Source organism: Pseudomonas reactans (genome assembly GCF_013387025.1).
Classification (GTDB): Bacteria; Pseudomonadota; Gammaproteobacteria; order Pseudomonadales; family Pseudomonadaceae; genus Aquipseudomonas; species Aquipseudomonas reactans.
Window position 1 is genome coordinate 349,548 of record NZ_JACAQP010000006.1, and the last position, 115,343, is coordinate 464,890.

General features: G+C 61.1%; 97 protein-coding genes, 2 tRNA genes and 1 riboswitch (2 of these 100 cut by a window edge). Of the genes, 74 read left to right on the forward strand and 25 right to left on the reverse strand.

All coding sequences use genetic code 11. The features are described from left to right. Nucleotides 1–752: the start of a pyruvate dehydrogenase (acetyl-transferring), homodimeric type gene (gene aceE / locus HX793_RS08015; protein ID WP_016975588.1), read on the reverse strand. The gene continues 1,894 nt to the left of window position 1, outside the view; 752 of the gene's 2,646 nt are visible here — the first part of the coding sequence; it begins with the start codon at nt 750–752; the stop codon falls past the left edge of the window. Between the two features lie 383 nt (nt 753–1,135). Between aceE and glnE the strand changes: the two genes are divergently transcribed. From glnE to HX793_RS08055, 8 genes are all read left to right on the forward strand, one after another. Next, nucleotides 1,136–4,075, forward strand: coding sequence for a bifunctional [glutamate--ammonia ligase]-adenylyl-L-tyrosine phosphorylase/[glutamate--ammonia-ligase] adenylyltransferase (gene glnE, locus HX793_RS08020; protein WP_177051589.1), 2,940 nt, complete (start codon nt 1,136–1,138; stop codon nt 4,073–4,075). Between the two features lie 161 nt (nt 4,076–4,236). Continuing rightward, a complete protein-coding gene (gene waaF / locus HX793_RS08025; RefSeq protein WP_177051587.1) occupies nt 4,237–5,271 on the forward strand; it encodes a lipopolysaccharide heptosyltransferase II in 1,035 nt (344 codons plus the stop codon). A 1-nt stretch (nt 5,272) separates the two neighbouring features. Continuing rightward, a complete protein-coding gene (gene waaC, locus HX793_RS08030) occupies nt 5,273–6,334 on the forward strand; it encodes a lipopolysaccharide heptosyltransferase I (protein WP_177094637.1) in 1,062 nt (353 codons plus the stop codon). After that, nucleotides 6,334–7,458 carry a glycosyltransferase family 4 protein gene (locus HX793_RS08035; protein WP_177051585.1) on the forward strand — a complete coding sequence of 375 codons (1,125 nt, stop codon included), beginning with the start codon at nt 6,334–6,336 and terminating at the stop codon, nt 7,456–7,458. The genes waaC and HX793_RS08035 overlap by 1 nt, the downstream gene beginning before the upstream one ends. Further along, the gene (gene rfaP, locus HX793_RS08040) at nt 7,455–8,261 is read left to right on the forward strand and encodes a lipopolysaccharide core heptose(I) kinase RfaP (RefSeq protein WP_016975593.1); all 807 of its coding nucleotides are present in this window, start codon (nt 7,455–7,457) and stop codon (nt 8,259–8,261) included. Before HX793_RS08035 ends, rfaP begins: the two co-directional genes overlap by 4 nt. After that, a complete protein-coding gene (locus HX793_RS08045) occupies nt 8,261–8,995 on the forward strand; it encodes a lipopolysaccharide kinase InaA family protein (protein WP_016975594.1) in 735 nt (244 codons plus the stop codon). Before rfaP ends, HX793_RS08045 begins: the two co-directional genes overlap by 1 nt. Beyond that, nucleotides 8,992–9,744, forward strand: a complete 753-nt coding sequence (locus tag HX793_RS08050; protein WP_016975595.1) for a lipopolysaccharide kinase InaA family protein — start codon at nt 8,992–8,994, stop codon at nt 9,742–9,744. Before HX793_RS08045 ends, HX793_RS08050 begins: the two co-directional genes overlap by 4 nt. Further along, nucleotides 9,744–11,183, forward strand: a complete 1,440-nt coding sequence (locus tag HX793_RS08055) for a lipopolysaccharide kinase InaA family protein (RefSeq protein WP_177051584.1) — start codon at nt 9,744–9,746, stop codon at nt 11,181–11,183. The genes HX793_RS08050 and HX793_RS08055 overlap by 1 nt, the downstream gene beginning before the upstream one ends. Nucleotides 11,184–11,301: 118 nt before the next feature. Here the strand turns inward: HX793_RS08055 and HX793_RS08060 are convergent, their stop codons facing one another. Beyond that, nucleotides 11,302–13,404: a TonB-dependent receptor family protein gene (locus HX793_RS08060; RefSeq protein ID WP_177094639.1), complete on the reverse strand. Its 2,103-nt coding sequence runs from the start codon at nt 13,402–13,404 to the stop codon at nt 11,302–11,304. A gap of 201 nt (nt 13,405–13,605) precedes the next feature. On the opposite strand from HX793_RS08060, the gene HX793_RS08065 reads away from it, so the two are divergent. The 8 genes from HX793_RS08065 to HX793_RS08100 all read left to right on the forward strand — a co-directional run bounded on the left by HX793_RS08065 (nt 13,606) and on the right by HX793_RS08100 (nt 22,165). Further along, nucleotides 13,606–13,962 carry a YceK/YidQ family lipoprotein gene (locus HX793_RS08065; protein WP_177094641.1) on the forward strand — a complete coding sequence of 119 codons (357 nt, stop codon included), beginning with the start codon at nt 13,606–13,608 and terminating at the stop codon, nt 13,960–13,962. Nucleotides 13,963–14,104: 142 nt separating this feature from the next. After that, nucleotides 14,105–15,862 carry a carbamoyltransferase family protein gene (locus tag HX793_RS08070; RefSeq protein WP_095014437.1) on the forward strand — a complete coding sequence of 586 codons (1,758 nt, stop codon included), beginning with the start codon at nt 14,105–14,107 and terminating at the stop codon, nt 15,860–15,862. After that, nucleotides 15,846–16,976 (forward strand): glycosyltransferase, encoded by a 1,131-nt coding sequence (locus HX793_RS08075; protein WP_177051578.1) that lies wholly within the window; start codon nt 15,846–15,848, stop codon nt 16,974–16,976. Before HX793_RS08070 ends, HX793_RS08075 begins: the two co-directional genes overlap by 17 nt. Continuing rightward, complete coding sequence (locus HX793_RS08080) at nt 16,976–17,872, forward strand: GNAT family N-acetyltransferase (protein WP_016975601.1); 897 nt, start codon at nt 16,976–16,978, stop codon at nt 17,870–17,872. The genes HX793_RS08075 and HX793_RS08080 overlap by 1 nt, the downstream gene beginning before the upstream one ends. Further along, nucleotides 17,869–19,254 (forward strand): PIG-L deacetylase family protein, encoded by a 1,386-nt coding sequence (locus HX793_RS08085; RefSeq protein WP_177051576.1) that lies wholly within the window; start codon nt 17,869–17,871, stop codon nt 19,252–19,254. The genes HX793_RS08080 and HX793_RS08085 overlap by 4 nt, the downstream gene beginning before the upstream one ends. Continuing rightward, on the forward strand, nt 19,254–20,210 hold the full coding sequence (locus HX793_RS08090; RefSeq protein WP_016975603.1) for a glycosyltransferase family protein: 957 nt from the start codon (nt 19,254–19,256) through the stop codon (nt 20,208–20,210). The genes HX793_RS08085 and HX793_RS08090 overlap by 1 nt, the downstream gene beginning before the upstream one ends. A gap of 51 nt (nt 20,211–20,261) precedes the next feature. Continuing rightward, on the forward strand, nt 20,262–21,023 hold the full coding sequence (locus HX793_RS08095) for a glycosyltransferase family 2 protein (protein WP_177051574.1): 762 nt from the start codon (nt 20,262–20,264) through the stop codon (nt 21,021–21,023). Between the two features lie 56 nt (nt 21,024–21,079). Then, nucleotides 21,080–22,165 (forward strand): glycosyltransferase, encoded by a 1,086-nt coding sequence (locus HX793_RS08100; protein WP_025999679.1) that lies wholly within the window; start codon nt 21,080–21,082, stop codon nt 22,163–22,165. On the opposite strand, the gene HX793_RS08105 is transcribed toward HX793_RS08100, so the two are convergent. After that, a complete protein-coding gene (locus HX793_RS08105; RefSeq protein ID WP_256348273.1) occupies nt 22,154–22,720 on the reverse strand; it encodes a BUD32 family EKC/KEOPS complex subunit in 567 nt (188 codons plus the stop codon). The two genes, HX793_RS08100 and HX793_RS08105, sit on opposite strands and share 12 nt — an antisense overlap. Before the next feature lie 148 nt (nt 22,721–22,868). Between HX793_RS08105 and HX793_RS08110 the strand changes: the two genes are divergently transcribed. From HX793_RS08110 to pgnE, 6 genes are all read left to right on the forward strand, one after another. Next, a complete protein-coding gene (locus HX793_RS08110) occupies nt 22,869–24,047 on the forward strand; it encodes an O-antigen ligase family protein (protein ID WP_016975607.1) in 1,179 nt (392 codons plus the stop codon). Nucleotides 24,048–24,056: 9 nt separating this feature from the next. Beyond that, nucleotides 24,057–25,865, forward strand: a complete 1,809-nt coding sequence (gene msbA, locus HX793_RS08115) for a lipid A export permease/ATP-binding protein MsbA (protein WP_016975608.1) — start codon at nt 24,057–24,059, stop codon at nt 25,863–25,865. A 152-nt stretch (nt 25,866–26,017) separates the two neighbouring features. After that, on the forward strand, nt 26,018–26,722 hold the full coding sequence (locus HX793_RS08120; RefSeq protein WP_016975609.1) for a sulfotransferase family 2 domain-containing protein: 705 nt from the start codon (nt 26,018–26,020) through the stop codon (nt 26,720–26,722). Continuing rightward, nucleotides 26,715–27,323: an adenylyl-sulfate kinase gene (cysC, locus tag HX793_RS08125; protein WP_177051568.1), complete on the forward strand. Its 609-nt coding sequence runs from the start codon at nt 26,715–26,717 to the stop codon at nt 27,321–27,323. Before HX793_RS08120 ends, cysC begins: the two co-directional genes overlap by 8 nt. 103 nt (nt 27,324–27,426) lie before the next feature. Further along, nucleotides 27,427–28,851 (forward strand): bifunctional D-glycero-beta-D-manno-heptose-7-phosphate kinase/D-glycero-beta-D-manno-heptose 1-phosphate adenylyltransferase HldE, encoded by a 1,425-nt coding sequence (gene hldE, locus HX793_RS08130; protein ID WP_177051566.1) that lies wholly within the window; start codon nt 27,427–27,429, stop codon nt 28,849–28,851. Continuing rightward, nucleotides 28,844–29,770 (forward strand): UDP-N-acetylglucosamine epimerase PgnE, encoded by a 927-nt coding sequence (pgnE, locus tag HX793_RS08135; RefSeq protein WP_177051564.1) that lies wholly within the window; start codon nt 28,844–28,846, stop codon nt 29,768–29,770. The genes hldE and pgnE overlap by 8 nt, the downstream gene beginning before the upstream one ends. Nucleotides 29,771–29,817: 47 nt before the next feature. Here pgnE and HX793_RS08140 read toward each other — a convergent pair whose 3' ends face one another. From HX793_RS08140 to HX793_RS08155, 4 genes are read right to left on the reverse strand one after another with little or no spacing between them, the layout of a single operon-like run. Then, nucleotides 29,818–30,777 carry a metal ABC transporter ATPase gene (locus tag HX793_RS08140; protein ID WP_177051563.1) on the reverse strand — a complete coding sequence of 320 codons (960 nt, stop codon included), beginning with the start codon at nt 30,775–30,777 and terminating at the stop codon, nt 29,818–29,820. Nucleotides 30,778–30,818: 41 nt separating this feature from the next. Beyond that, nucleotides 30,819–31,631, reverse strand: a complete 813-nt coding sequence (locus HX793_RS08145) for an aldo/keto reductase (protein ID WP_177094642.1) — start codon at nt 31,629–31,631, stop codon at nt 30,819–30,821. Beyond that, on the reverse strand, nt 31,628–32,803 hold the full coding sequence (locus HX793_RS08150) for an NAD(P)/FAD-dependent oxidoreductase (RefSeq protein WP_016975615.1): 1,176 nt from the start codon (nt 32,801–32,803) through the stop codon (nt 31,628–31,630). Before HX793_RS08150 ends, HX793_RS08145 begins: the two co-directional genes overlap by 4 nt. Before the next feature lie 55 nt (nt 32,804–32,858). Beyond that, on the reverse strand, nt 32,859–33,194 hold the full coding sequence (locus HX793_RS08155) for a DMT family transporter (protein ID WP_010213655.1): 336 nt from the start codon (nt 33,192–33,194) through the stop codon (nt 32,859–32,861). A 102-nt stretch (nt 33,195–33,296) separates the two neighbouring features. On the opposite strand from HX793_RS08155, the gene HX793_RS08160 reads away from it, so the two are divergent. Together HX793_RS08160 and waaA are read left to right on the forward strand one after the other, a co-directional pair. Next, a complete protein-coding gene (locus tag HX793_RS08160; RefSeq protein ID WP_033897848.1) occupies nt 33,297–34,187 on the forward strand; it encodes a LysR family transcriptional regulator in 891 nt (296 codons plus the stop codon). A 23-nt stretch (nt 34,188–34,210) separates the two neighbouring features. Then, nucleotides 34,211–35,485 carry a lipid IV(A) 3-deoxy-D-manno-octulosonic acid transferase gene (waaA, locus tag HX793_RS08165; protein ID WP_177094645.1) on the forward strand — a complete coding sequence of 425 codons (1,275 nt, stop codon included), beginning with the start codon at nt 34,211–34,213 and terminating at the stop codon, nt 35,483–35,485. Here waaA and HX793_RS08170 read toward each other — a convergent pair. Further along, the gene (locus HX793_RS08170; RefSeq protein ID WP_028615490.1) at nt 35,479–36,918 is read right to left on the reverse strand and encodes a TolC family outer membrane protein; all 1,440 of its coding nucleotides are present in this window, start codon (nt 36,916–36,918) and stop codon (nt 35,479–35,481) included. The two genes, waaA and HX793_RS08170, sit on opposite strands and share 7 nt — an antisense overlap. 196 nt (nt 36,919–37,114) lie before the next feature. Then, a riboswitch (TPP riboswitch) is annotated at nt 37,115–37,220 on the forward strand. A gap of 149 nt (nt 37,221–37,369) precedes the next feature. Here HX793_RS08170 and thiC point away from each other — a divergent pair. Both thiC and cytX read left to right on the forward strand, forming a co-directional pair. Next, entirely contained in the window at nt 37,370–39,259 is a 1,890-nt protein-coding gene (thiC, locus tag HX793_RS08175; protein ID WP_016975619.1) for a phosphomethylpyrimidine synthase ThiC, read from the forward strand. Between the two features lie 139 nt (nt 39,260–39,398). Beyond that, nucleotides 39,399–40,688: a putative hydroxymethylpyrimidine transporter CytX gene (cytX, locus tag HX793_RS08180; RefSeq protein ID WP_177051559.1), complete on the forward strand. Its 1,290-nt coding sequence runs from the start codon at nt 39,399–39,401 to the stop codon at nt 40,686–40,688. On the opposite strand, the gene HX793_RS08185 is transcribed toward cytX, so the two are convergent. Then, nucleotides 40,657–41,394, reverse strand: coding sequence for an RsiV family protein (locus HX793_RS08185; protein WP_016975621.1), 738 nt, complete (start codon nt 41,392–41,394; stop codon nt 40,657–40,659). The genes cytX and HX793_RS08185 overlap by 32 nt on opposite strands. Before the next feature lie 192 nt (nt 41,395–41,586). Here HX793_RS08185 and HX793_RS08190 point away from each other — a divergent pair, with 192 nt between their 5' ends. The 8 genes from HX793_RS08190 (at nt 41,587) to HX793_RS08225 (ending at nt 50,382) form a co-directional block, all read left to right on the forward strand. Next, entirely contained in the window at nt 41,587–42,204 is a 618-nt protein-coding gene (locus HX793_RS08190; RefSeq protein ID WP_028615494.1) for an NUDIX domain-containing protein, read from the forward strand. Further along, nucleotides 42,195–42,644, forward strand: a complete 450-nt coding sequence (locus HX793_RS08195; RefSeq protein ID WP_177051558.1) for a DUF1249 domain-containing protein — start codon at nt 42,195–42,197, stop codon at nt 42,642–42,644. The genes HX793_RS08190 and HX793_RS08195 overlap by 10 nt, the downstream gene beginning before the upstream one ends. A 97-nt stretch (nt 42,645–42,741) precedes the next feature. After that, a complete protein-coding gene (gene cpdA / locus HX793_RS08200; RefSeq protein WP_177094647.1) occupies nt 42,742–43,557 on the forward strand; it encodes a 3',5'-cyclic-AMP phosphodiesterase in 816 nt (271 codons plus the stop codon). Nucleotides 43,558–43,606: 49 nt separating this feature from the next. Beyond that, nucleotides 43,607–44,215, forward strand: a complete 609-nt coding sequence (locus HX793_RS08205) for a YqiA/YcfP family alpha/beta fold hydrolase (protein WP_177094649.1) — start codon at nt 43,607–43,609, stop codon at nt 44,213–44,215. Between the two features lie 45 nt (nt 44,216–44,260). Next, a complete protein-coding gene (parE, locus tag HX793_RS08210) occupies nt 44,261–46,165 on the forward strand; it encodes a DNA topoisomerase IV subunit B (RefSeq protein WP_016975625.1) in 1,905 nt (634 codons plus the stop codon). Further along, on the forward strand, nt 46,165–47,157 hold the full coding sequence (locus tag HX793_RS08215; RefSeq protein WP_177094651.1) for an esterase-like activity of phytase family protein: 993 nt from the start codon (nt 46,165–46,167) through the stop codon (nt 47,155–47,157). The genes parE and HX793_RS08215 overlap by 1 nt, the downstream gene beginning before the upstream one ends. A 73-nt stretch (nt 47,158–47,230) precedes the next feature. Then, nucleotides 47,231–49,495 carry a DNA topoisomerase IV subunit A gene (gene parC, locus HX793_RS08220; RefSeq protein ID WP_177094653.1) on the forward strand — a complete coding sequence of 755 codons (2,265 nt, stop codon included), beginning with the start codon at nt 47,231–47,233 and terminating at the stop codon, nt 49,493–49,495. 176 nt (nt 49,496–49,671) lie between these two features. Further along, nucleotides 49,672–50,382 (forward strand): PqiC family protein, encoded by a 711-nt coding sequence (locus tag HX793_RS08225; RefSeq protein WP_028615500.1) that lies wholly within the window; start codon nt 49,672–49,674, stop codon nt 50,380–50,382. A gap of 174 nt (nt 50,383–50,556) precedes the next feature. Here HX793_RS08225 and HX793_RS08230 read toward each other — a convergent pair whose 3' ends face one another. Continuing rightward, on the reverse strand, nt 50,557–52,062 hold the full coding sequence (locus HX793_RS08230; protein WP_177058892.1) for an AhpA/YtjB family protein: 1,506 nt from the start codon (nt 52,060–52,062) through the stop codon (nt 50,557–50,559). Between the two features lie 133 nt (nt 52,063–52,195). On the opposite strand from HX793_RS08230, the gene serB reads away from it, so the two are divergent. Then, the gene (gene serB, locus HX793_RS08235) at nt 52,196–53,410 is read left to right on the forward strand and encodes a phosphoserine phosphatase SerB (protein ID WP_038850738.1); all 1,215 of its coding nucleotides are present in this window, start codon (nt 52,196–52,198) and stop codon (nt 53,408–53,410) included. Nucleotides 53,411–53,532: 122 nt separating this feature from the next. On the opposite strand, the gene asd is transcribed toward serB, so the two are convergent. From asd to HX793_RS08250, 3 genes are read right to left on the reverse strand one after another with little or no spacing between them, the layout of a single operon-like run. Further along, complete coding sequence (gene asd / locus HX793_RS08240; protein WP_177094655.1) at nt 53,533–54,393, reverse strand: archaetidylserine decarboxylase; 861 nt, start codon at nt 54,391–54,393, stop codon at nt 53,533–53,535. Nucleotides 54,394–54,408: 15 nt separating this feature from the next. Continuing rightward, nucleotides 54,409–55,224 carry a rhodanese-like domain-containing protein gene (locus tag HX793_RS08245; RefSeq protein WP_177058896.1) on the reverse strand — a complete coding sequence of 272 codons (816 nt, stop codon included), beginning with the start codon at nt 55,222–55,224 and terminating at the stop codon, nt 54,409–54,411. 57 nt (nt 55,225–55,281) lie between these two features. Further along, a complete protein-coding gene (locus HX793_RS08250; RefSeq protein ID WP_016976893.1) occupies nt 55,282–56,817 on the reverse strand; it encodes an HDOD domain-containing protein in 1,536 nt (511 codons plus the stop codon). Nucleotides 56,818–56,983: 166 nt separating this feature from the next. Between HX793_RS08250 and motA the strand changes: the two genes are divergently transcribed. Both motA and motB read left to right on the forward strand, forming a co-directional pair. Further along, on the forward strand, nt 56,984–57,835 hold the full coding sequence (gene motA, locus HX793_RS08255; RefSeq protein ID WP_016976894.1) for a flagellar motor stator protein MotA: 852 nt from the start codon (nt 56,984–56,986) through the stop codon (nt 57,833–57,835). A gap of 3 nt (nt 57,836–57,838) precedes the next feature. Further along, entirely contained in the window at nt 57,839–58,855 is a 1,017-nt protein-coding gene (motB, locus tag HX793_RS08260; RefSeq protein ID WP_016976896.1) for a flagellar motor protein MotB, read from the forward strand. 160 nt (nt 58,856–59,015) lie between these two features. Here motB and rsgA read toward each other — a convergent pair whose 3' ends face one another. Then, nucleotides 59,016–60,047: a small ribosomal subunit biogenesis GTPase RsgA gene (gene rsgA / locus HX793_RS08265; protein WP_016976897.1), complete on the reverse strand. Its 1,032-nt coding sequence runs from the start codon at nt 60,045–60,047 to the stop codon at nt 59,016–59,018. 108 nt (nt 60,048–60,155) lie between these two features. Between rsgA and orn the strand changes: the two genes are divergently transcribed. Together orn and HX793_RS08275 are read left to right on the forward strand one after the other, a co-directional pair. Continuing rightward, complete coding sequence (gene orn, locus HX793_RS08270) at nt 60,156–60,698, forward strand: oligoribonuclease (RefSeq protein WP_177051546.1); 543 nt, start codon at nt 60,156–60,158, stop codon at nt 60,696–60,698. A 63-nt stretch (nt 60,699–60,761) separates the two neighbouring features. Then, entirely contained in the window at nt 60,762–61,376 is a 615-nt protein-coding gene (locus HX793_RS08275; protein ID WP_016976898.1) for a trimeric intracellular cation channel family protein, read from the forward strand. Here the strand turns inward: HX793_RS08275 and queG are convergent. Then, the gene (gene queG, locus HX793_RS08280) at nt 61,373–62,437 is read right to left on the reverse strand and encodes a tRNA epoxyqueuosine(34) reductase QueG (protein ID WP_016976899.1); all 1,065 of its coding nucleotides are present in this window, start codon (nt 62,435–62,437) and stop codon (nt 61,373–61,375) included. The genes HX793_RS08275 and queG overlap by 4 nt on opposite strands. A 63-nt stretch (nt 62,438–62,500) precedes the next feature. Here queG and HX793_RS08285 point away from each other — a divergent pair, with 63 nt between their 5' ends. The 12 genes from HX793_RS08285 to HX793_RS08340 all read left to right on the forward strand — a co-directional run bounded on the left by HX793_RS08285 (nt 62,501) and on the right by HX793_RS08340 (nt 76,850). Beyond that, nucleotides 62,501–63,361 (forward strand): NAD(P)H-hydrate dehydratase, encoded by an 861-nt coding sequence (locus HX793_RS08285; RefSeq protein WP_177051544.1) that lies wholly within the window; start codon nt 62,501–62,503, stop codon nt 63,359–63,361. Continuing rightward, nucleotides 63,349–63,819, forward strand: coding sequence for a tRNA (adenosine(37)-N6)-threonylcarbamoyltransferase complex ATPase subunit type 1 TsaE (gene tsaE, locus HX793_RS08290; RefSeq protein ID WP_177051542.1), 471 nt, complete (start codon nt 63,349–63,351; stop codon nt 63,817–63,819). The genes HX793_RS08285 and tsaE overlap by 13 nt, the downstream gene beginning before the upstream one ends. Before the next feature lie 15 nt (nt 63,820–63,834). Continuing rightward, complete coding sequence (locus HX793_RS08295; protein ID WP_010213615.1) at nt 63,835–65,256, forward strand: N-acetylmuramoyl-L-alanine amidase; 1,422 nt, start codon at nt 63,835–63,837, stop codon at nt 65,254–65,256. Then, nucleotides 65,256–67,172 carry a DNA mismatch repair endonuclease MutL gene (gene mutL / locus HX793_RS08300; RefSeq protein ID WP_177094657.1) on the forward strand — a complete coding sequence of 639 codons (1,917 nt, stop codon included), beginning with the start codon at nt 65,256–65,258 and terminating at the stop codon, nt 67,170–67,172. The genes HX793_RS08295 and mutL overlap by 1 nt, the downstream gene beginning before the upstream one ends. Further along, complete coding sequence (gene miaA / locus HX793_RS08305) at nt 67,172–68,143, forward strand: tRNA (adenosine(37)-N6)-dimethylallyltransferase MiaA (RefSeq protein ID WP_095014472.1); 972 nt, start codon at nt 67,172–67,174, stop codon at nt 68,141–68,143. Before mutL ends, miaA begins: the two co-directional genes overlap by 1 nt. A 94-nt stretch (nt 68,144–68,237) precedes the next feature. Next, complete coding sequence (gene hfq / locus HX793_RS08310; RefSeq protein ID WP_016976904.1) at nt 68,238–68,498, forward strand: RNA chaperone Hfq; 261 nt, start codon at nt 68,238–68,240, stop codon at nt 68,496–68,498. 12 nt (nt 68,499–68,510) lie between these two features. Continuing rightward, the gene (gene hflX, locus HX793_RS08315) at nt 68,511–69,812 is read left to right on the forward strand and encodes a ribosome rescue GTPase HflX (protein ID WP_016976905.1); all 1,302 of its coding nucleotides are present in this window, start codon (nt 68,511–68,513) and stop codon (nt 69,810–69,812) included. A gap of 96 nt (nt 69,813–69,908) precedes the next feature. Beyond that, nucleotides 69,909–71,084, forward strand: coding sequence for an FtsH protease activity modulator HflK (gene hflK, locus HX793_RS08320; RefSeq protein WP_016976906.1), 1,176 nt, complete (start codon nt 69,909–69,911; stop codon nt 71,082–71,084). After that, a complete protein-coding gene (gene hflC / locus HX793_RS08325; RefSeq protein ID WP_010213607.1) occupies nt 71,084–71,950 on the forward strand; it encodes a protease modulator HflC in 867 nt (288 codons plus the stop codon). Before hflK ends, hflC begins: the two co-directional genes overlap by 1 nt. Before the next feature lie 294 nt (nt 71,951–72,244). Continuing rightward, entirely contained in the window at nt 72,245–73,432 is a 1,188-nt protein-coding gene (locus HX793_RS08330) for an ATP phosphoribosyltransferase regulatory subunit (protein WP_028615516.1), read from the forward strand. 54 nt (nt 73,433–73,486) lie between these two features. Beyond that, nucleotides 73,487–74,776: an adenylosuccinate synthase gene (locus HX793_RS08335; RefSeq protein ID WP_177051536.1), complete on the forward strand. Its 1,290-nt coding sequence runs from the start codon at nt 73,487–73,489 to the stop codon at nt 74,774–74,776. A gap of 139 nt (nt 74,777–74,915) precedes the next feature. Next, complete coding sequence (locus tag HX793_RS08340) at nt 74,916–76,850, forward strand: methyl-accepting chemotaxis protein (protein WP_177094658.1); 1,935 nt, start codon at nt 74,916–74,918, stop codon at nt 76,848–76,850. Nucleotides 76,851–76,927: 77 nt separating this feature from the next. Here the strand turns inward: HX793_RS08340 and HX793_RS08345 are convergent, their stop codons facing one another. From HX793_RS08345 to HX793_RS08360, 4 genes are all read right to left on the reverse strand, one after another. Further along, complete coding sequence (locus HX793_RS08345) at nt 76,928–78,493, reverse strand: ABC transporter permease (RefSeq protein WP_177094661.1); 1,566 nt, start codon at nt 78,491–78,493, stop codon at nt 76,928–76,930. Next, nucleotides 78,493–79,518 carry an extracellular solute-binding protein gene (locus tag HX793_RS08350; protein WP_177094671.1) on the reverse strand — a complete coding sequence of 342 codons (1,026 nt, stop codon included), beginning with the start codon at nt 79,516–79,518 and terminating at the stop codon, nt 78,493–78,495. The genes HX793_RS08345 and HX793_RS08350 overlap by 1 nt, the downstream gene beginning before the upstream one ends. A 159-nt stretch (nt 79,519–79,677) precedes the next feature. Next, nucleotides 79,678–79,764 (reverse strand) — tRNA-Leu (locus tag HX793_RS08355). Nucleotides 79,765–79,916: 152 nt separating this feature from the next. Then, nucleotides 79,917–80,003 (reverse strand) — tRNA-Leu (locus HX793_RS08360). A gap of 225 nt (nt 80,004–80,228) precedes the next feature. Here HX793_RS08360 and rnr point away from each other — a divergent pair. From rnr to HX793_RS08425, 13 genes are all read left to right on the forward strand, one after another. Then, the gene (gene rnr, locus HX793_RS08365; RefSeq protein ID WP_177051532.1) at nt 80,229–82,856 is read left to right on the forward strand and encodes a ribonuclease R; all 2,628 of its coding nucleotides are present in this window, start codon (nt 80,229–80,231) and stop codon (nt 82,854–82,856) included. Next, entirely contained in the window at nt 82,853–83,608 is a 756-nt protein-coding gene (gene rlmB, locus HX793_RS08370; protein ID WP_017734971.1) for a 23S rRNA (guanosine(2251)-2'-O)-methyltransferase RlmB, read from the forward strand. Before rnr ends, rlmB begins: the two co-directional genes overlap by 4 nt. Before the next feature lie 193 nt (nt 83,609–83,801). Then, complete coding sequence (gene rpsF / locus HX793_RS08375; protein WP_003236224.1) at nt 83,802–84,224, forward strand: 30S ribosomal protein S6; 423 nt, start codon at nt 83,802–83,804, stop codon at nt 84,222–84,224. Between the two features lie 28 nt (nt 84,225–84,252). Then, a complete protein-coding gene (rpsR, locus tag HX793_RS08380) occupies nt 84,253–84,483 on the forward strand; it encodes a 30S ribosomal protein S18 (protein WP_002551829.1) in 231 nt (76 codons plus the stop codon). A gap of 36 nt (nt 84,484–84,519) precedes the next feature. After that, nucleotides 84,520–85,413, forward strand: coding sequence for a YybS family protein (locus HX793_RS08385; protein ID WP_016976914.1), 894 nt, complete (start codon nt 84,520–84,522; stop codon nt 85,411–85,413). Nucleotides 85,414–85,431: 18 nt separating this feature from the next. Further along, a complete protein-coding gene (gene rplI / locus HX793_RS08390; protein ID WP_016976915.1) occupies nt 85,432–85,878 on the forward strand; it encodes a 50S ribosomal protein L9 in 447 nt (148 codons plus the stop codon). A gap of 110 nt (nt 85,879–85,988) precedes the next feature. Continuing rightward, entirely contained in the window at nt 85,989–87,386 is a 1,398-nt protein-coding gene (gene dnaB, locus HX793_RS08395) for a replicative DNA helicase (RefSeq protein ID WP_016976916.1), read from the forward strand. A gap of 96 nt (nt 87,387–87,482) precedes the next feature. Beyond that, the gene (locus HX793_RS08400) at nt 87,483–89,786 is read left to right on the forward strand and encodes a YgiQ family radical SAM protein (RefSeq protein WP_177094675.1); all 2,304 of its coding nucleotides are present in this window, start codon (nt 87,483–87,485) and stop codon (nt 89,784–89,786) included. A gap of 108 nt (nt 89,787–89,894) precedes the next feature. After that, a complete protein-coding gene (gene ssp4 / locus HX793_RS08405) occupies nt 89,895–90,821 on the forward strand; it encodes an Ssp4 family T6SS effector (RefSeq protein ID WP_177094677.1) in 927 nt (308 codons plus the stop codon). Next, nucleotides 90,821–91,258, forward strand: coding sequence for a hypothetical protein (locus HX793_RS08410; protein ID WP_177051529.1), 438 nt, complete (start codon nt 90,821–90,823; stop codon nt 91,256–91,258). Before ssp4 ends, HX793_RS08410 begins: the two co-directional genes overlap by 1 nt. Before the next feature lie 187 nt (nt 91,259–91,445). Beyond that, complete coding sequence (locus HX793_RS08415; protein WP_178905465.1) at nt 91,446–94,736, forward strand: transglutaminase family protein; 3,291 nt, start codon at nt 91,446–91,448, stop codon at nt 94,734–94,736. Nucleotides 94,737–94,894: 158 nt separating this feature from the next. Then, nucleotides 94,895–97,381 carry a circularly permuted type 2 ATP-grasp protein gene (locus HX793_RS08420; RefSeq protein ID WP_016976922.1) on the forward strand — a complete coding sequence of 829 codons (2,487 nt, stop codon included), beginning with the start codon at nt 94,895–94,897 and terminating at the stop codon, nt 97,379–97,381. Further along, a complete protein-coding gene (locus HX793_RS08425) occupies nt 97,381–98,271 on the forward strand; it encodes a transglutaminase family protein (RefSeq protein WP_016976923.1) in 891 nt (296 codons plus the stop codon). The genes HX793_RS08420 and HX793_RS08425 overlap by 1 nt, the downstream gene beginning before the upstream one ends. A 46-nt stretch (nt 98,272–98,317) precedes the next feature. Here the strand turns inward: HX793_RS08425 and HX793_RS08430 are convergent, their stop codons facing one another. Beyond that, nucleotides 98,318–98,500 (reverse strand): hypothetical protein, encoded by a 183-nt coding sequence (locus HX793_RS08430; protein WP_016976924.1) that lies wholly within the window; start codon nt 98,498–98,500, stop codon nt 98,318–98,320. Between the two features lie 332 nt (nt 98,501–98,832). On the opposite strand from HX793_RS08430, the gene azu reads away from it, so the two are divergent. Further along, nucleotides 98,833–99,279, forward strand: coding sequence for an azurin (gene azu / locus HX793_RS08435; protein WP_016976925.1), 447 nt, complete (start codon nt 98,833–98,835; stop codon nt 99,277–99,279). A 122-nt stretch (nt 99,280–99,401) separates the two neighbouring features. Here the strand turns inward: azu and nadE are convergent, their stop codons facing one another. The 3 genes from nadE to HX793_RS08450 all read right to left on the reverse strand — a co-directional run bounded on the left by nadE (nt 99,402) and on the right by HX793_RS08450 (nt 102,447). Beyond that, the gene (gene nadE / locus HX793_RS08440; protein ID WP_177051527.1) at nt 99,402–100,229 is read right to left on the reverse strand and encodes an NAD(+) synthase; all 828 of its coding nucleotides are present in this window, start codon (nt 100,227–100,229) and stop codon (nt 99,402–99,404) included. 3 nt (nt 100,230–100,232) lie between these two features. Beyond that, a complete protein-coding gene (pncB, locus tag HX793_RS08445; RefSeq protein WP_016976927.1) occupies nt 100,233–101,447 on the reverse strand; it encodes a nicotinate phosphoribosyltransferase in 1,215 nt (404 codons plus the stop codon). Nucleotides 101,448–101,550: 103 nt separating this feature from the next. Next, entirely contained in the window at nt 101,551–102,447 is an 897-nt protein-coding gene (locus HX793_RS08450) for a LysR family transcriptional regulator (protein WP_177094678.1), read from the reverse strand. Nucleotides 102,448–102,600: 153 nt separating this feature from the next. On the opposite strand from HX793_RS08450, the gene amaB reads away from it, so the two are divergent. The 9 genes from amaB to HX793_RS08495 all read left to right on the forward strand — a co-directional run bounded on the left by amaB (nt 102,601) and on the right by HX793_RS08495 (nt 113,690). Continuing rightward, nucleotides 102,601–104,091, forward strand: coding sequence for an L-piperidine-6-carboxylate dehydrogenase (gene amaB / locus HX793_RS08455; RefSeq protein ID WP_016976929.1), 1,491 nt, complete (start codon nt 102,601–102,603; stop codon nt 104,089–104,091). A 187-nt stretch (nt 104,092–104,278) separates the two neighbouring features. Continuing rightward, the gene (gene amaA, locus HX793_RS08460; protein WP_177051521.1) at nt 104,279–105,562 is read left to right on the forward strand and encodes an L-pipecolate oxidase; all 1,284 of its coding nucleotides are present in this window, start codon (nt 104,279–104,281) and stop codon (nt 105,560–105,562) included. Between the two features lie 374 nt (nt 105,563–105,936). Further along, on the forward strand, nt 105,937–107,073 hold the full coding sequence (locus tag HX793_RS08465) for a branched-chain amino acid ABC transporter substrate-binding protein (RefSeq protein ID WP_010213577.1): 1,137 nt from the start codon (nt 105,937–105,939) through the stop codon (nt 107,071–107,073). A gap of 183 nt (nt 107,074–107,256) precedes the next feature. Beyond that, entirely contained in the window at nt 107,257–108,171 is a 915-nt protein-coding gene (locus HX793_RS08470) for an ABC transporter permease subunit (protein ID WP_003188099.1), read from the forward strand. A gap of 2 nt (nt 108,172–108,173) precedes the next feature. Further along, a complete protein-coding gene (gene livM, locus HX793_RS08475; RefSeq protein WP_016976932.1) occupies nt 108,174–109,451 on the forward strand; it encodes a high-affinity branched-chain amino acid ABC transporter permease LivM in 1,278 nt (425 codons plus the stop codon). Continuing rightward, a complete protein-coding gene (locus HX793_RS08480; RefSeq protein WP_028615532.1) occupies nt 109,448–110,323 on the forward strand; it encodes an ABC transporter ATP-binding protein in 876 nt (291 codons plus the stop codon). Before livM ends, HX793_RS08480 begins: the two co-directional genes overlap by 4 nt. Then, the gene (locus HX793_RS08485) at nt 110,320–111,036 is read left to right on the forward strand and encodes an ABC transporter ATP-binding protein (RefSeq protein WP_010213569.1); all 717 of its coding nucleotides are present in this window, start codon (nt 110,320–110,322) and stop codon (nt 111,034–111,036) included. Before HX793_RS08480 ends, HX793_RS08485 begins: the two co-directional genes overlap by 4 nt. Nucleotides 111,037–111,822: 786 nt before the next feature. After that, the gene (locus HX793_RS08490; RefSeq protein ID WP_095014487.1) at nt 111,823–112,587 is read left to right on the forward strand and encodes an SDR family oxidoreductase; all 765 of its coding nucleotides are present in this window, start codon (nt 111,823–111,825) and stop codon (nt 112,585–112,587) included. 197 nt (nt 112,588–112,784) lie between these two features. Next, nucleotides 112,785–113,690: a cation diffusion facilitator family transporter gene (locus tag HX793_RS08495; protein ID WP_177051519.1), complete on the forward strand. Its 906-nt coding sequence runs from the start codon at nt 112,785–112,787 to the stop codon at nt 113,688–113,690. Here HX793_RS08495 and HX793_RS08500 read toward each other — a convergent pair. Then, a complete protein-coding gene (locus HX793_RS08500; RefSeq protein WP_177058924.1) occupies nt 113,662–114,780 on the reverse strand; it encodes an AGE family epimerase/isomerase in 1,119 nt (372 codons plus the stop codon). The two genes, HX793_RS08495 and HX793_RS08500, sit on opposite strands and share 29 nt — an antisense overlap. A 173-nt stretch (nt 114,781–114,953) precedes the next feature. Further along, nucleotides 114,954–115,343, reverse strand: partial view of a HupE/UreJ family protein gene (locus HX793_RS08505; RefSeq protein WP_016976938.1) — the 3' portion only. It continues 183 nt past the right edge of the window; the window shows 390 of its 573 coding nt (coding positions 184–573); the start codon falls outside the window, past its right edge; it ends in the stop codon at nt 114,954–114,956.

Sequence of the window (115,343 nt, forward strand, 5' to 3'; positions counted from 1 at the left end):
ACGAAGATCAGGTTGTCCAGCTTCTCGCGGCCAGCCAGGGAGATGGCGCCCAGGGATTCCGGCTCGTCACACTCGCCGTCACCCAGGAAGCACCAGACTTTCTGCTTGCCTTCAGGGATGAAGCCACGGGCTTCCAGGTACTTCATGAAGCGCGCCTGGTAGATCGCCTGGATTGGGCCCAGACCCATGGAAACGGTCGGGAACTGCCAGAAGTCAGGCATCAGCCAAGGGTGCGGGTACGACGACAGGCCGTTACCGTCCACTTCCTGGCGGAAGTTGTTCATGTGTTCTTCGGTGATGCGGCCTTCCATGAACGCACGGGCGTAAACGCCTGGAGAAGTGTGGCCCTGGAAGTAGATCAGGTCGCCACCGTGTTCGTCGGTCGGGGCCTGGAAGAAGTAGTTGAAGCCGATGTCATACAGGGTTGCGCTGGAAGCGAAGCTGGAGATGTGACCGCCCAGGTCCGAATCTTTCAAGTTCGTGCGCATTACCATCGCCATGGCGTTCCAACGTACCAGCGAGCGAATGCGGCGTTCCATGAACAGGTCGCCAGGCATGCGTGCTTCGTGGGTAACAGGGATGGTGTTGCGGTATGGCGTAGTGATGGCGTAAGGCAGTTGCGAGCCGCTGCGGGTCGCGAGTTCGCCCATACGGGTCATCAGGTAGTGAGCACGGTCTTCGCCTTCTTTGTCGAGAACCGATTCCAGGGCGTCCAGCCATTCCTGGGTTTCGACGGGATCGAGGTCTTGCATGGCTTGCTCCAGGGCGGAAAGGCTACCAGAATCGGTTGCCTGAAGTTTGCGACTGGCCTTGTGGGCAGACGACATAAATTCTTGGATGGCCGAAGGTTGCTTCGGCGTCCTGTAGTTTTACTACAAATCGTCGGCCATTTCAGCCTTTCGAATGTATATACGAGTAGTAAAACTACACAAGACTGAGCGTATGGCTCGGTCTGGCTGGTGAGCATAATCGTTATTGTTGATCTTTTGCGAACAAGAAAAGGTGAATGTTTGATGTTGGCTGCCAAAATGAAATTAATTTCAGCTATTTCTAACCTTTGTTCGACAGTCCTTCATAGAGCGTGGTTCTTGCCTTCACAGTCACACGCCATTTACGCGCCGATCAAGGATAGACCATGAGCCTTCCAACACTCGCCGAACTACCGGCCATTCTCTTGCCAAAAGCCCAGCGAGCCGAGCAGTCATTTCGTGACGCAGTGGCCGCGCTGGACGACGATCATGGACTTTCTGCTTGGACGCCGCAACGGTGGGCCGACTTCGCTCGGGTGTGCGCGGCCAGTGATTTTGTCATTGAACAGAGTGTTCGTGACCCTTTGATGTTGCTCGAGCTCGTGGCCTGGGGCGAGCTGGACCGTGGTTTTGCCCCTGACGAGCTGTGCGGGCAGATTGCTGGCGCCGTGCAACAAGCCGAAACAGAAGATGAGCTGGGCCGTGTGCTGCGTCGCCAGCGTACGCGCCAGCAGGTGCGCATCATCTGGCGCGACCTGACCCGCCAGGCGGACCTGGTGCAAACCTGTCGCGACCTCTCCGACATGGCCGACGCCAGCATCGATCAGGCGTATCAGTGGCTGTACCAGCGCCACTGCGTGCAGTTCGGCACGCCCACCGGCCGGCGTAGCGGCGAGCCGCAGCAAATGGTCATCCTCGGCATGGGCAAGCTCGGTGCGGTGGAGCTGAACCTGTCGTCGGATATCGACCTGATCTTCGCCTACCCCGAGGGCGGCGAAACGGTGGGCGTCAAACGCTCTCTGGACAACCAGGAGTTCTTTATTCGTCTTGGTCAAAAACTGATCAAGGCCCTCGATCCAATGACCGTCGATGGCTTTGTGTTCCGTGTCGACATGCGCCTGCGCCCCTACGGTTCGGCCGGTGCACTGGTCCTCAGCTTCAATGCGCTGGAGCAGTACTACCAGGACCAGGGCCGCGACTGGGAGCGCTACGCCATGATCAAGGCGCGGGTCGTTGCTGGCGACCAGGTGGCCGGTGCGCAACTGCTCGACATGCTGCGACCGTTCGTCTATCGCCGCTACCTGGACTTTTCCGCCATCGAAGCGCTGCGCACCATGAAGCAGTTGATCCAGCAGGAAGTGCGGCGCAAGGGCATGGCCGACAACATCAAGCTGGGTTCGGGCGGCATCCGCGAAGTGGAATTCATCGCCCAGGCCTTCCAGCTGATCCACGGTGGTCGTGACCTGAGCCTGCAACAGCGCCCATTGCTCAAGGTACTCGGTACGCTGGAAGGCCAGGGCTACCTGCCGCCGGCGGTGATTGCCGAATTGCGCAATGGCTATGAATTCCTGCGCTACACCGAACACGCGATCCAGGCGATTGCCGACCGGCAGACGCAAATGCTTCCGGACAGCCCGGAAGACCAGGCGCGTATAGCCTTTATGTTGGGCTTTGCCGACTGGGCCGCCTTCCACGAACGCTTGATGTACTGGCGCGGTCGGGTGGACTGGCATTTCCGCCAGGTGATCGCCGATCCTGACGAAGAAGAGGGCGAAGAAAGCGAGTTGGTGGTGGGCGGTGAGTGGTTGCCACTGTGGGAAGAATCCCAAGATGAGGAGGCCGCCTGCCGGCAATTGGCCGAAGGCGGCTTCACCGACGCGACCAAGGCGCTCAAGGCGTTGGCCGGCCTGCGCAACAGCCCGCAACTACGCGCCATGCAGCGTTTGGGGCGTGAGCGGCTGGATGCATTTATTCCGCGCCTGCTTGCCCAAGCGGTGGAGCACGCCAACCCGGACTTGGTGCTGGAGCGCGTGTTGCCGCTGGTAGAGGCGGTCGCCCGGCGCTCCGCCTACTTGGTACTGCTCACGGAAAACCCCGACGCCCTGCGTCGCCTGTTGACCTTGTGCGCCGCCAGCCCCTGGATCGCCGAGCAGATCACCCGCTTTCCGCTGTTGCTCGACGAATTGCTCAACGAAGGCCGTCTGTTCAAGCCTCCGTTGGCGCCTGAGTTGGCCGCCGAGTTGCGCGAGCGCCTGACGCGCATCCCCGAAGACGACCTTGAACAACAGATGGAAGCCCTGCGCCACTTCAAGCTGGCCCACCGCCTGCGCGTGGCCGCCTCGGAAATCGCGGGTAGCCTGCCGCTGATGAAAGTCAGTGACTACCTCACCTGGCTTGCCGAGGCCATCCTCGAACAAGTACTGGCCTTGGCCTGGCGCCAGACCGTGGCGCGCCACGGTTCGCCGCAACGTCTGGACGGCACCTTGTGCGATCCTGGGTTCATCATTGTCGGTTATGGGAAAGTCGGCGGGATCGAACTGGGGCATGGTTCGGACCTGGACCTGGTGTTTATCCACGATGGCGATCCGCAGGCGGAAACCGATGGCGCCAAGCCGATCGACGGGGCGCAGTTCTTCACGCGCCTGGGCCAAAGGATCATCCACTTGCTGACCACGCAGACCAACTCCGGCCAGCTCTATGAAGTCGACATGCGCCTGCGGCCTTCCGGCGCGTCCGGGCTTTTGGTCAGTTCGCTGGGCGCGTTTGACCGCTATCAACAAAATGAAGCCTGGACCTGGGAGCATCAGGCGCTGATCCGCGCGCGGGTGCTGGTGGGTAGCCAGGATGTGGGGCAGGCATTCGAGCAGGTACGGGCTAAAGTGTTGGGGCAGCAGCGGGATCTGGACAAGCTGCGCCAGGAGGTCAGCGAGATGCGTGCCAAGATGCGCGACAACCTGGGCACCAAGACCACGGCGGCCGGCACTAGCGCCAATGCCTTCGAGGCCACGGCGGCGTTCGACCTCAAGCAGGACGCCGGAGGTATCGTCGATATTGAATTTATGGTGCAATACGCGGCTTTGGCGTGGTCTGCGCAACATCCATCGTTGCTGCGCTACACCGACAATATCCGCATTCTGGAAGGCCTGGAGCAGGTGGGCTTGATGCCCGCCGCCGATGCCCATCTGCTGCGTGAGGTGTATAAGGCCTACCGTTCCGCCGCGCATCGCCAGGCCTTGCAAAACGAGGCCGGTACGGTGGCCGGGGATCAGTTCGCCGACGAACGGCGCCAGGTGATGCGAATCTGGAAAGAACTGGGGTTAAGTTGAGTCAACTGTAGGAGCCGGCTTGCCGGCGATGAGGCCCTTGGAATCCATGGAGATCTTTCGGACGTTATCGCTGGCAAGCCAGCTCCTACAATTGTTCGTCTCCTACAGAAAATTTCGATGCGGGGAGGCATAAGCCTCCCCGCATCGTTTGTGGAAACTACATGAATATTCTGATCGTTGGGCCCAGTTGGGTCGGTGACATGGTGATGGCGCAGACACTGTTCCAGTGCCTGCGCATGCGCTACCCGGACTGCCAGATCGACGTACTTGCCCCTGAGTGGAGCCGGCCGATCCTCGAACGCATGCCGCAAGTGCGCAAGGCCTTGAGCTTCCCGCTCGGCCATGGCGCGTTGGAGCTGGCGACGCGCCGTCGTATCGGTAAATCCCTGGCGGGTGAATACGACCAGGCGATCCTGCTGCCGAATTCGCTCAAGTCGGCGTTGGTGCCGTATTTCGCCGGCATTCCCAAACGCACTGGCTGGCGTGGTGAGTTCCGCTACGTGCTGCTCAATGACGTGCGCACCCTGGACAAAGCCCGCTACCCGCTGATGATCGAGCGCTTCATGGCCCTGGCCTACGAGCCGGGGGCCGAGTTGCCCACGCCGTATCCGCGTCCGAGCTTGCAGATTGATCCGGTGAGCCGTGACGTCGCTCTGGCCAAGTTCGGCCTGGAACTCGACCGTCCGGTCCTGGCGCTGTGCCCGGGGGCCGAGTTTGGCGAGTCCAAGCGCTGGCCGTCGGAGCACTACGCCAAGGTCGCCGAGGCGAAGATCCGCGAAGGCTGGCAGGTCTGGTTGTTTGGTTCGAAGAAAGACCATCCGGTGGGCGAAGACATTCGCCAGCGCCTGATTCCGGGCCTGCGTGAAGAGGCGGTCAACCTCAGTGGTGACACCTCCTTGGCCGAAGCCATCGACCTGCTGTCCTGCGCCGACTCGGTGGTGTCCAACGACTCCGGCCTGATGCACGTCGCCGCCGCGCTGAACCGCCCGCTGGTGGCGGTGTACGGCTCCACATCGCCGGGCTTCACACCGCCGTTGGCCGACAAGGTCGAAGTGGTGCGCCTGGGCCTGGAGTGCAGCCCGTGTTTTGATCGTACCTGCCGTTTTGGTCACTACAACTGCATGCGCCAGTTGCTGCCGCAGCCGGTGAATGAAGCCTTGCAGCGGTTGCAGGGCTCTGCGGTCGAGGTCCGATAGTTTGCGCGTACTGGTAATCAAGACCTCATCCCTGGGCGACGTGATTCATGCGTTGCCGGCCCTGACCGACGCGGCGCGGGCGATCCCCGGCATCCGATTCGACTGGGTGGTGGAAGAAGGCTTCGCCGAGATTCCCACCTGGCACCCGGCGGTCGACAAGGTGATCCCGGTGGCGATCCGCCGCTGGCGCAAGAACCTCTGGCAGACCATCAAGAGTGGCGAATGGCGGCGCTTCAAGCAGCAAGTCCAGTCGACCAAATATGACCTGGTGATCGATGCTCAGGGACTGCTGAAAAGCGCCTGGCTGACCCGTTACGTGCGCGCGCCCATCGCGGGTTTCGACAAAAATTCCGCCCGTGAGCCGATGGCTGCACGTTTCTATTCCCGCCGCCTTGCCGTGGCGCGTGGGCAGCACGCGGTGGAGCGTTTGCGTCAACTGTTTGCCGTGGCCCTCGGTTATGACTTGCCCAAGGGCTTGGGTGACTACGGCCTGAGCACTGAAAAACTCCTGGGCCTGCCGCCGAAAAAGCCGTTTGTACTGCTGCTGCACGGTACCACCTGGGACACCAAGCACTGGCCCGAAGCTTACTGGCGCGAGCTGGCCGAGCGCATGGGGCGCCTGGGTGTGGATGTGAAGTTGCCTTGGGGCAATGTCGCCGAAAAAGCCCGCGCCGAACGCCTGGCCCAAGGCCTGCAAAATGCCGAAGTGCTGCCCAAATTGAACCTGGCCGGCGTCGCCCGCGTATTGGCCGGCGCCCGCGCCTGTGTAGCGGTGGACACTGGTCTCGGTCACTTGGCCGCCGCGCTGGATGTGCCGACCATTTCCCTGTTCGGCCCGACCAACCCCGGCCTCACCGGCGCGTATGGCAAGGGCCAGATTCACCTGGCCAGCGACTTCCCCTGCGCACCGTGCCTGCAAAAACAATGTACCTATCAACCGACGGCCGACGACCTGCGTCGGTTCGACCTCAAGCGCGAGTCGCCCCTGTGCTTCACGCGCCTGAACCCTGAGCGTGTGGCAAGCCGACTGAGCACGTTGTTATTGGCTGAGGAGCTGCACTGATGCAACTGGCTTTTGTTTTGTACAAATACTTCCCCTTCGGTGGCCTGCAGCGCGACTTCATGCGCATCGCCCTGGAGTGCCAGCAGCGCGGCCATCAGATTCGTGTCTACACGCTGATCTGGGAAGGCGAGATCCCGCCCGGCTTCGAAGTGCTGGTGGCGCCGGTCAAGGCGTTCTTCAACCATCGGCGCAATGAGAAGCTCAGCGCCTGGATGGCCGCCGACCTGGCCAAGCGCCCGGTAGATCGCCTGATCGGCTTCAACAAAATGCCGGGCCTGGATGTGTACTACGCCGCCGACGGCTGCTTTGAAGACAAAGCGCAAAATCTGCGCCACTCGCTGTACCGCTATTTTGGCCGCTACAAGCACTTTGCCGACTATGAACGCGCGGTGTTCGCCAAGGACGCCAAGACCGAAGTCCTGATGATTTCCGAAGTGCAGCAGCCGCTGTTCATCAAACATTACGACACGCCGCTGGAGCGCTTCCACCTGCTGCCGCCGGGCATTGCCCAGGACCGCCGCGCGCCGCCGAACGCCGCTGAAATCCGTGAGGGTTTCCGTAAGGAATTCAACCTGGGTGACGACGATTTGCTGCTGGTTCAGATCGGCTCGGGCTTCAAGACCAAGGGCGTCGACCGCAGTCTCAAGGCTGTGGCCGCTTTGCCGGCGGAACTGAAAAAACGCACGCGCCTGTTTGTAATCGGCCAGGACGACCCCAAAGTATTCCAACTGCAAAGCGCGACGCTGGGGCTGGGCGACAACGTGCAGTTCCTCAAGGGCCGCAGCGATATCCCGCGTTTCCTGCTGGGTGCCGACCTGTTGATCCACCCGGCGTACAACGAAAACACCGGCACCGTATTACTTGAAGCCTTGGTGGCCGGGCTGCCGGTACTGGTCTCGGCCGTATGTGGTTATGCCCACTACATCGCCGAAGCCGACAGCGGCCTGGTGCTGGATGAGCCGTTCGAACAAGCGCAGCTCAACCAGTACCTGGCGAATATGCTCACTGACACTGCACAGCGCGCGGCCTGGAGCCGCAATGGTTTGGCCTTCGCTGAGACGGCCGACCTTTACAGCATGCCGCAGCACGCTGCGGATGTGATCCTGGCGGAGCCAAAACGATGAAGTTGATTCTTGCCGAACCGTTCAAGACGTTATGGGCCGGGCTTGATGCCTTTGCCGAAGTCGAGAAACTGCAAGGCGAAGTATTCCGCGAGCTGGCGGCGCGTCGCACCCTGCGTACCGTGGTGGATGGCCGTCCGTATTTTGTGAAAATCCACCGTGGCATTGGCTGGGCGGAAATCTTCAAGAACCTGATCACCGCCAAGTTGCCGGTGCTAGGCGCTGGCTTGGAGTGGGAGGCCATCCACCGCTTGCAGGAACTGGGCGTTCCGACCATGACTGGCGTGGCCTTCGGCGAAAAAGGCAGCAACCCGGCGGACCAGCACTCGTTCATCATCACCGAAGAGCTGGCGCCGACCCTCAGCCTGGAAGATGTGACGATCAATTGGGTGGCCGCGCCTCCGGCGCCTGCGTTGCGTCATGCGCTCACCCATGAGCTGGCACGCATGGTCGGCGACATGCACCGTGGCGGTGTGAACCACCGCGACTGCTACCTGTGCCATTTCCTGCTGGACACGGCCAAGCCCATCGATGCAAAGAACATCAAGCTGTCGGTGATCGACCTGCACCGCGCCCAACTGCGCGCGCACTTGCCGTTGCGCTGGCGCGACAAGGATCTCTCCGCGCTGTACTACTCGGCGCTGGAAATCGGCCTGACCCGTCGCGACAAGCTGCGTTTCCTCAAGGGTTACTTCCGCCAGCCGCTGCGCCAGATCCTGGCCGAGCAATCGGCGTCGTTGAACCTGATGCAGCGTAAGGCCGACAAGCTTTACGCACGCAAGCAGCGCCTCGGGGATGCAATCTGATGGCGGGTTGGAACCTGGAACCTGCCTACGCCCATCTGGCGGATGATTTTGGAAGCCTCGAAGCGGTGTTCGCCCTGCAGGGCGAGCGGCTGACCCGTGATCCACTGTCGGAAGTGATCCGTGTGGAGCGCGGCGGGGTCAATTATTACGTCAAGCGCTACACCGGCGCCGGCAAGGGCCTGCGGCGTTACCTGGGCAAGCCTCGGGTCAAGTCCGAGTGGCAGAACCTCAAGCGCTTCGCCAAGTGGGGCATTCCCACCGCCGACGTGGTTGCCTGGGGCCTGGAGCGCAAAGGCCTGGCCTACGACCGTGGCGCGATGATCACCCGCGAGCTGCCGAGGACCGAAGACCTTTCGGTGCTCGCCGAGCGCAACGATGCGCGCCTACGCGACCCCAAGTGGGTCAACGCGGTGAGCCGCCAGCTCGCCGAATACACGCGCACCATGCACGATCATCGTTTTACCCATAACGATTTGAAGTGGCGCAACCTGCTGGTTGATGACCAAGCGACCCTGTACCTGATCGATTGCCCCAACGGCGATTTCTGGCGCGGGTTCTGGCTCAAGTACCGCATCACCAAAGACTTGGCCTGCCTGGACAAAGTGGCCAAGTATCACCTGTCCGCCACCCAGCGCCTGCGGTTCTACATGCAGTACCGTCAGCGCCGGCACCTGAGTGCATCGGATAAAGAGCGGATTCGCCACGTGGTGAAGTTTTTCGAGGGGCGCGAATGAGTGATTTCCTGGCGGCTGAGGACCGTGCGCTGCTGGAGCGCAACGGCCTGGCAACTTTTGATGCCCTATGGGCCAAACAACTGGACGCGGTGGACGAGCCGAACACCAGCAAGGGTGGCTGGAGCAGCGTGTTCCGCCTGGAGCTCGACGGCCACGGCTACTACCTCAAGCGCCAGAGCAACTACCTGACGCGCAGTTTGCACCGCCCGTTTGGCGAGCCGAGTTTTTCTCGCGAATTTCGTAATATCAGTCGGTACCAAAAGCTCGGTATCCCGGCGTTGCAGGCGGCGTTCTATGGCGAGCGCAAAGTGGCCGGCGAACACCGTGCCATGCTGTTGACCCGCGCCCTGGATGGCTGGAATGACCTGGACTCGTTGCTGGAGCATTGGCCTTCGCTCAGTGATGCCCAGCACCGCGCGATCCTGTTGGCCTGCGGCCAGCTTGCACGTCAGTTGCACAGTGTCGGCCAGGTGCATGGCTGTTTTTACCCCAAGCATATTTTTATGCAGGCCAGCGGCGACGGCTATGCCGCGCAGTTGATCGACCTGGAGAAAACCCGCCCGCTGCTGTTCGGCTGGCGTGATCGGGTCAAGGACCTGGAGCCGTTGTTGCGTCGTGCACCGCAGTGGTCTGACGAGCAAGTTCGCCAACTGCTGGCTGCCTACCTCGACCAGCCTGAAGACAGCGCGCTGGCCTCCGCCTGGCTCCAGAAGTTGACCGCTCGCCGCAGCCACAAGGAAAACCGTTGATGCGTTTGTCCGAGCTGAAAACCGCCGGCCGCACGCCGGACTTGCCCCTGACCCTGGAGCTGGCCGATGCGGCGGGCCCTGGCCAGTTGCAACTGCTGAGTCTGTTGCGCGTGTTGCCCGGCGAACGGTATGTGGGCGCCGCCGTCTGGCGTGGCCGTCCGGTGTTGGCCAAGTTACTGGTGGGCAGCAAGGCGGCACGGCATTTTCAGCGAGAACTCACAGGCGTGCGCCTGCTCGCTGAACAGGGGCTGACGACGCCGTTGTTGCTTGCGGACGGGTTGCAAGAAGGCGAGGGTGGTTGGCTGCTGTTCGAATTTATCGAGGGCGCCGAAAGCCTGGCCGATGCCTGGCAGGCCGTCGAAGGGTTGCCGCCGTTGGCTGACGAGCAAACCGCGGTGCTGGCCGAAGCGCTGGGCGCCATTGCGCAGATGCACACCAAGGGGCTGTGGCAGGAAGACCTGCACCTGGACAACCTGCTGCGCCAGGACGGCAAGCTGTACCTGATCGATGGCGCCGGGATCCGCGCCGAAGAGGCGGGCAAGCCGTTGTCGCGCAACCGCGTACTGGAAAACCTCGGCGTGTTTTTCGCCCAGCTGCCGAAGAATCTCGAACCGTTCACCGAAGAACTGCTGGTGTACTACCTGTTGAGCAATGGCGAGCACGCCCTTCCGTTGGAAGCCCTGGAAAAACAGGTGCGCAAGGTCAGCGCCTGGCGCCTCAAGGACTTTTTGAACAAGGTCGGCCGAGAGTGCACGTTGTTCAGCGTAGTGCGTGGCGCTTTCGCCTTGCGCGCCGTTCGCCGCGAAGAAGAGCCGGCGATGCTGCCGGTGCTGGAGCAGGCCGATTCGCTGCTGGATCAGGGCCATTTGTACAAGACCGGTGGTGCTGCCAGCGTGGCCAAGGTCGAAGTGGCTGGGCGTCAGTTGGTGATCAAGCGCTACAACATCAAGGGCTTTGCCCATTGGCTCAAGCGTTTCTGGCGTCCAAGTCGCGCCTGGCATTCCTGGCGCGAAGGCAACCGTCTGGCGTTCCTCGGTATCGCCACGCCCAAGCCGCTGGCGGTGCTTGAAAGACGCTTCTTCTGGTTGCGTAGCCGCGCGTACCTGATCACCGAATACTTGCCTGGCCCGGACATCATCGAACGCTTCGCGCCGTACGTTGAAAACGGTGATGCGCCGGAAAACGAGCTGCAGGCGCTGGATCACCTGTTTGCCGAGCTGATCCGCGAGCGCATCAGCCATGGTGACTTCAAGGGGCATAACCTGTTCTGGGACAAGGATCGCTGGTCGTTGATCGATCTGGATGCCATGTGCCAACACACCTCCGACGCCAGCTTTGCCTCAGCGTATGCCAAGGATCGCGCGCGGTTTATGCGTAACTGGCCGTCGGAGAGTGCGTTGTACAAGCTCATCGATCAGCGCTTGCCAGCTCAGGTCTGATCGCGGTCAAAATGTGGGAGCGGGCTTGCCCGCGAATAGGGTGTGTCAGTGAGTACATTTTTTGCTGACCTAACGCATTCGCAGGCAAGCCAGCTCCCACATGAGCCTTGTGGTGGTTTTAGAATTGGTACTCGGCACCAGCACCGGCGTACCACGAGCGCCCTGGCGCCGCTTCGTAGTAGCGGAAGTTGCCATCGCCGACGATCACCGAGCCGACGTACTGGCGGTCCAGCAGGTTATCCAGGCGCAGGGTCTGGTGGAAGGTCCAGTGTTCGACTTTCTGCTCGAAGCGTGCGCGCCAGTTGAAGACGCTGTAGGCCGGCGCGGCACGTTGGCTGTTGGTGTCTTCGACATAGACCTTGCTGCGGTACAGGCCTTCGATGGCGGTGCTGACCCAGTCGCGGGGTTTCCAGTTCAGCTCGGCGAACAGCGTGGTTTGCGGCACGCCGGGCAGGTAGTTGCCTTTCTCAATAGTTTTTCCGCTGTTGTTGAAATCACTGTCGTAGGTGGCTTGCAGGCGGGTGTAGGCGAGGCTGGTGCTCCAGTGTTCGCTGAGTTGGCTTTCGATGCCCAGTTCGAAGCCGCGACGCAGGGTGCGGCCGGCGTTTTGGTAAGTGGTGCGACCGCCACTGGATTCGCTGACCACCAATTCGTCTTCGGTAGTGATCTGGAATACTGCCGCATTGACGCGTGTGTCCTGGCCGACGCGGGCTTTCAAGCCCACTTCATATTGTGTGCTGACCGATGGCTTGAGCGCGAAGTTGAAACCGTTTGAGCTGCTCGAATACGCCGATTCTGCTTGCGTCGGGGTCTCGAAGCCTTTGCCCGCGCTCACATATCCATGCAAGTCAGGCGTGAACGCATACATCACGCTGACCGAAGGCGTGTTCTTCTGGTAGGTCTTGCTGCCGCTGTCGTCGCCGTCGGTGCTGGTGACGAAGTGATCGGCTACGTCCATCTTCATGGTGCTGTGGCGCAGGCCGGCTTGCAGGGTCCAGTCGCCCAGCAGCCAGTTGGCCTGCACGAACGGGTCCAGGCTGGTGGCGGTGTCGATTTCGTCGCGGCCAAGAGCGCCTTTTACGCCGTGTACGCCGTTGGAGGTGTTGGAATAACCTTGGCGATCATCCTCGCTGCGGTCGTAGTCGATGCCTGCGATAAGGGTCAGGTCGCCGGGGGCACTGGTGATCGGTTGTAGCCAATGGACGGAGCCGCCATAGAACTTGCGGTCGAAGGCGACCACGCCACCGCGTGCGTTGGCGGGGTTGGGCTTGTTGTTGATCTTGTCAGGAATCGACAGGTACTGAATCACACTCCGCCGCCCTGTATACGCATTCACCTGCAACGTCGCATCACCGATGTAACGTTCGTAATTCATCCCCAATTGCTGATGATCGATACTTTTTCGCGTGTTGTAGGTCAGTGCATTGGCACTCACCGAGCGTGGATCAGCTTTGTACGCGGCCCACGTCTGCCCAAGTGGATCCTGCGTGCCGTTTTGTTCCAGGCTGCTGTAGATCAGCGCGAGCTTGCTGTCGTCATCCGGCTGGACGTTGAGCTTGGCAAACGTCTGGTCACGGCGCGCACTGCTGTGGTCGCGGTAGCCGTCGGTGTCCATGCGCGAAGCGTCGAGCACGAAGCCTGCGCCATTCGCTGCGCCCTCGGCGGTCAGGTGGTTCTTGTTCAAACCGTCGCTGCCCACCAGGGTTTCCGCGCCGATCCGCGGCGGACCTTCACCGTCGCGGGAGAACATCTGGATCACGCCGCCAGCATTGCTGCCATACAAGGTGGCCGCAGGGCCGCGCAACACTTCGATGCGTTCGGCGGTGTCGAGGTTGAACGTGGCTGCCTGGCCCTGGCCATCCGGGGTGCTGGCGGGGATGCCGTCGGCGATCAGCTTGATGCCGCGCACGCCAAACGCCGAGCGCGCGCCGAAGCCGCGGGAGGAAATCTGCAGGTCCTGGGCATAGTTCTGGCGGTTCTGCACCACCAGGCCAGGCACGCGGGACAGCGCTTCGGAGGCGTTGATGCCCAATTGACCGTCGCTGATCTGCTCGCGGCTAATGCTGTCGACCGAGTAGGGCAGGTCGAAGGTCGGGCTGGCGCTGCGTGAGCCGGTGACCACGCTGGGGTCGAGGATCAACGGGGCATCGTCAGCCGGTGCCGCCTCGCTCAAGGCGAGCAGGCCGGGCAGCAACAAGGTGAAACGGGTGAAGGTTTTCATCGGTCAGCCAGAATCCATGGCGCGTCGTATAGGAGGTAAACGCGCAAAGGGGCGCGAGTTTAGTGACTCGGGCGATTTTTATCATTTAGGAATCGTCTTACGCTGCCAATCGGTACTGTCACACTGGGCCATCAACCTTTGCGATGTTAGCGTGGCAGGCCTTGGCAATGACAATGGCTGATGGATCAAACGGAGGGGGTCATGAGGATTGGGTCGAAAGTCGTGTGGCTAGCGCTGTGTTTCTTGCTCGCCGGTTGCGGAACCATCAACACGGTCTTCCGTCCCGACGCCGTCGCCAGTCAGAACCTCAAAGACTCGCGAAGCCACTGCGAGAACGTTCCGCGCATCTACAGCGGGGTGATCTATGGTTTTTGCACGCTCAATGGCGAACCTGCGCCCGACAAGAGTTTGAAAGACGTGAACCTGATGGACCATGGCGGGAGCATGCTACCCGTTGTCGCGGTCGAGTTTGTCGCCTCCGGCGTGCTCGACACCCTGGTGCTGCCCTACACCATTTATCGTCAAAGCCGGGACGGCAGCATCGAGATCTTCCGCTAATCCCTCTTGCCACTTGCTGCTAACAGCTCCCCTCTGCTTTTAAGCTATAATCCCGCCCTTTAGCTGTTTCCCGCCCGAGCGGGAAACACACTTTTTTCAGGCGCACCCCGCCTGCATGCAGACTAAAAGAGGCTAGACCCCTGTGGCATTGACGATTCTTGGCCTGTCCGGCGCCCTTAGCCATGATCCTTCCGCAGCCTTGTACATTGACGGCAAGCTGATCGCGGCCGCCGAAGAAGAGCGCTTCGTACGCGACAAACATGCAAAGAACCGCATGCCCTACGAATCGGCGAAGTTCTGCCTGGAACAAGCCGGCATCAAGCCTTCCGACGTTGACGTGGTGGCGATTCCGTTCGCCCCGATCAGCCTGTTCGGCGAGGCGCGCTGGCACTACGCCAAGCGTTACTGGTACGCCCCGGACCGCGCCCTTGACGCGATCCTGATGGGCAACCGTCGCTACAAGCGCTATCGCAACAAGATCGTCTGGTGCCTGGAGCAACTGGGCTTCGATCCGAAGAAAATCAAGATCGAACCGGTTGAACACCACCTGGCCCACGCGTCCAGCGCCTACCACTGCTCCGGCTTCCAGGAGAAAACCGCGATCCTTGGCATCGACGGTAAGGGTGAGTACGCCACCACGTTCTTCGGCTACGGCGAAAACGGCAAGATCCACAAGATCAAGGAATTCTTTGACCCGGACTCCCTCGGCGGCCTGTACGGCGCAATCACCGAGTTCCTCGGTTTCGAGATGCTCGACGGTGAGTTCAAGGTCATGGGCATGGCGCCGTATGGCGATGCCAGCAAATACGACTTTTCGCGCCTGGCCTCCTTTGAAAATGGCGAGTTGGTGATCAACACCGAGTACGCCAACGTCATCGGCCTGCGTCGCTATAAAGAGAAAGGCAAGGGCTTCTACTTCTCGCCAAAGCTGATCGAGTGGCTGGGGCCGAAGCGTGAAGGCGATATCGCCGACGAGCCATACATCCACTACGCCGCCAGCATGCAAGCGCTGTTCGAGAAGCTGGCGCTGCAGATGATCGACCACTACCTGGGCGACATCCTGAAAGACACCGGCAAGCTGGCCTTCGCCGGCGGCTGCGCTCTGAACGTCAAACTGAACCAGAAGATCATTGCCCGCGACGATGTGAAGGAGCTGTTCGTTCAGCCAGCGTCCGGTGATGCCGGCACGGCTGTCGGCGCGGCAGCTTATGTGTCCCACGCCCGTGGTGTGCCGGTGGAGAAGATGGAACACGTCTACCTCGGCCCGTCCTACAGCAACGAAGACGTGATTGCGGCGTGCGCCAAGCACGAAAGCAAGCCCGTGTGGCGCAAGATCGACAACATGCCGCAACGCATTGCCAAGATCATGGTCGACGGCAATCCGGTGGCCTGGTTCCAGGGCCGCATGGAGTTTGGCCCGCGTGCCCTCGGCGGTCGTTCGATCATCGGGTGCCCAAGCGCGACCGGCGTGGCTGACCGCATCAACCACCAGATCAAGTTCCGCGAGCGCTGGAGGCCTTTCTGCCCGTCGATGCTCGACACCGTGGCCCCACAGATGATCAAGGTCGACCACCCGGCGCCGTTCATGACCTTCACCTTTGAAGTGGCGGAAGAGTGGAAGACCCGCGTGCCGGAAGTGGTCCATGAAGATGGCACCTCCCGCGCCCAGGTGCTCAAGCGCGAATACAACCCGCGCTACTACGACATGATGAAAGAGCTGGAAGTGCTGACCGGCAACGGCGTGTCGCTGAACACCTCGCTCAACCGTCGTGGCGAAGCGATGATCTGCTCGCCGAAAGACGCGCTGGACATGTTCTTCGGCTCTGACCTGCAATACCTGATCATGGAAGACATCCTGGTCGTCAAAGACGGCGTGGACCCTTATGACACGGTCGGCTGAACGCCACGTCCTGCAGTTCTGCCACGGCTATGACGGGCCGTTCCTTGATTGTGCCCGTCAGTACGCCAGCCTGTTCGCGGGCTCCGGTTACAAGGTGACCACGGTGTTTCTCACCGGGGTCGCCGACCCTGAAGTGGCGGCGGGTTGCGCCAGTGATGAGGTGTTGTTCATGGAGTTCAGCTCAAAGGCCGTTCGTGGCCTCAAGCTGGGCGCCATCGCCGAGATGCGCAAGATTGCCGCCTCGCGCAATTTCAGTTTCTGCATCGCGCACCGCGCCAAGCCCATCTATGTCGCGTTGCTCGCCACGCGGTTGCAGGTGATCGGTGTGCACCATGCCTTCGGTGACTACCAGCGCCGTGGCCGTCGCCTGTTCGCGTCGATCTTCCGCAAGCGCCTGAGCCTGCTGGGGGTTTCCGACGCCGTGCGCGATGACATCCGCCGCTGCCTGCCGAGTTGGCCGGCGGTGCGTATCCAGACCTTGTACAACCGCATCGATGTGGAAGCCCTGCAAGCCCAACAGGTTTCCAGGGATGACGCGCGGGATGCTCTTGGGCTGTCTCCGGATGAATGGGTGGTCGGCAATGTCGGCCGCCTGCACCCGGACAAGGACCAGGCCACGCTGCTCAAGGGCTTCGCCCTGGCCTTGCCACAGTTGCCCGCCGAAAGCCGCCTGACGATTCTCGGTACTGGTCGCCTGGAGCAGGACCTCAAGGAACTGGCCCGCGAACTGGGGATTGCCGACAAGGTGCTGTTCCTCGGCCAAGTGCCGGATGCGCGCCGCTATTTCCGCGCGTTTGATGTATTTGCGCTGAGTTCCGACCACGAACCCTTCGGCATGGTACTGCTGGAAGCCATGGCTGCTGGTGTACCGCTGCTGGCTACCGCGTGTGGTGGTGCGCGGGAAGTGGTCGAAGGTGTTGGCATCCTGTTTCCTTTCGGTGACGCCGAGCACCTGGCCCAAGGGCTGGGGCACCTGGCCGCGATGGATCAACAGCAACAACGCCAGTGCGCCGAGATGATGCTGGAGCGCCTGCACGCACGGTTCTCGGACCAGGCGGTGCGCGACGCTTTCTGGCAACTGCCGCATGTTATTGAACTGACCGCGAGGGCTTGATGCTCAATCGATTCCAAGGCTGGCGCGAGCGCGGCTGGTCCGTCGTCGATGCACCGGCCTACAGCGAGGCCTGGCAGCGTTTTGGCGGCAGCGTCGCGACGCACCCGCAGGTCATCGAGCGCCTGGCCGGCTTGGCACAGATTCCAGTGCGTTACCTGGCCTGGGAGCAGGCCGGTGAACTCAAGGCGTGCATTGCCACCTGGGGGCGCGACTTGGCGCTGTCCAAGGACGTGCTCAAGCGTAGCGGCAAGAAAGGCTTGTTCGACCTGGGCAACGCCGAAGTGATCCTGCCGGCCGCCGCCGATGCGCAGGCGCCTTTGAGGCAGCGTGCACGCTACCTGTCGACGTTGAACGAAGGCCGCTTTATCGGCCTCAAGCCCCAGGCCGAGCAGTTGGCCATGGCACGCACGCCGGAAGAGCTGTCGAAGAAGTTTCGCTACAACCAGCGCCGCGAACTGCGTTTGCTGGAGGAGGCGGGCGGCGTAGTGCGGCCTGTCGGTGAGTTTTCCAGCGGTGAGCTGGCGGCCATCTACTGTGACCTGTTCCTGCGCCGCTGGGGTTTCACCGCCACGGGTGCCGAGCGCCTGGCCGAAGTGATCGAGCTGATGCGCGAGTGGTTGATCGGCTCAGTGATCTTTCTGAATGACGCGCCCATCGCGATTCAGTTGGTGTACCGCGTCGAGTCTCCGGAATGGATCAGCGTGGAGTACGTCAACGGCGGGGTCGATCCTGAAACCCGTGCCTTCAGCCCTGGCAGCGTTTTGAGCTTTCTCAATACCCAAAGTGCCTGGGAGCAGGCGCGCGAAGTCGGCAAGCCGTTGCGCTTCTCCTTTGGCCGGGCCGACCGTGAGTACAAGGACCGTTGGTGCAACCCCGTGCAGGTATTCAGCGTATGAGTCGTAAGCAGCAATTGCTCAAGCGCCACCGGCGTAACAAGCGCACGGCGCTGATGATGGGTGTGTTGTTGCTGGTGTTGGTCGGCATTCTGGTGGCCTGGTGGCTACCCTTGCTGTTGGCGGTCCTGGCCTGGATCGCTCATGAAGCGTGGTTTGCCGACCATCTGTTCTATGCCCCCAACGAAGATTACCAATACCGTTTTGCGGCGGATGCCGAGCTGCTGGGCGTGCGCCTGGAAAATGGGTGCTTGCTACTGGAGCAGTCGGTAGACGCGCAGGCCACACTGGTGCTGGGGATCAAGGTCAAAAGCACGTGGCTGGGGCGCTTTTTTGACCCAAGCGTCGAGCTGGCGGGCGACCGGCAAACATTTGAGCGTGGCGTCAACGGCATGCGTTACCTGAATCTCAGTGGTTTGGCGCTGAGCGGGTTGCAGTTGCGCGGTCGGCATTGCCGATTGATCGGCACGCCCCGCCTGTGGGCTTGGTCCCACCCGGACTACCGCGCGCAGCGTGTGATGGTGATCGCGCCCCATGCCGACGATGCCGAATTGGCGGCCTTTGGTCTGTACAGCCAGGCTGAAAAACCCTGGATTGTCACCCTGACCGCAGGCGAAATCGAAGCCGAGCATTATCAGCAGATGGGCCTGGACGCGGTTGAAGCTGCGCGTATCAAAGGGCGCCTGCGCGCCTGGGACAGTATCGCTGTGCCGCTGTGGGCCGGCGTGCCACAGGCGCACTGTGTACAACTGGGGTACTTCTGCCTGCAATTGCAGGCGATGCAAGCCGCGCCGGACCTGCCGTTTGCCTCCCGTGAAGCGCAGATGACAGACATTCGCCCCTTCCGCCAATTCAATCCGTTTCCATTGCCGGCGGACAGCGACGGCTTGCCCACCTGGAACAACCTGTTGGCCGACTTGCGCCAGGTGTTGTTGATGGCGCGCCCGGAAGTGATTGTGTTGCCGCATCCGGTATTGGACCCGCATCCAGACCACATCTGCGCGCAGCACGCTGTTCTGGAAGCCTTGCAAGGCCTTGAGTGGCAGCCGACGGTAATACTGGGCTACGCCAACCATTTGCACGACAACGACCGCTGGCCCATGGGCGACGCGGGCGCTGGCATTGCATTGCCGCCGCTGTTCGACGCGACTGAGGAGCTGCTGCCCTGCAGCCTGCCACTGACGTTGGCGCAGCAGCGTGACAAGGCCATGGCGCTGGGCATGATGCATGACTTGCAACCGCTACCGCCCTTCAAACGCCGTGTCCGGCGTTGGTTGCAGCGACTCTTGGCGGGGCGAGCGCAGTCGCCGTATGGTGAGAACGAATTTTTCCGCAAGGCCGTACGACGGCATGAGTTGTTCTGGCGTTTGGGAAAGGATAAGTAATGAAAGTCTTGTTTCTGGTGCAGAAAGAACAGCGCGCCATCCTGGATCGCTTGTACGAAGGCGTGGCCGAGCACTGCGAATGTGATATTCGCTGGTTGAGCAGCGATGAGCAGCGCAACCTGCGTGCTTACTTTCGGCGTGAGGTCGACGTGACCCGTTACGACCGTATCGTGTTCTTCCTGCGCTTCAAGCAGGAAATCCGCCAAGTCGGGTTTATCCGTACCCTCCCGAACCTGGTGATCCTCGAACACGACGCCTACCAGAACTATATTCCCTGCAAATACACTGGAAAGTTCAGCGCCCATTACCGTCGTTTGCCGTGGGCGCGGGTGATCAGCTCCGGCTTTATGGTGACCGAACGGCTGCGTGCCGAGGGCTTTGACGCGGAGTTCGTGCCAAAGGGCTATGATCAGGCGCTGTTGCAGCCGCAGGAGCGTGTGCGGGATATCGAACTGGCGTTCGTCGGCAGTACCAACAGCGTGGCCTACAGTGGTCGCAAGGCCCTGCTCGATGAACTGGCACAGGTTGAGCCTTTGGTGGTCACGCGCACCAAGTCCGGTGAGGAATACTGCGCAACACTCAACCGGATCCGTTTTTTCGTCAGTGCCGATGTGGGCATGGGCGAGTACATGATCAAGAACTTCGAAGCCATGGCCTGTGGCTGCGTGTTGCTGGCGTTCGATCAGGGCGCTGAGGAGAATGCGGCCCTTGGGTTCGAGGAGATGGTCAATGTGGTGTTCTACAAGGACATCCCACAGTTGCAGGAAAAGCTGGCCATTTTGCGGTCCAATCCACAGTTGGCGGCCGACATTGCGCGTAATGGGCAGGACCTGGTGGTCAACCAGTTCAGTTTTGCCCGTATCGGTCAGCGGATTGTTGAAGTGCTCGAGCCCCCTCTTCGGCCCCGTGCTCCATTGAGTGTGCTGGAAAGGTTGCGTCTGAAGCTGGGCGTTTGATATCGGCCAGATGGCCGCATGTGATGGCTATGTGATATTATCGAGGCTTGAATGCACTTCTCCGATCAAAGCGACATAACGCTCGTAGTGACCAGTTGCGGTCGCTTCGATTTGTTGAAGCGCACGCTCGAGAGCTTCGATCAGTTCAATACGGCAGCGATACGCGAAGTCTTCATTACCGAAGATTCCGGTGATGACGCCGTACGCCTTGCGGTACCAGGGCACTGGCACAATCATTGCACTTTCTTGATCAACCGGCCGAAGCTTGGGCAGTTGGCTTCCATCGACTTGGCCTACGAGTCGGTCAAGACCCCCTACATATTCCATTGCGAGGATGACTGGGCGTTTTATCGGCCCGGCTTTGTCGAGGATTCCAAGACGGTACTGGAACATCGGCCGGATATTTTGCAGGTGTGGTTGCGTAACTACGTCTACGACTTGCAGGTGCACAACCCCTATATTCACCTGGGGCCACGTGAAGTGATTGGCGCAGTGCCGTGTTATCCCCTGCTGTCCGACAAACCTGAGTGGCAGGGGTTTTCGTTGAATCCAGGGTTGCGGCGCATCAAGGAATATCGCTTGTGCGCACCCTATGCGGGGTTCGAGGGTGAGAAGGGATTATCGAAGCGTTACGCGCAACTGAACCTGGAGGCCGTGACTCTGGAAGGTGATGCGGTTTTGCATACCGGTTTCGGTTTGCATGTGACGACGGCAGAAGAGCGCTTGACCAAAGCACGGCGCAAGCGACGCGAGCGGATCAAGCTGGCAGCTATGCTGGTACTGGGTGTCAGTATCGGCTGGTTGATCCATTAAGTGCAGCCAAGTACAGGCGACAAGCCATCACCACGCCGCAAAAGGTCATTTTTTCGATGAGTATCCTCAACATCATGTGGGCCGGTGGTTCTGCATTCGCTTCGGTGCAGAAGGTTCATCAGCAGATACTTTCCCACGCTGTATGCCGTACACCGATCAATACCTGGTTGCTTCAAGGTCGTTCGCAAGAAGGTGAGCCGGCATTGGAGTGGAACCTTTCCTCTGCCCGTCTCAAAGGCCGGTATCTATGGAAGTTGCTGATGCCCTGGATGCGTGCGCGCTTTCGCAAGGCGCTGCCTGAGGATGTAGAAATTGTGCTGCTTGATGGGGTGGGCGTGGCCCGGGTGATCTTACCGGTGCTCAAGCGTTTACCACACGTACGCGCCGTCGTGATATTTCATGGCGTCACACGCATGCGCCGCACGGACCAGAAACTGTTTGAACAGTTTCCGGTGACGCAACTGACCGTGGCGGCCGTCTCGCAAACGCTCGCTCACTCGATCGAGCGTGTTCTGCAACGGCCCGTGACGGTACTGCGCAGTGCGTTCGACCCTGTGGCTTTCCGCGCTGCCACGCTTTCTCGGGAGCAGGCACGCACTCGTCTTGGCCTTCCGTTGGATGGCTCGCCCGTGCTGGGTGCGGTAGGTCGATTGGTCGATGGCAAAGGATTCAGCTGTTTGCTGGAGGCGTTTGCCGGGGTGTCAGTGCATCAACCTGATGCGCGGCTGGTGATTATCGGCGAGGGCGAAGCGAGGGATGCCCTAGAGGCACGTATCGAGCAGCTCGGCTTGCAGGGTAAGGTTTTTCTGCCGGGTCATTTGCCGGACGCGGCAACACTGTACCGGGCCTTTGACTGGGTGGCGATTCCGTCGACACAAGAGGGCTTGGGGTTGATTCTGCAAGAGGCAGTGATGGCCGGCGTGCCCGTACTGACCAGCGAGTTGGCCGTGTTTCGCGAGCAACTGGCGGAAGCCGGCTGGTACGCCCCTTCAGATAATGCACAGGCCTGGGGCCGCCTGATGGAACGCGCCTTCGCGACTTCAGCCCAGGACGTGCTCGACGCTCAGTCGCGGGTGTTGGCGCCGGAGCAAGCCTGGAAAGATTTCAGTGAAACCTCCCAGCGCCTGTTTTCATGCCGCTAGCAAGGCTTGTTCCAGTGCGCGCATTGGAAAGCGTTCGTTCAGCTTCTCGCGCGCAATATAGCGTGCGAAATGCTGCAAGTTGCGCCGCGCGAGTTCCGGGTTAAGCGGTGCGCGTAAAAAACGCATGTCCGCGACGTCGATCAGACCCATTTCGTTATCAGGTGTGACAACGATGTTGCCCAGATGCAGGGAGCGGAAGTAGATTCCCGCACCATGCAGGCGACGGATAAGCGCCACCAACGGGTCGAGGTTCGATTGCCAGTCAAAGCCTTCCTTGTTGGAAATCTGGCGCAGCGTTTCACCTGGCAACGGGCGATACAGCACAGCAGTCATGCCAGGCGCGGCCAGTTGAAAGAATGCGAGTACGGTCAAGGTGGGGATGCCACGTTGTTGTAACTGCGCCACATTGTCGATGAAACGCTTGGAGTAAGGGCGAAACAGCGCCGACGACCACAGGCGCTTGCGGCGAAACAGTTTGAGGATATTCCCGTCAGCCAGCAGGTAGACTTTGGGGCCGTAGCTGTCCTCTTCCAGGATGCGGGCGCCTTCAATCATTGCGTTTAAGTCGGCTTGGGGAAGCCTTGAACATTGCATCGTCGGAAAGCCTTGTAGGAGTCACGGGCACAGTGATCGGTAATAATGCCGAAAGTTTTGGGTTTTAACCATGCCGCGTTGGCGGGGTGGACGTATTCAGGAGCGGGTGATGCAAGCAAGTCGTTGGGCACAGGTATGGATGGTTTTCGGGTTACTGTGGTTTTTGCTGGCGATTGCCTTCGCGCCAACCAACAAGATCTATCAACAAGGGTTGACGTTGTTTCTCTGGCTGCCGGCCATGGTATTTGCCTGGTCGGCGCGTGAGCGGCTCAAAGAAGTGTGGCGGTCACAACGCTGGATCTGCCTGATGATTCTGTTGATGGCGATCTGGGGTGGGATCAGCTTGCTGTGGACCAATGTTGAGGACCCTTCCCGAGAAGCCAAGCGTCTGCTCTACGTTGGCGTCTTCCTGCTGTTTTTTCCGGTACTTGCCGACGGCAGGACCGACCGGATCATTCGCGTGCTGCAGTGGGGTGGCTACGGTCTGGCCCTGTCATCGCTGATTGCAATCATCAAGTTCTATGGTATCGAGCACCGTGAATGGTCTGCGCGCCTCGCGGGGTTGGGGCAACTGTCCCATCCGATTCTTGGCGCGTATGTGATCGGTGTGGCTGCGGTCTGGATGCTGCACTGGCTGCCTCGCGGGCGATGGATGCAAGTGGCTTGGGCTGTCGCGATCGGCTTGCTTGGGCTGTTTGTCGTGTTGAGCCAAAGCCGTGGTGCCGCGGTTGCGTTACTGCTGAGCGTGGTGGCGATGCCACTCTGGTGCCGCGATCGACGCACGGTAGTAACGGCCGCTGGTGCGATTGTGGCAGCAGTGGCTGTGTTCATCGCCATGGAGTCCTTGATGCTGGCCCGTGGTGTCTCCTACCGGCCACAAATCTTCATGGAAGCCCTGCGCATGATCGCCGAACGCCCGTGGACAGGCCTGGGGCTGGGCGGTGACTACAAGGTCTTTACCGAGGGCCAGTACTTTGACCACTCCCACAACCTCTTCACCCACGTGACCATTGAGCTGGGTCTGCCCGGCCTGTTGCTGTGGTGCGCCGTGTGGTTCGGTGTGTTGTGGCAAGCCTGGAAGGCGCGTGGTACCGACCTGGGCAAGGGCATTCTCGGTATATGGGTGTTTTCGTTCCTGGCGATGCAGTTCGACGCTGCCAGCCTGACCGGCACCCCTCGTGCCGAATGGTTCATCACTTGGCTGCCGATCGCCCTGGCCAGTGTCTTGGTCTGGGCTCGGGCCAATCCCGATGCATGTGATAAAGTTCGCGTCCTACCCAATCAGTGAGCTCGACACATGAGTGACGCACCGCCCAAAGCGGACCAGGAATCCAGCCTGAAAATCTATCTCAGGCTGCTGGGCTATGTGAAACCGTACATCGGCATGTTCATGCTGAGTATCGTGGGCTTCGTGATCTTTGCTTCCACCCAGCCGATGCTGGCCGGGATCCTCAAGTACTTCGTGGATGGCTTGAGCAATCCCGACGTGGTGTTCCTGCCCAAGATCCCGTTGTTCAAGGACCTGAAGCTGTTGATGGCCGTGCCATTGCTGATCATCCTGATCGCCGCGTGGCAGGGCCTCGGCTCGTTCCTGGGCAACTACTACCTGGCCAAGGTCTCCCTGGGCCTGGTGCATGACCTGCGGGTCCAGCTCTTCAACAAGCTGCTGGTATTGCCCAACCGTTATTTCGACACGCACAACTCCGGGCACCTGATTTCCCGCATCACCTTCAACGTGACCATGGTCACCGGCGCCGCCACGGATGCGATCAAGGTCGTGATCCGTGAAGGCCTGACGGTGGTGTTCCTGTTCGGCTACCTGCTGTGGATGAACTGGAAGCTGACCCTGGTCATGCTGGCGATCCTGCCGCTGATCGCAATCATGGTGGGCAGCACCAGCAAGAAATTTCGCAAGCAGAGCAAGAAGATCCAAGTGGCGATGGGCGACGTCACTCACGTGGCCTCGGAGACCATCCAGGGCTACCGCGTGGTGCGCAGCTTCGGCGGCGAAAGCTACGAAGAGCGCCGTTTTGCCGCCGCCAGCCAGGGCAACACCGACAAACAGCTACGCATGAACAAGACCGGCGCGGTCTACACGCCGATGCTGCAACTGGTGATCTATACCGCCATGGCGGCACTGATGTTCCTGGTTTTGCTGCTGCGCGGCGACGCCACGGCGGGTGACCTGGTGGCCTATATCACCGCAGCAGGCTTGCTGCCCAAGCCGATCCGGCAACTGTCGGAAGTCAGCTCGACCATTCAGAAAGGCGTCGCCGGTGCCGAAAGCATCTTCGAACAGCTGGATGAAGAGCCGGAAGTCGACAGCGGCACCGTGGAGCGTGACCGCGTCAGCGGTCGCCTCGACGTGCGCAACCTGAGCTTCACCTACCCAGGTGCCGATCGCGAAGTACTGAAGAACATCAGCTTCACCGCTGAGCCTGGGCAGATGATTGCCCTGGTCGGGCGCTCAGGCAGTGGCAAGTCCACGCTGGCCAGCCTGATCCCGCGTTTCTACCACCACGAAACCGGGGAAATCCTGCTGGACGAGGTAGAGATCGAAGATTACCGCCTGCGCAACCTGCGTCGGCACGTGGCCCAGGTGACCCAGCACGTCACGTTGTTCAACGACACGGTGGCCAACAACATCGCCTACGGCGACCTGGCGGATGCACCGCGTGAAGACATCGAGAAAGCCGCCACCGACGCCTATGCCATGGACTTCATCGCCGAGCTGCCAAAAGGCCTGGATACCGAAGTCGGCGAAAACGGCGTGCTGCTCTCCGGTGGTCAGCGCCAGCGTTTGGCTATCGCCCGGGCACTGCTGAAAAATGCACCGCTGCTGATCCTGGATGAGGCGACATCTGCGCTGGATACCGAGTCCGAGCGCCACATTCAGGCCGCTTTGGACAAGGTCATGAAGGGCCGTACCACCCTGGTGATCGCGCACCGACTGTCCACCATCGAGAAAGCCGACATGATTCTGGTGATGGACCACGGTGAAATTGTCGAGCGCGGTACACACGTGGAACTGCTGGCCATGGGCGGCTACTACTCGCGCCTGCATGCCATGGGGCTGGATGAGCCGGTAACGGCCAACATCACCTGATATACCGGGGCGCGCAATGCGCCCCGGTGTTTGTATCAAGCCCCTTACAGGCTTGACCAAAGCCAAATAATTCGCTGCCTATCGTTTGATATGTTGGCCTTCTCGATTCGATTGACGAACGAGAGGGCTAACCTTCTTGTGTGGGTAATGGAATGTTGCAGCGTCTGTTCTGGAAATTGCTTCCCAAGCCCCAACGGGTGTTTCTGCTGGGGCGTTTGTCGGTGGTGGATCGCCAGGCGGTGAACAAATCCCTGTCAGGGGTGACCACGCTTCCGCCTGCTTTCGAGCGTCACAACTGCGTGTTCATCCATGTGCCCAAGTGCGCTGGCAGCAGTGTCTGCTCGGCGCTGCTCGACGGGCGCTGGCCGGGGCATCTGCCGTATTACTGGTACCAGCAGCAATTCCCCGAGCACTGCGAACGCAGTTTCAAGTTCGCCTTCGTGCGCGATCCGTTGGAGCGCGCCTATTCGGCCTACACCTACTTGCGCAGCAATCATATGGGCACCCGTGATTTGCACGCCCAGGCACTGGTGTGCAGCTACCGCGACTTTGATCATTTCGTCGGCAACTGGCTGCATCCGGACAACCTGCACCGGCAACTGCACTTCGCGCCTCAGACCGATTTTCTGATTGATCACATGGGCCGGATGGCCATGGACTTTCTTGGGCGCCAGGAGTCCCTGGAGCAAGACTTCCAGCAGTTGTGCGAGCGCCTTGGCGTGAGCGCTGCCCTGCCACGCCTGAATGTTTCACTGGGTCGACGCAGTGAGCCGGTCAAGGAGTTCTGCACCTTGCGTACGCGCCGCCTGGTCCGGCGAGCCTATCAACGTGATTACGAGGTCTTGGGGTATGAATAGTCAGTCGCTGTCTCAGGGTTCTGCGTCTATCCGCCCCTTCGCCTTGTCGTTGTCGGTGGCCGCACGGGCCGCGCTCAAGCACCAGCAGCCTTGTTGCCTGTGGCTGACGGGGTTGTCCGGGTCCGGTAAGTCGACCCTGGCCAATGCGCTGGAAGTGCAGCTCAACGAACAGGGCCGGCATACCTTCGTGCTCGACGGCGATAACGTGCGCACCGGGTTGTGCAGTGACCTGGGCATGAGCGATGCGGCCCGCAAGGAAAACATCCGGCGTATTGGCGAAGTCGCGCGGCTGATGCTGGACGCGGGATTGATCGTGATCGTTTCGGCGATTTCTCCGTTCAGCGCCGATCGTGCGACCGCCAAGGCGCTGTTCGGGCCGGGACAGTTCTTCGAGGTCTACATCAGCACGCCCATTGATGTGTGCGCACGGCGTGATCCCAAGGGTTTGTACCGCGCGGCGCAGGAAGGGCGCATCAAGGCTTTCACCGGCCTGGACAGCCCTTATGAGGCGCCGGTCCATGCCGACTGCGAAATCAACACCGATGAGGTCGAACTGGTCGACGCAGTGGAGCAGATTCTGGCGACTTTGTTTAAAAAGTGATCAGATGTCCCGCGTGATGCATCCCGGATAAAGCTCTCGAACTAGGCGGCGCTCACCCTGTGCTAATATCGCGCCCCTGTTCATTTTGTATGTGGGATGCTCCATGAAGTTGTCCATGCCGCGATTCGATCAAGCCCCTGTCTTGGTGGTCGGCGATGTCATGCTCGACCGTTACTGGCATGGCGGTACCTCACGGATTTCCCCTGAGGCGCCGGTACCGGTAGTCAAGGTCGAGCAAATCGAAGACCGTCCAGGCGGCGCTGCCAACGTTGCCCTCAATATTGCCGCCCTCGGTGCCCCGGCTTCGCTGGTCGGCGTGACCGGCGACGACGAAGCCGCCGACAGCCTGGCCAACAGCCTGCGCGGTGCCGGCGTGCGCGCGCTGTTCCAGCGCATTGCCCACCAGCCGACCATCGTCAAGCTGCGGGTCATGAGCCGGCACCAGCAACTGCTGCGTATCGATTTCGAAGAACCCTTCGCCACCGACGCCCTCGCCCTCAGTAGCCAGGTCGACCAGTTGCTCGAAGGCGTCAAGGTGCTGGTGTTGTCCGACTACGGCAAAGGCGCCTTGAAGAATCACCAGGAACTGATCCAGGCCGCCAAGGCCAAGGGCATTCCGGTATTGGCCGATCCCAAGGGCAAGGACTTCTCGATTTATCGCGGAGCCAGCCTGATCACGCCGAATCTCAGCGAATTTGAAGCCATCGTCGGCGGTTGCACCGATGAGCACGACTTGGTGACCAAGGGCGCGGCGCTGATGGCCGACCTCGACCTGGGCGCCTTGCTGGTGACCCGTGGCGAGCACGGCATGACCTTGCTGCGTCCCGGCCACCCGGCGATGCACCTGCCGGCACGTGCCCGTGAAGTGTTCGACGTTACCGGCGCCGGTGACACCGTGATCTCCACCCTGGCCGCTTCGATTGCAGCGGGCGAAGAACTGCCCCACGCCGTGGCCCTGGCCAACCTGGCGGCGGGCATTGTGGTGGGCAAATTGGGTACGGCTGCCATCAGCGCGCCTGAATTGCGTCGTGCGATCCAGCGCTCCGAAGGTTCGGAGCGCGGTGTGCTGACCATCGAGCAACTGCTGCTGGCGATTGACGATGCCCGTGCCCATGGCGAAAGCATTGTGTTCACCAATGGCTGCTTCGACATCCTGCACGCGGGTCACGTGACTTACCTGGAGCAAGCGAGCGCCCAGGGCGATCGCCTGATCGTTGCGGTCAACGACGACGCCTCGGTCAGCCGCCTCAAAGGCCCTGGCCGTCCGATCAACAGCGTCGACCGTCGCATGGCGGTGCTGGCTGGCCTGGGTGCGGTGGACTGGGTGATCAGCTTCCCTGAAGCGACCCCGGAAAACCTGCTGGCCCAGGTCAAGCCGGACGTTCTGGTCAAGGGTGGCGACTACTCCGTCGACCAGGTTGTCGGAGCGGATATCGTCAGTGCCTACGGCGGCAAGGTCAAAGTATTGGGTCTGGTCGAGAACAGCTCGACCACGGCCATTGTCGAGAAGATCCGCAACAATGAGTAAGTGGGTCCTGATCACCGGTGGTGCGGGTTTTATCGGCTCGCATCTGGTCGATGCGTTGCTTGCCAAAGGCTACGGCGTGCGGGTGCTGGATAACCTGTCCACCGGCAAGGGCAGCAATTTGCCGCTGGGCAATCCGCGGGTCGAACTGCTGGAAGGTGATGTGGCCGACGCCGATTTAGTGGCTCGTGCCGCTGACGGTGCAACAGCGGTGGTGCACCTGGCCGCAGTGGCCTCGGTGCAGGCCTCGGTGGATGATCCGGTCAGCACGCACCAGAGCAACTTCGTCGGCACCTTGAATGTCTGCGAAGCCATGCGCAAGGCTGGCGTGAAGCGCGTGGTGTATGCCTCCAGCGCGGCGGTCTACGGCAACAATGGCGAAGGCGCATCGATTGACGAAGACACCACCAAGGCGCCGTTGACGCCCTATGCGTCTGACAAGCTGGCGGGTGAGCACTACTTCGACTTCTACCGTCGCCAGCATGGCCTGGAGCCGGTGATCTTCCGCTTCTTCAATATCTTCGGGCCCCGCCAGGACCCGTCATCGCCGTATTCCGGCGTGATCAGCATCTTCAGTGAACGCGCGCAGCAGGGCGTGCCGATTGCCGTGTTTGGCGATGGCGAGCAAACCCGGGACTTCATGTACGTGGAAGATCTGGTGGACGTGTTGGTGCAGGCGATTGAAGCGCCGACCGCGCCGTTGGGCGCCATCAATGTGGGCTGGAACCGCACCACCACCCTCAAGCAGGTGTTGCAGGCGCTGGAAGAGATTGTCGGCAAGTTGCCGGCGGTGGCTTACGGGCCGGCGCGTTCGGGGGATATTCGCCACTCGCGGGCGAACAATCAGCGGTTGTTGGAGAGCTTCACACTACCCGAACCGACCCCTCTGAAGGTTGGCTTGGAGCGCTTGCTCAACGGCTGAACCGCTTCTGTGGCGAGGGAGCAAGCTCCCTCGCCACATGAGTTCGCTCAAGTGCTGCGTTGTTTCTTGGGCACAATCTTGCGCAGTACCCGCTGTGCCAGGCGCTTCAATTTCGACTCTTTCTCCGGCTCCGCCAACCCCTGCTGGCGTAGCCAGTCCTTCCAGCGAATCCGCTCCTCACGCACCAGCCAGCCTTCCTGCTGGGCGAAGCTTTCCGCCAGGTACAAACCCCGTGTACTCGCCGGGTGCAGTTGGTCCTTCCTGACGGTGTACAGCTCGGCCAGGGGCTCGCCGTCTTTGAGCGGCATCAGGTACAGGTCAGGACGCTGGCGGTCCAGGCGTGCCACCAGTTGATCGCCTTCCAGGCGCTCGTCCACATGGAACAGGCTCAGGGACTTGGCTTCCTTGGGCACTTCCAGGCGCAGGTCATAGATCAATTGCAGGGAGGCGGTGGGCAGGTGCACATAAGCGCGTGGGCGCTCGATCAATTGGGTGGTGGCGCAACGTACCGGCCGGGCGGCACCCGAGAGCGGGCTGAGGCGAAAGGGCAGGGCTTCACGGTAATGCAGCGCGGCGGAATAAGGCGCCGGTAGCCAGGTGTCATTGAAGCGTCCGCCCAGCCAGCCTTCCGGCGTCTCCAATAGGCACTCTTCGGCGATTTCCTGGATGGCGGTGTGCAGCGGCAGGTTCAGTTCGTGGGCGGGCACGTAGCCGGAGATCAGCTTGAGCACCACATCGCCACGGTCTTGGCGGCGTTGGCGCACCAACACCCAGTAATCGCGGTTCTGCCAATGCAAGGTCAGGCGTACCGATACGCCGAGGTTGGCCAGTTCCAGGGCGAAACGTTCTGGGTCGGCCACTTCCACCGGTTTGCGCCGTTGCAGGGTCTGGGCAAAGTTGAGCGGCATGCCGACGCTCTGGTAACTCAGGCCTTCGGGGGTGGCTTCGACGTGCAGCGGCAGTGTCTTGAAGTTGCTGGGGTTTTTTCTTATGAGCGTTCGCGGCATGTCGGCTCCTTCTTGCGACGGGGTCGGCCGCGTGGGCGGCATCAGAGTTGACGAATGACCTGGGCAGCGGTCGCCACGTTATGGGCCAGGTGCAGCGGATTAATGGTCCCGACAATAGCACTGGCGACGCCCGTTTGCGCAAACAACAGCATGAAACTCGCACGAATTGGATCCATTCCAGGCTCCAGGCAAACGTGGCCGCTGGCCAGGGCCTTTTTCACCAGGATGCCCTTGCCGTGGGCCGCCGCATAATCAATGACGGCTTTCTCGGCCTGTTCGTTCAAATTGTAGGTGACCATGGCGCAATCGCCCTGTTCCAGAGCCTTCACCCCGCCTTCGACGGTTTTGCCGGAGAAGCCGAAACCACGGATCTTGCCTGCCTTTTTCAGCTCGGCCAGGGTCTGGTAGACCTCGCAGTCGTTGAGGATGTGCAGGTCGTTGCCGTCAGAGTGCACCAGCACCAGGTCGATAAAATCGGTTTCAAGTCGTTTCAAACTGCGCTCGATCGACAGGCGGGTGTGGGCCGCGCTGAAGTCGTGGGTGGATGCGCCATTCTCGAACTCTTCACCGACCTTGCTGACAATCACCCAGTCCTTACGTTGATCGCGCAGCAGCGGCCCCAGGCGTTCCTCGCTCATGCCATAAGCCGGCGCGGTGTCGATCAGGTTGATGCCCAGTTCGCGGGCCTGTCGCAACAGCATGCGCGCCTCGTCATCACCGGGAATCTGGAAACCACTGGGGTACTTCACCCCTTGGTCGCGGCCCAGCTTGACGGTGCCCAGGCCCAGTGGCGAGACCATCAGGCCGGTGCTGCCCAGTGGGCGATGCAGGTCGTGCAGGGTGGGCAGGCTCATGGCAATAGTTGCTCCCAGGCAGGTAAGCCGATGGCGGGTTTTGGCAGGTCGGGCAGGGGCTCGCTGGCGCTTGGACGGATACCGTCACGTTCCAGGCTGTTGATCACCCGATCGGCGAAGTCCGGCGCCAGGGCCAGTTTGGTCGGCCAGCCCACCAACAGGCGGCCTTCCTCGGCGATGAAGGCGTTGTCGGGACGGGTGAGGCCCGATTGCAGTGGCTCGGCACGGTCGACGCGCAGGGTGGCCCATTGGGTTTGGCTCATGTCGATCCACGGCAACAGCTGAGCAAGCTCTTTCTGCGCAGTGGCGATTTGTTCTTGCGGCGTGCGCGCCACGCCATCGGCTTCGGCAATGTCGCCGCCCATGTACCACACCCAGTTGCCATCGGCGGCCGGGTGAGTGGTAACGGTGATGCGTGGCTTGGTGCCGCCGCCCAGGCAGTGGGCATACAACGGCTTCAGGCCAGGGCCTTTGGCGATGATCATGTGCAAGGGGCGCTTTTGCATCGCCGGCTTGTTCAGGCCCAGCGCGGTCAGCAGGTCCGCCGTGCCCGCGCCGGCACTCAACACGATGCGCTGGGCGCGGATCTCGCGGCCGTCTACTTTCAAGCCGACCAGCTTGTTGCCTTCCAACAGTGGTTCGATGTGTTGGCCGGCGAGCAAGCCATCGCCCGCCAACTGCGCCAGGCGTTCGATCAGGCTCGGGACGTCCACCACCAGCTCGGCCAGGCGATAGACCTTGCCCTTGAAGCGACGGTCTTGCAGGGCGGGCGGCAGGTCGTCGCCTTTGACCTGGTCGACACGGCCACGCACGGCCTTGCTGGCGAAGAAGCTGGTGAGGTTGCCTGCGATCGTGCCGGGCGACCACAGGTAGTGGGCTTCGGACAACAGGCGCACGCCGGTCAGGTCCAGCTCACCGTTGCCCGCCAGCGCTTCACGCCAGCGGCGCGGCATGTCGGCAATGGCTTCGGAGGCGCCGGTGAGGGCACCGTGCAGGGCGTATTTGGCACCGCCATGAATGATCCCCTGGGACTTCACGCTTTGCCCGCCACCCAGGGTGGCGCTTTCCACCAACACCGTGGAAAACCCCTGGCGGCGCAGGCGCGCATTCAGCCAGAGGCCGGCAACCCCGGCGCCGACAATCAGAACGTCGGTGGAAATAACGGATGGCATGGGCGACCTCAGTGTTCAAGACAAGAGGCGCAGTATACAGCCTGTTGAAGGGTGGTCAGTGCCCGGCGGTTTTCGAGAACAACTGGATCACCACCACACCCAGCACAATCAGGCCCATCCCCAGCATCGCCGGGATATCCAACTTCTGCCCGTAGATAAACAGCGCCGCGATGCTCACCATCACGATGCCCATCCCGGCCCACACGGCGTAAGCCACGCCCACCGGCACCGTACGCACCACCAGCGTCAGCATCCAGAACGCCACGCCGTAGCCGACGATTACCAGCAGCAGTGGGATCGGCGTGCTCCAGCCCTTGATGGCTTTCATGGAAACAGTGGCGATCACTTCCGAGCAGATGGCAATGGCCAAGTAGTAGTAAGCGACGTTCATGGGGTAATCCTCGGGGTAAAGCGATCAGATAAGGCTGGCATTCTAGAGTCTAATCAGATGGGGTAAAGTCATTACCTATCCGAATTGAAGATGGGTTTAGCCATGAGCGTGCAGTGGGATCTGGAGCAGATGCGCCTGTTTGTCAGCGTCGCCGAGCAGCGTTCGTTTTCGGCTGTGGCGCGTCAGCAGCGCAAGGCGCAGTCAGCGGTAAGCAATGGGATTGCGATGCTGGAGGCGGACCTCGGCGTCAGCCTGTTCGAGCGTAGCAGTGGCCGCCAACCACGACTGACCGAAGCCGGCAGCGTGTTGCTGGAGGAAGCGCGCGAAGTGCTGCGCCAATGTGAGCGGCTCAACGGCCGGGCGCTTTCACTGACGCGCGGCGAGGAGGCGTGTCTGCGCCTGGCCCAGGATGAGGCCATGCTGTTTCAGCCGGTCCTCGACAGCCTGGAAGCACTGGCGGGCGAATACCCATTGCTGGAAGTGCAGCTGTCCAGCGCCGCCCAAGGCGATGTGGCGCGCAAGTTGGTGGAGCGCAAGGCTGACCTGGGCCTGCTGTTCTATCACGACCAGATCCCCGAAGCCTTGGAGCGACGGGTGGTCGGCAGTGTGGAGATGGTCACGGTGTGCGGTGTGAATCACCCGCTGGCCAAGGAGCAATACGTGACGTGCCAACGCCTGGCGCAGTTCCGCCAGTTGCTGATGTCGACCCAGACCAGCGTGTATCCCGGCAGCGAAGCGGCCAGCCCGCTGGTGTGGCGCGCCGACAGTTTCTACGTGTTGGCCGAGTGGCTGATGAGCGGCCTGGGCTGGGCCTGGCTGCCCCGGCATATCGTGCAGTACCCGACCTATCAGCAACAGATGGTGGAACTGGACAGCGAATGGACACCGCCGGCCCTGGTGGTGGAGTTGGTCTGGCGTCGCGACGAGCACCTGGGACCTGCCGCGCGCTTCCTGGCCAAACGATTTGCCGAGTGCTTGCAGGCGATCGACTGAAAAAGCCGATAAACTCCGCCGCCATGAATAGAACTCTCTACAGCTGTCTGTTTTACCTGGCGCTGCCCTTGGTGGCTTTACGTCTGTGGCTGCGTGCGCGCAAGGCGCCGGCCTATGCCAAGCGCGTCGGCGAGCGCTTCTCCTATGGCCTGCCGGTGATGCAACCCGGCGGGATCTGGGTGCATGCCGTGTCGGTGGGCGAGAGCATTGCCGCCGCGCCCATGGTGCGCGGGTTGCTGGCGCGTTATCCGACGCTGCCGATCACCGTTACGTGCATGACGCCTACCGGGTCCGAGCGCATCCAAGCGTTGTTCGCCAATGAGCCGCGCATCCAGCATTGCTATTTGCCGTATGACTTGCCGTGCGCGGCCAAACGTTTCCTCGACCGTGTGCAGCCGAAACTGGCGGTGATCATGGAAACCGAGCTGTGGCCCAACCATATCCACGCCTGCGCCCAGCGTGGGATTCCTGTGGCATTGGCGAATGCGCGGCTGTCGGCGCGTTCGGCCAAGGGCTACGCGCGCTTTGCCAAGCTGACGGCGCCAATGCTGGCGCAAATGAGCCTGTTCGCGGTACAGACGCACGCCGAAGCCCAGCGTTTCCTTAGCCTTGGCGCTCGCCCGGAAACCGTCGACGTCACCGGCTCGATCAAGTTCGACCTGACCATCGACCCCGAACTGCCGGTGCGGGCCGCTGCGTTGCGCGCGCAATGGGGCGCCAGCGAACGTCCGGTGTGGATCGCCGCGAGTACCCATGAAGGTGAAGATGAAGTCGTTTTGGCAGCCCATCGCCAATTGCTCGAAAACTATCCCAACGCACTGCTGATTCTGGTGCCGCGCCACCAGGAACGCTTCGGGCCGATGTTCGAGCTGTGCCAGCAACAAGGTTTTGCCACCGTGCGCCGTTCCAGCGGCGAAGCAGTCACCGCGGATACGTCGGTACTGCTCGGCGACACCATGGGTGAATTGCTGTTTCTCTACGCCTTGGCCGACAGCGCGTTTGTCGGCGGCAGCCTGGTGGCGACCGGCGGGCATAATCCACTGGAGCCGGCGGCATTGGCAAAGCCTGTGATCATGGGCCCACACGTATTCAACTTCCTCGAAATCACCGCGATGATGCGCGAAGCCGGGGCGCTGCGAGAGGTGGATGACGCCGAAGGCTTGGCCGAAGCCGTGCGCCAGTTATTCGAACTGCCGCAGGATGCGCGCAAGATGGCGCAGGCGGGGCTCAAGGTGATGCAGGCCAACCAGGGCGCGTTGAAGCGCTTGCTGGATGGCCTGGGGCGTTTGCTTCAATAGCCGGGACGGGCTTTCAACTGCTCGGCGGCGGCTTTGGCCAGATCCGGCGGCAGGAAGTCGCGGTCCGGGTTGTAGTCAGCCTTTAGATAGCGCGCCAGGTCCTGCAAGTCGCCTGGATTCAAAGTGCCCGCTGCCTGCTTCAAGCGCAGGTTGTCGAGGATGTAGTCATAACGGCTGTTGTTGTAGTTGCGCACCGACGCGTAGAGCTGACGCTGTGAGTCCAGCACATCGACGATATTGCGCGTACCCACCTGGTAACCGATTTCCGTGGCTTCCACTGCGCTCTGGTTCGAGATGATCGACTGGCGGCGCGCCTGTACCTGCTCCACATCGGTATTCACTGCGCGGTGCAGGTTGCGGGTGTTTTCCACTACCTGGCGGCGCAGGCCTTCGCGCTGTTGCTCCGTCTGGCCAAGGCGTGAGTAGGACTCGCGCACTTGCGAACTGGTCAGCCCGCCGCTGTAGATCGGGATGCTCAGGCGCAGGCCGATGGTGCGTTGTTCCACATCGCCACGGTACGGCGTGCCGAACGCGTTCGGGTTGCTGAAACCCAGGGCGTCGTTGTCGCCTTTTTCGTATTGCGCCACGGCGTCCAGGGTCGGCGCATGCCCGGCCTTGCGCTGCTTGAGGGTTTCTTCGGCGGCAGTCACGGCGTAGTTGCTGGCCAGCAGGTTGAGGTTTTGGCGGCCGGCGGTTTCGACCCAGGCCTTGGCGTCGTTCGGCAGCGGCGGCAACACCGGCAGGGTGTGGACAATGCCCTGGATCGAGTTGTACTGGCGGTTGGTCAGGGTGATCAAGGCTTCGAACGCGTCCTCCACCTGGCGTTGGGCCAGGATGCGATTGGCGCGGGCGGTGTCGTAGCTGGCCTGGGATTGCAGCACGTCGGTCTTGTCCGACAGGCCGACGTCGAAGCGCTCGTTGGACTGGTCCAGTTGGCGCTTGAAGGCATTCTCTTCGGCCTTGGTCGACGCCAGGTTGTCCTGGGCGCGCAGCACGGCGAAGTAATTTTCGGCACTTTGCAGGATCAGGTTCTGTTCGGTGGCCGACAGTTGCAGCGCCGCCTGCTCATTGGTGGCCTCGGCCGCCTGCAGTTGGAACCAGCGATCGGCGCGGAACAGCGGCTGGCTCAAGGTGGCCCGCCAGGAATGCGCATCGCGGTTGGCGGTGGCGGCGGGTGTGTCGATCTGGGTGCGTACGTTATTGATATCGGCGCCACCGGTCAGGTTCGGCAGCAGCCCGGCGCGGGCCTGGGGCACCACTTCTTTTTGCGCGCCGTATTGCGCGCGGGCGGCGGCCAGGTCGGCGTTGTTGTCCACCGCTTCCTGGTAGACGCTGACCAAGTCAGTTTTAGCGGACAAGGGCGCTTCTGCTGCCCAGACCATTCCGTTGGTCGCACAAGACACGGCGAGCGCCAGTGAGAGTTTGCGCAGCATGAGGCGATCCCTAGTTTTAATATTACGGTGATAATTTAGCGCCCAAGGCTAAGGCGGCCCATTCCTGGCGTCAAGCATTGTGGCGGCAACCGAGTGTAGTGGTGCTGACTCGGCGCAACAATCCCGCAATCACGCCATTCATCACGCTGAATGCACTGCCATTGGCAATTTGCCCACGCCATGGTCTAGACTGGCCGCGTTCTTGTCGGGGTGCCTTGTTGGAAGGCTGAGATCGGTAAATACCGGATCCCGTTGAACCTGATCAGGTTAGCGCCTGCGTAGGGAACAAGATTTCTCGTCACCCGGCGAGTCCTCTTGTGCTTCGTCCGGGTTGTTGTTTGTTTTTTGAACAGCTCTCGTGCGCCAAGCACAGCACTGGTTTCAGTGCGTCCATCCGTCACAGGTTCGCTCCGACAAAAATCCACCGCCTGGATAAGTTGGAGAGCCCGTGATGACGACAAAACTAAAAAATACCGTGCACCTGAGTGAATCGGCCAAGGTCGACTCCGGCTCTGTGCAACCCTTTACCCGCTCGCAAAAAATCTACGTACAAGGCACCCGCCCGGACATTCGCGTGCCAATGCGCGAAATCAGCCTGGACGTGACTCCCACCGACTTCGGCGGTGAAATCAACGCGCCGGTCGTGGTCTATGACACTTCCGGCCCGTACACCGACCCTAACGTCATCATTGACGTGCGCAAAGGTCTTGGCGATGTACGCTCGCCATGGATCGAAGTGCGTAATGACACTGAGCGCTTGCCTGGCCTCAGCTCGCATTTCGGCCAGCAACGCTTGAGCGATGCGGAACTCACCGCGCTGCGCTTCGCCCATGTGAAGAACCCGCGCCGCGCCAAGGCCGGCGCCAACGTCACGCAGATGCACTACGCGCGCAAAGGCATCATCACCGCCGAGATGGAATACGTTGCCATCCGCGAAAACATGAAGCTGGAAGAAGCCCGCGCCACTGGCCTGCTCGACCAGCAACACGCCGGTCACAGCTTTGGCGCCAGCGTGCCGAAGATCATCACGCCGGAATTTGTGCGCGAAGAAATCGCCCGTGGCCGCGCGATCATCCCGGCCAACATCAACCACACCGAACTGGAACCGATGATCATCGGCCGTAATTTCCTGGTGAAGATCAACGGCAACATCGGCAACAGCGCCCTGGGTTCGTCCATCGAAGAAGAAGTGGCCAAACTGACCTGGGGCATTCGCTGGGGTTCGGACACCGTGATGGACCTGTCCACCGGCAAACACATCCACGAAACCCGCGAGTGGATCATCCGCAACTCGCCGGTGCCGATCGGCACCGTGCCGATCTACCAGGCTCTGGAAAAAGTCGGCGGCGCCGCCGAAGACCTGACTTGGGAGCTATTTCGCGACACCCTGATCGAACAGGCCGAGCAGGGCGTGGATTACTTCACCATTCACGCCGGTGTGCTGCTGCGCTACGTGCCGCTGACCGCCAAGCGTGTGACCGGCATCGTGTCCCGTGGCGGTTCGATCATGGCCAAGTGGTGCCTGGCGCACCACAAAGAGAACTTCACCTACACGCATTTCGACGAAATCTGCGAAATCATGAAGGCCTATGACGTCAGCTTCTCTCTCGGCGACGGCCTGCGCCCTGGCTCGATTGCCGACGCCAACGACGCCGCGCAATTCGGCGAGCTGGAAACCCTCGGCGAGCTGACCAAGACCGCGTGGAAGCACGACGTGCAAACCATGATCGAAGGCCCTGGCCACGTGCCGATGCAGTTGATCAAGGAGAACATGGACAAGCAGCTCGAATGCTGCGACGAAGCGCCGTTCTACACTCTTGGCCCACTGACCACCGACATTGCGCCGGGCTACGACCACATCACCTCCGGTATAGGCGCGGCGATGATCGGCTGGTTCGGTTGCGCCATGCTCTGCTACGTCACGCCCAAGGAACACTTGGGCCTGCCGAACAAGGATGACGTGAAGACCGGGATCATCACCTACAAGATCGCCGCCCACGCGGCAGACCTTGCCAAAGGCCATCCGGGCGCGCAGATCCGCGATAACGCCTTGAGCAAGGCGCGCTTCGAATTCCGTTGGGAAGACCAGTTCAACCTCGGCCTGGACCCGGACACCGCGCGTTCTTATCACGACGAAACCCTGCCGAAGGATTCGGCCAAGGTCGCGCATTTCTGCTCGATGTGCGGGCCGAAGTTCTGCTCGATGAAGATCACCCAGGAAGTGCGTGAATACGCGGCCAACCAGCGCATTGAAGCGGTGGACGTGGATGTGGCCAAGGGCTTGGCCGAGCAGGCGGAGCGGTTCAAGCAGGAAGGTAGTCAGCTTTACAAAAAGGTCTGATCCAGAGTCGGCGCTGACTGTGCCGCCGCCATCGCGGGCAAGCCCGGCTCCCACATTTGGAATGCATTCCAGTGTGGGAGCCGGGCTTGCCCGCGATGGCGATCTCCAAAACAACAAATGTTCCTCAGAGATAACACCCTTGAGCATTCAACCCAGCACCTACTCTCCTGACATCGCAGTACCGAGCGACAAAAGAGTCTTCGGCGCCCGCGACCTGTTCTCCCTCTGGTTCTCCCTCGGCATCGGCCTGATGGTCCTGCAAACCGGCGCATTGCTCGCGCCGGGCCTGGGCCTGTCCGGTTCGTTGCTGGCGATTTTCCTCGGCACCCTGGTGGGCGTCCTGTTACTGGCCGCCGTCGGCGTGATCGGCAGCGACACCGGCCTGTCCGCCATGGCGGCCCTCAAGCTCAGCCTTGGCGCCAAAGGCGCCAGCCTGCCGGCGCTGCTCAACCTGCTGCAGTTGATCGGCTGGGGTTCGTTCGAAATCATCGTGATGCGCGACGCGGCCAGCCTGTTGGGTACGCGGGCGTTCAGCGAGGGCAGCCTGTTCGCCAGCCCATTGCTGTGGACCCTGTTTTTCGGCGGCCTGGCGACCCTGCTGGCCGTCAGTGGCCCGCTGACCTTTGTGCGTCAGATCCTGCGCAAATGGGGCATCTGGCTGCTGCTCGCCGCTTGCCTGTGGCTCACCTGGAACCTGTTCGCCAAGGCCGACCTCGCCGCACTCTGGGCCAAGGCCGGTGACGGTTCGATGCCGTTTGCGGTGGGTTTTGATATCGCCATCGCCATGCCGCTGTCGTGGCTGCCGCTGATCGCGGATTACTCACGTTTCGGCAAGCGCGCCAACAGTGTGTTCGGCGGCACGGCGCTTGGGTTCTTTATCGGTAATTTCTGGCTGATGAGCCTGGGCGTGGCCTACACCCTGGCGTTTGCGCCGAGCGGTGAAGTCAACGCGCTGTTGCTGGCGTTGGCCGGGGCTGGCCTGGGGATTCCGCTGCTATTGATCCTGTTGGATGAGTCGGAAAACGCCTTTGCCGATATTCACTCGGCGGCGGTTTCCAGCGGAATATTGTTGCGTTTGAAGGTCGAGCACCTGGCACTGGCTATCGGTGTGATCTGCACGCTCATCGCCTGCTTTGCGCCATTGGCCCAGTACCAGAACTTCCTGCTGCTGATCGGCTCGGTCTTCGCGCCGCTGTTTGGCGTGGTGCTGGTGGATCACTTCATCCTGCGCCGTCGTAGCGCGGGTGCAGTAGCCAGTCTGCGCTGGCTGGCATTAATCGCCTGGCTGGGTGGCATTGCGACTTACCACCTGCTGGCCAATCTGTATCCGGATGTCGGCGCAACCCTGCCGGCGCTGGTGCTGGCTGGGTTGCTGCAATTCATCCTGGGCCGGGCCTTCAGCGGCGCGCGGGCACCAGTTCAGGTTTGAGAATGCCGTCCAGGCGCGAGTAGGGAATCTGCAACTCGACGTGGCCCAAGGCATACGGCGCAATGGTGGTGGTGGGGTACTTGAGGATCACGCCACCGTAGGTGAGCGCCACGTTCGGGGTTTTCTGGAAGGGGTACTGTTTCACGTACTCCGGCTCCAGGCTCAGGCGGGTGCTGATCAGCCAGCTGTTATGGGCCACCTGGGCGGCTTTCCAGAACGCGTCTTCCTTGCCGGGGAGCAACATGTCGGTGAGGGTCAGGGCCTTTTGCTGTTGGCGCGAATAGTTGATGAACGCACGGCCCGGTTCGCCGTGGGTGGCGCCCTGGTCCAGGTAACTGGATAACTCGATGATCACCAAGCCGTCATGCTGCTCACGTACCTTGGCCTGCAAGTACATGCTGTTGCGTGGCGCGGCGGTGCGCAGGAACTGCTCGCTGTACGTCGCGAGGCTGCTCGGCAGCGGGTCGGCCTGGGTCATTTCCAGCAGGCGCTGTTCGATCAAGGCGTCCAGCTTGGGTTCCTTGGCAAAGTGCACCGTGTCGATGTTCACCAACGGGCAGTCGGCGCTGGCGCAGCCTGGCTTGCTTTGCTCGGTGGCGTCGCGGGTGGCGTCCAGCGGGGTTTTGTAGCTTGGCTGGAACAGGCTTTGGCAGGCACCGAGGGTCAATGCGATGCAGGCCACGGAGGCGATTTTTAAAAGCGACATGTAGGGTCTTCGTCCGTCGATAAGAGCGAAATTGTGCAGCTTCGACTACCGGCAAGGCAGTCAGTTCGCCACTAAGCTGATTAGAGTGAGTTTGACGCCCGCCGTCTATCCCGGCAACTGGAAAGGGGCTGCATCCGGAGGCTTGAGCGCGTTAGGATGGCGCCAAATGCGCAGGCTCAACGAGGAAGGGATATGACGGACATCGCAAAATCGACGCCGAGCACCATCGAGATCGTTCAGCGCGACAATGCCTACCAGGGCTTCTACAAGCTTGATCGCGTGCAGCTGCGCCACGAGAAATTCGATGGCGGCATGAGCCGGGTGATCAACCGCGAAGTCTTCGTTCGTCATGATGCCGTGTGTGTATTGCCTTACGACCCGCAGCGCGACGAAGTGGTGCTGATCGAGCAGTTCCGCGTAGGTGCCATGGGCCGAACCGATAACCCGTGGCTGGTGGAGATGGTTGCCGGCCTGATCGACAAGGATGAAGAACCGGAGGAGGTTGCACACCGCGAAGCCGAGGAGGAAGCTGGGCTGACATTCTCCGCGCTGTGGCCGATCACCAAATATTTCCCGTCGCCCGGCGGCAGTACCGAATTTGTCCACTTGTACCTGGGCCGTTGCGACAGCTCGGGCGCCGGTGGCGTCCATGGATTGGAAGAGGAAGCTGAAGATATCCGTGTCACCGTCTGGGCTTTCGAAGATGCCCTGCAAGCGGTGCGCGACGGCAAAATTTCCAACGCAGCCAGCATTATCGCCCTGCAATGGCTTGCGCTTAATCGCGCGGAAGTGAGGGGGTTATGGCAGTAAAGGCACGGGAACGTTATCGAGTCGACCTGATCGGGCTGCAAGCCGCTTGCGAGGCGAATTACGCGCGCCTGATGCGCCTGCTCCCCGATATGCGCCATGCCCTCGAGGCGCGGCGCATCGGCGTGACCCACGGCGACCAGATGCTCGGCGTGCTGGCGCTGGAAGTCATCGTCAATTGCCCGTACACCACCACCCTGCGGGTGCGCCAGGAGCACAGCCTGCCGTGGCTGCCGGTGCCGCAACTGGAAGTGCAGGTGTACCACGACGCGCGCATGGCCGAAGTGATCAGCGCCGAACATGCGCGTCGCTTTCGCAGCATCTATCCTTATCCCAACGTGTTCATGCACCAGCCCGATGAGAAAGCACAGCTCAATGTGTTCCTCGGTGAATGGTTGAGCCATTGCCTGGCCTTGGGCCATGAGTTCGAAGTTGTGCGGTAGATGTGAACTGCATCTGCTTCCTATGGTTTCCTCTTGTGTCCTGCCCCAGCATAATCACGCCAAACGTCCATTCCTGTGATTGCCTTGGGAGAGCGCCTTGCCGAGCGTATCCACTATGAGTCCCGATGCGCCCGCATTGCTGGTGCAGCTGTCTGATAGCCATTTGTTTGCCGAGGCCGACGGCACGCTGCTGGGCATGAACACCCGTGAAAGCCTGCAAGGCGTCATCGAATTGGTGCGCGCGCAGCAGCTGCACATCGATTTGGTGTTGGCCACGGGGGACCTGTCACAGGACGGCACGCTGGAGTCTTACCAGCAGTTTCGCGACATGACCCGGCAGATCGACGCCCCGGCGCGCTGGATTCCCGGTAATCATGACGAACCGCAAATCATGGCTCACGCCGCCGTGCACAGCGATTTATTGGAGCCGGTGGTCGATATCGGCAACTGGCGCGTCACCCTGCTGGACTCCGCCGTACCCGGTTCGGTGCCGGGCTACCTGCAAGACCAGCAACTGCAACTGCTTGCCCAGGCCCTCAGTGAAGCGCCGAACCGTCATCATCTGGTGTGTTTCCATCATCATCCGGTGCCCATCGGTTGCGCCTGGATGGAGCCCATCGGCCTGCGCAACCCCGATGCGTTGTTTGCCGTGCTCGACCGTTTTCCGCAGGTGCGCGCGGTGCTCTGGGGTCACGTGCACCAGGAAATCGACCGCGAACGCAACGGCGTGCGCCTGCTGGCGTCGCCGTCGACCTGCATTCAGTTCGAACCGGGCAGCGAGGACTTCAAGGTCAGCGAGCAAGCGCCGGGCTACCGCTGGCTGCGCCTGCATGCCGACGGACGGTTGGAGACTGGGGTAGAGCGCTTGGTCGGCTTCGCGTTTACGGTGGATTACGGTAGCAACGGCTACTGAGATTTACCTGTAAACTGCGCCTTTTTGGCGCAAGCACGGAGAGCCCGGCATGTCCGCTTCGATCCTGTATATCCACGGTTTCAACAGTGCGCCAGCGTCCAACAAGGCCACTCAGATGATGACTGTGATGGGCGCCATCGGCCTGGCCGACCAATTGCGCGTGCCGGCCTTGCATCACCATCCCCGTCAGGCGATTCCTCAGTTGGAAGCGGCCATTGCCGAACTGGGGCGGCCACTGCTGGTCGGCAGCTCACTCGGCGGCTACTATGCAACCCATCTTGCCGAGCGCCATGGCCTCAAGGCGCTGCTGGTGAACCCGGCGGTCAGCCCTCACCGGATGTTCGACGGTTACCTGGGCACCCAGAAGAACCTCTACACCGATGAAACCTGGGAACTGACCCACGACCACGTCACGGCGCTGGCCGAGCTGGAAGTACCGGCTCCCCAGGATGCGGCGCGGTATCAGGTGTGGTTGCAGACCGGGGATGAAACCCTGGATTATCGCCTCGCCCAGCAGTACTACCGGGCCTGTGCCTTGCGCATCCAGGCCGGCGGCGACCATGGTTACCAGGGGTTCGCCCAGCAATTGCCGGCGATGTTGAGCTTTGCCGGCATTGGCGCAGATCAGTATCAATCCTTCGATTTTTCTTCATTGTAAGAATCGCAGGTTACTTTTTAATCGAACGACTCACGACGAGACCCCATGGCCACTCCCAGCGCTAGCTCTTATAACGCCGACGCCATCGAAGTCCTCTCGGGCCTCGACCCGGTGCGCAAACGCCCCGGCATGTACACCGACACCAGTCGGCCGAACCACCTTGCCCAGGAAGTCATCGACAACAGCGTCGACGAAGCCCTGGCCGGTCACGCCAAATCGGTGCATGTCATTCTCCACGCTGACCACTCCCTGGAAGTGTCCGACGATGGTCGCGGCATGCCGGTGGACATCCACCCGGAAGAGGGTGTACCCGGCGTCGAGCTGATCCTCACCAAGCTGCATGCGGGTGGCAAGTTCTCCAACAAGAACTACCAGTTTTCCGGCGGCCTGCATGGTGTGGGTATTTCGGTGGTCAACGCCTTGTCGACGCTGGTGCGGGTCAAGGTCAAGCGCGACGGCAACGAGTACCAGATGACCTTCGCCGATGGCTACAAAGCGACCGATCTGGAAGTGATCGGCACCGTGGGCAAGCGCAACACCGGCACCAGCGTGTACTTTGCGCCGGATCCGAAATACTTCGATTCGCCGAAATTCTCCATCAGCCGCCTCAAGCACGTGCTCAAGGCCAAGGCTGTACTGTGTCCAGGCCTGCTGGTGACCTTTGAAGACAAAGGCACCGGTGAGAAGGTCGAGTGGCACTATGAAGACGGCCTGCGTTCGTACCTGGAAGACTCCGTCAGCGACTTCGAGCGCCTGCCCAACGAGCCGTTCTGCGGCAGTTTGGCCGGTAATAAAGAAGCGGTGGACTGGGCGCTGCTGTGGTTGCCGGAAGGTGGCGACAGCGTGCAGGAAAGCTACGTCAACCTGATCCCGACGGCCCAGGGCGGCACCCACGTCAACGGTCTGCGCCAGGGCTTGCTGGATGCCATGCGCGAATTCTGCGAATACCGCAGCCTGCTGCCGCGCGGCGTGAAGCTGGCGCCGGAAGACGTGTGGGAGCGCATCGCGTTCGTGCTGTCGATGAAAATGCAGGAGCCGCAGTTCTCCGGCCAGACCAAAGAACGCCTGTCGTCCCGCGAAGCAGCGGCGTTTGTCTCCGGCGTGGTCAAGGATGCCTTCAGCCTGTGGCTCAACGAGCACCCAGAGCTGGGCCTGGCCTTGGCGGAGTTGGCGATCAACAACGCCGGCCGTCGCTTGAAGGCCAGCAAGAAGGTCGAGCGTAAGCGCATCACCCAGGGCCCGGCATTGCCCGGCAAGCTGGCCGATTGCGCCGGGCAAGACCCGATGCGTTCCGAGCTGTTCCTGGTGGAAGGTGACTCCGCCGGTGGTTCCGCCAAGCAAGCGCGGGATAAGGAATTCCAGGCGATCCTGCCGTTGCGCGGCAAGATCCTCAACACCTGGGAAGTCGATGGTAGCGAAGTCCTGGCCAGCCAGGAAGTGCACAACATCGCCGTGGCCATTGGTGTTGATCCCGGCGCAGCGGACATGAGCCAGCTGCGCTACGGCAAGATCTGCATCCTCGCCGACGCCGACTCCGACGGCCTGCACATCGCCACGCTGCTGTGCGCGCTGTTCGTGCAGCACTTCCGCCCGCTGGTGGATGCCGGTCACGTCTACGTCGCCATGCCGCCGTTGTACCGGATCGACCTGGGCAAGGAGATTTACTACGCCCTGGACGAAGCCGAGCGCGATGGCATCCTCGATCGCCTCGTCGCCGAGAAGAAACGCGGCAAGCCACAGGTCACGCGATTCAAAGGCCTGGGTGAAATGAACCCGCCGCAGCTGCGCGAAACCACCATGGACCCGAATACCCGGCGCCTGGTGCAGTTGACCTTGGAAGACTACGCCGCCACCTCGGAAATGATGGACATGCTGCTGGCGAAGAAGCGCGCGCCGGACCGTAAGTCCTGGCTGGAATCCAAAGGCAACCTGGCCGAGGTTCTGGGCTGATGCGCACAGGTTTCGCCCTGGCGATCCTGATGTTGAGCGGGTTGGCTAGCCAAGTGGTTGCCGCGCCCGTGGCTGAGCTGAAACTGGTGTCCGAACACCCGGTGGACGGCATGCGCGGTGGCAACCTGTCGGGCCTGGCCGTGTGTGGCAAGGAGTTGTGGACGGTTTCCGACCGTGATGACGACCAGATCTACCGCCTGGATGTCAGTGCGCCAACCTGGCAGGCCGAGGCGGTAAAGATCGACGTGCCACCGGTGCCGGAATCCGGGCTGCCGTGGGGTTTGCGTTCGCGCACCAAGGCCGCATCGTTCATTCGCGGCGGCGATTTGGACTTTGAAGGCATCACCTGCGATGCCGCCGGCAACCGCTACATAGTCAGCGAAGCCCATGCGGCGGTGCTGCAAGTGCCAGTGACGGGCGCGCCTGAGTGGTTGAAGATCGCGCCGGGCATGGTGCGTGAAGCGCGGGCCAGCGGCATGTTGCTGCACTTCAACGCGTTGTTTGAAGGCCTTGCGATCAACCCTGAGGGCAACCAGATCTGGCTGGCGGCCGAGCGCGAGCGACGCGGGCTGATCTCGATCAAGCGTCCGCAAAGTCTGTGGGATTGTGATGGCCCCTGCGTATTGTTGAGCGAAGCCGGCCAGGAAGTGCAACCGGCCCAGTTCCCGAACCCCAAGGCGGTGTCCAAGGACTTCGCCGACCTGGCGCTGTTCAACGGCAAGCTGTTTACCCTGGAGCGCAATGCGTTCCAGATTTGCCGGCGTGATGCGGTCACGGCCAAGGTCGAACTGTGCTGGTCGTTTGCCGACGAGACCCTGACGCCCGAGCGGCGTTATCCTCAGCCCTATGGCCTGGCCGAAGCCCTGGTGGTGGACGCCGACGGTGCCTGGCTGGGCATCGACAACAATTTCGGCCCGCGTGCCGATGGTGAAAAGCGCCCCGTGGTCTATCGTTTCGCCGCCCCTGCCGGTGGCTGGAGCGCTCGCCCATGAGCCCCTGTTTTTTTGAATTGACCCGGTGCAGCGGCAGTTGCGCAGCACCTTACCCGACCATGATGAGGCCCGCATGAGTGACATCCTCGCAGACAGCTTAGATGGCGTAGAACGCCGGTCGCTGGCTGACTTCACCGAAAATGCCTACCTCAACTACTCCATGTACGTGATCATGGACCGTGCCTTGCCGCATATCGGCGACGGCCTCAAGCCCGTACAACGGCGCATTATCTACGCCATGAGTGAGTTGGGCCTGGACGCCGATTCCAAGCACAAGAAGTCGGCGCGTACCGTCGGTGACGTGCTCGGTAAGTTCCACCCCCACGGCGATTCCGCCTGCTACGAAGCCATGGTGCTGATGGCGCAGCCGTTCAGCTATCGCTACACGCTGGTAGACGGACAGGGCAACTGGGGTGCGCCGGATGATCCCAAGTCCTTCGCCGCCATGCGATACACCGAAGCGCGTTTGTCGCGTTATTCGGAAGTATTGCTGAGCGAATTGGGCCAGGGCACCGCCGATTGGGGGCCTAACTTCGACGGCACTCTCGACGAACCCCTGGTGTTGCCGGCACGTTTGCCGAATATCCTGCTCAATGGCACCACCGGTATTGCTGTGGGTATGGCCACTGACGTGCCGCCGCATAACCTGCGTGAAGTCGCCACTGCCTGCGTGCGCTTGCTCGATGAGCCGAAAGCCACGGTAGAACAGCTCTGCGAGCACATCCAGGGCCCGGATTACCCGACCGAAGCGGAAATCATCACGCCGCGCGCCGACCTGCTGAAGATGTACGAAACCGGCAAGGGTTCGGTGCGTATGCGCGCTGTTTACCACATCGAAGATGGCGACATTATCGTCACCGCGTTGCCGCACCAGGTGTCCGGTGCCAAGGTGCTGGAGCAGATCGCCGCGCTGATGCAGGCCAAACCGTCGAAATTGCCGCAGGTTGCCGACCTGCGTGACGAATCCGACCACGAAAACCCTTGCCGCATTGTGATCATCCCGACCAACAGCCGGGTCGACCACGAAGTGCTGATGCAGCATCTGTTTGCCAGCACGGACCTGGAGTCCAGCTACCGGGTCAACGTCAATATCATCGGCCTGGACGGCAAGCCGCAGCTGAAAAACCTGCGCAACCTGCTGGTGGAATGGTTGGAGTTCCGGGTGCAGACCGTGCGTCGTCGCCTGCAATTCCGCCTGGATAAGGTCGAGCGTCGCCTGCACCTGTTGGACGGCTTGCTGATCGCTTACCTCAACCTGGATGAAGTGATCCACATCATCCGTACCGCCGAGCACCCGAAAGCCGAGTTGATTGCGCGTTTCGAGCTGAGCGAGATTCAGGCTGACTACATCCTCGACACCCGCTTGCGTCAGTTGGCGCGACTGGAAGAAATGAAGCTGCGCGACGAACAGGACGCGCTGCTCAAGGAGCAAGCCAAGCTGCAAGCCCTGCTGGGCAGCGAAGCCAAGCTGAAGAAGCTGGTGCGCAGCGAATTGATCAAAGACGCCGAAACCTACGGCGATGACCGTCGTTCGCCGATCGTGCAGCGCGCAGAAGCGAAAGCGCTGACAGAAACCGAGTTGCTGCCAAACGAGAAAATTACCGTCGTTCTGTCGGAAAAGGGTTGGGTTCGCTCCGCCAAAGGGCATGATATTGACGCCACTGGCTTGTCGTACAAGGCGGGTGACGGCTTCAAGACCGCTGCCGCCGGGCGTTCCAATCAGTTTGCGGTGTTTATCGACTCCACCGGGCGCAGTTATTCGGTACCGGCCCACACCTTGCCGTCTGCACGGGGGCAGGGCGAGCCGTTGACCGGACGCCTGACGCCGCCGCCAGGGGCGAATTTCGAGTGTGTGTTGCTGCCGGACGACGATGCGCTGTACGTGATCGCCTCCGACGCGGGTTACGGGTTCGTGGTGAAGGGTGAAGACCTGCAGGCCAAGAACAAGGCCGGTAAGGCTTTGCTGAGCTTGCCGAACAACGCCAAGGTGATCCTGCCACGGCCGGTGGATGACCGTGAGAGCAACTGGCTGGCCTCGGTGACCACTGAAGGGCGTCTGCTGGTGTTCAAGATCAGCGACCTGCCGCAGTTGGGCAAAGGCAAGGGCAACAAGATCATTGGCATTCCCGGCGAGCGGGTAGCCAGTCGCGAAGAGTACGTGACCGACATTGCGGTGATCCCGGACGGCGCGACACTGGTGCTTCAGGCCGGTAAACGCACGTTGTCGCTGCGCCCGGATGACCTTGAACATTACAAGGGCGAGCGTGGCCGACGTGGCAACAAGCTGCCGCGGGGCTTCCAGCGAGTGGATGCTTTGCTGGTAGAAACACCCGTTTAAGGCGTATTAGAGGCTCCGATCTACGATTTAACGCGTAGATCGGCGCTTTGGCGCTGGAGTCATGGCGCATATTCACGGATGATATGGCCTTTCCAGCGCCGGCGTGGCCGAGCGTGTTTAGGTTATTTTTAGTATTACATTGTGGTTCGCCTTGTGGCAGCCACCTGGATGGGATGATGACTGCTCCACGCCTTCCTTTATTTTTTGTGCTCGCTGGCCTTTTGGGGCTGGCGGGTTGCAGCACACATCAACCGGTGTCGCTGTACCAGCTGGACAGCGGAAGTCCGGCTCAACCTGCACAGACCGCCGGTATGGCCGTCTTGCTGGGCCCAGTGGTTGTCGCCGACTACCTGCAACGCGAAACACTGCTACAACGTCAGAACGACGGCAGCCTGCAAGGTTCCACCGATGGGCGTTGGGCGGGCAGTTTGTCGTCCGACATCAACCAACTGATGTTGCGCCAGGTCGCAGGTCAGCTGGACAGCCAGCGTGTGGTGCTGGCGCCCGCGCCGACTGGTTTTACCCCGGATGTGCAGGTGTTGCTGACCATCACCCGTCTTGACTCCGGTACGTCACAGCCGGCGATCCTCGATGCGCAATGGCGCTTGATCGACCGTCGCGGCCAGGTACGCGATAACCGCATCGTGCACCTGCAGGAGCAGCACACCGGCACCACCGCGTCCCAGGTCCAGGCCCAGGGCGTGTTGTTGCAACATCTGGCACAGCAGTTGTCGGTGGCCCTCAAGCCATTGGCCAACCAGCCGCCGATTGCCGAAGCGCCACGCAAGCAGAGCGCCCCGGCGCAGGCCAAGCCGGCAGAACCGCAGAAGCCGAAGATGCCAATGGCCACGCCGATTCGCACAGATATGGAAGTGTTCAGGTTCTGATCTGAATCGCAGAAAAGCTGTAGGAGCGAGCTTGCTCGCGAAAAACGCAAGTGCACCGCGTTTTTCAGGTTGTCCACGTAATCGTTGACGACCTTCGCGAGCAAGCTCGCTCCTACATGCATAAAAAAGCCCGCCCATGAGTGATCATGAGCGGGCTTTTTATTGGCTGAGGATTCAGCTTTTGGCGCGGGTTTCGTGCATCCGCGCCAACTGCCGCTCCAGCATCGACGGGTACGGTTCCATCAACCGCTCCACACAGCTGGCACCTTCTGGGCTGGCAATCGGACGGATCCGTGCGCGCTGGCGAATCAGTGTGTCTTCACTGATCTTGCGCTCCACCAGCAGCAGGTTGCGGCTGTGTTGCGACAGGGCCAGGGCATCCTGGGCGCTCTCGGTGAGCAGCAGGTCGATCTGGGTCATGCCAAACAGGTCATCGCTTACCGTCAGGCCCAGTTGCAGTTGCAGCGTGATGCCGCTGTCGGCCACTTCGATCTGCAGGGCATGGCCCAAGGCACGCAGTAACTCACCGCAGCAGATGGCGTTGGTCAGGTAGTCTTCGCCACTGTCTTCGCTGTGGAACAGCATCAGCGTGCTGCCGTCGTTCAAGGTGTGCAGTTCGCTCTGGTAGAGCGATGCGGCCTGGTCGAGGCAGTCGCGGTAGCGTTCCAGTAGCTCGGTCAGGCGTGCGCGGGGCAGGCGACGCAGTTGGTCCTGAGCGCCCAGTTGCACAGCCAATACGGCGCTGAACTGGGGTTCGGTGTTCTTCACCGGGACTGGCTTCGGTGCGACGGCCGGTTCGCTGGCCGACGTGTCGCGCAGGTCGGCGAAGGGGTCTTCGTCGTCCAGCTCGTCTTCTTCGGCTTTGAACGCCTGGCGGGTGGCAGGCTTCAGGCCCGCTACCGGCACGTCTTGCACTTCAAACTCGGGCTCGTCGTCGTAGTCTGTTTCGTCGAACTCAGGCTCTGGCTCTACTTCGCGCACTACCGGTTCCGGGGCGAAGCTGGCGTGCAGCTGGCGTGCGAGGTCGCCGATCTCATCCTGGCGGTCAGTAGCCGGGGTGTGTTCGTCGATATCGCGTAGCCAGATGCGCAATTGCATCAGCGGCGTGGAGATATGCCGGCCCAGGCGCAGGCTCAAGGCCAAGGCCAATGCCAGCAGGATCGCGCTCAAGATGCCCATGCTTTGCAGGCTGATGGTCATCGGCTGCTGGAATTGCTGCATGTCCAGGCTGATGCGCAGTTGGCCGGCCTTCACGTCCTGGAACGTGATATTGCTCGAATACAGGCCTTCGGCCTCACCCAACAGGCCATTTTTCGGGCGCTGCCCGGCTTCGGCCATGATCCTGTTGTCCACGCTGTAGATGGCGGCGTGGGCCACCAGCGGGTTCTTGGTCAGGTTGTTGAGCAGCACGTTGAGGCTGAGGATGTCATTGGACACCAACAACTCAGTCGCCGAGGTGGCGGTCTGGGTGGTCAAGCTCTCGCCCAGGGCGTCGGCTTGCTCGTGCATGGCCTGTTTGAACTGCAAACCCATCACGCAGGCGTAGATCACCAGGGCCAGGGCGACCAGGATCACGTTATGGCTGGCGATGCGTAATGCGATCGGTACACGGCGGTGGCGCAGTGCCCGGAAGATCAGCAGGAAGAAATTATCGGTTTTTACTGGCGTGGGCCGGTTCACTTGCGCTCGGCTCTTGGTCCGTGAAGTTGACGCGCAGTATAGCGACAGCCCTAGAACCGGCAAAGCGCTGGCTGTGCCCGATGGTCACTGAAAGTGGGTAGAATGCGGTTTTTTTCCAGCCTGGGGGTGCGCCTTGCGCGAAATTGTCCTGATTAACATCACGGGGGAGGACCGCCCAGGTCTGACCGCAGCCATTACCGGCGTTCTGGCCCAGGGTGGTGTGAACATTCTCGACATCGGCCAGGCGGTGATCCACGACACCTTGTCGTTCGGCATCCTGGTCGAGATTCCGAGCACTGAACAGGCGTCTTCGGTACTCAAGGACATCCTGTTTACGGCGTATAAGCTGGATCAACAGGTGCGCTTCACCCCGGTGTCCGAAGAGGACTACCAGCACTGGGTGGCCGGCCAGGGCAAGAAACGCCACATCGTGACGCTGCTCACCCGCAAGGTCACCGCCGAACAATTGCAACGCGTCAGCTCCATTACCGCGCAGTACGGCCTGAATATCGACCATATCGACCGTCTGTCGGGTCGTATGCCGCTGGACACCCCGGCCGACAAAGGCAAGGGCTGCATCGAGTTCTCCGTGCGCGGTGAGCCGGCTGATCCACAGGCCTTGCGCGCCGAGTTTCTCAGCGTGGCCCAGGAGCTGAATGTCGACATCGCCTTCCAGGAAGACTCGCTGTTCCGCCGCAACCGCCGTCTGGCGGTGTTCGACATGGACTCCACGCTGATCGAGGCTGAAGTCATCGACGAGTTGGCCAAAGCCGCCGGTGTGGGCGAGCAGGTTTCCGAAATTACCGAGCGCGCCATGGCCGGTGAGCTGGATTTTCGCGCCAGCTTCAAGGAGCGCCTCGCGCTGCTCAAAGGCCTGGACGTGAGCGTGCTGGACTCCATCGGCGCCTCCCTGCGCCTGACCGAGGGCGCCGAGACCCTGTTCGCCGAACTCAAGCGCCTGGGCTACAAGACCGCCATCCTGTCCGGCGGCTTCACCTACTTCGCCAAGCAATTGCAGGCCAAGCTGGGCATTGACTACGTGTTCGCCAACGAGCTGGAAGTGGTGGATGGCAAGGTGACCGGCGTGGCGGTCGAGCCGATTGTCGACGCTCAGCGCAAGGCGGACCTGCTGAAGGAATTGGCGCACAAGGAAGGTTTGCGTCTGGAGCAGACCATTGCGGTCGGCGACGGAGCGAATGATTTACCGATGCTGGCGATTGCGGGGTTGGGTGTGGCGTTCCGCGCCAAGCCGTTGGTGAAGCAGTCGGCCAAGCAGGCGATTTCGACGTTGGGGTTGGATGGCGTGCTGTATCTGCTGGGCTTTCGTGACCGCGACGGGCAGTTGTAACTGAAAAAATGCGGTAAAAAATGTGGGAGCGGGCTTGCTCGCGAATGCAATAGTTCAGTCACTGATGTGTCGACTGATACTCCGTATTCGCGAGCAAGCCCGCTCCCACATTGGGTTGTGCGTTAGGCTTTTGGCAGTGCTATGCCTTGGCCCATCTGCACAGGAGTGCCTGCCGCCAACTCCTCAGCCCACTTCACCTGATCCGGCCCAAACAGCACAATCGCGGTCGAACCCAGCTTGAAGCGACCCAACTCCGCACCTTTCTCCAGATGAACCGGCGCGCGTGCGGCCTCGTCATAGCGGAAGGTTTTCAGCTCGCGCTTCGGCGGCGTCACCAGCCCGGCCCACACGGTTTCAATCGACGCCACAATCATCGCGCCCACCAACACCACAGCCATCGGGCCGCGCTCGGTGTCGAAAATGCAGGCAACGCGCTCGTTGCGCGCGAATAGCTCAGGTACGTTTTCGGCGGTAGTCTGGTTCACCGAGAAGATGCGACCCGGGATGTAGACCATCTCACGCAGCGTGCCGGCCAGCGGCATGTGTACCCGGTGGTAGTCCTTCGGCGACAGGTAGATGGTGGCGAAATCACCACCCATGAACGGCGTTGCTACGGCCGAATCACCCCCCAGCAATTCCAACACGCTGAAGCTGTGGCCCTTGGCCTGGAACACCCGGCCATGCTCGATCGGGCCCAGTTGGCTGACCGCACCATCGGCAGGGCTCAACACCGCGCCTGGGGTTTGATCCAGTGGGCGCGCGCCGTCTTTCAAGGCGCGCGTGAAGAAGGCGTTGAAGTGCTCGTAGGCGGTCACGTCTTCAACCAGGGCTTGGGACATGTCCACCTGATAACGCTTGGCGAACCACGTGGTGAAGGCATTCTTGAACCAGCGCACGCGGCATTCGGCGATGCAGCCGGCCAGGCGCGACAGCAAGTGGTGCGGCAGCAAGTACTGGCTGAGGATAAACAACTGCTTTTTCATAACTGTCCTTAAACCTTAAATCTCGACGGGGGTGTCGGGGTGGTTGCCCCATTCGCCCCAGGAACCGGCATAACCTTTGACTCGCGGATAACCGAGCGCCTTGGCCACCAGGTAGGTGAAGCCAGAGCGGTGGTGAGTCTGGCAGTGGGTGATGATTTCTTTGTCGCGGGTCAGCCCGAGATCTTCGAGGATCTGCGGCATGTCACGGCGGATACGCAGGTTGCGCGCCTTGTCCATGCCGGCGGTCCATTCGAAGTTCACGGCGCCGGGAATGTGCCCGCCTTTGGCGGCGAGGACCTTCTCGCCGGAATACTCCAGCGGACCGCGTGCGTCCCAGATGCCCAGGTCGGCGGCGCCCAGGCGGCTTTGCAGGTATTCACGGGTAGCGGTGGGGCCATCGTGCAACGTGAGGCTGACCGGACCGCCGATGGGGGCGGGCACGTCAGTGGAGACCGGATGCTTTTCTTCCAGCCAGGCCAGCAGGCCGCCGTCCAGGTAGTGGTACTTCTGGTGGCCGATCACGTCGAGCATCCAGATGAATCGTCCGGCCCAGCCGCCGCCTTCGTCGTCGTAGACCACGTAGGTGGAGTCCGGGGTGTGGCCCAGTTCGCCGAACAGTTTCTCAAGATCAGCCTTGCTGGGCAGCAGGCCGGGTGCCGGCGGCTGGCCCAGTTGGGTGCGCTTGGGGTCAACGAAATGCGCGCCGGGGATATGCCCTTCGGCGTAGCGGGCGGCACTGGTGAGGTCCACCAGTATCAGGTGTTCGGCATCGAGGCGACCAAGCAGGTCGCTGGATTCGATCACCAGCGGCAAGCCAGAGAAGTCAGGCATGTGAGGTCTCCTGGGCACAAATGTTGGCGATAAAAGACGGCGATTGTAGCGCAAGCATCAGGCGCTGCGGTTGGTAAAGCAGTGCAGGGCTTTCTCGATGCATTGGGCGGTTTTACCGAAGGCCTGCACGGTGGTTTCCGAGAATGGCCCGCCGCCCTGGTCGGCCACCATCAGCATCACCACCTTGCCATTGCAGCTCAGCGAGCGCAGCAACAGGTGTTCGCCGGTGAACAGGCGACGCAGGATCGGCGGCAGCAAGGCCGAGAATTGCGCATGGTTTTCAGGGTTGAGGCGTACCTGGGCGGATTTTTCCAGCAAGCGCTGCAGCAACGTACTGTTGACCACGTCCAGGCTCAAATTGGCCGCATCCTTCGGCAGGCCATCGGCCTGGTGCACACGCAAGGTGCTCATGGCGCGGTCAGCCATCAACAACATGACCCGCTGCATGCCACTGGCCACCAAGGCCTCCTTGGCGCAGGTGGTCAGGTGCATGGCGTTGGCAAAGCGGCTCGGTTCCACCAGCAGTTCGGTGCAGCGCTTACGCCACACGGCCAGAGCCTCGGCGGTGGGCGGCGGCGCTGGGAGCAGGCCGCGATGAATCTTCTGCACGTGCCACGGCCAGATCAGCGACAGCGCCGGGTGCCAGAGGTCGGGCATCAAGGTGGTGCGGGCGCTGGTGACCGCTTGTTGGTGAACCTGCTGCTGCACCTCGCCCAGGGGCTGTTGCAGGTACAGCGCTGTGAGGAGCTGCCAGCGTTCGGTGTGCGGGCAGGTCCAGGACTCCTGGGCCGACATTGCCAGGCCGTTGGCCAGCAGCACGGTATTGGCCGGCTGGTTCAGCCAACGGCGCAGGTTGGGTTCAGCGTCGAGCAATTGCTGGTGGCGCAGTGGGTCGTCTTCGCGGGCGATGTGCAGCGCCTTGACAAGCAAGCGTTGCTCGCTCATCAGCAGCTTGTAGCCCTGGGACACCCAGATCGGCAGGTGCCAGGCTTCGGTCAGGCCGACGCACAGGTCCAGCAAGCGCACGCCGAACAACGCCTGCTCGACCTCGCGCGCCGATTGGCCTTTGTGGATCACCCGCAGCTCCCATTCTTCCAGGAGCTTGGGGTAGGCGACCGCCATCGGCCACAGCGGCGACAGAAACAGCAGACTGCCCCAGTGAATGTCCTGCCACAGTCGCGCCAGGCGGCTGCCGAACAAACCGTTGGCTTGCTGCGACGCGTGCTGGCTGACCAGCAGCAGTTGACGCAACGCCACGGGGATCTCATTGGCCGGCACCGACGGCAGGCGCGCCAGCAGTTCTTCGGCGCGCTTGAGGCCCAGGCGGTTGAGCGCCACTTCGAGGTTTTCCGCCGGTTCCGCCAGGCTGCCATGGGTATGGCTGTTGGCCTCGCGCATCACGCTGAGCACGAGCGCCGGGCTGCTTTGCATCAGCTCGGCAATATCTCGCAATGAACTGCGGCTGTCGCGGATGCCTTTGCACACACGGTCGTGACTGGCCTGTGGAACAGGCAGTAGCACATCGTCCAGGCGCTTGATCCAAGCGGCGAGAGAGTTGGGTTTTGCACTTGGGACTGTCGTTTCATTAGCCATGATAGGGGCGCGATCATCACTTGCGGTCTACACGCCCGGAGCGGGCCGAACTGGCTTTTCGCCTTAACGGGCTATAGTCTGGCGCAGTTTTGCCGATAAGTAGAACAAGAGTTTTCTGCTACACCCAATATGTCCATGAACCCGACGGCGCAAGTACTCATCCCCTATGGCTAAAATTATCGGCATCATCGTCGTCATCGCAAGTGTGCTCGGTGGCTACGTCCTGTCCCACGGTAAAATTGCTGCGTTGATCCAGCCCTTTGAAGTGCTGATCATCGGTGGTGCGGCGTTCGGCGCATTCTTGCAGGCCAACCCCGGCTACATGACTATGCACGTGGTCAAGAAGTCGCTGGGGATGTTCGGTTCGCGCTTCACCCACACCTTCTATCTTGAAGTGCTGGGGCTGGTCTACGAGATCCTCAACAAGAGCCGCCGCGAAGGCATGATGGCCATCGAGGCCGACATCGAAGACGCCGCCGCCAGCCCGATTTTCGCCAAGTACCCGGCTGTGCTCAAAGACGAGCGCATGACCGCCTACATCTGTGACTACCTGCGCATCATGTCCTCTGGCAACATGGCCCCCCATGAGCTGGAAGGCCTGTTCGACATGGAGTTGTTCAGCCTTAAAGAAGAGTTGGAGCATCCCTCCCACGCCGTGACCGGCATCGCCGACGGTATGCCGGGCTTCGGTATTGTGGCGGCGGTACTCGGTATCGTGGTGACCATGGCCTCTCTCGGCGAAGGCGACCAGGCCGCTATCGGCATGCACGTTGGTGCGGCACTGGTGGGTACGTTCTTCGGTATTCTCGCGGCCTACGGCTTCTTCGGCCCGTTGGCCACCTCCCTGGCCCATGACGCCAAGGAAGAAATCAACCTGTACGAATCGATCAAGGCCAGTCTGGTCGCTTCGGCTTCCGGCATGCCGCCGTCCCTGGCGGTGGAGTTTGGCCGCAAGGTGTTGTACCCGAAACATCGCCCAAGCTTCGCCGAGCTGGAACAAGCGGTTCGCGGTCGCTAAGCCATGGAAAACAACCAGCCGATAATCATCAAGCGCGTCAAGCGCTTCGCTGCGGGGCACCATGGCGGCGCCTGGAAAATCGCCTTCGCCGACTTTGCGACGGCGATGATGGCGTTCTTCCTGGTGCTGTGGCTGATGTCCACTGCCACGCCGGAACAGAAGATCGCCATCGCCGGCTATTTCAAAGACCCGATTGGTTTCTCGGAAAGCGGCACGCCCTTCGTGATCGACCTGGGCGGTTCGCCGCAATTGGCACCTGAGCGCACCATCAACCCGGAAATCAAGACCGAGTCGCCCCAGGAGAAAATCCCGATTGAGCGCGACACGGTCGAGTCCATGGCCGAACAGGTCGAGCAGGAACGCCTTGAGCTGCTGCTGCAGGAGCTGCAAACCAAGGTCGAAGAAAACCCGCAATTGCTGAAATTCAAGGACCAGATCTCCTTCGAGATCACGCCGGAAGGCTTGCGCATCCAGATCACCGACGCGGCCAACCGGCCGATGTTCGACTCCGGCAGTGCGCGCTTGAAGCCGTACTTTGAAGACATCCTGCTGGCCATGGCTGACACCATCAAGGCGGTGCCGAACAAGATCAGCATCAGTGGCCATACCGACGCCAAGCCGTACGCAGGCCAGGGTGATTTTGGTAACTGGGAACTCTCGGCCAACCGCGCCAACGCCGCTCGCCGCGCGCTGGTTGCCGGCAGTTATCCGGACCCGCAAGTGGCACGGGTGGTGGGGTTTGCTTCGTCGCAGCTGTTTGATCACCAAGACCCGTTCAACCCGGTCAACCGCCGGATCGATATCGTGGTGCTGACCAAAAAGGCCCAGCGTGCGATTGAAGGTGATCAGCCGCCGCCAGCGCCGACCCAGGGTGAGGGGGCGCCGGGTGAAGTACCGGTTGACCCGAATGCCATTCCGCCAGGGCAAGAGCCGCTGCCGGCGCATGAGCTGCGCCAGAAGCTGAATTTGTTTGATGATGGTGGGGTGAAGGATCCTACGGTGCCTGGTACCGGGTCGTAAGCTTCACATACAACAAGGCCGCGATGATCGCGGCCTTTTCATACCTACCTGTAGGAGCGAGCTTGCTCGCGAAAAGCGTCAACGATAACGCGTTCATCCAGGATGCCCACGTCGTCTGTGCATCCCTCGCGAGCAAGCTCGCTCCTACAGGAGTAGGCAGTTAGTAACTGCTCTCCGGCAAACTCGCAATAATCGACCGATAGCTATTCATCCGTTGCTGCTGCACACGCCCATCCTCCAACGCCTTGAGCAATGCACAGCCCGGCTCGCGGTCGTGTTTGCAGTCGCGGAAACGGCAGGTGCCGATCAGGTCGTTGAACTCGATAAAGCCTGCTTCCACATCGCTGCGGCTGACGTGGCCGAGGCCGAACTCGCGGATACCGGGGGAGTCGATCAACTCACCGCCGCCGGGGAAGTGGAACAACCGCGCGGTGGTGGTGGTGTGGGTGCCCTGGCCGGACAGTTCCGACAGTGGGCCGACGCGGGTTTCGACTTCCGGCAGCAGGCTGTTGACCAACGAGGATTTGCCCACGCCCGACTGGCCGACAAACACGCTGATGCGCCCGTCCAACTGCTGTTGCAGCTGTTCCATGCCATTGCCGTGATGCGCCGAGACTTCCAGCACCGGGTAACCCAGGGTGCGGTACACCGCCAGCAGCGCATTCAGCGCCGGGGCGTTCTGCTCGTCGATCAGGTCGAATTTGTTCAACAGCAACAACGGGCGGATGCCGGCATGCTCGGCGGCGACCAAATAGCGGTCGATCAGGTTGGCATGTGGCTCGGGCAGCGGGGCGAACACGATCACGATCATGTCGACGTTGGCCGCCACCGGCTTGAGCTGGCCACGGCTGTCGGGGCGGCGCAGTTCGGTGGTGCGGGGCAGCTGGGCGACAATCACGCCGATGCCCTGGTTGCCAGCACGCCACACCACTTGGTCGCCGGTCACCAGCGCAGGCAGGTTGGCGCGCAAGTGGCAACGGAACACAGAGCCTGCGAGTTCGCCTTCGAGCGCCTCGACTTCGACCTGCACACCAAAGTGCGCGATCACCAGGCCCGTTTGTTCAGGGCCCAGGTCGCCGCCTTCAAGCGCTTCCACGGCGGAGGATTCACGTTTGGCGGCGCGAGCGGCGCGTTCACCTTGAATCTTTTCGATGCGCCAGTTTTGGCGACGGTTGAGCTGGCGTTTGGCCATGGGTGTTCCGTGTCGATAATGCAAAAGTTGGGTAAAACGGTCGCGAGTCTAGCACGCCCCCGCCTGCTAAACTGCGCAGCTACGCCAAGGTGCCAAGAGAATCAAGCCATGCAAAACCCACAGAACCTGATTTGGATCGATCTGGAAATGACCGGTCTGAACCCCGACACCGACGTCATCATCGAGATGGCCACCATTGTCACCGACAGCAACCTCAACACCTTGGCCGAAGGTCCGGTGATCGCCATCCACCACAGTGACGCCGTCCTCGCCACCATGGACGAGTGGAACACCCGCACCCACGGCAACTCCGGCCTGACCCAGCGCGTGCGTGACAGCCGCATCAGCATGGCCGAAGCCGAAGCCGCGACCATTGCTTTCCTGGAGAAGTGGGTGCCCAAGGGCAAGTCGCCGATCTGCGGCAACAGCATTTGCCAGGACCGTCGCTTCCTCTATACCCACATGAAAGGGCTGGAAAGCTACTTCCACTACCGCAACCTGGATGTGTCGACACTCAAAGAGTTGGCCGCGCGTTGGGCGCCGGAAGTCAAAGACAGCTTCCATAAAGGCAGCACTCACCTGGCCCTGGATGATATTCGCGAGTCGATCGCCGAGTTGCAGCATTACCGCAAGCATTTCATCAAAGCGTGACGCCCCCTTTTGGTGCCGTCAGCAAATGATTAGACTGCCGGCCTCAATGCAAGGATCGCCCTCATGCTGTTGATGCTTTACCTCCTCGCCATCACCGCCGAAGCCATGACCGGCGCACTGTCTGCTGGACGGCGTGGCATGGATTGGTTTGGTGTGGTGCTGATCGCCTGTGTGACAGCGCTGGGTGGCGGTTCAGTGCGTGATGTGCTGCTTGGGCATTACCCACTGACCTGGGTCAAGCACCCGGAATACCTGGTGCTGACCTCTATTGCCGCACTGGTGACGATCTTTATTGCTCCGCTGATGCGTCGCCTGCGCTCGCTGTTCCTGGCGCTGGACGCCGTGGGGCTGGTGGCCTTCACCCTGATCGGCTGCATGACCGCGCTGGAAATGGGCCACGGCATGCTGGTGGCGTCGGTCAGTGGTGTGATCACTGGGGTCTTCGGCGGCATCCTGCGCGACATCTTCTGCAACGACATCCCGCTGATCTTCCGCCGCGAGCTGTACGCCAGCGTGTCGTTCCTCGCCGCCTGGTTCTACATGCTCTGCCTTTATCTGGAGCTGCCCAGCGAGCAGGCGATATTGCTGACCCTGTTCAGCGGCTTTCTATTGCGCCTACTGGCGATCCGTTTTCACTGGGAAATGCCCAAGTTCGTCTATAACGACGACGTGCACTAGCGAGTAGCGTGCTGGTTCAGCGCCCATTCCACATGCTCTCGCACCAATTCCGACGGGTAATCCCGGCGCGCCTTCAAGGCCTCCAGCACTGGAATACTCGACGGCGCATTGCCCAGGCCCACTGCAAGATTGCGCAGCCAGCGCTCATAGCCGGCACGACGCAGCGGTGAGCCTTCGGTGCTGCTGAGGAATTTATCCTCGTCCCACATAAACAGTTCGGCCAGCTCCGCGTTATCCAGGTTGTGGCGCGGTTTGAAATCGCTTTCGGCGGTAGAGCGGGCGAAACGATTCCACGGGCACACGATCTGACAGTCATCGCAGCCGAACACGCGGTTGCCGATCAGGGGGCGCAGGTCCTCGGGGATCGCATTCTTGAGCTCGATGGTCAGATAGGAAATACAGCGCCGTGCGTCCAATACATAGGGGCCGACGAAGGCATTGGTGGGGCAGATGTCCAGGCAAGCGGTGCAGCGGCCGCAGTGTTCGGTGCTGTGGGGGGTGTCGATCGGCAGCGGCAGGTCGACGAATAGTTCGCTGAGGAAGAAGTAGCTGCCGGCCTTGCGATTGAGGACCAGGGTGTTTTTGCCGATCCAGCCCAGCCCGGCTTTTTCGGCGATGGCTTTTTCCAGCACCGGCGCACTGTCGACAAAGGCACGGAAACCGAACGGGCCGATTTGCGCCTGGATGCGGTCGGCCAGTTGCTGCACGCGCTTGCGGATCAGCTTGTGGTAGTCGCGGCCCAAGGCGTAACGGGAAATATAGGCTTTTTCCGGCTTGGCCAGCAATTGGGCCATTTGCGTGTCGCCCGGCAGGTAATCCATGCGCAGCGACACCACGCGCAAGGTGCCCGGTACCAGTTCATCGGGGTGGGAGCGTTTGCTGCCATGGGCGCCCATGTACTCCATCTCGCCGTGATAGCCCGCGTCGAGCCAGCGTTGCAGGTGCTGCTCATGCTCGGCGAGGTCCAGGCCGCTGATGCCGACTTGTTGAAAGCCCAGCTCGCGGCCCCAGTCTTTGATCGATTGGGCGAGGGCGGGAAGATCGGACGTAATAGCAGGCATGAGACACGGGAAACCACAGGTTAGATGCGTATAATTCTGCCAGACATCGGAGCTTGAAGACGCATGCCGCAGACAAAACACGCAATAACCGACGTACAACCCCTGTTGCACGGCGATTTGCCGCAACTGGCGGCGCGTACGCCGGACGCCCATAAAGGCCAATTTGGTCACCTGTTGGTCATTGGCGGTGATCGTGGCTTGGGGGGCGCCGCCTTGCTGAGCGCCGAAAGTGCCTTGCGCAGTGGCGCGGGCATGGTGTCCCTGGCGACGCGCCTGGAGCACGTGCCGGCCGCCCTGGCTCGGTTGCCGGAAGTCATGACCGTCGGGGTGAGCTCGGCCAATCAACTAATGGGCCTGTTGGAAAAGATCTCGGTCATTGTGATCGGGCCCGGACTGGGTGATGCGTCCTGGGGCAAAAGCCTGCTGTCCGTCGCCGCTAACGCCAAACAGCCACAAGTCTGGGACGCCGACGCCTTGAACCAACTCGCCAGCGGCAGCGTCAGCTTGCCGGCCAACTGTGTGATCACCCCGCATCCAGGGGAAGCCGCACGGTTGTTAGGCCTTTCGACAGCCGAGGTTCAGGCCGATCGTCTTAAGGTGGCGCGCGCGTTGACTCAGAAATTCAATGCAGTGGCTATCCTCAAGGGGGCTGGCAGTTTGATTGCCAGCCCGGACGGACGTGTTTCACGCTGTGACCAAGGCCATCCGGCGATGGCAGCGGCGGGGCTCGGTGATGTCCTGGCCGGTCTGGTGGGCGCATTGCTGGCCCAGGGCATGCCGGCCTATGAGGCAAGCTGCCTGGCGGTTTGGTTGCATGCCACGGCGGGTGATCGCCAGGGCACCTTTGGTCGTGGGTTGGCTGCCAGCGACTTGATACCCGCCATTCGTCAATTGCTGGAGGAGCAGTCGCCGTGTCTGAAGTAATCCTTTTTTTGGCCGATGAAGAGGCCATGGTTGCGTTCGGGCAACGCATTGCGCAGGTGACGGCCGGTGCAGGGCTGATCTTTCTGGAAGGCGACTTGGGCGCAGGCAAGACCACCTTGTCCCGAGGGATTATCCGAGGGTTGGGCCATACAGGGGCAGTAAAAAGCCCTACGTTCACCCTGGTAGAACCCTACGAGATAGGTGCAGTGCGCGCCTTTCACTTTGACCTTTATCGTCTAGTGGACCCCGAAGAGCTGGAATACATGGGTATCCGGGATTACTTCGATGAAGATGCGTTGTGCCTGATCGAGTGGCCAGATAAAGGCACAGGCTTTTTGCCAAAGCCTGACATGACCATTACCATTACGCCGCATGAGCATGGACGTCAGTTGAAGTTGTTGCCCCAGAGCGTGCGCGGCCAGTCCTGGTGCGCCGCTTTGGCATTGGAATTCAAATAATTGGTGGGGTTAGGTATGCGCTTTCGCGCGTTGGTTGCTGTCGTGGGGGTGTTGCTTGCGGCAATGACTGTCAATGCTCTGGCTGCTTCGCAGGTGAAAAGTGTTCGCCTGTGGCGAGCGCCGGATAACACGCGACTGGTGTTCGACCTGTCTGGCCCAGTCCAGCACAGCGTCTTTACCCTGACGGCGCCTGATCGCCTGGTGATCGACATCAATGGCGCCACCCTGGCCGCACCGTTGAAAGTCTCCACCGCCAACACTCCGATTACCGCCATGCGCTCGGCCCAACGCACGCCGACCGACCTGCGCGTGGTGATCGACCTGAAAAAGGTCGTGACCCCGAAAAGTTTCTCCCTGGCGCCCAATGCCCAATACGGCAACCGCCTGGTGGTCGACCTGTTCGACAATGCCGCCGATGCCAACCCGCCACCTGCACCGCCTCCAAGCGTCGCGACGGTCCCGGCGGTGCCGGTCAACCCGTCGCAACCGCAGGTCAAGCTGCCTCCGCCGCCACCGGCTCCGGCTGGCAAACGTGACATTATCGTGGTGATCGACGCCGGTCACGGCGGCGAAGACCCCGGTGCCTCCGGCTCACGCGGCCAGCATGAGAAAGACGTGGTACTGGCGATTGCCCGTGAACTGCAGCGCCAGATCAACGCGATGAAAGGCTACCGCGCCGAGCTGACCCGTACCGGCGACTACTTCATTCCGTTGCGTGGCCGTACCGAAATCGCCCGTAAGAAGGGCGCCGACCTGTTCGTGTCGATCCACGCCGACGCCGCGCCTTCGGCTGCTGCCTTTGGCGCCTCGGTGTTTGCCCTGTCGGATCGCGGCGCTACCTCCGAGACTGCCCGTTGGCTGGCCGACAGCGAAAACCGTTCCGACCTGATCGGCGGGGCCGGCAACGTGTCCCTCGATGACAAGGACAAAATGCTCGCCGGTGTACTGCTCGACCTGTCGATGACGGCTTCGCTGACCTCCAGCTTGAACGTCGGCCAGAAGGTTCTGAGCAATATCGGTCGCGTCACGCCGCTGCACAAACAGCGCGTGGAACAGGCGGGCTTCATGGTGCTGAAATCGCCGGACATCCCGTCGATCCTGGTGGAAACCGGCTTTATCTCCAACTCCAACGAAGCCTCGAAACTGGCGACCGGCAGCCACCAGCAAGCGCTGGCGCGCTCCATCAGCGCCGGTGTGCGCCAGTTCTTCCAGCAGAACCCGCCACCGGGCACCTACATCGCCTGGCTGCGTGACTCGGGGAAAATCGCCCAGGGCCCACGTGACCACCGCGTTCAGCCCGGCGACACCCTGGCTATGCTGGCTGTGCGTTTCCAGGTGTCGGCCGCGACCTTGCGCAGCGCCAACAACCTGAAGACCGATGAATTGAAAGTCGGCCAGGTGTTGACCATCCCCGGCACTGAATTGGCGGCGCAGTAATGAGCGAATCGATCCTGGATAACGGCTCGCGCATCGAGCTGTTGAGCCCGCGCCTTGCCAACCAGATTGCGGCGGGTGAGGTGGTGGAGCGCCCAGCCTCGGTGATCAAGGAGTTGCTGGAAAACAGCATTGACTCCGGCGCCAAGCGCATTGATGTCGACGTGGAACAGGGCGGCGTCAAGCTGCTGCGCGTGCGCGACGATGGCAGCGGCATCTCGTCCGACGACCTGCCGCTGGCCCTGGCCCGTCACGCCACCAGCAAGATTCGCGACCTGGAAGACCTTGAGCGGGTGATGAGCCTGGGCTTTCGCGGTGAGGCGCTGGCGTCCATCAGCTCTGTGGCGCGCCTGACCCTGACGTCCCGCACCCGCAGTGCCGAGCAGGCCTGGCAGGTGGAAACCGAAGGTCGCGACATGGCGCCTCGGGTCCAGCCGGCAGCCCATCCCGTCGGTACGTCGGTGGAAGTGCGCGACCTGTTCTTCAACACCCCGGCGCGGCGTAAATTCCTCAAGGCCGAGAAAACCGAATTCGATCACCTGCAGGAAGTCATCAAGCGCCTGGCCTTGGCCCGCTTCGATGTGGCGTTCCACCTGCGGCATAACGGCAAGACCATCCTCAGCTTGCACGAAGCCCACGATGACGCCGCGCGCGCTCGCCGGGTGTCGGCGATTTGCGGGCCGGGTTTCCTGGAGCAGGCGCTGCCGATTGAAATCGAGCGCAATGGCCTGCGCCTGTGGGGTTGGGTCGGGTTGCCGACCTTCTCCCGCAGCCAGGCGGACTTGCAGTACTTCTTTGTGAACGGCCGTGCGGTGCGCGACAAGCTGGTGGCCCACGCAGTGCGCCAGGCCTATCGTGATGTGCTGTTCAACGGGCGCCACCCCACATTTGTGTTGTTCTTTGAGGTCGACCCGTCGGTGGTGGACGTCAACGTGCACCCGACCAAGCACGAAGTGCGCTTCCGTGATGGGCGCATGGTGCATGATTTCCTGTACGGCACTCTGCACCGCACCCTGGGTGATGTGCGCCCGGATGATCAGTTGTCTGCGCCGATTGTGACGGCCGTGGTCCGTCCGAGTGGTCCGCAAGCCGGCGAGTTCGGCCCCCAGGGCGAAATGAGCCTGGCGGCCAACCTGCTGCAATCGCCGCAGTCGCAACCTGCCTATACCGCGCCGAATGCTGGCGCCGGCTCGGGTTATCAATACCAATACACGCCGCGCCCGCAATCAGCAGTACCTGTGGCTGAAGCCCAAGCGGCTTATCGCGAGTTTTTCGCGCCGTTGCCAGGTGCCGAAACGGGCGCGCCTGTGGCCTTGCCGGAAGGCGGCGGGGATATTCCGCCGCTGGGCTACGCGTTGGCGCAGCTCAAGGGTATCTACATCCTGGCGGAAAACGCCCACGGCCTGGTGCTGGTGGACATGCACGCCGCCCACGAGCGGATCATGTACGAACGCCTCAAGATAGCCATGGCCAGCGAAGGCCTCAGCGGCCAGCCGCTGCTGGTGCCGGAGTCCCTGGCGGTCAGTCAGCGTGAGGCCGATTGTGCCGAGGAACACCACGGTGTGTTCCAGAAGCTGGGCTTTGAATTGCAGCGCCTGGGCCCGGAAACCCTGGCCATCCGCCAGATTCCCGCGCTGCTCAAGCAGGCCGAGGCCAACCGCCTGGTCGCTGATGTGCTGGCGGACCTGATGGAATACGGCACCAGTGACCGTATCCAGGCGCACATCAACGAGTTGCTCGGCACCATGGCCTGCCACGGCGCCATCCGTGCCAATCGCCGCCTGGCCCTGCCGGAAATGAACGGCCTGCTGCGCGACATGGAAAACACCGAACGCAGCGGGCAATGCAACCATGGCCGACCGACCTGGACCCAGATGGGCCTGGACGATCTGGACAAACTGTTCTTGCGCGGCCGTTGATGAGTGCCTTGCCCCCCGCGATTTTTCTGATGGGCCCCACGGCCGCCGGCAAGACCGACCTGGCCATCGAGCTGACCAAAGTGCTGCCGTGCGAGCTGATCAGTGTCGACTCTGCCCTGGTTTACCGGGACATGGACATCGGCACCGCCAAGCCTTCCAAAGAGCTGTTGGCCCAATACCCGCATAAGCTGATCGACATCATCGATCCGTCGCAGAGTTATTCGGCCGCAGATTTCCGCACCGACGCCCTGGCGGCCATGGCCGACATCACCGCACGGGGCAATATTCCGCTGCTGGTGGGCGGTACGATGCTCTATTACAAGGCTTTGCAGGAAGGCCTAGCGGATATGCCGCCGGCCGACGCCCAGGTACGTGCTGAACTTGAAGAAGAGGCTGCACGCCTTGGCTGGCAAGCCTTGCACGACCAATTGGCCGCCGTTGACCCGGTGTCCGCCGCGCGCATTCACCCCAATGACCCCCAGCGCCTCACTCGCGCCCTGGAAGTCTGGCGTGTCAGCGGGCAGACCATGACTGAACATCGGCTGAAACAAAGTGCGCAAAGTGCTGACGCAGGCGCATCTGGCGCGTCACAATTGCCCTATACTGTGGCGAATCTGGCCATCGCTCCGGCAAATCGCCAGGTGCTGCATGATCGAATTGCACAAAGATTCACAATTATGTTGGAACAGGGGTTTGTGGACGAGGTCGTAGCTCTGCGTTCCAGAGGTGACCTGCATCCAGGGTTACCTTCGATACGTGCTGTAGGCTACCGCCAAGTCTGGGATCATCTGGATGGCAAGCTGACGTCAGCCGAAATGCAGGAACGCGGCATCATTGCCACGCGCCAATTGGCGAAACGCCAGTTCACCTGGTTGCGCAGCTGGAGCGATTTGCACTGGCTGGACAGCCTGGACAGCGACAATCTGTCACGCGCCTTGAAATACTTGGGAACGGTCTCCATATTGAGCTGAGTCCTTGCAATTGCCGTCTATCCTTGGGGGTGTGACGGCCATAAGCTATCTATTTTCCGATTTTTTATTATTGATCCTTAAAGGAGTGCGGCACATGTCAAAAGGGCATTCGCTACAAGACCCTTACTTGAATACTTTACGTAAAGAGAAAGTGGGGGTTTCCATCTACCTGGTCAACGGTATCAAGCTGCAAGGCACGATCGAGTCGTTCGACCAGTTCGTGATCCTGCTGAAAAACACCGTCAGCCAGATGGTCTACAAGCACGCTATCTCGACAGTCGTCCCTGTTCGTCCAATCCGTCTGCCTAGCGCTGCCGGTGATGAAGCAGCTGACGCTGAGCCAGGTAACGCCTGATAGGAGTCTCCTTTGTTCTTTGAGCGCCACGGTGGTGGTGAGCGGGTAATCCTCGTTCACTTGGATGGACAGGACCCTGAGGCGCGCGAAGATCCGCAGGAGTTTCAGGAGTTGGCAAATTCGGCCGGCGCCGAGACCGTTGCGTTTTTTAACGTGCCGCGTCATCGGCCAACCGCCAAATTCCTGATTGGCAGCGGCAAGGTCGAGGAACTGCGCGACCTGGTGCACGCCGAAGAAGCCGATCTGGTGATCTTCAATCACGTCCTCACGCCCAGTCAGGAACGTAACCTCGAACGTGTCTTCGAGTGTCGCGTGATCGACCGTACCGGTCTGATTCTCGATATCTTCGCCCAACGCGCCCGTACCCATGAGGGCAAGCTCCAGGTTGAACTGGCCCAGCTTGACCACATGAGCACCCGCTTGGTCCGTGGCTGGACTCACCTTGAGCGTCAAGGTGGCGGCATCGGCATGCGCGGGCCGGGTGAAACCCAGCTCGAGACCGACCGACGCCTGTTGCGGGTTCGCTTGCGCCAGATCAAGGGTCGCCTCGAGAAAGTACGCAGCCAGCGTGAGCAATCGCGCCGTGGGCGTACCCGCGCGGATATCCCGACCGTGTCCCTGGTGGGCTATACCAACGCCGGCAAATCCACACTCTTCAATAATGTGACGAAATCGGACGTGTACGCGGCCGACCAACTGTTCGCCACCCTCGACCCGACCCTGCGCCGTCTGGATCTGGACGACCTGGGGCCGATTGTCCTGGCCGACACCGTGGGTTTCATTCGTCACTTGCCGCACAAGCTGGTCGAGGCATTTCGGTCTACGCTCGAAGAGTCGAGCAATTCCGACCTGCTGTTGCACGTGATCGATGCGGCTGAACCGGATCGCATGTTGCAGATTGAACAGGTGATGCTGGTGCTGGGCGAGATTGGTGCCCAGGACTTGCCGATCCTCGAGGTCTATAACAAACTCGATTTGCTTGAAGGCGTTGAGCCACAAATCCAGCGCGATGAGAACGGCAAGCCCCAGCGGGTCTGGCTGTCGGCGCGTGATGGCAGTGGGCTTGAGTTGCTTGAACAGGCCATTGCCGAGTTGCTCGGCGGCGATTTGTTCGTTGGCACCTTGCGCTTGCCCCAGCGTTTTGCTCGACTGCGTGCACAGTTTTTCGAGTTGGGCGCGGTACAGAAAGAAGAACACGACGAAGAAGGTGTCAGCTTGCTGGCCGTTCGATTGCCGCGCTCGGAGCTCAATCGGCTGGTCAGCCGTGAGGGCGTTGTACCGACAGAGTTCATCGAACAACACACTTTGCAATAAAAGCCTCCTAAAGCGGTTGTGCCGCAGTGGCAGGCATTCTGTAGCATTGGTCGGCGCGCCGTGGGTGCGTCTTTGCTTTATCAGATGGAGAGCGCTATGGCTTGGAATGAGCCGGGTGGCAACTCGAATAATCAGGATCCTTGGGGTGGTAAACGCCGCAATAATGGCGACCGCAAGGGGCCACCAGATCTCGACGAGGCCTTCCGAAAGCTGCAGGAAAGCCTGAATGGGTTGTTCGGTGGTGGAAAAAAACGTGGTGGTGACGACGGCGGTCGCACAAGCAAGGGCGGCGGCTATGGCCTGCTGGGCCTGGGTCTTGTCGTGCTGGCGTCCGTCTGGCTGTACAGCGCCGTCTACGTGGTGGACGAGCAGGAGCAGGCCGTGGTGCTGCGCTTCGGCAAGTACTACGAGACTGTCGGCCCGGGCCTGAACATCTACTTCCCGCCGATCGACAAGAAGTACATGGAAAACGTCACGCGTGAGCGTGCCTACACCAAGCAGGGCCAGATGCTGACCGAAGACGAGAACATCGTCGAAGTGCCGCTGACCGTGCAGTACAAGATCAGCAACCTGCAGGACTTCGTGCTGAACGTTGATCAGCCGGAAATCAGCCTGCAACACGCTACCGAAAGTGCCCTGCGCCACGTCGTCGGTTCGACCGCGATGGACCAGGTGCTGACCGAAGGTCGTGAATTGATGGCCAGCGAGATCAAGGAGCGCCTGCAACGGTTCCTCGATACCTATCGCACCGGTATCACCGTCACCCAGGTGAACGTACAGAGCGCCGCTGCACCGCGCGAAGTACAGGAAGCCTTCGATGACGTGATCCGTGCCCGTGAAGACGAGCAGCGTTCGCGCAACCAGGCTGAAACCTATGCCAACGGTGTCGTGCCGGAAGCCCGTGGTCAGGCCCAGCGTATCCTCGAGGATGCCAACGGTTACCGCGACGAAGTGGTCTCTCGCGCCAAGGGTGAGGCAGATCGCTTTACCAAGCTGGTCGCCGAGTACCGCAAGGCGCCGGAAGTCACGCGTGAACGTCTGTACCTGGACACCATGCAGGAAGTCTTCAGCAACACCAGCAAGGTTCTCGTGACCGGCAGCAAAGGTGGGCAGAACAACCTGCTGTACCTGCCGCTGGACAAGATGATCGAAGGTGGTCGTAGCAGCACCAGCGCGCCGTCCACCGGTTCCAATGCCGCTGCCAATGAAGCGAGCGCCCGTGCGGCCGCTGACTTGCTGCAACAGCAAACACGTACCAGGGAGAGTCGTTGATGAGCAATAAATCGCTGACCGCCCTGATTGTGGGCGTCGTCGTGGTCATCGCTGCCTGGAACTGCTTCTACATCGTGGCTCAGACCGAGCGTGCGGTGCTGCTGCAATTCGGTCGCGTGGTCCAGGCAGATGTTCAGCCGGGCCTGCATGTGAAAGTCCCCTACGTCAACCAGGTGCGCAAGTTCGATGCCCGCCTGATGACTCTGGATGCACCGACACAGCGCTTCCTGACCCTGGAAAAGAAAGCCGTGATGGTTGACGCCTACGCCAAGTGGCGCGTCAAGGATGCCGAGCGCTTCTACACCGCGACCTCCGGCCTCAAGCAGATTGCCGACGAGCGTTTGTCGCGCCGTCTGGAATCGGGCCTGCGTGACCAGTTTGGTAAGCGCACCCTGCATGAGGTGGTATCCGGTGAGCGCGACGCGCTGATGGCAGATATCACCCGTTCGCTGAACACGATGGCGGAAAAAGAGCTGGGCATCGAAGTGGTTGATGTCCGGGTCAAGGCCATCGATCTGCCGAAGGAAGTGAATCGCAGCGTGTTCGAGCGTATGAGCACCGAGCGTGAGCGTGAAGCCCGTGAGCACCGCGCCAAGGGTAACGAGCTGGCAGAAGGTATCCGTGCGGATGCCGACCGTCAGCGCCGTGTACTGTTGGCCGAAGCTTATCGCGAGTCTGAAGAGGCCCGTGGTGACGGTGATGCTCAAGCTGCGGCGATCTACGCCAAGGCCTACGGCCAGGACCAGGAGTTCTACGCGTTCTACCGTAGCCTGCGTGCCTACCGTGAAAGCTTCGCGAACAAAACCGACGTCATGGTGCTGGACCCAAGCAGCGACTTCTTCCGCTACCTGGAAAAGTCCAAGTAACCGGCCTGTGATTCTGTAGGTTTCACTCCCGTCGGGCGGCTAAAACGCCTGGCGGGGTGATCCTTTCAGAAAACGGGTGTATGATGCGGCAGCCGGGAAATTCCCGGCTTTTTTGCGTCTGCATGTTTGATTCGGCAGGCGTGACAGGTTTTTCGAGGAAAGTGCCCGACGAGGCCGATTACAGGCCGTTCGTCACGTCGCTCTTGCGCGTGGTTTATGCAGGGGGCGGGTGTTTTCTGCTTCACTCAAGGCTCGGCCGAGGGCTGGCCGCCCGGATCAAAGGGGAATGGCGTAATGGCAACGGTAGACCGCTGGCTGCTGCCAGATGGCATCGAAGAAGTACTGCCACCAGAAGCTGCGCGCATTGAAGTAGCGCGTCGCCAGGTGTTGGATCTGTTCCAGAGCTGGGGTTACGAGTTTGTCGTGACCCCCCATATCGAGTACCTGGAATCCCTGCTGACCGGCGCGGGCCAGGACCTGGATCTGCGCACCTTCAAGGTCATCGACCCGCAATCGGGCCGGCAAATGGGTTTCCGTGCCGACATCACGCCGCAAGTGGCGCGTATCGATGCGCACACCCTGCGTCGCGAAGGTCCGAGCCGTCTTTGCTATGCCGGCAGCGTGCTGCATGCTCAGCCGCGCGCGTTGTCGTCGTCCCGCAGCCCGATCCAGTTGGGCGCCGAGTTGTACGGCGATGCGAGCCCGAGCAGCGACGTTGAAGTGATCAGCCTGATGCTGGCCATGCTGCAACTGGCTGATGTGCCGGATGTCCACATGGACCTGGGTCACGTCGGTATCTACCGTGGGCTGGCCCGTGCGGCCGGTTTGTCCGGTGAAGTAGAGCAACAGCTGTTCGATGCCCTGCAACGCAAGGCCATCGATGAAGTGATTGCCCTGACGGCGGGTGTGCCTGCCGATCTGGCTGACATGCTGCGTGCACTGGTCGACCTGTGCGGTGGCCGTGAAGTGCTGGTGGCTGCCCGTGAGCGCCTGGCCAAGGCGCCGGCGCCGGTACTGGCTGCACTGGACGACGTACTGGCGATTGCCGAGCAGTTGTCGGCGCGCTTCCCGGAGCTGCCGCTGTACTTTGACCTGGGTGAGTTGCGCGGCTACCACTACCACACCGGTGTGGTGTTCGCTGTATTTGTACCGGGTGTTGGCCAAGCCATCGCCCAGGGTGGTCGTTATGACGATATCGGCGCCGACTTCGGTCGTGCGCGTCCGGCCACTGGTTTCTCCACCGATTTGAAAACCCTGGTGACCCTGGGGCGTGCCGAGGTCGAGCTGCCGTCTGGTGGCATCTGGATGCCCGACAGTACGGACGCAGCACTCTGGCAGCAGGTTTGCCAGTTGCGCAGTGAGGGTCAGCGTGTCGTCCAGGCTTTGCCTGGGCAGCCATTGGCCGCCGCCCGTGATGCGGACTGCGACCGGCAATTGATTCTGCAGAACGGGCTTTGGCAAGTATCGCCACTGGCTTCTTGAGTTTTCCTGCCGGCCATCGCCGGCACCAAGTTTGCGCGAATGAGGACAAGTGTTATGGGTAAGAATGTCGTAGTCCTGGGCACCCAATGGGGTGATGAGGGCAAAGGCAAGATCGTTGATCTGCTGACCGAACATGCTGCCGCCGTAGTGCGCTACCAAGGTGGCCACAACGCTGGCCACACCCTGGTCATCGATGGCGAAAAAACCGTCTTGCACCTGATCCCATCGGGCGTGCTGCGCGAAGGTGTGCAGTGCCTGATCGGCAACGGCGTGGTGGTTGCACCTGACGCTTTGCTGCGTGAGATCACCAAGCTGGAAGAGAAAGGCGTACCGGTGCGCGAGCGCCTGCGTATCAGCCCGTCCTGCCCGCTGATCCTGTCGTTCCACGTTGCGCTGGACCAGGCCCGTGAAAAGGCCCGTGGCGAGCTGAAGATCGGTACCACCGGTCGCGGCATCGGCCCAGCCTACGAAGACAAGGTTGCACGTCGTGGCCTGCGTGTCGGCGACCTGCTCAACATGCCGCGCTTTGAAGACAAACTGCGTGAACTGGTGGATTACCACAACTTCATGCTGGTCGGTTACTACAAAGAGCCAGCCATCGAGTTCGAAAAGACCCTGGCCGAGTGCAAGGAATACGCTGAGCTGCTCAAGCCACTTATGCTGGACGTGACTGCCGAGCTGCACGACCTGCGTCGTGCCGGCAAAGACATCATGTTCGAAGGCGCCCAAGGTTCCCTGCTGGACATCGACCACGGCACCTATCCGTACGTGACCAGCTCCAACACCACCGCGGGTGGCGTTGCCACCGGTTCCGGCGTTGGCCCGATGTTCCTGGACTACATCCTCGGCATCACCAAGGCTTACACCACTCGCGTAGGTTCGGGTCCGTTCCCGACTGAGCTGTTCGACGACGTCGGCGCTCACCTGGCCAAGCAAGGTCACGAATTCGGCGCGACCACCGGCCGTGCTCGTCGTTGTGGCTGGTTCGACGCCGTTATCCTGCGTCGCGCTATCGATGTGAACAGCATCTCGGGCATCTGCCTGACCAAGCTGGACGTACTCGACGGCCTGGAAACCATCAATATCTGCATCGGCTACAAAGACGCCAACGGTAATGATGTTGCTCCGACCGACGCTGACAGCTACGTCGGCCTGCAGCCTGTGTACGAAGAAGTGCCGGGCTGGACCGAATCGACCGTGGGCGCCAAGACCCTGGAAGAGCTGCCGGCTAACGCCCGTGCCTACATCAAACGTGTCGAAGAGCTGATCGGTGCGCCGATTGACATTATTTCGACAGGTCCGGACCGCAACGAAACCATCGTTCTGCGTCACCCGTTCGCTTAATAAGCTGTTGATGTAAAAAGCAAAGGGCTCCTTCGGGAGCCCTTTGCCGTTTCTGTCGCCTGGGCGGCACGACCCTTGCTTTGGTTCTTTCTTTCGCGGTGCTATCAAATTAATGGCACCCGTGGTGGAGGGATTCCCGATGTCTGCCGTTCTCTCATTGTTACAAAGCCGTCTGTTGCGGCCGGTGTTCGTTACCCTAGGTATCGCCCTTTTGGTGCAAGTGCTGGTGGCCGTCGCCCTGACGCGAAGCACCGTCACAGCGTTGGAAGCGGATTTGGGTAATCGCCTGGGTATCGACAGTCAGAAACTGTCGGGTGAATTGGCCCAGGCCGGTCAAGAAGTCACGTCCAGCCTGGACAGCTTGTCGACGAGTACCCGTCAGCGTCTGACAGCGGGGCTTTCAACCCGCCTGCAGGAAGAGCAGAAGCAACTGCGTGCGACCCTGGAAAAAGACCTGAAAGACTCCGCCAATGACATGGCGCAGCTGCTGGCCTCGGTGGCGCCCCGCGCCATGTGGGACACTGACGTGCCGACGCTGTCGGAGTTTGCCCGGCGTGCCCAGCGCAATCCCAACGTGCTGTTCGTGGTCTATGACGACGCGGCGGGTGAGCATCTGACCCGCTACCTCAACCGTGAAAACCCGATTAACCAGGCGCTGTTGGAAAAAGGCAAAGGTGACCGCGCCCTGGATAAAGTGTTGGATGCGGCGAAAGATGACCCTTCAGTGTTCTATGTTGAAGCGTCCATCAGCCCCAACGGCGTGGAGATCGGTAAGGTGCGCATGGGGGTTTCCACGGCCGCAGTGGAGGCTGATCTGGCCGCGCTGGATAAGCGCTTCGCCGCACTGATCGCCAGCGGTGACCAGCTGGTGGGCGACAGCCTCAAGGGCGCAGCGGCCGATAGCGCTGCCGCCATGGGCGCGCGCCTGCAATCCGCGCAAGCCACCGCCACCCAAATGACTGCGAACACCACCAGCGCCGTCCAGGACGCTGCCGGCACCTTGCGCTGGCGCATTGGGATGGGCCTGGCGCTGGTCGGTTTCGGCGTGTTGCTGCTGATCGCCATCGTGTTGGGCCGCCGTGTGGTCAATCGCCTGAAGCTGCTGATCGCGGCCATGGACGACTTGGCGGCGGGCGAGGGTGACCTGACCAAGCGTGTGCAAATCAGCAGCAAGGATGAAATCGGCGACATGGCTTCGGCGGTCAATCGCTTTGTGGATAAGTTGCAGCCCATCGTGCGCGAGGCCGGGGATGTGGCCCAGCGTACTGGCGTGGAAATCGGCGCTATGACCTTGCGCAATGCCGGTGCTGACGCTGCGGCTGGTTTACAGCGCGATGAGGTGGCCGAGAGCTTGCGCGCACTGTCGCAGATGGTCGACGAGGCGCAGGCCGAGAGCCATGCGATGCAGGCGGCGTTGCAGCAGGTGGTGGATATTCGCCAGGCCACGGATGAGAACTCACGGACCTCGGCTGAGGTCGGCAGTTTGATCGAGGCGCTGGCGGGCCAAGTACAAGCGGGCTCCACGGTCATCGAGCGCCTGGCCCAGCAAAGCCAGCAGATCGAGGTGGTGTTGACCGTGATTCACGGCATCGCCGAGCAAACCAACTTGCTCGCCCTCAACGCCGCAATCGAGGCGGCGCGTGCTGGTGAAACCGGTCGAGGCTTTGCCGTTGTAGCGGACGAAGTGCGGGCGCTGGCAAGCAAGACTCAAAGCTCCACCGGCGATATCCAGGCGCATATCGTGGCGTTGCAACAGGGCGCGCGGGAGGCGGTGGAAACCATCGGCAAGGCTGGGCGCCAGGCCAGTGAAGGTTTGCTGGTCCTGCGCGACAGCGTGCGTTTGCAGCAGACGGTGCAGGCCTCGGTGGAGCAGGTGCATGCGGCGATTGGCTTGGCAACCCGTGCCGCTGAGCATCAGGCTCAGGGTGCCCATGCGGTGCGTGGGCGGGTCGAGGTAATCCATGCCCAGGCCGAGCGGGCTGCGCAGGCGGTGGTGGAAACAACGGCCAGTGGCAAGGTGCTGGATGGGTTGGCGGCGCAGTTGAAGGCGAGCCTGGGGCAGTTCAGGGCTTAGCGGCCTCATCGCTGGCAAGCCAGCTCCTACAGGTTATGCGCAACCCTTGTAGGAGCCGGCTTGCCGGCGATGATGTCCTAGCGGCTCAGATACATCCGAGTCGTGAGCAAATACACCGGCAACCCCGACACTAGAATCAACAGCGCCGCATAAGGCGCCGCCGCCGCAAACTCTACATTCGAGGTATGCGCCCACACCGCCGTCGCCAATGTATTCAACCCTGTCGGGCTAAGCAGCAACGTCGCGGTCAATTCCTTCATCGCATCCAGGAATACCAATGCAAATGCAGCGCCGAGCGCCGGGAAAATAATCGGTAAGGTCACCCGGCAAAACGCACTGAGCGATGAAGCCCCCAGCGTGCGTGCAGCCTCTTCAAGCTGCGGAGCAGCCTTGTTCAACGCGGTGCGAATCGGCGCCTGGGCCAGCGGCAAGAACAGCAGCGCATAAGCAATCAACAACAGCGCCGATGTCTGGTACAGCGCCGGCACATAGTGCAGGGCGAAGTACACCAGCGTCAGCGCAATCACCAAGCCGGGCAAAGCGTGCAGCAGATAGGGTAGGCGTTCGGCCCAGATCGCCAGTTGGCCCTTGTAGCGCACCACCAGCAATCCGACCGGCACCGCCAGCACCAGGCAAAGCGCGGCGCCTCCGAGGGACAGCGCCAATGAGGACAGCAACGCCTCACCGATCTCTGCTACCGGGAAGGCGGCAGAAGATCCCACCGCCAACCAATAACCGAGCATCCCCAGCGGAATCCCGCTGCCGATGATCGCCAGCGCCAGGCAATAAACCTGACCTAATGACGTCCACTTCCCCAGTCGAACCTGCTCCGCATGCCGCGCCGCGCCCTGGCCGATACGCACGTGCCGGCCCTTGCCGCGCACGCGGAACTCCAGCCACAGCAGAGTCAGGCACATCACCAACAGCACCGCCGAGAGCATCGCGGCATTCGCATTGCTGAACTCAAGCTCGAACTGTTGGTAGATCGCAGTGGTGAAGGTCTGCAAACCGATGATCGACAGCGCGCCAAACTCCACCAGCATATGCAGCGCAATCAACAATGCCCCGGCCAGCAGCGACGGCCACAGTAGCGGCAAAGTGATGCGAAAGAACACGCCCCAGCGATTCAGTCCCAGGGTGCGGGCCGACTCTTCCAGGGACGGGTCAAGATTGCGCAGGGTCGCTGCCACCGGCAGAAACACCAGCGGGTATTTCGACAGGCTCATCACCAGGATCGCCCCGCCAAGCCCTTCGAAACTGGCGCTCAGCGATACCCAGGTAAAGCTGCTGACAAACGCCGGCACTGCAAACGGCAGGCACAGTATCACGCCCCAGATGCGTCGCCCCGGCAGGTTGCTGCGCTCCAGCAGCCAGGCCAGGGACAGGCCGATCACGCCACACGTCACCGTCACCCCGATCATCAGCGCCAAGGTATTGCGCAGCAACCCGAACACATACGGCCGCCACAGCAGGTGCACCGCCTCCGCCCAACCGGCTTGCCACGCCTTGAGCCCGACATAGGCCAGTGGCAGCAGACTCAAGCCGACCAGCAACAGTACGGGCAGCAACAACCAGATCGACGGGCGCTTGCGCCTTGGGCTGAACCCCCCGCGCAGGGCGGGGGCGGGTAGCGATGGGTTCATCAGTTCAAGCCAACATCGCGTTCCAGGTCCAGGGCTTCTTCGGCGTTGCCAAGGTCCGCAGGGGTGACTCTCGGCGGTTGCAGCTCGCTGAAAGGCTTGAGACCGCGGCTGGATTCCATGCCTTTACGCAGCGGGTATTCAGCCGAGGTGTTGGTGATGACGCGCTGGCCCTCTTCACTGGCCATGAACGCCAGCAGTTGCTGGGCTTCTTTCGGATGCTTGCTGGATTTCAGCGCCGCCGCCGAAGATACGGTGATCAGGCCCCCGGCATCGCCATCGGTGAAGTAATGCAGTTGGGAGTCCAGGTTGGTTTTTTCTTTCTTCAGGGCGAACCAGTAGTAGTTGTTCACCAGCACGGTAGCCACTTCACCATTTTCAACGGCTTTGAGGGCGACCATGTTGTTGCTGTAGACCTTGCCGAAGGCGCGCAGGCCGGTCAGCCATTCTTCGGCGGCTTCACGCCCGTGCAGCTTGATGATCGCCACGGCCTGTTCCTGGAAGGCGCCGCTGGTAGGTACGAAGCCGACCTTGCCTTGCCACTCGGGGCCGGCGAAATCCAGCACCGATTTCGGCAGGTCTTTTTCCGCGATCAATTTCGGATTGAACGCCACGACGCGGGTGCGCGCGGTCACGCCCATCCAGTCGCCATTGGCGCCGACATAATCCTTGGGCAATACGTCGAGGGTGCTGGCGTCGATCTTGGCCAGCAGGCCTTGCTCGCCGAGTTTGTTCAGGGGTGGCGATTCTTCGGTGTAGATCACGTCGGCAGGCGAGCGGTCGCCTTCTTCCACGACCTGGCTGGCAAGCTGGTTGCTGCTGCCTTTGCGCACGTTGACGTGAATGCCGGTCTTGGCTTCGAAGGCCTTGGCGAGTTCATCGCCGACTTCTTTGTGCTGGCCGTTGTACAGGGTCAGGGAAACCTTGTCGGCGGAATAGGCGGTGGGCGAGAGCAGGGTCAGGCCGAGCAGAGTGATGGTCAGGCCACGCAGAAGGGATGTCTTGAGATGGGTATCGCGGATCATCATCCGGGTTGTTCCTCACTTGTATGCAACAAATACTTACAAGGATAAACGATAAAGTTTCTCAGGTGCGGGCGAGGGGGTAAATCACTGGGAAAGTTTCCAGGCCTGGGTTTTCAAACCCCGGAAACGAAAAAACCCGCTTTCGCGGGTTTGATCTGAATTTGGTGCCCAGGAGAAGACTCGAACTTCCACGACCTTGCGATCACCAGCACCTGAAGCTGGCGTGTCTACCAATTTCACCACCTGGGCATTATCAGCAGCGCTTGCGCTGTTGATGGGACGAACTATACGGAGGGCTTTTTGATCTGTAAACCCCTGATTCGAAAAAATAAATCAAGTTTTCCGTTAAAAATCAAAGGCCTGAAACGAAAAAACCCGCTTTCGCGGGTTTGATCTAAATTTGGTGCCCAGGAGAAGACTCGAACTTCCACGACCTTGCGATCACCAGCACCTGAAGCTGGCGTGTCTACCAATTTCACCACCTGGGCATTATCAGACAACGTTGCCGTCGTCGATGGCGCGCACTATACGGAGGGGATTTTAAGCTGTAAAGCCCTGCCACGAAAAAAGCCTGGAAAATTTCGCCAGTGGTCGTGCAAGGTGCCCGCCGGGGGCTGCAAAGGGCTTTAAAAGGCTTGTTGGCGTCTGAAATTTCCCGTTTCAATACGCGTATGCCAAACTAACCCGCATATAGACAAGGTGAAAACTCTCTAATGGCCGATTGGCAGTCCCTCGATCCCGAGGCCGCTCGTGAAGCGGAAAAATATGAAAACCCTATTCCTAGCCGTGAACTGATCCTGGCGCATCTCGCCGATCGGGGTTCGCCTGCTAGCCGCGAGCAGTTGGTTGAAGAATTCGGTCTGACCACCGAAGACCAGCTCGAAGCCCTGCGCCGCCGTTTGCGTGCCATGGAGCGTGATGCTCAACTGATCTACACCCGCCGTGGCACTTACGCGCCTGTGGATAAGCTCGACCTGATCCTGGGTCGCATTGCCGGCCATCGTGATGGTTTCGGCTTCCTGATCCCGGACGACGGCAGCGATGACTTGTTCATGAGCCCGGCGCAAATGCGCCTGGTGTTCGATGGCGACCGTGCCCTGGCGCGCGTTTCCGGCCTGGACCGTCGCGGTCGCCGTGAAGGCGTGATCGTCGAAGTGGTGTCCCGTGCCCACGAGTCCATCGTCGGCCGTTACTTCGAAGAAGGCGGCATCGGCTTTGTGGTGCCGGATAACCCGAAGGTCCAGCAGGAAGTGCTGATCACCCCAGGCCGCAATGGCGCCGCCAAGGTCGGTCAGTTCGTCGAGGTGAAGATCACCCACTGGCCAACCGCGCGGTTCCAGCCCCAGGGCGATATCGTTGAAGTGGTCGGCAACTACATGGCGCCGGGCATGGAAATCGACGTTGCGCTGCGCACCTACGATATTCCTCACGTCTGGCCTGAGGCTGTGCTCAAAGAAGCCGGCAAGCTCAAGCCTGAAGTGGAAGAGAAAGACAAAGAAAAACGCATCGACCTGCGCCATCTGCCGTTCGTCACCATCGACGGCGAAGACGCCCGCGACTTTGACGATGCGGTCTACTGCGAAGCCAAGCCGGGCAAGCTGCGCTTGTTCTCCGGTGGCTGGAAGTTGTTCGTCGCGATTGCCGACGTGTCCAGCTACGTGAAGATTGGTTCGGCCCTGGATAACGAAGCCCAGGTGCGCGGCAACTCCGTGTACTTCCCTGAGCGCGTGATCCCGATGCTGCCTGAGCAGCTGTCCAACGGCCTGTGCTCCCTGAACCCGAAAGTCGACCGTTTGGCCATGGTGTGCGAGATGACTATCTCGAAAACCGGCGAAATGACCGACTACCAGTTCTACGAAGCGGTGATCCACTCCCAGGCGCGCCTGACCTACAACAAGGTCAGCACCATCCTGGAAACGCCGAAGACCAGCGAAGCCAAGGCCCTGCGTACCGAATACGCTGGCGTGGTGCCGCACCTCAAGCAGCTTTACTCGCTGTACAAGGTGCTGCTGGGCGCTCGTCACACCCGTGGCGCGATCGATTTTGAAACCCAGGAAACCCGGATTGTCTTCGGTTCCGAGCGCAAGATCGCTGCGATCACCCCGACCACGCGTAACGATGCACACAAGCTGATCGAGGAATGCATGCTGGCGGCCAACGTGGCCACCGCTGAATTCCTGAAGAAGCACGAAATTCCTGCTCTGTACCGCGTGCACGACGGCCCGCCGCCGGAACGCCTGGAAAAACTGCGCGCCTTCCTCGGCGAGCTCGGCCTGTCCCTGCACAAAGGCAAGGACGGCCCGACGCCGAAGGATTACCAGGCGCTGCTCGCCAGTATCAAGGACCGTCCGGATTACCACGTGATCCAGACCGTGATGCTGCGCTCCCTGAGCCAAGCGGTGTACAGCGCTGACAACCAGGGCCACTTCGGCCTGAATTACGAGGCGTACACCCACTTCACCTCGCCAATTCGCCGTTACCCGGACCTGCTCACGCACCGCGCGATTCGCAGCGTGATCCACTCCAAGCAGAACACCCCGCACGTCAAGCGTGCCGGTGCCATGACCATTCCGAAAGCACGGATCTATCCGTACGACGAAGCGGCCCTGGAACAGCTGGGCGAGCAGTGCTCCATGAGCGAGCGCCGCGCCGACGAAGCCACCCGCGACGTAGTGAACTGGCTCAAGTGCGAGTTCATGAAGGATCGCGTAGGCGAGACTTTCCCTGGCGTGATCACGGCCGTGACCGGTTTTGGCCTGTTTGTCGAACTGACCGACATCTACGTCGAAGGCCTGGTGCACGTCACCGCGTTGCCGGGTGACTACTACCACTTCGACCCTGTGCACCACCGCCTGGCGGGCGAGCGCACCGGTCGCAGCTTCCGTTTGGGCGATACCGTGGAAGTGCAGGTCATGCGCGTCGACCTCGACGAGCGCAAGATCGACTTCGGCATGTCCGACAAGCCAGCCGAATCGCCGGGCAGCCGTAAAAAACGCGGCAGCGAACCGACCAGCAAAGGCAAGGCAGCACCCGCTAAAGCAGCGACCGCCGAGCCTGCACCTGCCAAGGCCGGTCGTCGTCCGTCCGCGAAGGAAAAGGCCCCCGAAGCCTATCGCCCAAGCGATGCGGCGGCGAAAAACGCCGAGCTGCGCAAGAGTCGCGAGTTGAAGCAGCAGTTGCTCAACGAAGCCAAAAGCGGTGGTAAAGCGGCGTCTGGGGGAAAGTCCCACGGGGCGGAAAAGCCGTCGAGCAAGCCAAGTAAACACCGTAAAGGCCCGCCAAAGGCGGGTTCGGGCCCTGCCAAAAGCGGCGGGTCGCGCAAACCTAAGGCCAAGTCATGAGTCTGGAAAAAATCTACGGCGTGCACGCCGTAGAAGCACTGCTGCGTCACCACCCTAAACGCGTCAAGCAAGTGTGGTTGGCCGAAGGCCGCAGCGAGCCGCGCGTGCAAGCGCTGGTTGAACTGGCGACCCAAAACAAGGTTGCCATCGGTCAGGCCGAGCGTCGCGAAATGGACGTGTGGGTCGAAGGCGTCCACCAGGGCGTCGTGGCGGACGTCAGCCCGAGCCAGGTCTGGGGCGAGGCGATGCTCGACGAGCTGCTCGACCGTACCGAAGGTGCGCCGTTGCTGCTGGTGCTGGACGGCGTGACCGATCCGCACAACCTCGGCGCTTGCCTGCGTTCGGCGGACGCTGCCGGCGCGCTGGCGGTGATCGTGCCTAAAGATAAGTCCGCGACCTTGACGCCGGTCGTGCGTAAAGTCGCCTGCGGCGCGGCGGAAGTGATTCCGCTGGTGGCCGTGACCAACCTGGCGCGCACCCTGGAGAAACTCCAGCAGCGTGGCCTGTGGGTCGTGGGCACGGCAGGCGAGGCCGAGGTCAGCATTTATGACCAGGATCTCACCGGCCCAACCATTTTGATCATGGGCGCCGAGGGCAAAGGCATGCGTCGCCTGACCCGCGAACATTGCGATTACCTGGTCCATCTGCCGATGGCCGGTAGCGTCAGCAGCCTCAACGTGTCAGTTGCCACCGGCGTGTGCCTGTTTGAAGCCCAGCGTCAGCGTGGCGCCAAGGCCAAATCGAAGAAATGATCCACCTGCAGTGATTGGTGATTGTTCAAATAATCACCAATCACCTTGCACGCTTCCTCCCCCTTCTCTACAATTGCGCCCCTTGCCTTCCTGGCGGGCACCGATGTGCCTCCCTGCGGCAAGATCCATAAGTGTCATTCACTCCTTGTCTGACCGTTTTTGAGCGGCAGGCTACAACCCGTAAGGAGCATTCATGCGTCATTACGAAATCATCTTTTTGGTCCACCCGGATCAAAGCGAGCAAGTCGGCGGCATGGTTGAGCGTTACACCAAGCTGATCGAAGAAGACGGCGGCAAAATCCACCGTCTGGAAGATTGGGGCCGTCGTCAACTGGCCTACGCAATCAACAATGTTCACAAGGCTCACTACGTGATGCTGAACGTTGAGTGCACTGGCAAGGCCCTGGCCGAGCTGGAAGACAACTTCCGCTACAACGATGCTGTGATCCGTAACCTGGTCATCCGTCGCGAAGAAGCCGTTACCGGCCAATCCGAGATGCTCAAGGCTGAAGAAAACCGCAGTGAGCGCCGTGAGCGTCGCGACCGTCCTGAGCACGAAGGCGCTGATAGCGCTGATAGTGATGACAGCGACAACAGCGATAACGCTGACGAGTAATCCACGGACCTTTTAAGGAGCCTATCAAATGGCACGTTTCTTCCGTCGTCGTAAATTCTGCCGCTTCACCGCTGAAGACGTGAAAGAGATCGATTACAAAGATCTCAACACTCTGAAAGCCTACGTATCCGAGACCGGCAAAATCGTTCCAAGCCGTATCACCGGTACCAAAGCACGTTATCAGCGTCAGCTGGCCACCGCTATCAAGCGCGCCCGCTTCCTGGCCCTGCTGGCCTACACCGACAGCCACGGCCGCTGAGACCGGGCAGTCGACAAGTAGTAAGGGATTGAATGCATGCGCGCCTTAGCTGAGTTCATCATGCGCGGTCGTGTGCAGGCCACTCTGGTAGTGGCTGGATGTGCAGCATTGCCGTTGTTGTATTGGTTGGCTGCTGCCGCTGGATGCCTTGTGCTCCTGCGGCGCGGTTTGCAGGATGCCGTTGGCATCCTGGCCCTGGGAGTCGTAGCCGCCTTGATCTGGTGGTTGCAACTGGGCGAACCCAAAGTGCTTCTGGTGCTGCTGGGGTCGTCGAGCCTTGCGTTGGTTTTGCGCGCAAGTGAGTCCTGGGTCCGCACGCTGCTGGTCAGCGTGGCATTGGGGTTGGTGTTTTCGGTGTTGATTGACGCGGCTTTCCGCCCGCAGATCGAGGCGCTGTCGCAAGAGATCGTCAAGATCCTGCCGATGGCCCTCGGGGAACTCTACCAACAGCTGTCGGTAGAAGAGCGAGCGCGACTGGCAACGCTGATTGCACCGGCCCTGATCGGCCTGATGGCGGTAATGATGCAGATCGTCAGTTTGCTGAGCCTGATGCTTGGGCGTTATTGGCAGGCGTTGTTGTACAACCCGGGTGGTTTTGGTCGCGAGTTTCGCAGTATCAGAATCCCCGTGGGCCCGGCGATGTTGCTGCTGGCACTCATGGTGGTCGGACCGTACTTCGGTTCACAAGCCACCTTGCTGGTGCTGTTTTGCAGCGTACCGCTGGTGTTTTCCGGACTGGCCCTGATTCACGGGCTGGTCGCGCAGAAGCGCCTGGCCAAGTTCTGGCTGGTGGGGATGTACGTAACGATGCTGATGTTTATGCAGCTGATCTATCCGTTACTCGTGGTTTTGGCCATTGTCGACGGCCTGATTGATTTTCGCGGTCGTCTGGCGCCGAAAGACGCCGATAACGCGAACGGTGAAGGTTAAAAGTTAGAGGATTTTCACATGCAACTGATCCTTCTGGAAAAAGTCGCCAACCTGGGCAACCTGGGCGACAAAGTGAACGTTAAGGCCGGTTACGGTCGTAACTACCTGCTGCCATACGGCAAAGCCACCGCTGCAACCGCTGCCAACCTGGCTGCGTTTGAAGAGCGTCGTGCTGAGCTGGAACAAGCAGCAGCAGACAAAAAAGCTTCGGCCGAAACTCGCGCTGCCCAACTGGCTGAGCTGGAAGTGACTATCACTGCCACCGCCGGTGACGAAGGCAAGCTGTTCGGTTCGATCGGCACCCACGACATCGCTGATGCACTGACCGCCTCCGGCGTTGAAGTGCAGAAGAGCGAAGTTCGTCTGCCGAACGGCACCATCCGTAACGTAGGCGAATTCGACGTAGCCGTGCACCTGCACGCCGAAGTTGAAGCCACCGTACGCGTTATCGTGGTAGCAGCTTAAGCAGCACCTAACTGACTGGCACCTCGCGTGTCAGCCAGTTAACATCGGGCACGATCCTGTTTACAGGTCGTGCCTTTTGTTTTTCTACACACCCCAAATTCCAAGTGGCCATGAACGATATTTCAGCTCCTGAGCAATACGATCTGCAAACCGCTGCCCTGAAGGTGCCGCCGCATTCCATCGAGGCCGAACAGGCCGTGCTCGGTGGTTTGATGCTGGACAACAACGCCTGGGAGCGCGTGCTGGATCAAGTCTCGGACGGTGACTTCTATCGCCATGACCACCGCCTGATCTTCCGTGCCATCGCCAAGCTGGCCGACCAGAACTCACCGATCGACGTGGTGACCCTGGCCGAGCAGCTAGACAAGGAAGGCCAGACCTCCCAGGTTGGCGGCCTCGGCTACCTCGGTGAGCTGGCGAAGAACACGCCGTCCGTCGCCAACATCAAGGCTTATGCCCAGATTGTTCGCCAGCGGGCCACGCTGCGCCAACTGATCGGCATCAGCACCGAGATCGCCGACAGCGCCTTCAACCCGGAAGGGCGTACCGCCGAAGAGATCCTCGACGAAGCCGAACGCCAGATCTTCCAGATCGCCGAAGCCCGCCCGAAAACCGGCGGCCCGGTGGGCGTCAACGAGCTGTTGACCAAGGCCATCGACCGTATCGACACACTGTTCAACACCGACGCGGCCATCACCGGTATTTCCACCGGCTACGCCGACCTCGACGAGAAGACCAGCGGCCTGCAGCCGTCCGACTTGATCATCGTCGCCGGTCGTCCTTCCATGGGTAAGACCACCTTCGCAATGAACCTGGTGGAAAACGCCGTGTTGCGCAGCGACAAGACTGTCTTGGTGTACTCCCTCGAGATGCCAGGTGAATCGCTGATCATGCGGATGCTCTCGTCCCTGGGGCGTATCGACCAGACCAAGGTGCGTTCCGGCCAGCTGGAAGATGACGACTGGCCGCGCCTGACCTCGGCGGTCAACCTGCTCAATGACCGCAAGCTGTTTATCGATGACACCGCCGGCATCAGCCCGTCGGAGATGCGTGCACGCACCCGCCGCCTGGTGCGTGAGCACGGCGACATCGCCCTGATCATGATCGACTACCTGCAGTTGATGCAGATCCCGGGTTCCAGCGGTGACAGCCGGACCAACGAGATTTCCGAGATTTCCCGATCCTTGAAAGCCCTGGCCAAGGAATTCAACTGCCCGGTGGTGGCATTGTCCCAGCTCAACCGTTCCCTGGAACAACGTCCCAACAAACGCCCGGTGAACTCCGACTTGCGGGAATCCGGCGCGATCGAGCAGGACGCCGACGTGATCATGTTCGTGTACCGCGACGAGGTGTATCACCCTGAGACCGAGCACAAAGGCATTGCCGAGATCATCATCGGCAAGCAGCGGAACGGCCCCATCGGCTTTATCCGCCTGGCGTTCATCGGTAAGTACACCCGCTTCGAGAACCTCGCGCCGGGCAGTTACAACTTCGACGACGACGAATAACTCGTCTGCTCAATTCCGACCATTACCGTCGGAATTGGTCAAAATTTGTGCTATATTCCGCGCCCGCGATTTTCCATCTCAACACCGGTCACCGTCATGCAAACAGCCAAGCCGTTATTTGACTATCCCAAGTACTGGGCCGAATGTTTCGGTCCAGCGCCATTCCTGCCGATGAGCAGGGAGGAGATGGATCAGCTTGGCTGGGATTCCTGCGACATCATCATCGTCACCGGTGATGCGTACGTTGACCATCCGTCGTTCGGCATGGCGATCATCGGCCGGCTGCTGGAGTCCCAGGGCTTCCGCGTCGGGATCATTGCGCAGCCGAACTGGCAGTCCAAAGACGATTTCATGAAACTCGGCGAGCCGAACCTGTTCTTCGGCGTCGCGGCCGGCAACATGGACTCGATGATCAACCGCTACACCGCCGACAAGAAAATTCGTTCCGACGACGCCTACACCCCTGGCGGCATGGCCGGCAAACGCCCGGACCGCGCGAGCCTGGTGTACAGCCAGCGTTGCAAGGAAGCCTACAAGAACGTGCCGATCGTACTCGGCGGCATCGAAGCCTCCCTGCGCCGCATCGCCCACTACGACTACTGGCAGGACCGCGTGCGCAACTCGATCCTGATCGACGCCACCGCCGATATCCTGCTGTACGGCAACGCCGAGCGTGCGATTGTCGAAGTTGCCCAGCGCCTGTCGTGGGGCCACAAGATCGAAGACATCACCGACGTGCGCGGCACCGCGTTCATTCGCCGTGACACCCCTACGGGCTGGTACGAGGTGGACTCCACGCGTATCGACCGCCCGGGCAAGATCGACAAGATCATCAACCCGTACGTCAACACCCAGGACACCCAGGCCTGCGCCATCGAGCAGGAAAAGGGGCCGGTGGACGACCCGGAAGAAGCCAAGGTCGTACAGATTTTGGCCAGCCCGCGCATGACCCGCGACAAGACCGTGATCCGTCTGCCTTCGGTAGAGAAGGTCCGTGGCGACGCCGTGCTCTACGCCCACGCCAACCGCGTGTTGCACCTGGAAACCAACCCAGGCAACGCCCGTGCCCTGGTGCAGAAGCACGGTGAAGTGGACGTGTGGTTTAACCCGCCGCCCATCCCGATGACCACCGAAGAAATGGACTACGTGTTCGGCATGCCTTACGCCCGCGTCCCGCACCCGGCGTATGGCAAGGAAAAGATCCCGGCCTACGACATGATCCGCTTCTCGGTGAACATCATGCGTGGCTGCTTCGGCGGCTGCACCTTCTGCTCGATCACCGAGCACGAAGGCCGCATCATCCAGAACCGTTCCGAAGAGTCGATCATCCGCGAGATCGAAGAGATCCGCGACAAAGTGCCGGGCTTTACCGGCGTGATCTCCGACCTCGGCGGCCCCACCGCGAACATGTACCGCATCGCCTGCAAGAGCCCGGAAATCGAATCCGCGTGCCGCAAGCCGTCGTGCGTGTTCCCTGGCATCTGCCCGAACCTGAACACCGATCACTCGTCGTTGATCCAGCTCTACCGCAGCGCCCGTGCGTTGCCGGGTGTGAAGAAGATCCTGATCGCCTCCGGCCTGCGTTATGACTTGGCCGTCGAGTCGCCGGAGTATGTGAAAGAGCTGGTTACCCACCACGTCGGTGGTTACCTGAAGATCGCCCCGGAGCACACCGAGGAAGGTCCGCTCAACCAGATGATGAAACCGGGCATTGGCAGCTATGACAAGTTCAAGCGCATGTTCGAGAAGTACACCAAGGAAGCGGGCAAGGAGCAGTACCTGATTCCTTACTTCATCGCCGCCCACCCCGGCACCACCGATGAAGACATGATGAACCTGGCCCTGTGGCTCAAGGGCAACGGCTTCCGCGCCGACCAGGTGCAGGCGTTCTACCCGTCGCCGATGGCCACCGCCACCGCGATGTACCACTCGGGCAAGAACCCGCTGCGCAAGGTCACCTACAAGAGCGACGCGGTGACCATCGTCAAGAGCGAAGACCAGCGCCGTCTGCACAAGGCGTTCCTGCGCTACCACGACCCGAAAGGCTGGCCAATGCTGCGTGAAGCACTGACGCGCATGGGCCGTGCCGACTTGATCGGGCCGGGCAAGGACCAACTGATCCCCCTGCACCAGCCGAGCACCGACAGCTACCAGAGTGCCCGTCGCAAGAACTCGACGCCGGCCGGCAGCCACAAGGTCGCCAAGGAAACCACCACCAGGATCCTCACCCAGCACACCGGTTTGCCGCCACGTGGCAGCGACGGCAGCAACCCATGGGACAAGCGTGAGCAAGCCAAGGCCGCGGCCCAGGCGCGCAACAAGCAGGCCGCCAAGGAACGCAGCGATGCGGCCAAGGGCAAGGGCGGCAAGCCTGCGCGCAAGCCGGTGGTGCCGCGTTGATCGCAGCCTGAATATGCAAAACGCCAGCCTCGTGCTGGCGTTTTGCTTTCTAGGCGCTGGGTGGGCGGTTTGTTAAGGTGGCGCCCATTCAGTTCAAGGAAGAAAAACATGGCTAACCCCCTGGCCGGCATCGGCATGGATTCCAACCGCTCCCAATTCATGGCGCGCCAGCGCATCGAAAGCCAACTGAACCTGCCGCGTATATTTGCCGCCATCGACGCCGACCCCAACATCGTCGGTGCAGGTGTGGTGTATATCGACGCCGACTTCAACGTCGTCACCCTTCGCGAATTCAAGCCGATTTGCAGCATCCAGCCCAAACGCATCATCGTGCGCGAGGCGCAAAAATATGTGGCGCCCGCGCAGTTTGCCGACCAGGTGATGAATAATCCGCGCGAGTCGCGGCTGATCAGTGAAGCCTTCAACACCACGTTGTCCTGTGGTGGCGCGGTGCTGGGCTGGCTGGTGATGCTCAGTGGCACCATCGCGGTGCCGTTCACCGGTGGCGCCAGTTCGGTGGTCACGGTGATTGGCTACACCAGTGCCACCGCGAGTACAGCGTCCTGCCTGATGGGCGCGTTTCGTACGCGCAATGAGATCGTCAACCCAGGCATGAACGACTATCTGGACAGCGAAGAGTGGTACCAGAACGCGACCAAGATCATGGACGGCGCCGCTTTGGTGGGTGTGGGCGCCTCTGCATTGACTACGGTCAAGCTGGTCAACGTGGCGCGGGCATCCACCGGTAAATCCCTGCGCCAAGTGCTCAAGGGGCTTAACAGTCAGGAGCGGGAAAAACTGACCAAGGAATTGCTGAAAATCGCCGATCCGCAGATGTCGACCAAGATGCGCAAGCTGCTGCAACTGCGCGGCGACTTACCCAAGCGCTTTAGCCATACCCAGCTCAAGCACGCCACCATCGTGCAGATCGGCGATGCCTTCAGTGCAGGGCTGAGTGTCTGGGGCCTGGCGCGTTCGGATAACCCGGGCCAGCTCAAGACCCTGGCGATAGGGTTGTATGAGGAGCTTGAGTGATGAGCGGCGTACCGTCCCTGAAACCCTTTTTGCTGGAGCATTTCCCCTCGTTCATCGGCGTGATTCTCGCCGGTTGCCTCGGTGGTTCCGGTGCTATTTCCCTGGCGGCCAGCACCTATTTTGCCGACGTGCCCATGGCTACCAATGCCACGGTGTCCTGGTGTGTGGTGATTTTTGCCGCATTGTTCGTGGTCAACAGTAACTTCCTGGTGGTGCGCGGTCACGCCTGGGCGGTGTGGGGCATGGTGGGCTTTTTTGTGCTGTGTTTGCTGGTGGTATTGCCGACGCTGCAATACCGCCCACATTGGTTTATCTACAGTGAAAGCCTGTTCTGGCCCTTGCTCGGGTTGTTGCTGCTCAACGGCAAGGGCTATCGTTCGATGGTGAGGAAACTGGTTGAGGTGCGTCGCGTGCGTGAGGCGGCCAAGTCGGCCTGACTGGGTAGATTCCCCACCTACCTTCACACCCACGCCACAAATACGTGCGTGACTTGCACCATGGCACCGCCGTTGGCGCCGTTTTGGTGCTGTACTGCACCGGGTCTTACGATAACGCGCAATGACCGCCGCTCTGGCATAAGTCTTGCGCGCTTTGTTCCCATGCCCTGGCTCGCAGGAGGCCGCCGTGTCGATTCATGTCGCGTTGCACCACGTTACGCATTACCGCTACGACCGCGCTGTCGAACTCGGCCCACAGATCGTGCGCTTGCGCCCGGCGGCCCATAGCCGCACGCGGATCTTGTCCTACGCGCTGAAAGTGCTGCCCGAGCAGCATTTCATCAATTGGCAGCAGGATCCCCAGGGCAATTACTTGGCGCGGTTGGTGTTCCCGGAAAAGACTGACGAGTTGCGCATCGAAGTCGACCTGGTCGCTGAGATGGCCGTGTTCAACCCCTTTGATTTTTTCCTCGAACCCTACGCCGAAAAAATCCCCTTCAGTTACGCCGCCGATGAGCAGCGCGAGCTGGCGCCGTACCTGGAAACCCTGCCGCTGACACCGAAGTTCGCCGCGTACCTGGCGGGTATCGACCGCACACCCTTGCCGGCCGTGGACTTTCTGGTGGGCCTCAATCAGCGCTTGGCGGCCGATATCGGCTACCTGATCCGCATGGAGCCAGGCGTGCAAACCCCAGAGTTCACCCTGGAAAACGCCTCCGGCTCATGCCGCGACTCGGCCTGGTTGCTGGTGCAGATTCTGCGCAATCTGGGGCTGGCAGCACGTTTCGTGTCCGGTTACCTGATTCAACTCACCGCCGACGTCAAAGCCCTCGATGGGCCTTCCGGCACCGAAGTGGACTTCACTGACCTGCACGCCTGGTGCGAAGTGTATTTGCCCGGCGCCGGCTGGATCGGCCTGGATGCCACCTCCGGGTTGTTCGCCGGTGAAGGCCATATCCCGTTGGCCTGTAGTCCCGACCCCTCGTCTGCCGCACCGATCAGTGGGCTGGTAGAGCCGTGCGAGTGTGAATTCACCCACGAAATGTCAGTTGAGCGGATCTGGGAAGCGCCGCGCGTCACCAAGCCCTACACCGAAGAACAATGGCTGGCGATCCAGGCCTTGGGCCGTCAGATCGATGGCGACCTGCTCAAGGACGATGTGCGCCTGACCATGGGCGGCGAGCCGACCTTCGTCTCCATCGACGATCCCGACGGCGCCGAGTGGAACACCGCCGCCCTGGGGCCGGACAAGCGTCGGCTGTCTGCCGAGCTGTTCCAGCGCATGCGCAAGCACTACGCACCCAAGGGGTTGGTGCACTTCGGCCAGGGCAAGTGGTACCCCGGTGAGCAACTGCCGCGTTGGTCGCTTAATTGCTACTGGCGCCGCGACGGCGTGCCGATCTGGCACAACAGCGCGTTGATTGCCGATGAGCAAGAGGACTACGCCGCGGATGGCGCGCTGGCCGGGCGTTTCCTGGCCAGCGTCGCAGAACGCCTCAAGTTGCCGGCGCGCTTCGTTTTCCCGGCCTTCGAAGACAATTTCTACTACCTGTGGCGCGAAGGTGCACTGCCGCAGAACGTCACAGCCCAAGACCCGCGCCTGAGCGACGACTTGGAGCGCGAACGCCTGCGCAAGGTGTACAGCCAGGGCCTGGATAAAGTCATCGGCCAAGTGCTGCCGCTGGCGCGCACGGCGGCCAATGACCGTTGGCAGAGCGGGCGCTGGTACCTGCGTGACAACCACTGCCGCTTGGTGCCGGGGGATTCGCCGCTGGGCTATCGCCTGCCATTGGCCTCGCAGCCGTGGGTGACGGCGGCGGAGTACCCGTTTGTACATCCGACGGATCCGAACCAGGATCAGCCGGAGCTGCCGGCCGCGGCGCAACTGCAACACCATGCAGAGCCTGCGCCGAGTGATGAGCGCGTGCCCAAGGTGGACGAGTCCGCCGACTGGCTGACCCGCACCGCCCTGTGCGCCGAAGCGCGGGAAGGGCGCCTCTATCTGTTCATGCCGCCCCTGGAGCGCGTCGAAGATTATCTGGAACTGGTGGCAGCCATTGAAGCCACCGCCGAAGAGCTGCACTGCCCGGTATTGCTGGAAGGCTACGAGTCGCCGGCCGACACGCGGCTGAGTAACTTCCGCGTCACGCCGGACCCGGGTGTGATTGAGGTCAACGTGCAGCCGTCCGCCACGTGGGACGAATTGGTGGAACGCACCGAATTTCTCTACGAAGAGGCGCGGCAAACGCGATTGACCACCGAAAAATTCATGATCGACGGGCGTCACACCGGTACCGGCGGCGGTAATCACTTTGTACTCGGTGGTGCAACGCCCAAGGACTCACCGTTCCTGCGCCGACCCGATCTGCTGCGCAGCCTGATCAGCTACTGGCACAACCACCCGTCATTGTCTTACCTGTTTTCCGGCCTGTTCATCGGCCCGACTTCCCAGGCTCCACGGGTGGACGAGGCGCGCAACGACGCGTTGTACGAACTGGAAATCGCTTTCGCACAAATGCCAGAACCCGGCGAAGAGTGCCCGCCGTGGTTGGTGGACCGCCTGCTGCGCAACCTGCTGATCGACGTGACGGGTAATACCCACCGCGCCGAATTTTGCATCGACAAACTCTATTCGCCGGACGGCGCCACCGGCCGCCTCGGCCTGCTTGAACTGCGCGCGTTTGAAATGCCGCCCCATGCGCGCATGAGCCTGACCCAGCAGTTGTTGCTACGGGCGCTGGTCGCGCGTTTCTGGCGCGAACCCTACGCACCACCGAAGCTGGCGCGTTGGGGCACGGAGCTGCACGACCGTTTCCTGCTGCCACATTTCATCGAGCAAGACTTTGCCGACGTGATCGTCGAACTCAACGCCGCTGGCTACCCGCTGCGCGCCGAGTGGTTTGCCGCGCACCTGGAATTCCGTTTCCCCAAAGTGGGTGACTACGCCGTCAGCGGGATCGAGCTAGAGTTGCGCCAGGCTCTGGAACCCTGGCACGTACTGGGCGAGGAGGGCGCTGTGGGCGGCACAGTGCGTTACGTGGATTCGTCCCTTGAGCGTCTGCAAGTCAAATTGACCGGGCTGCCACCGCAACGCTACTTGCTGACCTGCAACGGCATCCCGGTGCCGCTGCAAGCCACCGGGCGAGTCGGTGAGTTCGTCGCCGGCGTGCGTTACCGCGCCTGGCAACCGGCTAACTGCCTGCAACCGACCATCCCGGTGCATGCGCCGCTGGTGTTCGATCTGCTGGACACTTGGATGCAGCGTTCGCTGGGCGGCTGCCAGTACCATGTCGCCCATCCGGGTGGGCGCAATTACGACAGCCTGCCGGTGAATGCCAACGAGGCAGAGAGCCGGCGCATGGCGCGGTTTTTCCGGTTGGGGCATAGCCCAGGGAAGCTTCCGGTGCCGGCAGTCGTCATCAACGATGAGTTGCCAATGACCTTGGACTTGCGGCGTTTCCCCAATAAAAATGACTAAACGCCATCCAACTGTAGGAGCCGGCTTGCCGGCGATTGCGCTATATCAGTCACCAGAAATGTTGCCTGAACCACCGCTATCGCCGGCAAGCCGGCTCCTACAGTAGATTGCGATGAATTTGCATTAAACTGAGCCCCCTTGCCTCTGCCGAGCGTTCCATGTCCGACTTGCTCGACCGTTACCCGCTGACCGCGGGCACTTATCACGAACTGCTGGATGACAGCGGCGCGGTGCGTGCCCATTGGCGGCGCTTGCTGGATCACCTGCAACGCAGCACGCCCGCGCAACTGGCCCAGCGCCAGGCGCTGTTGACCCGGCAGATCCAGGAAAACGGCGTGACCTACAACGTCTACGCCGACCCCAAGGGTGCCGACCGCCCGTGGGAGCTAGACCTACTGCCCCATGTGTTGGCCGCTGATGAATGGCAGCACCTCTCGGCAGGTATCGCGCAACGTGCACGCCTGCTCAATGCCGTACTGGCCGATCTCTATGGCCCGCAACGCCTGATCAAGGAAGGCTTGTTGCCGGCTGAGCTGGTATTCGGACATAACAATTTCCTGTGGCCGTGCCAGGGCATCCAGCCGCCGGACGGTGCGTTCCTGCACCTCTATGCCGTGGACCTGGCGCGCACGCCGGATGGTCGCTGGTGGGTCACTGCCGACCGTACCCAGGCGCCATCCGGTGCCGGTTATGCGTTGGAAAACCGCACCATCGTGTCCCGCGCCTTCCCGGATCTTTACCGTGATTTACAGGTGCAGCACCTTACCGGGTTCTTCCGCACCTTGCAGGAAACCCTGGCCCGCCAGGCGCCCGGTGATGACCAGCCGCCGCTGATCGTGCTGCTCACGCCTGGCCGGTTCAACGAAAGTTACTTCGAACACCTCTACCTTGCCCGCCAGTTGGGCTACCCGTTGGTGGAAGGCGGCGACCTCACCGTGCGCGACAGCACTGTGTTCCTGAAAACCCTCAGCGGCCTACGCCGGGTGCACGCGATCATGCGTCGCTTGGACGATGATTTCTGCGACCCGCTGGAGCTGCGCACGGACTCGGCCCTCGGCGTACCGGGTTTGCTGGATGCCGTGCGCCAAGGCAATGTGCTGGTGGCCAATGCCTTGGGCAGCGGCGTGCTGGAATCACCCGGTTTGCTGGGCTTTTTGCCGAAGATCAACGAGTTCTTATTTGGTGAAGAGCTGATTCTGCCGTCCATCGCCACCTGGTGGTGCGGTGAGGCGCCGGTGCTGGCCGAAGCGCTGGAGAAGCTGCCGGAACTGCTGATCAAACCCGCGTTTCCGTCGCAGAGTTTTGCGCCGGTATTCGGCCGCGACCTCAACGACGAACAACGCCAGGCCCTGGCTGAGCGCATGCGCGCGCGGCCCTACGCCTACGTCGCCCAGGAGCTGGCTCAATTATCCCAAGCGCCGGTATGGCACACCGTGGATGACCACCTGCAACACCGCGCCATCGGCATGCGCGTATACGCCGTGGCCAGTGACGACGGTTACCGTGTGCTGCCCGGCGGCCTGACGCGCGTAGCGGCCGAAGCCGATGCCGAAGTGGTGTCGATGCAACGCGGTGGTGCGAGCAAGGACACCTGGGTGCTCGGCGAACGCGCCGCCGGTGGCGAACACTGGCGTGCCCAACGCGCGATTGGCGCCCACGACCTGGTGCGCCGCGATCCTTATCTACCGTCCCGCGTAGTGGAAAACTTGTTCTGGTTTGGCCGTTACTGCGAACGCTGCGACGACAGCGCGCGTTGGCTGCGTATCGTGCTGGCGCGTTATGTGGATGGCGACGACCCGTTGGCCCTGCAGGCGGCTGTCGAGCTGGGCGAAAACCTGCGTCTGCTGCCCGAGGAGGGCGAGTTGCCTGAGCGCCTGTTGGCGGCGCTGCTGGGTGATGATTGGCCGTCCAGCCTGCGCGCCAACCTGCAACGCTTGCAGTGGGCGGCGTCGCAAGTGCGCGGCAAGCTGTCCCGAGAGAACTGGCAGGCCCTGGTGGAGCTGCAACGCGAAGCCATGGAGCTGGAAAGTGAGTCACCGGATTTTGGCGAGTTGCTGGATTTCCTCAACCGTCTGGTGATGTCGTTGGCGGCGCTGTCCGGGTTTGCCTTGGACGACATGACCCGTGACGAAGGCTGGCGCTTTTTGATGATGGGCCGGCGTATCGAGCGTCTGCAATTCCTGAGCAGCAGCCTGGCGGCGTTCCTGCGCGGAGTGGCGGTGTTCGATCAGGCCGGGTTGGAGTGGTTGCTGGAATTGGGCAACAGCAGCATCACCTACCGTTCGCGTTATCTCGCGGTGCCGCAACTGATCCCGGTACTCGACTTGCTGTTGCTGGACGAACAGAACCCCCACGCGGTGCTGTTCCAGCTCAAATTGGTGAGCCGCACGCTGCGACGCCTCAACGATGATTTTGGTGTGCCTCGGGAAACTGGCCTTGGCCCATTGGTGGAGCGCCTGGCGCGTTTCGACCTGGGTTGCCTGGAGAACCCGTTGTTCGGCGAATCCAGCGTGCGTGCCGCGTTGGACGGCCTGGCCGACCTGCTGCAAGCAGTGGCCGATGAGAGTGGGCAAGTGTCGGACCGCCTGGCCTTGCGTCACTTTGCCCATGTGGATGATGTCAGCCAGCAAACGGTGTCGGTGTGATGAGTGCGCGCTACCAGATTTTTCACGATACCCACTACCACTACGACAGCCCGGTGTCCCTGGCCCAGCAACTGGCGCACCTGTGGCCAAGGCCGTGCGCCTGGCAGCGTTGCAGCTTGCAGCAACTGGATATCAGCCCGGAACCGACCTCGCGCCGCGATGAGCTGGACGTGTTTGGCAACCCGATCACGCGCCTGGCATTCGAGCGGCCGCATGATGAATTGCTGGTGAACGCTGGACTGACCGTGGAAGTGCTGGCGCGGCCGGCACTGGATTTCCAGCAGTCGCCCGCCTGGGACCAGACCCGCGACAGCCTGACCTACAGCAGCCAGCCGATGTCTGGTGAGTTGATCGAGGCCTGTCGCTACCGCTTCGAATCGCCCTACGTGCACTTGAAGAAAACCTTCGTCGAATTTTCCGAAAGCTGCTTTCCTCCCGGCAAACCGCTACTGCTGGGCGTACAGGCGCTGATGGAAAAAATCTTCAGCGAATTCACCTTCGATGCCGAGGCCACCCAGGTCGCCACGCCGCTGGTGGAAGTGCTCGAGCGCCGCCGCGGCGTGTGCCAGGACTTCGCCCACCTGATGCTCGCCTGCCTGCGCTCGCGGGGCCTCGCGGCACGCTATATCAGCGGCTACCTGCTCACCCAGCCACCGCCCGGCCAGCCACGGCTGATCGGCGCCGATGCGTCCCACGCGTGGGTGTCGGTGTATTGCCCGGTTTCGGGCTGGGTGGATTTCGATCCGACGAACAATGTGCAGCCGGCACTGGAGCACATCACCCTGGCCTGGGGCCGGGACTTTTCCGATGTGTCGCCGTTGCGAGGGGTGATTCTGGGGGGAGGAAGCCATGACCCGGAGGTGCGGGTGACGGTGATGCCACTGGAATAACAGTTGATTGTGCCGAGCCGGGCAGGCCGGCTCAGCACAAAGGAATTTATTCAGCCGGATCTTTTGGTGTTTCGGTCTCGTCGCTCGTTTCTTCACCATCAACATCGGCGTTCAGCCCATTGGCCTCTTCTTCTGCAGCGGCTTTCTTGCGTTGCAGTTTTTCCTCTTTCTTCTGCTCCTTGGCCAAGTCTCTCTGACGTTTGGCGAAGGAGTAATTAGGTTTGGCCATGGGCGATCCTCTAGGGTCGAAGGTGAGGGTGGCGGCGCGCAGCTGCCTTGGGACGACATGGTAGCAGCTTCAGGGTGCGCTTGGCCTTCACTTACCGCAGGCGTAGGCGGCCAGCAGGCCGTTGAACAGTTGGTTGAGGTACATGGCTCGGACTCCGATGGGTGATGAGTCGATCATAGCCAGAGGGTTGTACTTTGGCTGGTAGATTGTGTTGATCAGTCTGATAGCCTAAAGTTGTATACAATCTGTTGATTCAGATCATAAGAATTTCTGCCTGATTCAGGCACCCTTGTCGCAATACGCGTTTTCTAAACCCTGCCTTGGAGATTCACATGTTTGCCAAACTCGTTGCTGTTTCCCTGCTGACTCTGGCGAGCGGCCAGTTGCTTGCTGCAGAGTGCAAGGTCACTGTCGACTCCACCGACCAAATGTCCTTCAACACCAAAGCCATTGAAATCGACAAAAGCTGCAAGACGTTCACCGTCGAGCTGACCCACTCCGGCAACCTGCCGAAAAACGTCATGGGCCATAACTGGGTGCTGAGCTCCGCTGCCGACATGCCAGGCGTCGCCAGCGACGGCATGGCGGCCGGTATCGATAAGGACTACCTGAAGGAAGGTGATGCACGCATCATCGCCCACACCAAGATCATCGGTGCTGGCGAGAAAGATTCGGTGACCTTCGATGTGTCGAAGCTGAAGGCGGGGACTGACTACGCGTTCTTCTGCTCGTTCCCAGGCCACATCTCGATGATGAAAGGCACTGTGACCCTCAAGTAATCACGCGTTCGCTCTTCCTGTAGGAGCGAGCTTGCTCGCGAAAAACTCAATGACGCCGCGTCCATTCAGAATGCCCGCGTTATCGTTGACGGTCTTCGCGAGCAAGCCCGCTCCTACAGGTTTTAAGGTGAAAACGGCATGACCCGCTTGTGTTCAGTCTTGCGGTAGGTCTCGCAGATAATCCTGAACGCTTCCTCACGCACCGGCTCACCGTGCAGGAACGCATCGATCTCGGCATAGGTCACGCCATGTGACGCTTCGTCCGGCTTGCCCGGCGACAAGTCTTCCAGGTCCGCCGTCGGCACTTTCTCCACCAACGACTCGGGCGCGCCAAAGTGCCGCGCAATCGCACGCACCTGGTTTTTCACCAGGCCGCTCAACGGCGCCAAATCGCACGCGCCATCACCGAACTTGGTGAAAAAACCCATCACCGCTTCCGCTGCATGGTCGGTACCGATCACCAGGCCACCGGCCGCGCCGGCGATGGTGTACTGCGCGACCATGCGCATGCGCGCCTTGGTGTTGCCCAGCACGAAATCGCGGGACACCGCGGCCTTGCCTTCAAACGCTGCCACTTCATTGGCCAGGGCTTTGACGGCCGGGCCGATGTTCACGGTGTGGCGTTCGTCCGGCTCGATAAAGTCTACCGAGGCGGTGGCATCGATTTCGTCGAACTGGGTTTCGTAAGGCAGGCGCACCGCGATAAAGCGGTAAGCCTCATCACCGGTGCTGGCGCGTAGCTCCTGCATCGCGCGTTGGGCCAAGAGGCCTGCGGTCAGGGAGTCGACGCCACCGCTGATGCCCAGCACCAGCGTCTTGAGCCCGGAATTGCGCAGGCAGTCCTGGATAAAGGTCACGCGGCGGGCAACCTCGGCCTCGAGGGCGGCCTGGTCTTTGAACGGCGCTTGGACCTTGAGCTGTTCAGCAATCTCACGCTGTACGGCTTGCATGATTCACTCCTTGCTAGAGATGGCAGGTACTTTGAAAACATGACGCAAATAGGCGACGAAATTCGGGTCGGTGCAGTGGGTCTTGCCCGCTTCATCAGAGATCTTCGCGACGGGCTGGCCATTGCAGGCGGTCATTTTAAGCACGATGCTCATCGGCTCAACACCTGGAATGTCGCAGGTCAGGTTGGTGCCGATGCCGAAGCTCACATTAATGCGACCACGCAGGGCGCGGAATATCTCCAGGGCTTTGGGCAGTGACAGGCTGTCGGAGAACACCAACGTCTTGCTCATCGGCTCGATGCCGAGCTTGTGGTAGTGGGCGATGGCTTTTTCTGCCCATTGCACGGGATCGCCGGAGTCGTGGCGCAGGCCGTCAAACAGCTTGGCGAAGTACAGGTCGAAGTCGCCCAGGAACGCGTCGGTGGTGATGCAGTCGGTCAGGGCGATGCCCAGCAGGCCACGGTATTCGCGGACCCAGCAATCCAGCGCGGCGATCTGGCTGTCGATCAGGCGCGGGCCCAGTTGCTGGTGGGCCATGATCCATTCGTGGGCCATGGTGCCCAGCGGCTTCATGTCTAACTCGCGGGCCAGGTGCACGTTGCTGGTGCCGACAAAACGGCCGGGGAAGTCGTGCTTGAGCACGCTGACCACTTCTTCCTGCACCCGGTACGAGAAGCGCCGACGCGTGCCGAAGTCGGCCACTTGCAGCTCCGACAACTCGTCGCTACTGGCGTTGGCCGTCAGCCAGTCGAACTTGCGGTACAGCTGCTCCCGCGCCTGTTCGAGGATCACGGTCTGGTAGCGATAGCGGTTACGCACTTCGCTGACGATGGCCAGCATCGGCACTTCAAACAGGATCACATGCAGCCACGGCCCGCGCAGGCGGATGAACAGTTCGCCGTTCTCGATGCCGGTCTGCACGTAGCGCAGGTTGAAGCGGAACAGTCCCAGGAAGCGCAGGAAGTCCGGCTTCATGAAGCTGATGCGTTCCAGGAAACCCAACTGATCGGGGCTCAGGCTCAGCTCGGCGAGGCGTTCGATCTGGTAGCGGATCTCCGCCAGGTACGGGCGCAGGTCTTCGCTGTTACGGCAGCGGAACTCCCATTCAACTTCCACGTTGGGGTAGTTGTGCAGCACCGCCTGCATCATGGTCAGCTTGTAGAAGTCGGTGTCGAGCAAGTTCTGCACGATGCGATCGGCAAACACACTCTCGCTCATAACGGGAATCTCCAGACGGGTCGGCGATGGGCGCCGACCTTTACGCACAATTAAGGAAGGGGGCTAGTGGCGCATAGACGCGGGTCGGTTTGCCAGTGTTTTTTCAGTCGGCATCCAGCCGCTCCATCATCCACTTCACAAAATCGCGCACCTTGGGCACCTCCGCCGAATGCTCCGGGTACGCCAGATAATACGCATCCTGACTGGGCATCGCATGTTGCCAGGGGATCACCAGCTTGCCGTCGGCCAGCTCCTCTTCCACCAGGAATCGCGGTAGCAGCGCCACACCACAACCGACTTGCGCCGCACGAATGCACATATAAAAGGTATCGAAACGCGGCCCGTGATAGCTGTGCTCGGTCTGGTAGCCCTGGCTGGCGAACCAGTCATGCCAGCCCTGGGGGCGCGAGGCGTTTTGTAGCAGCACCAGGTTGCTCAATTGCGTGGGGTCGGAGAATGGCTGCGCCGGCAGGCTCTCTGGCGCGCACACCGGTACAAGCTCTTCGCTGAACAGCTTCAGGCTCTCGGTGCCGGGGCGTGAACCCTGTCCGAAGTAGAACGCCATGTCGGCCTTGCCTTGCAGCAACTCATCCGGCTCCTGTTCATTGCACAGGTCCAAGTGGATCTGCGGATGACGCAGTCGCCAGCCCTTCAGGCGCGGCACCAGCCAGCGCGCGCCGAAGGTGTAGGGCGTGGACACCCGCAGCACTTCGGTTTCGCCACCGTAGGAGCGCAGGTAGTGGGTGGACATCTCCACTTGAGTGAGGATCTTGCGCACTTCCACCAAGTACAGATCGCCCGCCGGGGTCATCTGCAAGCGCCGGCGCACGCGGCGGAACAACAGGTGCTGCAGCAACTCTTCCAACTGCGCCACCTGCTTGCTCACTGCGCTCTGCGTGAGGTTCAGCTCCTCGGCGGCGCGGGTGAAGCTCAGGTGGCGGGTGGCGGCTTCGAAGCACTGCAAGGCGGTGATCGAGGGCAAATGTCTTTTGTTCAGCACGGCGTGCCTCTTTTTATGCTTTGCATGAATAAACGGAATGATATCTCGCCTAATCGTCGTTTGTTGGCAAGTCTTGGGCCAGCTACAAATAAGCTCTGGATCGCCGTGTCGGTGGCGGCGTGAATTTTCTGTTTGAGATTGAAGGAGTGACCCATGGTTGCCGCATTGCTTGATCGTCTCGGGGTAAACCCGGCGCTGTACCAGTCGGGCAAGCAGCCCGTGCATTCGCCGATTGATGGCAGCCGTATCGGCAGTGTGCACTGGGAAGGTGCCGCCGAGGTGGAGCAACAGGTCAGTCGCGCCGAGCATGCATTCGAAGCCTGGCGCAAAGTGCCGGCACCTCGCCGTGGTGAGTTGGTGCGTCAGTTCGGCGACGTGTTGCGCGAATACAAGGCCGACCTGGGCGAGTTGGTGTCCTGGGAAGCCGGCAAGATCACTCAGGAAGGCCTGGGTGAAGTGCAGGAAATGATCGACATCTGCGACTTCGCTGTCGGCCTGTCGCGCCAGTTGTACGGCTTGACCATCGCCTCCGAGCGCCCAGGCCACCATATGCGTGAAACCTGGCATCCGCTGGGCGTGGTTGGCGTGATCAGCGCGTTCAACTTCCCGGTCGCCGTGTGGGCGTGGAACACCACCCTGGCGCTGGTGTGCGGCAATGCCGTGATCTGGAAACCCTCGGAAAAGACCCCGCTCACTGCGCTGGCCTGCCAGGCGCTGTTCGAGCGCGTGCTGAAGAAATTCGACGGCGCGCCGGAATACCTGAGCCAAGTGATCATCGGCGGCCGCGATGCCGGTGCTGCACTGGTGGACGACCCGCGTGTCGCGCTGATCAGCGCCACCGGCAGCACCCGTATGGGCCGCGAAGTGGCGCCGAAAGTCGCCGCGCGTTTTGCCCGCAGCATCCTGGAACTGGGCGGCAACAACGCGATGATCCTCGGCCCAAGCGCCGACCTGGACATGGCCGTGCGCGCCATCCTGTTCAGCGCCGTCGGCACCGCTGGCCAGCGCTGCACCACCCTGCGCCGGCTGATCGCCCATGAGTCGGTGAAAGAGGAAATCGTCACCCGTCTCAAGGCCGCCTATTCCAAGGTGCGCATCGGTCACCCGTTGGAAGGCAACCTGATCGGCCCGCTGATCGACAAGCACGGCTTCGACAACATGCAGGACGCCCTGGAACAAGCCTTGAGCGAAGGCGGCAAGGTGTTCGGCGGCAAGCGCCAACTGGAAGACACGTTTCCGAATGCCTACTACGTCTCGCCAGCGATTGTGGAAATGCCCGAGCAAAGCGACGTGGTGTGCACCGAGACTTTCGCGCCGATCCTCTATGTGATCGGCTACACCGACTTCAACGAAGCGCTGCGCCTGAACAACGCCGTGCCGCAAGGGCTGTCGTCGTGCATCTTCACCACCGATGTGCGCGAGGCCGAGCAGTTCATGTCGGCGGTGGGCAGCGACTGCGGCATCGCCAACGTCAACATCGGCCCGAGCGGCGCGGAAATCGGCGGCGCGTTTGGTGGCGAGAAAGAGACCGGCGGCGGGCGTGAATCGGGTTCGGATGCGTGGCGCGGGTATATGCGTCGCCAGACCAATACGGTGAACTACTCGCTTGAGTTGCCGCTGGCACAGGGCATTACTTTCGACTGATTCCTCAAGTCGAAGCGCGGTCAATGTGGGAGCTGGCTTGCCTGCGATAGCATCACCATGGGTATCTGATACACCGAGGTGCCTGCATCGCAGGCAAGTCGAATCGTCGCACCGCAGCTCCCACATTTGATTGGGTTTTCAATTCAAAATAACAGTTGTTTGTTAGGTTTCATCCCGGAGTCTGGCAATGGCACTACGCGAAACATGTTTATGGGAACACCTCACCCCCAGCCGGCCGGACCGTGCCGCGCTCAAGGGCGAGGTCAAGGTGGATGTGTGCGTGATCGGCGCCGGGATCACCGGTTTGTCGGCGGCCGTTCATTTGCTGGAACAAGGTAAAAGCGTCGCCGTGCTGGAAGCTCATCGCACCGGCCATGGTGGTTCCGGGCGTAATGTGGGGCTGGTCAACGCCGGCATGTGGATCCCGCCGGACGAGATCGAAGCCGGTTTCGGCGAAGCAGTGGGCAGCCAGCTCAACCGTATGTTGGGTGCGGCGCCGTCCCTGGTGTTCAGCCTGATCGATAAATACAACATCGATTGCCAATTACGCCGTGAAGGCACCTTGCACATGGCGCACAACGCCCGTGGCGAGGCGGATTTGCGCAGTCGTGAAGAACAATGGAAGCGCCGTGGCGCGCCGGTGGAGCTGCTCACCGGCCAGGCTTGCGAACAGGCCACCGGTACCAAAAAGATCGCGGCTGCCTTGCTGGACCGACGTGCTGGCACCTTGAACCCGATGGCCTACACCAGTGGCTTGGCCAATGCTGCTGCCGGGCTGGGCGGGCAGTTGTTCGATCATTCGCCAGTCACGCAGCTTGAGCGCCAAGGTTCGCACTGGTCGGTGCAGACCGCTCAGGGTTCAGTGCAGGCTGCACAGGTGGTGATCGCCTCCAACGCCTACACCGAGGGCGAATGGACCGAGTTGCGGCGCAATTTCTTCCCCGGCTATTACTATCAGGTCGCGTCGGCCCCGCTCACGGACGCCGCCGCCCAACAGATCCTGCCCGGTGGCCAGGGCTCATGGGATACGCGGCAGGTGCTGAGCAGCATCCGTCGCGACGCCGAAGGCCGTTTGTTGCTCGGCAGCCTGGGCAACGGTAACCAGAAACCGGCGTGGTTCCTCAAGGCGTGGGCCGATCGGGTGCAGCAGCACTACTTCCCGTACCTCAAATCGGTGCAGTGGGAGTTCACCTGGACCGGCTGTATTGCCTTCACCCCAGACCACTTGATGCGCCTGTTCGAACCGGCGCCAGGCCTTGTGGCAGTCACGGGTTATAACGGCCGTGGCGTGACCACCGGCAGCGTGGTCGGCAAGGCATTTGCCGACTACCTGTGTCACCAGAATCCCCAGGCGCTGCCGATTCCCTTCGCGCCGATGCAGCCGCTGGCCGGGGTGGGCTTGCGCAGCTGTCTGTATGAAGCCGGATTCTCGCTGTATCACGCCGGCCAATGCCTGAGGATCGTGATCTGATCAGCGAAATACCGCTCAGAAGCCTGCATTTTCTTAGCAGGCTACTAATCTGTATTGGTGCAAGTCGTAGCAATCACGCACTGTAAATGTGCAGTTCCGTTACGCCGTTTGTTACAGCGCCAGGAACTGTCGTTTATAGGCTTGGTTGCAGGTACGACCTGCCACGGTTGTACTTTTTGGATCCATTGGTTGCACCTCTGGACGCTAGAGGGTTGCACGTCCTGGCGAATGGAGCCGAAACACCTGCAATAACAATGACACCGTGTCTTTTTGAAGAATAAAAACGTAATGGCACGCGCCTTGCTCTGGGCTTTCAGTGAAAGGTTTGAATGCAAGTTGTCGTGCCAAAAATCAAAAATATCGGAGCACCACTCATGTCCCAGACGTTTTACAAGAAAGGTTTTCTGGCCCTCGCCGTTGCAGCGGCGCTGGGTGTTTCTACGTTTGTTCAAGCTGATGTGAAGATCGGCGTCGCGGGGCCCATGACGGGCGCCAACGCCGCTTTCGGTGAGCAGTACATGAAGGGTGCCCAGGCGGCGGCCGATGTGATCAACAAGGCCGGCGGCATCAACGGCGAGAAAATCGTGCTGGTAGCTGGCGACGATGCGTGTGAACCCAAGCAGGCTGTGGCCGTGGCCAACCGCCTGGCCGACCAGGACAAAGTGATCGGCGTGGTCGGGCACTTCTGTTCCTCCAACACCATCCCGGCCTCCGAGGTGTATGACGAAGCCGGCATCATCGCCATCACCCCAGGCTCCACCAACCCACAAGTGACCGAACGCGGCCTGGGCGCCATGTTCCGCATGTGCGGGCGTGACGACCAGCAGGGCATCGTTGCCGGCGACTACATCGTCGACGTGCTCAAGGGCAAGAAAGTCGCCGTCATCAACGACAAGGACACCTACGGCAAAGGCCTGGCTGATGCCACTGCTGCCCAGTTGACCAAACGCGGCGTCAAGCCGGTGCTGGAAGAAGGCCTGACCCGTGGCGAGAAAGACTTCAGCGCCCTGGTTACCAAGATCCGCTCCACCGGTGCTGACGTCGTGTACTTCGGCGGTCTGCACCCGGAAGCCGGCCCACTGGTTCGCCAGATCCGTGAAGCCGGTTTGAAAGACGTGAAGTTCATGTCCGATGACGGCGTGGTCACCGACGAACTGGTTGCCACGGCTGGCGGCGCGCAATACGTCGACGGCGTGTACATGACCTTCGGCGCCGACCCGCGCTTGCTGCCAGACAGCAAGGCTGTGGTGGAAGAGTTCCGCAAAAACGGCACCGAGCCGGAAGGCTATACCCTGTACGCCTACGCGTCGGTCCAGGCTCTGGCCGCTGGCTTCAACGGCGCCAAGTCGAACAAAGGCGAAGACGCCGCCAAGTGGCTCAAGGCGCACCCGGTAAAAACCGTCATGGGCGAAAAAGCCTGGGATTCGAAGGGTGACCTGAAGATCTCCGACTACGTGGTTTACCAGTGGGATAAAGACGGCAAATACCACCAGCTGGAAAAACAGAAGTAATTCATGTGGGAGGGGGCTTGCCCCCGATAGCGGTGTGTCAGTCAACAGTTGTTCAACTGACCCACCGCATCGGGGGCAAGCCCCCTCCCACATTGAGACAGTGTTGTTATTGAGATCTGTCTTTTCCTCCAGAAGCGCCGCACACCCACCGGTGTGCAGGTGCTCACCGCGTGAGATTGCGTTATGGATGGTATTTTCCTGCAGCAACTGGTCAACGGCCTGACCCTCGGGTCGGTCTATGGCCTGATCGCCATCGGCTACACAATGGTCTATGGCATCATTGGCATGATCAACTTCGCCCACGGCGAGGTTTATATGATTTCCGCTTACCTCGCGGCGATCAGTCTGGCACTGCTGGCTTACTTCGGCATCGAATCCTTCCCGCTGCTCATTCTCGGCACCTTGATCTTCACCGTGGTCGTCACCGGCGTTTACGGATGGGTCATCGAACGTGTCGCCTACAAACCGCTGCGCAACTCCACCCGACTGGCACCGCTGATCAGCGCCATCGGTATCTCGCTGATCCTGCAGAACTACGCGCAGATCGCCCAGGGCGCCAAGCAACAAGGCATTCCCACCCTGCTGGCCGGGGCCTGGCGTGTCGATATCGGCACAGGTTTCGTTCAGTTGACGTACACCAAGGTGTTCATCCTCGTGGCGGCGTTTGCCGGCATGGCGTTGCTCACGTACATCATCAAATACACCAAGCTCGGCCGCATGTGCCGCGCCACCCAGCAAGACCGCAAGATGGCGTCGATCCTCGGCATCAACACCGACCGGGTGATCTCCTACGTGTTCGTCATCGGCGCCGCCATGGCGGCATTGGCTGGCGTGTTGATCACCCTCAACTACGGCACATTCGACTTCTATGCCGGCTTCATCATCGGCATCAAGGCGTTTACCGCAGCGGTACTCGGCGGCATCGGCTCCCTGCCTGGGGCGATGTTGGGCGGGATCATCCTCGGTATCTCCGAGTCGTTGTTCTCGGGGTTGATCAACTCTGACTACAAAGACGTGTTCAGTTTCTCCCTGCTGGTGGTGATTCTGATTTTCCGTCCCCAGGGCCTGCTTGGTCGCCCACTTGTGGCGAAGGTGTAAACATGTCTGCTGCCAAACCCATCGATATCAAGAAAAGTGTGGTCGATACAGTCCTCGCCGGGCTGATTTCACTGGTCGTGTTCGGTCCGATCGTCGGCGTGGTCCTCGACGGCTACAGCTTCAACCTGGAACCGGCCCGCGTGGCCCTGTTGGTGGCCATCGTGATGGTCGGCCGCTTTGCCATGAGCCTGTTCCTGCAAACCCCCAAGGGCCTGAAGATCCTGCAGGGCTTCGAGAGCACCGGCTCTGGCGTGCACGTGCTGGCGCCGGACTACAAGTCGCGGTTGCGCTGGATCATCCCGGCATTGATCGTGATCGCCATCGTGTTCCCGATCTTCGCCAACAAGTACCTGCTCACCGTGGTGATCCTCGGGCTGATCTATGTGTTGCTCGGCCTGGGCCTCAACATCGTGGTGGGCCTGGCAGGGCTGCTCGACCTGGGTTACGTGGCGTTCTACGCCATCGGCGCCTACGGCCTGGCATTGGGTTATCAATACCTCGGCCTGGGTTTCTGGACGGTGCTGCCGCTGGCGGCCATCGCGGCGGCGCTGGCGGGGTGCATACTCGGGTTCCCGGTGTTGCGAATGCACGGTGACTACCTGGCCATCGTGACCCTGGGCTTTGGTGAAATCATCCGCCTGGTGCTCAACAACTGGCTGTCGTTTACCGGTGGGCCCAACGGTATGCCGGTGCCATCGCCGACCTTCCTCGGCCTGGAGTTCGGTAAGCGTGCGAAGGATGGCGGGGTTCCCTTCCATGAATTCTTCGGCATCGACTACAACCCCAACATCAAATTCCTGTTCATCTACATCGTGCTGTTCCTGGTGGTGCTGGCCGTGCTGTACATCAAGCATCGCCTGACCCGCATGCCGGTCGGCCGCGCCTGGGAGGCCTTGCGCGAAGATGAAATCGCCTGCCGTTCCATGGGCCTGAATCACGTGTTGGTCAAGCTTTCGGCGTTCACCATTGGTGCATCGACGGCAGGCTTGGCCGGGGTGTTCTTTGCCAGCTACCAGGGCTTCGTCAACCCGTCGTCGTTTACCTTCTTTGAGTCAGCGCTGATCCTGGCCATCGTGGTCTTGGGCGGCATGGGCTCGACGGTGGGCGTGGTGATCGCGGCCTTCGTATTGACCGTTGCCCCTGAACTGCTGCGCAGCTTCTCTGAATACCGCGTACTGTTGTTCGGTGTGTTGATGGTGGTGATGATGATCTGGCGACCACGCGGGTTGATCCGCATCAGCCGTACCGGTGTGACCCCACGTAAAGGAGTGGCGCCATGAGCAAGGAAGTCGTCCTCTCCGTGGAACACCTGATGATGCACTTCGGTGGCATCAAGGCCCTGAGCGATGTGAGCCTCAAGGTCGAACGCAACTCGATCTTCGCCTTGATCGGCCCCAACGGCGCCGGCAAGACCACGGTGTTCAACTGCCTCACCGGCTTCTACAAAGCCAGCGGCGGCAAGATCCAACTCAACCTTCGCGGCAAGCAGACCGACGTGATCCAGTTGCTCGGCGAGCGCTTCCAGCCCACCGACTTCGTGTCGCCCAAAAGCTTCCTCAGCCGGGTGTACTACAAGATGTTCGGCGGCACCCACCTGGTGAACCGCGCCGGCCTGGCGCGGACGTTCCAGAACATTCGCCTGTTCAAGGAAATGTCGGTGGTGGAAAACCTGCTGGTGGCCCAGCACATGTGGGTCAACCGCAACATGCTCGCGGGCATCCTCAATACCAAGGGCTACCGCAAGGCCGAAAGCGACGCGTTGGACCACGCGTTCTATTGGCTCGAAGTGGTGGACCTGGTGGACTGCGCCAACCGCCTGGCCGGTGAACTCTCCTACGGGCAGCAGCGCCGCCTGGAAATCGCCCGCGCCATGTGCACCCGGCCGCAGATCATCTGTCTGGACGAACCGGCTGCGGGCCTCAACCCCCAGGAAACCGAAGCCCTCAGCGCGATGATTCGCCTGCTGCGCGACGAACACGACCTCACCGTGGTGCTGATCGAACACGACATGGGCATGGTAATGAGTATTTCCGACCACATCGTGGTGCTGGACCACGGCAACGTGATTGCCGAGGGCGGGCCGGACGCGATCCGCAACGACCCGAAAGTGATTGCCGCCTACCTGGGCGCCGACGAAGAGGAGTTGGTATGAGTGCACCTATCCTCGAAATGAAGGACCTGGACGTGTATTACGGCCCGATCCAGGCCCTGAAAAAAGTCTCGCTGCACATTAATGAAGGCGAAACTGTCAGCCTGATTGGCTCCAACGGCGCGGGCAAATCCACGCTGCTGATGTCGATCTTCGGCCAGCCACGTGCCGAGTCAGGGCAGATCCTCTACAACGGTGTCGACATTACCCACAAGTCGTCGCACTACATCGCGTCCAACGGTATCGCGCAGTCGCCGGAAGGCCGGCGGGTGTTCCCCGACATGACCGTCGAGGAAAACCTGTTGATGGGCACCATCCCCATTGGCGACAAGTTTGCCCAGGAAGACATGCAGCGCATGTTCGAGCTGTTCCCACGGCTCAAGGAGCGGCGAAACCAGCGCGCCATGACCATGTCCGGCGGCGAGCAGCAAATGCTCGCCATCGCCCGCGCGCTGATGAGCCGGCCCAAGCTGTTGCTGCTGGACGAGCCGAGCCTGGGCCTGGCGCCGATCGTGGTGAAGCAGATCTTCTCGACGTTGCGCGAGCTGGCCTCCACTGGGATGACCATCTTCCTGGTGGAGCAGAATGCCAACCACGCCCTGCGCTTGTCGGACCGCGCGTATGTGATGGTCAACGGCGAGATTCGCCTGACGGGCACCGGTAAGGAATTGCTGGTGAATGAAGAAGTGCGCAACGCCTACCTCGGCGGTCACTAGTTTAAAATTTGACGCAGGCCCCTGTGGGAGCGGGTTTGCTCGCGAAAGCGGTGTGTCAGTCAGTACATCTGGAACTGACCCACCGCTTTCGCGAGCAAGCCCGCTCACACATTTGTTTTGTGGTGTTCACAAGGCCGATGCCAAATTGTGGAAAACAAATCCAGCCTCCCTCCAAAGCGCGACATATAGCCGCCGCAAATCCCTGTTTTGTCACAGTTTTGACTTGTCCCCATCCGCTGTGGAACCGGCTGTGGGTAACGTGGGAGTAGCTGGCTGGAAACCAATGAATCCGGGGCTTGCAGCGCGGCGGTTGTTTTTTGATCAGGCGGTTTTTGGTCGCCGGTCCAAGCCGTTGTCAACCTGTTTAAAGACACAGGTATATGACCGAAATATGTCCCGCCAGCCTGTGGATAAGTCTGTGATTAAACTCTGGAAAGACCGCCGCAGAGGCCGGAATGACTGGCCTGGAGCCATCGTTCTGATTTTCCGCTTACCGAAGGGCCTACATACGGCCTGGCCAAGGTCAAGCAAAAAACTTTCTAAAACCGCCTGCAGCCCTTGTGTATAGAGGCCTGAAGCATTTTGTACTTGCCCCCAAAGACTGTGGGCGCAGTTGTGGATAACCTGCGCGCACATAGCTGCAGGCCACGTTCCGTATGGCTTTGAGAGATCTGATCAAAAAGTGACCAGTCATGTATCAAGTTGTGTGCTTAGCGGTTGCCGCCATCGCGGCGTAAGGGCATTCTGCTGGCAACTTTTTTTCCCGATGCCCGCAAGGAGAACACCATGTCCGACACGCTGTTTATTACTGGCGCAACCTCAGGTTTCGGCGAAGCCTGCGCCCGTCGTTTTGCCGAAGCCGGCTGGAAACTGGTGCTCACCGGCCGTCGTGCCGACCGCCTGAATGCGCTGGTCGAGGAGCTTTCCAAGCAGACTGAAGTGCATGGCCTGGTCGTGGATGTGCGGGACCGCAAAGGCATGGAAGATGCCATCGCCAACCTGCCGCCGTCGTTTGCCAAGCTGCGTGGGCTGATCAACAACGCCGGCCTGGCCGTGGGCACCGACCCTGCGCCCAAGTGCAGCCTCGACGATTGGGAAACCATGGTCGACACCAACATCAAGGGCCTGCTGACCACCACCAACCTGCTGCTGCCACGCCTGATCGCTCACGGTCGTGGCGCGGGCATCATCAACCTGGGATCCATCGCCGGTAACTACCCGTATCCGGGCAGCCACGTATATGGCGGTTCCAAGGCGTTCGTTAAGCAGTTCTCGCTGAACCTGCGCTGTGACCTGCAAGGCACGGGCGTGCGCGTGACCAACATCGAGCCGGGCCTGTGTGAAAGCGAGTTCTCGCTGGTGCGCTTCGGCGGTGATCAGGCTCGGTATGACGCGACTTATGCGGGTGCCGAGCCGATCCAGCCGCAGGATATTGCCGACACGATCTTCTGGGTCATGAACACGCCGGCGCATGTGAACATCAATCGGTTGGAGCTGATGCCGGTGAGCCAGACGTGGGCTGGGTTTGCGATTGAGCGCGGCGCCAAGTAAGGCTCTAGAACGCGTCGCCTGCTTCGCGAGCAAGCCCGCTCCCACATTAGACCGCATTCATATGTTGGAACTCGGTCAAGTGTGGGAGCGGGCTTGCTCGCGAAGGCGTCAGATCGGCCAAAACAGGTCATAAGGTACACTCATCTCCTGAAAACCCCTCCGCACTGTGCGGATTTAAGGTTTTAACGGGAGGAAATGTGAGTAACCGAGGTGAGCAGGCACTGCTCAAACAATCGACCATCCTGATGTTCGCCGTCGCGATCGCCGGGATTGTCACGGGTGTGATTTCTGGCGCCCAATCCATTCTGTTCGACGGCTTTTTCTCGCTGATCGCCACCGCCATCAAGGTGTTGATGCTGATCACGGCCAAGCTGATCGCCAAGAAAAGTAACGAGCGTTTCCAGTTCGGCTATTGGCACTTGGAGCCGATGGTGTTGCTGATCGAAGGCAGTTTCCTGCTGCTGATCGCCATCTATGCATTCCTCAACGGCGTGTTCGGCATTATCAATGGTGGCCGCGAGATCGAGTTGGGGTTGGTGATCATCTACGCGGCGGTGTTTACCGTCGTCGAGTTCGCCTACTTCTTCTACGTGCGTTATCGCAATCGCCGGCTGAAATCATCGCTGATCCAGTTCGACAACATCAGTTGGCTGGTGGACGCGATGTTGTCGGTGGGCTTGCTGATCAGCTTCCTGGCGGCGCTGTTGCTCAAGTCCCAGGGCTATGGCGAGTGGGCGGTGTATGTCGACCCATTGATCCTGATCCTGCTGGCCCTGAGCATGCTGGCACCGGCGTTCAAGATCCTGCGCCCAGCGTTGCGCGAGGTGCTGGGCATTGCGCCGGACCAGTTGGACGACACAGTGCGCGAAGTGATGGAAGCGGCGCAGGCCAAGCATGGTTTCGACGACTACGTGTCGTACGTGCAAAAGCACGGGCGGGCGCGGTTTATCGAGATTCATGTGGTGTTGCCGGCGGATTACCCGGTGGATAACGTCGCGACGCTGGACGGGCTGCGCGAAGAGATATCCACAGGGCTCGGCACGCCGGATGCGGCGCGCTGGCTGACGATCAGCTTTACCGGAGATCGCAAGTGGATTGCATAAGGCCCTGGTAACAGGTTGCCAAGTGATACGGCGTGGTCGACGGCATGTCCCGTCGGCTTACGGCGCCCTTGGCATCCAGGCATTCATTCCAGCCTTTTGCATGCAGAAAGTGCTGTTGCAGCGCCAGCAATTGGCGTTGCAGCACCGCTTCGCTGTCCGGTCGCAAGGTCAGTGCCCGCAGGTACTCGGCCTGGGCCCAGATACGTTGGGTGCCGTCACGCACGGTACCGTCCAGCGCCAACATGCCGCTGACCGCACCGCTGACGTTATCCACACCCTTGAGTTCTGCGTAGGCGAAAGCCCGGGTCAGGGACGCATGCAGCGGCGTACCGCGCAGCACATCCGACGACTCCAACAAGAAGAACCATTCAAACTGGTGCCCCGGCTCGAACCAGTTATCCACAGCGCCCAGCGGTTTTTCCATCATCACGCCGTGTTGGCGGTCGATGAAGCGCTGCTGCATGGCCGTCGCCAACGCCAGCAGGGCAGCTTGTACGTTGGCATCCTCACGCACGGCGAGGGTGGCGAGGAAGCCTTCGGCCAAGTGCATCAGTGGGTTTTGCAGTGGGCCCGACTTCAGTGACGACCAGTTGCGCTCCAACACGGCTTCGTACAGACCGTCGTCTGTGGAAAATCGCTCGGCGACCACTTCCAGGGCGGCATTGAGCACCGACTCCACCAACGGCTCACGCACTTTGGCCCAGTAATGGGCGCAGGCAAAGATGATGAAGGCGTGGGTGTAGAGGTCTTTGCGCTTGTCCAGCGGCTGGCCGGACGGGTCGATGCTGTAGAACCAGCCGCCATGCTCGGCGTCGTGGAAGTGCCGTTGCAGGGAGCGGAACAGTGCCGCTGCGCGTTCTTCAGCAAAGGCCGCGCCGGGCTCGCCGATCAGGCTGGCAAACAGGTACAACTGCCGGGCGCAGGCCATGGCGCGGTAGCGTTGCGGGGGCAGTGGGTGATGGTCGGCGTCCAGCGCCTCATAAGGCAATGCCAGGTCGGCATTCCAGCCCGGGCCTTGCCAGAGCGGCACGATCAGGCTGTGGAAGTGCGTAAGCACGGTGTTCAAGGAGGGTTGGGAAGCGCTGGGCATTGGCTGGCGTCGTCACGGCAGGGGTGTAGGCGCGCATGGTATCAGGCTTGGGTTGTGTGGTGTCTTTGAGACCGTCATCGCAGGCAAGCCAGCTCCCACATTCGATTGGGTTCACAATTCAAAATGTGGGAGCTGGCTTGCCTGCGATGAGACCCTTAAAAGCACAACATCACTCAGCCCGCGAGCAACCAAACCCCCGTCGCCGCCGACGCCGCCCCCGCAATCCGCACCAACGGCGCCGCCGCAGCCGGCAGGAAGCGCACCACTGCATAACCGGCCGCGTGCAGCACGGCAGTTGCACCGACGAAGCCAGCGGCATATGTCCAAGGGCTGGACATGTCCGGCAGCTCCAGGCCATGCGCCACGCCATGGAACAGTGCGAACAAGGCCGTTGCCCCCACCGCCATGAACAACGGCGGACGCACCGCCAGCGCCACTGCCAGGCCCAGGGCCAACACCGACGCGGCAATCCCGCTTTCCAGCGCCGGCAACGCCAGGCCTTCAAAACCCAGTACGCCGCCAATCAGCATGGTGCCGACGAACGTGCACGGCAGTGCCCAGCG

Coding starts and splice junctions, on each gene's coding strand:
- miaA (WP_095014472.1), top strand. CDS start 67,172: ATGAGTGCCTTGCCCCCCGCGATTTTTCTGATGGGCCCCACGGCCGCC.
- amaB (WP_016976929.1), top strand. CDS start 102,601: ATGGTTGCCGCATTGCTTGATCGTCTCGGGGTAAACCCGGCGCTGTAC.
- rfaP (WP_016975593.1), top strand. CDS start 7,455: ATGAAGTTGATTCTTGCCGAACCGTTCAAGACGTTATGGGCCGGGCTT.
- HX793_RS08340 (WP_177094658.1), top strand. CDS start 74,916: ATGTCTGCCGTTCTCTCATTGTTACAAAGCCGTCTGTTGCGGCCGGTG.
- HX793_RS08470 (WP_003188099.1), top strand. CDS start 107,257: ATGGATGGTATTTTCCTGCAGCAACTGGTCAACGGCCTGACCCTCGGG.
- orn (WP_177051546.1), top strand. CDS start 60,156: ATGCAAAACCCACAGAACCTGATTTGGATCGATCTGGAAATGACCGGT.
- parC (WP_177094653.1), top strand. CDS start 47,231: ATGAGTGACATCCTCGCAGACAGCTTAGATGGCGTAGAACGCCGGTCG.
- waaA (WP_177094645.1), top strand. CDS start 34,211: ATGAATAGAACTCTCTACAGCTGTCTGTTTTACCTGGCGCTGCCCTTG.
- hflC (WP_010213607.1), top strand. CDS start 71,084: ATGAGCAATAAATCGCTGACCGCCCTGATTGTGGGCGTCGTCGTGGTC.
- hflK (WP_016976906.1), top strand. CDS start 69,909: ATGGCTTGGAATGAGCCGGGTGGCAACTCGAATAATCAGGATCCTTGG.
- HX793_RS08075 (WP_177051578.1), top strand. CDS start 15,846: ATGACACGGTCGGCTGAACGCCACGTCCTGCAGTTCTGCCACGGCTAT.
- rpsF (WP_003236224.1), top strand. CDS start 83,802: ATGCGTCATTACGAAATCATCTTTTTGGTCCACCCGGATCAAAGCGAG.
- HX793_RS08245 (WP_177058896.1), bottom strand. CDS start 55,224: ATGCCTGACTTCTCTGGCTTGCCGCTGGTGATCGAATCCAGCGACCTG.
- HX793_RS08330 (WP_028615516.1), top strand. CDS start 72,245: ATGGCAACGGTAGACCGCTGGCTGCTGCCAGATGGCATCGAAGAAGTA.
- HX793_RS08385 (WP_016976914.1), top strand. CDS start 84,520: ATGCGCGCCTTAGCTGAGTTCATCATGCGCGGTCGTGTGCAGGCCACT.
- HX793_RS08095 (WP_177051574.1), top strand. CDS start 20,262: ATGCACTTCTCCGATCAAAGCGACATAACGCTCGTAGTGACCAGTTGC.
- amaA (WP_177051521.1), top strand. CDS start 104,279: ATGGCACTACGCGAAACATGTTTATGGGAACACCTCACCCCCAGCCGG.
- HX793_RS08060 (WP_177094639.1), bottom strand. CDS start 13,404: ATGAAAACCTTCACCCGTTTCACCTTGTTGCTGCCCGGCCTGCTCGCC.
- HX793_RS08155 (WP_010213655.1), bottom strand. CDS start 33,194: ATGAACGTCGCTTACTACTACTTGGCCATTGCCATCTGCTCGGAAGTG.
- motB (WP_016976896.1), top strand. CDS start 57,839: ATGGAAAACAACCAGCCGATAATCATCAAGCGCGTCAAGCGCTTCGCT.
- HX793_RS08195 (WP_177051558.1), top strand. CDS start 42,195: ATGGCAGTAAAGGCACGGGAACGTTATCGAGTCGACCTGATCGGGCTG.
- asd (WP_177094655.1), bottom strand. CDS start 54,393: ATGAAAAAGCAGTTGTTTATCCTCAGCCAGTACTTGCTGCCGCACCAC.
- HX793_RS08080 (WP_016975601.1), top strand. CDS start 16,976: ATGCTCAATCGATTCCAAGGCTGGCGCGAGCGCGGCTGGTCCGTCGTC.
- HX793_RS08225 (WP_028615500.1), top strand. CDS start 49,672: ATGACTGCTCCACGCCTTCCTTTATTTTTTGTGCTCGCTGGCCTTTTG.
- motA (WP_016976894.1), top strand. CDS start 56,984: ATGGCTAAAATTATCGGCATCATCGTCGTCATCGCAAGTGTGCTCGGT.
- HX793_RS08050 (WP_016975595.1), top strand. CDS start 8,992: ATGAGTGATTTCCTGGCGGCTGAGGACCGTGCGCTGCTGGAGCGCAAC.
- HX793_RS08065 (WP_177094641.1), top strand. CDS start 13,606: ATGAGGATTGGGTCGAAAGTCGTGTGGCTAGCGCTGTGTTTCTTGCTC.
- HX793_RS08335 (WP_177051536.1), top strand. CDS start 73,487: ATGGGTAAGAATGTCGTAGTCCTGGGCACCCAATGGGGTGATGAGGGC.
- HX793_RS08400 (WP_177094675.1), top strand. CDS start 87,483: ATGCAAACAGCCAAGCCGTTATTTGACTATCCCAAGTACTGGGCCGAA.
- HX793_RS08485 (WP_010213569.1), top strand. CDS start 110,320: ATGAGTGCACCTATCCTCGAAATGAAGGACCTGGACGTGTATTACGGC.
- HX793_RS08120 (WP_016975609.1), top strand. CDS start 26,018: ATGTTGCAGCGTCTGTTCTGGAAATTGCTTCCCAAGCCCCAACGGGTG.
- waaF (WP_177051587.1), top strand. CDS start 4,237: ATGAATATTCTGATCGTTGGGCCCAGTTGGGTCGGTGACATGGTGATG.
- HX793_RS08480 (WP_028615532.1), top strand. CDS start 109,448: ATGAGCAAGGAAGTCGTCCTCTCCGTGGAACACCTGATGATGCACTTC.
- HX793_RS08045 (WP_016975594.1), top strand. CDS start 8,261: ATGGCGGGTTGGAACCTGGAACCTGCCTACGCCCATCTGGCGGATGAT.
- HX793_RS08100 (WP_025999679.1), top strand. CDS start 21,080: ATGAGTATCCTCAACATCATGTGGGCCGGTGGTTCTGCATTCGCTTCG.
- HX793_RS08145 (WP_177094642.1), bottom strand. CDS start 31,631: ATGAGCCTGCCCACCCTGCACGACCTGCATCGCCCACTGGGCAGCACC.
- HX793_RS08350 (WP_177094671.1), bottom strand. CDS start 79,518: ATGATGATCCGCGATACCCATCTCAAGACATCCCTTCTGCGTGGCCTG.
- pgnE (WP_177051564.1), top strand. CDS start 28,844: ATGAGTAAGTGGGTCCTGATCACCGGTGGTGCGGGTTTTATCGGCTCG.
- HX793_RS08035 (WP_177051585.1), top strand. CDS start 6,334: ATGCAACTGGCTTTTGTTTTGTACAAATACTTCCCCTTCGGTGGCCTG.
- rpsR (WP_002551829.1), top strand. CDS start 84,253: ATGGCACGTTTCTTCCGTCGTCGTAAATTCTGCCGCTTCACCGCTGAA.
- HX793_RS08055 (WP_177051584.1), top strand. CDS start 9,744: ATGCGTTTGTCCGAGCTGAAAACCGCCGGCCGCACGCCGGACTTGCCC.
- HX793_RS08110 (WP_016975607.1), top strand. CDS start 22,869: ATGCAAGCAAGTCGTTGGGCACAGGTATGGATGGTTTTCGGGTTACTG.
- HX793_RS08295 (WP_010213615.1), top strand. CDS start 63,835: ATGCGCTTTCGCGCGTTGGTTGCTGTCGTGGGGGTGTTGCTTGCGGCA.
- HX793_RS08185 (WP_016975621.1), bottom strand. CDS start 41,394: ATGTCGCTTTTAAAAATCGCCTCCGTGGCCTGCATCGCATTGACCCTC.
- cysC (WP_177051568.1), top strand. CDS start 26,715: ATGAATAGTCAGTCGCTGTCTCAGGGTTCTGCGTCTATCCGCCCCTTC.
- HX793_RS08425 (WP_016976923.1), top strand. CDS start 97,381: ATGAGTGCGCGCTACCAGATTTTTCACGATACCCACTACCACTACGAC.
- HX793_RS08410 (WP_177051529.1), top strand. CDS start 90,821: ATGAGCGGCGTACCGTCCCTGAAACCCTTTTTGCTGGAGCATTTCCCC.
- thiC (WP_016975619.1), top strand. CDS start 37,370: ATGACGACAAAACTAAAAAATACCGTGCACCTGAGTGAATCGGCCAAG.
- azu (WP_016976925.1), top strand. CDS start 98,833: ATGTTTGCCAAACTCGTTGCTGTTTCCCTGCTGACTCTGGCGAGCGGC.
- rplI (WP_016976915.1), top strand. CDS start 85,432: ATGCAACTGATCCTTCTGGAAAAAGTCGCCAACCTGGGCAACCTGGGC.
- HX793_RS08090 (WP_016975603.1), top strand. CDS start 19,254: ATGAAAGTCTTGTTTCTGGTGCAGAAAGAACAGCGCGCCATCCTGGAT.
- parE (WP_016975625.1), top strand. CDS start 44,261: ATGGCCACTCCCAGCGCTAGCTCTTATAACGCCGACGCCATCGAAGTC.
- nadE (WP_177051527.1), bottom strand. CDS start 100,229: ATGCAAGCCGTACAGCGTGAGATTGCTGAACAGCTCAAGGTCCAAGCG.
- HX793_RS08170 (WP_028615490.1), bottom strand. CDS start 36,918: ATGCTGCGCAAACTCTCACTGGCGCTCGCCGTGTCTTGTGCGACCAAC.
- hldE (WP_177051566.1), top strand. CDS start 27,427: ATGAAGTTGTCCATGCCGCGATTCGATCAAGCCCCTGTCTTGGTGGTC.
- rsgA (WP_016976897.1), bottom strand. CDS start 60,047: ATGGCCAAACGCCAGCTCAACCGTCGCCAAAACTGGCGCATCGAAAAG.
- mutL (WP_177094657.1), top strand. CDS start 65,256: ATGAGCGAATCGATCCTGGATAACGGCTCGCGCATCGAGCTGTTGAGC.
- HX793_RS08205 (WP_177094649.1), top strand. CDS start 43,607: ATGTCCGCTTCGATCCTGTATATCCACGGTTTCAACAGTGCGCCAGCG.
- HX793_RS08190 (WP_028615494.1), top strand. CDS start 41,587: ATGACGGACATCGCAAAATCGACGCCGAGCACCATCGAGATCGTTCAG.
- HX793_RS08085 (WP_177051576.1), top strand. CDS start 17,869: ATGAGTCGTAAGCAGCAATTGCTCAAGCGCCACCGGCGTAACAAGCGC.
- ssp4 (WP_177094677.1), top strand. CDS start 89,895: ATGGCTAACCCCCTGGCCGGCATCGGCATGGATTCCAACCGCTCCCAA.
- HX793_RS08160 (WP_033897848.1), top strand. CDS start 33,297: ATGAGCGTGCAGTGGGATCTGGAGCAGATGCGCCTGTTTGTCAGCGTC.
- HX793_RS08215 (WP_177094651.1), top strand. CDS start 46,165: ATGCGCACAGGTTTCGCCCTGGCGATCCTGATGTTGAGCGGGTTGGCT.
- glnE (WP_177051589.1), top strand. CDS start 1,136: ATGAGCCTTCCAACACTCGCCGAACTACCGGCCATTCTCTTGCCAAAA.
- queG (WP_016976899.1), bottom strand. CDS start 62,437: ATGCCTGCTATTACGTCCGATCTTCCCGCCCTCGCCCAATCGATCAAA.
- HX793_RS08275 (WP_016976898.1), top strand. CDS start 60,762: ATGCTGTTGATGCTTTACCTCCTCGCCATCACCGCCGAAGCCATGACC.
- msbA (WP_016975608.1), top strand. CDS start 24,057: ATGAGTGACGCACCGCCCAAAGCGGACCAGGAATCCAGCCTGAAAATC.
- HX793_RS08150 (WP_016975615.1), bottom strand. CDS start 32,803: ATGCCATCCGTTATTTCCACCGACGTTCTGATTGTCGGCGCCGGGGTT.
- HX793_RS08490 (WP_095014487.1), top strand. CDS start 111,823: ATGTCCGACACGCTGTTTATTACTGGCGCAACCTCAGGTTTCGGCGAA.
- pncB (WP_016976927.1), bottom strand. CDS start 101,447: ATGAGCGAGAGTGTGTTTGCCGATCGCATCGTGCAGAACTTGCTCGAC.
- HX793_RS08345 (WP_177094661.1), bottom strand. CDS start 78,493: ATGAACCCATCGCTACCCGCCCCCGCCCTGCGCGGGGGGTTCAGCCCA.
- HX793_RS08430 (WP_016976924.1), bottom strand. CDS start 98,500: ATGGCCAAACCTAATTACTCCTTCGCCAAACGTCAGAGAGACTTGGCC.
- dnaB (WP_016976916.1), top strand. CDS start 85,989: ATGAACGATATTTCAGCTCCTGAGCAATACGATCTGCAAACCGCTGCC.
- rlmB (WP_017734971.1), top strand. CDS start 82,853: ATGAGTCTGGAAAAAATCTACGGCGTGCACGCCGTAGAAGCACTGCTG.
- HX793_RS08140 (WP_177051563.1), bottom strand. CDS start 30,777: ATGCCGCGAACGCTCATAAGAAAAAACCCCAGCAACTTCAAGACACTG.
- HX793_RS08250 (WP_016976893.1), bottom strand. CDS start 56,817: ATGGCTAATGAAACGACAGTCCCAAGTGCAAAACCCAACTCTCTCGCC.
- rnr (WP_177051532.1), top strand. CDS start 80,229: ATGGCCGATTGGCAGTCCCTCGATCCCGAGGCCGCTCGTGAAGCGGAA.
- HX793_RS08420 (WP_016976922.1), top strand. CDS start 94,895: ATGTCCGACTTGCTCGACCGTTACCCGCTGACCGCGGGCACTTATCAC.
- HX793_RS08285 (WP_177051544.1), top strand. CDS start 62,501: ATGCCGCAGACAAAACACGCAATAACCGACGTACAACCCCTGTTGCAC.
- HX793_RS08500 (WP_177058924.1), bottom strand. CDS start 114,780: ATGCCCAGCGCTTCCCAACCCTCCTTGAACACCGTGCTTACGCACTTC.
- livM (WP_016976932.1), top strand. CDS start 108,174: ATGTCTGCTGCCAAACCCATCGATATCAAGAAAAGTGTGGTCGATACA.
- HX793_RS08105 (WP_256348273.1), bottom strand. CDS start 22,720: ATGATTGAAGGCGCCCGCATCCTGGAAGAGGACAGCTACGGCCCCAAA.
- hfq (WP_016976904.1), top strand. CDS start 68,238: ATGTCAAAAGGGCATTCGCTACAAGACCCTTACTTGAATACTTTACGT.
- HX793_RS08465 (WP_010213577.1), top strand. CDS start 105,937: ATGTCCCAGACGTTTTACAAGAAAGGTTTTCTGGCCCTCGCCGTTGCA.